This is a genomic window from Bacilliculturomica massiliensis, from assembly GCF_900605495.1.
Classification (GTDB): Bacteria; Bacillota; Clostridia; order Peptostreptococcales; family Anaerovoracaceae; genus Bacilliculturomica; species Bacilliculturomica massiliensis.
Map to the genome: position 1 here is coordinate 229,176 of NZ_LR027601.1, position 115,343 is coordinate 344,518.

At 53.5% G+C, this 115,343-nt stretch carries 97 protein-coding genes and 3 tRNA genes (2 of these 100 cut by a window edge); 81 read left to right on the plus strand and 19 right to left on the minus strand.

The window, feature by feature from the left end:
- From E0E37_RS06115 to E0E37_RS06140, 6 genes are all read left to right on the plus strand, one after another.
- Positions 1-985, plus strand: the 3' portion of a protein-coding gene (locus tag E0E37_RS06115) for a pyridoxal phosphate-dependent aminotransferase (protein WP_130862101.1). The gene continues 182 nt to the left of window position 1, outside the view; the window shows 985 of its 1,167 coding nt (coding positions 183-1,167); its start codon lies beyond the left edge, outside the window; the stop codon is at positions 983-985.
- A gap of 56 nt (positions 986-1,041) precedes the next feature.
- The gene (locus E0E37_RS06120) at positions 1,042-2,388 is read left to right on the plus strand and encodes an APC family permease (protein ID WP_130862102.1); all 1,347 of its coding nucleotides are present in this window, start codon (positions 1,042-1,044) and stop codon (positions 2,386-2,388) included.
- 27 nt (positions 2,389-2,415) lie between these two features.
- Complete coding sequence (locus tag E0E37_RS06125) at positions 2,416-3,756, plus strand: MFS transporter (RefSeq protein ID WP_130862103.1); 1,341 nt, start codon at positions 2,416-2,418, stop codon at positions 3,754-3,756.
- Positions 3,757-3,966: 210 nt separating this feature from the next.
- On the plus strand, positions 3,967-5,346 hold the full coding sequence (locus E0E37_RS06130; protein WP_130862104.1) for an NAD(P)/FAD-dependent oxidoreductase: 1,380 nt from the start codon (positions 3,967-3,969) through the stop codon (positions 5,344-5,346).
- Positions 5,347-5,564: 218 nt separating this feature from the next.
- Complete coding sequence (locus tag E0E37_RS06135; protein ID WP_130862105.1) at positions 5,565-6,254, plus strand: Dph6-related ATP pyrophosphatase; 690 nt, start codon at positions 5,565-5,567, stop codon at positions 6,252-6,254.
- 116 nt (positions 6,255-6,370) lie between these two features.
- Positions 6,371-6,457 (plus strand) — tRNA-Leu (locus E0E37_RS06140).
- A 104-nt stretch (positions 6,458-6,561) separates the two neighbouring features.
- Here the strand turns inward: E0E37_RS06140 and E0E37_RS06145 are convergent.
- Both E0E37_RS06145 and E0E37_RS06150 read right to left on the minus strand, forming a co-directional pair.
- On the minus strand, positions 6,562-7,623 hold the full coding sequence (locus E0E37_RS06145; RefSeq protein WP_130862106.1) for a transposase: 1,062 nt from the start codon (positions 7,621-7,623) through the stop codon (positions 6,562-6,564).
- 310 nt (positions 7,624-7,933) lie between these two features.
- Positions 7,934-9,448, minus strand: a complete 1,515-nt coding sequence (locus E0E37_RS06150) for a GntR family transcriptional regulator (RefSeq protein WP_165445234.1) — start codon at positions 9,446-9,448, stop codon at positions 7,934-7,936.
- A gap of 267 nt (positions 9,449-9,715) precedes the next feature.
- On the opposite strand from E0E37_RS06150, the gene E0E37_RS06155 reads away from it, so the two are divergent.
- Positions 9,716-11,866, plus strand: coding sequence for a bifunctional diguanylate cyclase/phosphodiesterase (locus tag E0E37_RS06155; RefSeq protein ID WP_165445235.1), 2,151 nt, complete (start codon positions 9,716-9,718; stop codon positions 11,864-11,866).
- 671 nt (positions 11,867-12,537) lie between these two features.
- On the opposite strand, the gene E0E37_RS06160 is transcribed toward E0E37_RS06155, so the two are convergent.
- Positions 12,538-13,431 carry a LysR family transcriptional regulator gene (locus tag E0E37_RS06160; RefSeq protein ID WP_130862109.1) on the minus strand — a complete coding sequence of 298 codons (894 nt, stop codon included), beginning with the start codon at positions 13,429-13,431 and terminating at the stop codon, positions 12,538-12,540.
- A gap of 143 nt (positions 13,432-13,574) precedes the next feature.
- Here E0E37_RS06160 and E0E37_RS06165 point away from each other — a divergent pair, with 143 nt between their 5' ends.
- The 3 genes from E0E37_RS06165 (at position 13,575) to E0E37_RS06175 (ending at position 15,283) form a co-directional block, all read left to right on the plus strand.
- Complete coding sequence (locus E0E37_RS06165) at positions 13,575-14,093, plus strand: cyclophilin-like fold protein (protein WP_130862110.1); 519 nt, start codon at positions 13,575-13,577, stop codon at positions 14,091-14,093.
- A gap of 137 nt (positions 14,094-14,230) precedes the next feature.
- Positions 14,231-15,001, plus strand: coding sequence for an SDR family NAD(P)-dependent oxidoreductase (locus tag E0E37_RS06170; protein WP_130862111.1), 771 nt, complete (start codon positions 14,231-14,233; stop codon positions 14,999-15,001).
- 195 nt (positions 15,002-15,196) lie between these two features.
- A tRNA-Leu gene (locus tag E0E37_RS06175) sits at positions 15,197-15,283 on the plus strand.
- A 104-nt stretch (positions 15,284-15,387) separates the two neighbouring features.
- Here the strand turns inward: E0E37_RS06175 and E0E37_RS06180 are convergent.
- Entirely contained in the window at positions 15,388-17,028 is a 1,641-nt protein-coding gene (locus E0E37_RS06180) for a transposase (protein WP_130862112.1), read from the minus strand.
- Positions 17,029-17,501: 473 nt separating this feature from the next.
- On the opposite strand from E0E37_RS06180, the gene E0E37_RS06185 reads away from it, so the two are divergent.
- From E0E37_RS06185 to E0E37_RS06195, 3 genes are all read left to right on the plus strand, one after another.
- Positions 17,502-17,903, plus strand: coding sequence for a VOC family protein (locus E0E37_RS06185; RefSeq protein WP_165445236.1), 402 nt, complete (start codon positions 17,502-17,504; stop codon positions 17,901-17,903).
- Positions 17,904-18,214: 311 nt separating this feature from the next.
- Positions 18,215-18,745 carry a CarD family transcriptional regulator gene (locus E0E37_RS06190; protein WP_130862114.1) on the plus strand — a complete coding sequence of 177 codons (531 nt, stop codon included), beginning with the start codon at positions 18,215-18,217 and terminating at the stop codon, positions 18,743-18,745.
- On the plus strand, positions 18,742-19,077 hold the full coding sequence (locus E0E37_RS06195; protein WP_130862115.1) for a hypothetical protein: 336 nt from the start codon (positions 18,742-18,744) through the stop codon (positions 19,075-19,077). Before E0E37_RS06190 ends, E0E37_RS06195 begins: the two co-directional genes overlap by 4 nt.
- Before the next feature lie 90 nt (positions 19,078-19,167).
- On the opposite strand, the gene E0E37_RS06200 is transcribed toward E0E37_RS06195, so the two are convergent.
- A complete protein-coding gene (locus E0E37_RS06200; RefSeq protein WP_130862116.1) occupies positions 19,168-20,877 on the minus strand; it encodes an S-layer homology domain-containing protein in 1,710 nt (569 codons plus the stop codon).
- Between the two features lie 557 nt (positions 20,878-21,434).
- Between E0E37_RS06200 and nudC the strand changes: the two genes are divergently transcribed.
- The 19 genes from nudC (at position 21,435) to E0E37_RS06295 (ending at position 43,782) form a co-directional block, all read left to right on the plus strand.
- Positions 21,435-22,313 (plus strand): NAD(+) diphosphatase, encoded by an 879-nt coding sequence (nudC, locus tag E0E37_RS06205; protein ID WP_154940284.1) that lies wholly within the window; start codon positions 21,435-21,437, stop codon positions 22,311-22,313.
- A gap of 172 nt (positions 22,314-22,485) precedes the next feature.
- Positions 22,486-23,052, plus strand: a complete 567-nt coding sequence (locus E0E37_RS06210) for an N-acetylmuramoyl-L-alanine amidase family protein (RefSeq protein WP_130862118.1) — start codon at positions 22,486-22,488, stop codon at positions 23,050-23,052.
- A gap of 97 nt (positions 23,053-23,149) precedes the next feature.
- On the plus strand, positions 23,150-23,935 hold the full coding sequence (locus E0E37_RS06215) for a SpaA isopeptide-forming pilin-related protein (RefSeq protein WP_165445237.1): 786 nt from the start codon (positions 23,150-23,152) through the stop codon (positions 23,933-23,935).
- Positions 23,936-24,196: 261 nt separating this feature from the next.
- Positions 24,197-25,717 (plus strand): histidine kinase, encoded by a 1,521-nt coding sequence (locus E0E37_RS06220; RefSeq protein WP_130862120.1) that lies wholly within the window; start codon positions 24,197-24,199, stop codon positions 25,715-25,717.
- Positions 25,714-26,436 (plus strand): response regulator transcription factor, encoded by a 723-nt coding sequence (locus tag E0E37_RS06225; protein ID WP_130862121.1) that lies wholly within the window; start codon positions 25,714-25,716, stop codon positions 26,434-26,436. Before E0E37_RS06220 ends, E0E37_RS06225 begins: the two co-directional genes overlap by 4 nt.
- A gap of 290 nt (positions 26,437-26,726) precedes the next feature.
- Positions 26,727-27,368, plus strand: a complete 642-nt coding sequence (locus tag E0E37_RS06230) for an SGNH/GDSL hydrolase family protein (protein WP_130862122.1) — start codon at positions 26,727-26,729, stop codon at positions 27,366-27,368.
- Between the two features lie 21 nt (positions 27,369-27,389).
- Positions 27,390-28,748, plus strand: a complete 1,359-nt coding sequence (locus E0E37_RS06235; protein ID WP_130862123.1) for an alanine/glycine:cation symporter family protein — start codon at positions 27,390-27,392, stop codon at positions 28,746-28,748.
- A gap of 115 nt (positions 28,749-28,863) precedes the next feature.
- Positions 28,864-30,120 (plus strand): serine hydroxymethyltransferase, encoded by a 1,257-nt coding sequence (locus E0E37_RS06240; RefSeq protein ID WP_130862124.1) that lies wholly within the window; start codon positions 28,864-28,866, stop codon positions 30,118-30,120.
- Between the two features lie 212 nt (positions 30,121-30,332).
- A complete protein-coding gene (locus tag E0E37_RS06245) occupies positions 30,333-32,009 on the plus strand; it encodes a formate--tetrahydrofolate ligase (RefSeq protein WP_130862125.1) in 1,677 nt (558 codons plus the stop codon).
- Positions 32,009-32,659, plus strand: a complete 651-nt coding sequence (locus E0E37_RS06250) for a cyclodeaminase/cyclohydrolase family protein (protein ID WP_246019644.1) — start codon at positions 32,009-32,011, stop codon at positions 32,657-32,659. The genes E0E37_RS06245 and E0E37_RS06250 overlap by 1 nt, the downstream gene beginning before the upstream one ends.
- Complete coding sequence (locus tag E0E37_RS06255) at positions 32,656-33,507, plus strand: bifunctional 5,10-methylenetetrahydrofolate dehydrogenase/5,10-methenyltetrahydrofolate cyclohydrolase (protein ID WP_130862126.1); 852 nt, start codon at positions 32,656-32,658, stop codon at positions 33,505-33,507. The genes E0E37_RS06250 and E0E37_RS06255 overlap by 4 nt, the downstream gene beginning before the upstream one ends.
- Positions 33,497-34,834, plus strand: a complete 1,338-nt coding sequence (locus tag E0E37_RS06260; RefSeq protein ID WP_130862127.1) for a bifunctional folylpolyglutamate synthase/dihydrofolate synthase — start codon at positions 33,497-33,499, stop codon at positions 34,832-34,834. The genes E0E37_RS06255 and E0E37_RS06260 overlap by 11 nt, the downstream gene beginning before the upstream one ends.
- Positions 34,831-36,267, plus strand: a complete 1,437-nt coding sequence (locus E0E37_RS06265) for a 5-formyltetrahydrofolate cyclo-ligase (RefSeq protein ID WP_130862128.1) — start codon at positions 34,831-34,833, stop codon at positions 36,265-36,267. Before E0E37_RS06260 ends, E0E37_RS06265 begins: the two co-directional genes overlap by 4 nt.
- Positions 36,268-36,714: 447 nt before the next feature.
- Positions 36,715-38,262 (plus strand): tetratricopeptide repeat protein, encoded by a 1,548-nt coding sequence (locus tag E0E37_RS06270; RefSeq protein WP_130862129.1) that lies wholly within the window; start codon positions 36,715-36,717, stop codon positions 38,260-38,262.
- Between the two features lie 107 nt (positions 38,263-38,369).
- A complete protein-coding gene (locus E0E37_RS06275; protein ID WP_130862130.1) occupies positions 38,370-39,398 on the plus strand; it encodes a DUF4261 domain-containing protein in 1,029 nt (342 codons plus the stop codon).
- 62 nt (positions 39,399-39,460) lie between these two features.
- Entirely contained in the window at positions 39,461-40,645 is a 1,185-nt protein-coding gene (locus E0E37_RS06280) for a DUF6348 family protein (protein WP_130862131.1), read from the plus strand.
- A gap of 104 nt (positions 40,646-40,749) precedes the next feature.
- Positions 40,750-41,715 (plus strand): DUF4261 domain-containing protein, encoded by a 966-nt coding sequence (locus E0E37_RS06285; RefSeq protein WP_246019645.1) that lies wholly within the window; start codon positions 40,750-40,752, stop codon positions 41,713-41,715.
- A 102-nt stretch (positions 41,716-41,817) separates the two neighbouring features.
- A complete protein-coding gene (locus tag E0E37_RS06290) occupies positions 41,818-42,924 on the plus strand; it encodes a suppressor of fused domain protein (RefSeq protein ID WP_130862132.1) in 1,107 nt (368 codons plus the stop codon).
- 108 nt (positions 42,925-43,032) lie between these two features.
- On the plus strand, positions 43,033-43,782 hold the full coding sequence (locus E0E37_RS06295) for a suppressor of fused domain protein (protein ID WP_246019646.1): 750 nt from the start codon (positions 43,033-43,035) through the stop codon (positions 43,780-43,782).
- Positions 43,783-43,792: 10 nt separating this feature from the next.
- Here E0E37_RS06295 and E0E37_RS06300 read toward each other — a convergent pair whose 3' ends face one another.
- Positions 43,793-45,103, minus strand: a complete 1,311-nt coding sequence (locus tag E0E37_RS06300; protein WP_130862133.1) for a metallophosphoesterase — start codon at positions 45,101-45,103, stop codon at positions 43,793-43,795.
- Positions 45,104-45,269: 166 nt separating this feature from the next.
- Between E0E37_RS06300 and E0E37_RS18850 the strand changes: the two genes are divergently transcribed.
- From E0E37_RS18850 to E0E37_RS06325, 5 genes are all read left to right on the plus strand, one after another.
- Positions 45,270-46,424: an immunity protein Imm33 domain-containing protein gene (locus tag E0E37_RS18850; protein ID WP_130862134.1), complete on the plus strand. Its 1,155-nt coding sequence runs from the start codon at positions 45,270-45,272 to the stop codon at positions 46,422-46,424.
- A 126-nt stretch (positions 46,425-46,550) separates the two neighbouring features.
- A complete protein-coding gene (locus E0E37_RS06310) occupies positions 46,551-46,880 on the plus strand; it encodes an MGMT family protein (RefSeq protein ID WP_130862135.1) in 330 nt (109 codons plus the stop codon).
- A gap of 19 nt (positions 46,881-46,899) precedes the next feature.
- Positions 46,900-48,021 (plus strand): hypothetical protein, encoded by a 1,122-nt coding sequence (locus tag E0E37_RS06315; protein WP_130862136.1) that lies wholly within the window; start codon positions 46,900-46,902, stop codon positions 48,019-48,021.
- A gap of 115 nt (positions 48,022-48,136) precedes the next feature.
- Positions 48,137-48,973 (plus strand): AIM24 family protein, encoded by an 837-nt coding sequence (locus E0E37_RS06320; RefSeq protein WP_165445238.1) that lies wholly within the window; start codon positions 48,137-48,139, stop codon positions 48,971-48,973.
- Positions 48,974-49,234: 261 nt separating this feature from the next.
- Positions 49,235-49,669: a hypothetical protein gene (locus E0E37_RS06325; RefSeq protein ID WP_130862138.1), complete on the plus strand. Its 435-nt coding sequence runs from the start codon at positions 49,235-49,237 to the stop codon at positions 49,667-49,669.
- Between the two features lie 87 nt (positions 49,670-49,756).
- Here the strand turns inward: E0E37_RS06325 and E0E37_RS06330 are convergent, their stop codons facing one another.
- On the minus strand, positions 49,757-50,641 hold the full coding sequence (locus E0E37_RS06330; RefSeq protein WP_130862139.1) for a radical SAM protein: 885 nt from the start codon (positions 50,639-50,641) through the stop codon (positions 49,757-49,759).
- 52 nt (positions 50,642-50,693) lie between these two features.
- The gene (locus E0E37_RS06335; protein WP_165445239.1) at positions 50,694-51,854 is read right to left on the minus strand and encodes a DUF3089 domain-containing protein; all 1,161 of its coding nucleotides are present in this window, start codon (positions 51,852-51,854) and stop codon (positions 50,694-50,696) included.
- Between the two features lie 242 nt (positions 51,855-52,096).
- Between E0E37_RS06335 and E0E37_RS06340 the strand changes: the two genes are divergently transcribed.
- The 4 genes from E0E37_RS06340 to E0E37_RS06355 all read left to right on the plus strand — a co-directional run bounded on the left by E0E37_RS06340 (position 52,097) and on the right by E0E37_RS06355 (position 57,074).
- The gene (locus E0E37_RS06340) at positions 52,097-53,374 is read left to right on the plus strand and encodes a WYL domain-containing protein (protein WP_165445240.1); all 1,278 of its coding nucleotides are present in this window, start codon (positions 52,097-52,099) and stop codon (positions 53,372-53,374) included.
- Entirely contained in the window at positions 53,361-54,269 is a 909-nt protein-coding gene (locus E0E37_RS06345) for a WYL domain-containing protein (RefSeq protein ID WP_130862142.1), read from the plus strand. The genes E0E37_RS06340 and E0E37_RS06345 overlap by 14 nt, the downstream gene beginning before the upstream one ends.
- Positions 54,270-54,661: 392 nt before the next feature.
- Positions 54,662-55,762: a slipin family protein gene (locus tag E0E37_RS06350; protein WP_130862143.1), complete on the plus strand. Its 1,101-nt coding sequence runs from the start codon at positions 54,662-54,664 to the stop codon at positions 55,760-55,762.
- A gap of 106 nt (positions 55,763-55,868) precedes the next feature.
- Complete coding sequence (locus tag E0E37_RS06355) at positions 55,869-57,074, plus strand: RtcB family protein (RefSeq protein WP_130862144.1); 1,206 nt, start codon at positions 55,869-55,871, stop codon at positions 57,072-57,074.
- Positions 57,075-57,080: 6 nt separating this feature from the next.
- Here E0E37_RS06355 and E0E37_RS06360 read toward each other — a convergent pair whose 3' ends face one another.
- Positions 57,081-57,959: a LysR family transcriptional regulator gene (locus E0E37_RS06360; RefSeq protein ID WP_130862145.1), complete on the minus strand. Its 879-nt coding sequence runs from the start codon at positions 57,957-57,959 to the stop codon at positions 57,081-57,083.
- A gap of 226 nt (positions 57,960-58,185) precedes the next feature.
- On the opposite strand from E0E37_RS06360, the gene E0E37_RS06365 reads away from it, so the two are divergent.
- The 13 genes from E0E37_RS06365 to E0E37_RS06420 all read left to right on the plus strand — a co-directional run bounded on the left by E0E37_RS06365 (position 58,186) and on the right by E0E37_RS06420 (position 74,660).
- Positions 58,186-58,746, plus strand: a complete 561-nt coding sequence (locus E0E37_RS06365) for a chromate transporter (RefSeq protein ID WP_130862146.1) — start codon at positions 58,186-58,188, stop codon at positions 58,744-58,746.
- Positions 58,743-59,321: a chromate transporter gene (locus tag E0E37_RS06370; protein ID WP_130862147.1), complete on the plus strand. Its 579-nt coding sequence runs from the start codon at positions 58,743-58,745 to the stop codon at positions 59,319-59,321. Before E0E37_RS06365 ends, E0E37_RS06370 begins: the two co-directional genes overlap by 4 nt.
- Before the next feature lie 152 nt (positions 59,322-59,473).
- A complete protein-coding gene (locus tag E0E37_RS06375; RefSeq protein WP_246019647.1) occupies positions 59,474-61,033 on the plus strand; it encodes a CCA tRNA nucleotidyltransferase in 1,560 nt (519 codons plus the stop codon).
- Between the two features lie 127 nt (positions 61,034-61,160).
- Positions 61,161-61,835, plus strand: a complete 675-nt coding sequence (locus E0E37_RS06380; RefSeq protein ID WP_130862148.1) for a response regulator transcription factor — start codon at positions 61,161-61,163, stop codon at positions 61,833-61,835.
- Positions 61,823-63,094: a HAMP domain-containing sensor histidine kinase gene (locus E0E37_RS06385; protein ID WP_130862149.1), complete on the plus strand. Its 1,272-nt coding sequence runs from the start codon at positions 61,823-61,825 to the stop codon at positions 63,092-63,094. Before E0E37_RS06380 ends, E0E37_RS06385 begins: the two co-directional genes overlap by 13 nt.
- Before the next feature lie 129 nt (positions 63,095-63,223).
- Complete coding sequence (locus E0E37_RS06390; protein WP_130862150.1) at positions 63,224-64,108, plus strand: ABC transporter ATP-binding protein; 885 nt, start codon at positions 63,224-63,226, stop codon at positions 64,106-64,108.
- Positions 64,108-65,484, plus strand: a complete 1,377-nt coding sequence (locus E0E37_RS06395) for a hypothetical protein (protein ID WP_130862151.1) — start codon at positions 64,108-64,110, stop codon at positions 65,482-65,484. Before E0E37_RS06390 ends, E0E37_RS06395 begins: the two co-directional genes overlap by 1 nt.
- A complete protein-coding gene (locus E0E37_RS06400; protein ID WP_130862152.1) occupies positions 65,426-66,079 on the plus strand; it encodes a hypothetical protein in 654 nt (217 codons plus the stop codon). The genes E0E37_RS06395 and E0E37_RS06400 overlap by 59 nt, the downstream gene beginning before the upstream one ends.
- A gap of 164 nt (positions 66,080-66,243) precedes the next feature.
- Entirely contained in the window at positions 66,244-66,837 is a 594-nt protein-coding gene (locus E0E37_RS06405; RefSeq protein ID WP_130862153.1) for a type IV toxin-antitoxin system AbiEi family antitoxin domain-containing protein, read from the plus strand.
- Complete coding sequence (locus E0E37_RS19060) at positions 66,834-67,262, plus strand: nucleotidyl transferase AbiEii/AbiGii toxin family protein (RefSeq protein WP_330548547.1); 429 nt, start codon at positions 66,834-66,836, stop codon at positions 67,260-67,262. The genes E0E37_RS06405 and E0E37_RS19060 overlap by 4 nt, the downstream gene beginning before the upstream one ends.
- Before the next feature lie 11 nt (positions 67,263-67,273).
- On the plus strand, positions 67,274-67,675 hold the full coding sequence (locus tag E0E37_RS19065; protein WP_330548552.1) for a nucleotidyl transferase AbiEii/AbiGii toxin family protein: 402 nt from the start codon (positions 67,274-67,276) through the stop codon (positions 67,673-67,675).
- Between the two features lie 48 nt (positions 67,676-67,723).
- Positions 67,724-73,603 (plus strand): P-loop NTPase family protein, encoded by a 5,880-nt coding sequence (locus tag E0E37_RS06415; RefSeq protein WP_130862154.1) that lies wholly within the window; start codon positions 67,724-67,726, stop codon positions 73,601-73,603.
- A 244-nt stretch (positions 73,604-73,847) separates the two neighbouring features.
- Complete coding sequence (locus E0E37_RS06420; RefSeq protein ID WP_130862155.1) at positions 73,848-74,660, plus strand: alpha/beta fold hydrolase; 813 nt, start codon at positions 73,848-73,850, stop codon at positions 74,658-74,660.
- 61 nt (positions 74,661-74,721) lie between these two features.
- On the opposite strand, the gene E0E37_RS06425 is transcribed toward E0E37_RS06420, so the two are convergent.
- The gene (locus tag E0E37_RS06425; protein WP_130862157.1) at positions 74,722-75,594 is read right to left on the minus strand and encodes a LysR family transcriptional regulator; all 873 of its coding nucleotides are present in this window, start codon (positions 75,592-75,594) and stop codon (positions 74,722-74,724) included.
- A 203-nt stretch (positions 75,595-75,797) separates the two neighbouring features.
- Here E0E37_RS06425 and E0E37_RS06430 point away from each other — a divergent pair, with 203 nt between their 5' ends.
- Together E0E37_RS06430 and E0E37_RS06435 are read left to right on the plus strand one after the other, a co-directional pair.
- Positions 75,798-76,700: an AzlC family ABC transporter permease gene (locus E0E37_RS06430; protein ID WP_330548548.1), complete on the plus strand. Its 903-nt coding sequence runs from the start codon at positions 75,798-75,800 to the stop codon at positions 76,698-76,700.
- Positions 76,690-77,007, plus strand: coding sequence for an AzlD domain-containing protein (locus E0E37_RS06435; RefSeq protein ID WP_130862159.1), 318 nt, complete (start codon positions 76,690-76,692; stop codon positions 77,005-77,007). The genes E0E37_RS06430 and E0E37_RS06435 overlap by 11 nt, the downstream gene beginning before the upstream one ends.
- Positions 77,008-77,141: 134 nt before the next feature.
- Here the strand turns inward: E0E37_RS06435 and E0E37_RS06440 are convergent, their stop codons facing one another.
- From E0E37_RS06440 to E0E37_RS06455, 4 genes are all read right to left on the minus strand, one after another.
- Positions 77,142-77,444 (minus strand): putative quinol monooxygenase, encoded by a 303-nt coding sequence (locus E0E37_RS06440; protein ID WP_130862161.1) that lies wholly within the window; start codon positions 77,442-77,444, stop codon positions 77,142-77,144.
- A gap of 387 nt (positions 77,445-77,831) precedes the next feature.
- Positions 77,832-78,443, minus strand: coding sequence for a DUF4878 domain-containing protein (locus E0E37_RS06445; protein ID WP_130862162.1), 612 nt, complete (start codon positions 78,441-78,443; stop codon positions 77,832-77,834).
- A 116-nt stretch (positions 78,444-78,559) separates the two neighbouring features.
- A complete protein-coding gene (locus E0E37_RS06450; protein WP_130862164.1) occupies positions 78,560-79,153 on the minus strand; it encodes a lysine exporter LysO family protein in 594 nt (197 codons plus the stop codon).
- Positions 79,146-79,520 (minus strand): LysO family transporter, encoded by a 375-nt coding sequence (locus tag E0E37_RS06455; RefSeq protein WP_165445241.1) that lies wholly within the window; start codon positions 79,518-79,520, stop codon positions 79,146-79,148. Before E0E37_RS06455 ends, E0E37_RS06450 begins: the two co-directional genes overlap by 8 nt.
- A 211-nt stretch (positions 79,521-79,731) precedes the next feature.
- Here E0E37_RS06455 and E0E37_RS06460 point away from each other — a divergent pair.
- From E0E37_RS06460 to thrC, 6 genes are all read left to right on the plus strand, one after another.
- Positions 79,732-79,806 (plus strand) — tRNA-Glu (locus E0E37_RS06460).
- A gap of 287 nt (positions 79,807-80,093) precedes the next feature.
- Positions 80,094-81,743 carry a glutamate--tRNA ligase gene (gene gltX, locus E0E37_RS06465; RefSeq protein ID WP_130862168.1) on the plus strand — a complete coding sequence of 550 codons (1,650 nt, stop codon included), beginning with the start codon at positions 80,094-80,096 and terminating at the stop codon, positions 81,741-81,743.
- A gap of 247 nt (positions 81,744-81,990) precedes the next feature.
- Positions 81,991-83,490: a protein kinase domain-containing protein gene (locus E0E37_RS06470; protein WP_330548549.1), complete on the plus strand. Its 1,500-nt coding sequence runs from the start codon at positions 81,991-81,993 to the stop codon at positions 83,488-83,490.
- Positions 83,487-84,710: a helix-turn-helix transcriptional regulator gene (locus tag E0E37_RS06475; protein WP_130862171.1), complete on the plus strand. Its 1,224-nt coding sequence runs from the start codon at positions 83,487-83,489 to the stop codon at positions 84,708-84,710. Before E0E37_RS06470 ends, E0E37_RS06475 begins: the two co-directional genes overlap by 4 nt.
- Before the next feature lie 207 nt (positions 84,711-84,917).
- Positions 84,918-85,625, plus strand: a complete 708-nt coding sequence (locus E0E37_RS06480; protein ID WP_130862173.1) for a polysaccharide deacetylase family protein — start codon at positions 84,918-84,920, stop codon at positions 85,623-85,625.
- A gap of 234 nt (positions 85,626-85,859) precedes the next feature.
- A complete protein-coding gene (gene thrC, locus E0E37_RS06485; protein ID WP_130862174.1) occupies positions 85,860-87,338 on the plus strand; it encodes a threonine synthase in 1,479 nt (492 codons plus the stop codon).
- Between the two features lie 108 nt (positions 87,339-87,446).
- Here thrC and E0E37_RS06490 read toward each other — a convergent pair whose 3' ends face one another.
- Together E0E37_RS06490 and murC are read right to left on the minus strand one after the other, a co-directional pair.
- A complete protein-coding gene (locus E0E37_RS06490) occupies positions 87,447-88,346 on the minus strand; it encodes a DUF4424 family protein (RefSeq protein WP_130862176.1) in 900 nt (299 codons plus the stop codon).
- A 52-nt stretch (positions 88,347-88,398) separates the two neighbouring features.
- Positions 88,399-89,793, minus strand: coding sequence for a UDP-N-acetylmuramate--L-alanine ligase (murC, locus tag E0E37_RS06495; protein WP_130862177.1), 1,395 nt, complete (start codon positions 89,791-89,793; stop codon positions 88,399-88,401).
- Positions 89,794-90,149: 356 nt separating this feature from the next.
- Here murC and purR point away from each other — a divergent pair, with 356 nt between their 5' ends.
- Complete coding sequence (gene purR / locus E0E37_RS06500; protein WP_130862178.1) at positions 90,150-90,977, plus strand: pur operon repressor; 828 nt, start codon at positions 90,150-90,152, stop codon at positions 90,975-90,977.
- An 82-nt stretch (positions 90,978-91,059) separates the two neighbouring features.
- Positions 91,060-91,494 carry a septation regulator SpoVG gene (spoVG, locus tag E0E37_RS19280; protein ID WP_130862180.1) on the plus strand — a complete coding sequence of 145 codons (435 nt, stop codon included), beginning with the start codon at positions 91,060-91,062 and terminating at the stop codon, positions 91,492-91,494.
- Positions 91,495-91,605: 111 nt separating this feature from the next.
- Here spoVG and E0E37_RS06510 read toward each other — a convergent pair whose 3' ends face one another.
- The gene (locus E0E37_RS06510) at positions 91,606-92,064 is read right to left on the minus strand and encodes a helix-turn-helix domain-containing protein (RefSeq protein ID WP_130862181.1); all 459 of its coding nucleotides are present in this window, start codon (positions 92,062-92,064) and stop codon (positions 91,606-91,608) included.
- A 631-nt stretch (positions 92,065-92,695) separates the two neighbouring features.
- On the opposite strand from E0E37_RS06510, the gene E0E37_RS06515 reads away from it, so the two are divergent.
- The 8 genes from E0E37_RS06515 to E0E37_RS06550 all read left to right on the plus strand — a co-directional run bounded on the left by E0E37_RS06515 (position 92,696) and on the right by E0E37_RS06550 (position 102,842).
- Positions 92,696-93,433, plus strand: a complete 738-nt coding sequence (locus E0E37_RS06515; RefSeq protein ID WP_246019648.1) for a UDP-N-acetylglucosamine diphosphorylase — start codon at positions 92,696-92,698, stop codon at positions 93,431-93,433.
- Between the two features lie 140 nt (positions 93,434-93,573).
- Positions 93,574-94,524: a ribose-phosphate diphosphokinase gene (locus E0E37_RS06520; protein ID WP_130862183.1), complete on the plus strand. Its 951-nt coding sequence runs from the start codon at positions 93,574-93,576 to the stop codon at positions 94,522-94,524.
- Positions 94,525-94,611: 87 nt separating this feature from the next.
- Entirely contained in the window at positions 94,612-95,214 is a 603-nt protein-coding gene (gene pth / locus E0E37_RS06525) for an aminoacyl-tRNA hydrolase (RefSeq protein ID WP_130862185.1), read from the plus strand.
- Positions 95,195-98,620: a transcription-repair coupling factor gene (gene mfd / locus E0E37_RS06530; protein WP_130862187.1), complete on the plus strand. Its 3,426-nt coding sequence runs from the start codon at positions 95,195-95,197 to the stop codon at positions 98,618-98,620. The genes pth and mfd overlap by 20 nt, the downstream gene beginning before the upstream one ends.
- A 62-nt stretch (positions 98,621-98,682) precedes the next feature.
- On the plus strand, positions 98,683-99,924 hold the full coding sequence (locus E0E37_RS06535; RefSeq protein ID WP_130862189.1) for a PucR family transcriptional regulator: 1,242 nt from the start codon (positions 98,683-98,685) through the stop codon (positions 99,922-99,924).
- 184 nt (positions 99,925-100,108) lie between these two features.
- Positions 100,109-101,233, plus strand: coding sequence for an aminotransferase (locus E0E37_RS06540; protein WP_130862190.1), 1,125 nt, complete (start codon positions 100,109-100,111; stop codon positions 101,231-101,233).
- 259 nt (positions 101,234-101,492) lie between these two features.
- Positions 101,493-102,467 (plus strand): peptidylprolyl isomerase, encoded by a 975-nt coding sequence (locus E0E37_RS06545; protein ID WP_165445244.1) that lies wholly within the window; start codon positions 101,493-101,495, stop codon positions 102,465-102,467.
- Positions 102,468-102,521: 54 nt separating this feature from the next.
- The gene (locus E0E37_RS06550) at positions 102,522-102,842 is read left to right on the plus strand and encodes a hypothetical protein (RefSeq protein ID WP_130862194.1); all 321 of its coding nucleotides are present in this window, start codon (positions 102,522-102,524) and stop codon (positions 102,840-102,842) included.
- A 172-nt stretch (positions 102,843-103,014) separates the two neighbouring features.
- Here the strand turns inward: E0E37_RS06550 and E0E37_RS06555 are convergent, their stop codons facing one another.
- Positions 103,015-103,224 (minus strand): DUF378 domain-containing protein, encoded by a 210-nt coding sequence (locus tag E0E37_RS06555; protein WP_130862196.1) that lies wholly within the window; start codon positions 103,222-103,224, stop codon positions 103,015-103,017.
- 182 nt (positions 103,225-103,406) lie between these two features.
- Between E0E37_RS06555 and E0E37_RS06560 the strand changes: the two genes are divergently transcribed.
- The 9 genes from E0E37_RS06560 (at position 103,407) to E0E37_RS06600 (ending at position 114,536) form a co-directional block, all read left to right on the plus strand.
- Positions 103,407-105,008, plus strand: coding sequence for a restriction endonuclease (locus E0E37_RS06560; protein WP_130862198.1), 1,602 nt, complete (start codon positions 103,407-103,409; stop codon positions 105,006-105,008).
- 361 nt (positions 105,009-105,369) lie between these two features.
- A complete protein-coding gene (locus E0E37_RS06565) occupies positions 105,370-107,040 on the plus strand; it encodes a nucleoside kinase (protein ID WP_130862208.1) in 1,671 nt (556 codons plus the stop codon).
- Positions 107,041-107,232: 192 nt separating this feature from the next.
- Entirely contained in the window at positions 107,233-107,943 is a 711-nt protein-coding gene (locus E0E37_RS06570; protein WP_130862210.1) for a response regulator transcription factor, read from the plus strand.
- Positions 107,906-110,368, plus strand: a complete 2,463-nt coding sequence (locus E0E37_RS06575) for a sensor histidine kinase (protein WP_130862212.1) — start codon at positions 107,906-107,908, stop codon at positions 110,366-110,368. The genes E0E37_RS06570 and E0E37_RS06575 overlap by 38 nt, the downstream gene beginning before the upstream one ends.
- A 203-nt stretch (positions 110,369-110,571) precedes the next feature.
- The gene (locus E0E37_RS06580) at positions 110,572-110,994 is read left to right on the plus strand and encodes a pyridoxamine 5'-phosphate oxidase family protein (RefSeq protein ID WP_330548550.1); all 423 of its coding nucleotides are present in this window, start codon (positions 110,572-110,574) and stop codon (positions 110,992-110,994) included.
- Positions 110,995-111,127: 133 nt separating this feature from the next.
- A complete protein-coding gene (locus tag E0E37_RS06585; RefSeq protein ID WP_246019649.1) occupies positions 111,128-111,637 on the plus strand; it encodes a prolyl-tRNA synthetase associated domain-containing protein in 510 nt (169 codons plus the stop codon).
- A gap of 334 nt (positions 111,638-111,971) precedes the next feature.
- Complete coding sequence (locus tag E0E37_RS06590; RefSeq protein WP_330548551.1) at positions 111,972-112,367, plus strand: Fur family transcriptional regulator; 396 nt, start codon at positions 111,972-111,974, stop codon at positions 112,365-112,367.
- 76 nt (positions 112,368-112,443) lie between these two features.
- Positions 112,444-112,983 (plus strand): rubrerythrin, encoded by a 540-nt coding sequence (rbr, locus tag E0E37_RS06595; RefSeq protein WP_130862214.1) that lies wholly within the window; start codon positions 112,444-112,446, stop codon positions 112,981-112,983.
- A 353-nt stretch (positions 112,984-113,336) separates the two neighbouring features.
- Positions 113,337-114,536 (plus strand): L-serine ammonia-lyase, iron-sulfur-dependent, subunit alpha, encoded by a 1,200-nt coding sequence (locus E0E37_RS06600; RefSeq protein ID WP_130862216.1) that lies wholly within the window; start codon positions 113,337-113,339, stop codon positions 114,534-114,536.
- A gap of 116 nt (positions 114,537-114,652) precedes the next feature.
- Here E0E37_RS06600 and E0E37_RS06605 read toward each other — a convergent pair whose 3' ends face one another.
- Positions 114,653-115,343, minus strand: the 3' portion of a protein-coding gene (locus E0E37_RS06605) for a HAMP domain-containing sensor histidine kinase (RefSeq protein WP_130862218.1). Its footprint extends 452 nt past the window's final position; the window shows 691 of its 1,143 coding nt (coding positions 453-1,143); its start codon lies beyond the right edge, outside the window — the gene reads right to left on this strand; it ends in the stop codon at positions 114,653-114,655.

Sequence of the window (115,343 nt, forward strand, 5' to 3'; positions counted from 1 at the left end):
CAGTGCGGGCATGCCGGCGCTGAGAGAGGCGATCGCAGAGAAACTGAGGAGGGAAAACGGCATTGCGGCGTCGCCGGAAGAGATCGCCGTCACCATAGGAGGAGAGGAAGCCATCGCGGCTTTACTGCTTACCGCGCTGAATCCCGGCGACGAAGTCATCGTCATGGATCCCTGTTTCCCCGGTCATTTGGGAACCGTGGCTGTGGCCAGAGGAACAGCCGTCAAAGTACAGCTCAGAGAGGAAAATGGATGGCATCTGGATATTGACGATCTGAAAAACGCGATCACGGAGAGAACCCGCGTCATCCTTTACAATACCCCCTCCAATCCCTGCGGGGCCGCCGCTTCCAGAGAGGAATTAGAAGGGATCGCTCAGGCAGCCATGGAACATGACCTGCTGGTCATTACGGATGAGGTATACGAAAAAATCATCTACGACGGCAGGGAACACATCAGCCTGGCATCTCTGCCCGGCATGGATCAGCGCACCGCAAGCGTCTTTGCATTTTCGAAAACCTATGCGATGACAGGCTGGAGGACCGGCTATTGTGTGGTTCAGAATCAGCGGTTCCGGGAACAGTTTTTGAAGGTCCACCAGAATCTGGTCTCCTGCGCCAACGCGCCGGCCCAGCGGGCCTGCATCGAAGCGCTGAACGGACCGCAGGACTGGGTGAGGGAAACGGTGGCGAAATATCAGGAGGCCAGAGATATGGTCTATGACGGAATCGGCCGCATCCAGGGGATCAGCTGCGTCAGACCGGAAGGCGCTTTTTACGCCATGATAAATGTATCGCAGCTTGGATCGGATATGGATGTAGCCATGTATCTTTTGAAGAATCATGGAGTGCGCCTGATTCCCGGCTCCGGATTCGGCGACGGGGGCAAGGGCTATCTGCGTCTGTGCTACGCCTGCCGCACGGAAACCATTCGGGAAGCGCTGTCCAGAATGGAAAAAGGCGCTGCCGAGCTGCTGGCGCTGAGATAATAAGCGTACCATATGGCAAAACACCGTGAAGGCGTCATGCGCTAAAGGAGGGCGAAATGGAAAAGCAAGCGAAAAAAATGAATTCGGTGGACGCTTCTTTGATGGCGTCCGGAGCGATTATTGGAGCCGGGATATTCAGCATGACAGGGATCGCGGTGGGAGCCGCGGGACCGGGTGTACCGATCGCCTTCATTATTGCGGGTCTCTGCTCCATGCTCATGTGCCTGCCTCATATGATCGTATCTTCCGCGATTCCAGCTAAGGGCGGCCGCTATCTGTATGTAGCCCGTTTCCTGAGCCCACTGCTGGGATTTCTGCAGATATGGAATACGGTGATCCAGGTGGCGCTGGTAAGCGTCATGGGGTTGTCGGCAGGGCAGTACCTGCCTCAGATATTCCCCATGCTCACACCTAAGACAGCGGGAGTCCTTGTGGTGGCGGCTATCGTTGTGGCGTGCCTGTTCAACGTCAGGACCTCCGCCAGAGTACAGAACATCATGGTTATCCTGATCCTGATCTCGTTGGTGCTCTTTATCGCTATGGGAATTCCGCATATTAAGTACTGGTCGCTGAAAGCGTCGTTTTCTGTAAGCGGTATTTCGGGGATCCTGTTGGCTGTCAGCTATGTCAGGTCTTCCGCGTGGGGGGCTATCGCTGTAGTGAACCTGGGCGGAGAAATCGAAAATCCGGGGAAAGCGGTGCCGCGGTCTATTGCTACGGCCACGCTGTCTGTGTCGCTGATCTACGCTCTCGTGGGAATCGTCGCCATCGGCGTGGTGCCCTGGGAGCAGATGATCCATCAGCCGCTGTCCGTTCCTGCCAAGGAATTTATGCCGGGATGGGCCCTGAGTTTCTTTGTTCTGGGAGGAGCGCTGTTTGCTGTCTGTACCACGCTTCTGTCCCTTCTGATGGATTTCAGCCGGGCGATCTGGGCCGCTGCGGGAGACGGATTATTTCCTCAGTGGCTGCGGGCTACAAACAAACACGGCGTGCCTTACCGCATTTTGCTTCTGATGGGGGCGGCGGGAGCCATACCTATTATTCTCGATCTGTCCATCGGCTATGTTTTCGCGGTCATGTCCGCCCCGGCCATGCTTCTTAATGTTCTGGATACATTTCCCGCCATCGTGGCCAGGAAGAAACTGCCGGATAGATTTGAAAAAGCCTGGTTCCGCATGCCGGTATGGATGACCTGGGCGGCGGTGCTGCTCAACATGGGCCTGTCTATTTTGTTCAGTTACAAGCTGTTTACCACGCTGGACGCCATGACGATTATGTGGATCGTCTTATTCTACGGAACTGGAGTTGCATACTACTATATCAGGGTAAAGGACATGAAGAAAAAAGGCGTTGATCTGGTGAAACAGATGACGGCCTATGACCCGGCCTGGCTCGAAGAATAAGACAGGATTTTTTCACGGAGGTAGAAAATGAAAACGACTCAGGTAGACGGTGGGAGCAGGGAACGCGTGGGAGGGAAAAAAACGGCTCCCCGCTTTTGGCTCATGCTGATCGCTTTGGGATTGGCCTACTGGCTGGTCATGATGCTGAGACAGTCGCTGGTGGCCGTTTCGGGACCGATCATGGCAGAGCTGGATATGGACGCGGCCGGACTTGGGACCATGGGAGCGGTCATGCTTTACAGCTATGCCGCCATGCAGATCCCGGGAGGATTTCTGGCCGATCGGATGGGAGCAAGACGTATCATAACAGTGTCCCTTCTCCTGACCGCCGCGGCTACTATGCTCTTTGGAATGGCCCACTCTTTTCCCCAGGCTCTGGCCGCCAGGGTCATTTCCGGCATAGGAGTGGCCATGATATATGTGCCGGCGCTGACGGCGATCCGCGGGGCCTGCTCCGCAGAATCTTTCCCGCTGATGACTTCGCTGCTTTTCCTGTTTGGCAATTTCGGCACGATATGTTCGAAAACGCCGCTGGCGATGTTGTCGGAAGCGGTGGGATGGAGGCATACCCATACCATTCTGGCAGTCTGTGGATTTGTCTTTGCCATTTTGGTCTGGATCGCCGTCCCCGACAGGAACGGCGGAGAAGAAAACAGCTGCAGCGGCCAGAAGAATGCGCATGCCGGGAATGATGCAGTGAGATCGGACGCCATTCCCATGGGGCAATCTGAAGATCCCTGGGCAGTCGTCCGCAGCGGACGGTTTCTCTCGCTCATGGTATGGTTCTTTATCATCAGCGGGACCATCAGCGGGGCGGAGAGTCTGTGGGATATGACTTATCTCACTGAGGTACAGAAATTGCCGTATCTGCAGGCGGTGGCGATCATGACATGGGCCGGCGTCGTGGCAACTGTCACAGGGCCCGTGGTGGGAGCGCTGGCAAAGCGCAGGAACACCTTAATGTTTGCATCTACAAGTTATTTACGGGCGGCGCTGTTTCTGATCTATGCGTTTTTGCCCATGGGACTGGGCTTTGGAACAACGGCCTTCTGGTTCGTGATCAAGGGGCTGACGATGAGCTGCTTCCCCCTGGCCTTCGCGCAGGCCAGAAAAATTATCCCCGCAAAGATCAGCGGAACGCTTCTGGGCGTGAGCAACACCGTGGCGTTTCTGGGTGGCGCGCTGTTCACGCAGGCCATGGGCATTGCTGTAAACGGCGCCGATAAACTGGGGTATGACTTCATTTTTACAAGGATATTCCTGATTTTCGGCGTTTCGATCTTACTGGTCACCACTTTCGTGTGCGTCACGAATTTTAAACCTGGGGATCGCAGGGAAGCATGTGAGAAAGCAATTCTTCCGTCGTAATGCGTCGAATTTGATATCTGCAGGACGCCGGCCTTGAAAACAGCTTTTCAGGCCGGCGTTTATCGTGTATAATAACTTGGGGCGCAGTGCGCCTCATTTCGTGTGTGAAAAATCCGCACGTGCAGGTCTATGCTCTCCGCTGACCATGCGCGGGCAAAGACTCTTAAATGGTGAGGCCGCCGGAAATTCCGCGGCAGTACGGAGGAAAAAATGAAAAAATATGATGTGATCATTGTCGGCGCAGGCGCGGCCGGCGTATTCATGTCCTACGAGATGACGAAGCTTCCCAACAGGGCGAAGGTGCTGATGATCGATAAGGGCATGGGCCTGGAAAAGCGCGTCTGTCCTATCAAGCTGGGCAAGACGTCCAGCTGCATCAAGTGCAGCCCCTGTCATATCATGAACGGTTACGGCGGCGCGGGAACGCTGTCCGACGGGAAATACAATATCACGACGCAGTTCGGCGGGGATCTGCACCGCTACGTGGGAACGGAAGAGGCGATGGGACTCATGAACTACGTGGACAGCGTACTCTGCGATATGGGCGGCGCTGACGCAAAGCTGTATTCCACAGGAAATTCGCAGCTGAAGACCATTGCGCTGCAGAATAATCTTCACCTTCTGGACGCGAAGGTGAGACATTTGGGTACGGATCGCAATATGAAGATCCTGGGCCGTATCTTCGACTATACGAAGGATCGGATCGACACGCAGTTTGGAACGCTGGTCTCCGAGGTGGAGAAACTTCCGAAGGGGTTCCGTATCACCACGGACAAGGGCGAGTCCTACGAATGCACGGATCTGGTACTGGCCACAGGCCGCTCCGGTTCCAAGTGGATCTCCAGCGTCTGCAATAAAATGGGGATCGAGATGGAGAGCAATCGGGTGGACATCGGCGTTCGCGTAGAGCTGCCCGCAGAAATATTCAAGCATATCACCGACGAAGTGTATGAGAGCAAGATCGTCTATAAAACCGATAAGTACAACGATCAGATCCGGACGTTCTGCATGAATCCCTACGGCGAGGTCGTCTCTGAGAACACCAACGGCATTGTGACAGTAAACGGCCACAGCTACGCTGATCCGGCGCTGCACACGGAAAACACCAATTTCGCGCTGCTGGTCTCCAACAAATTTACCGAGCCGTTCAAGGACAGCAACGAGTACGGCGAGTCGATCGCCCGCCTTTCCAACATGCTGGGCGGAGGCGTTCTGCTGCAGCGGTTCGGAGACCTGGTGAAGGGGAGGAGAAGCAGCGAGCGCCGCATGGCAAAGTGCTTTACACGTCCCACGCTGAAGGCGACGCCGGGAGATCTGAGCCTGGTGATCCCCAAGCGTCAGCTGGACAATATCATCGAGATGATCTATGCGCTGGACAAGATCGCGCCGGGCACGGCAAACGAGGACACGCTGCTCTACGGAGTGGAGGTCAAATTCTACAACTCCAAGGTAGAGGTCACCGAAAACTTGGAGACGAAGGTGGAAGGACTTTACGCGCTGGGAGACGGTTCCGGCGTGACGCACTCCCTGTCCCAGGCCTCGGCAAGCGGAGTGTGGGTGGCCAGAAAGCTGATCGAAAAGTATCAGTGATCAATGGGGAAACCACAGGATGACCGAACAGACAGGAGACAGACGCCGCGGCGTTTGAAGGGATAGAAGGACTGCGGCAGCATGGCTGCCGCAGTTTTTGGATCACAAGGGCTGTGCTCACCCATCGGCCTTGGCGGCTGCCATCAGGGCGGGCCAGCCGCCGGACCTGGGCGGCCTTACAGAAAGCGCAGAGATCAGGAATAGAGGAGCGGATACCGATGAAAGATCATGGGGATAACAAGGAATTTCTAAAAAGTAAGAGAAAGTTTGTGGCCTCCTACAGCAGCGGAAAGGACAGCACCCTTGCTCTGTACAAAGCGATCCGGCAGGGGATGGAGCCCCAGGCGCTGATCATGACATACAACGCAGAGCGGGACTGTTCGTGGTTTCACGGCGTGCCGGAACCGATCCTGCGGAGGATCGAGGAGTCGCTGGGAATTCCGCTCCGCCTGATCCGAACGGGAGGGGGAGACAAATACGAGGCGGATTTTGAGGAAATGCTCCGCCGGGAACGGGAAAAAGGAGCCGAGGTATGCGTCTTCGGCGATATAGATCTGGAAGAACACCTGGCCTGGTGCACGCGGCGCTGCCGCAGCACAGGACTTGAGGCCTGCTTTCCGCTGTGGCAGATGAGCCGGAGAGCGGCGGTGGAGGAGTTTCTGGACAGCGGATTCAAGACGATCTTTACCGTGATCGATACAGAGCGCATGGACGCCTCCTGGCTGGGAAAGACACTGACCCGTGAAGCTGTGGAACTGCTGGAGAGAGAAGGCGTCGACGTCTGCGGAGAAAATGGAGAATACCACACCTTCGTGACGGACGGTCCGCTCTTCCGAAAGCCCGTTTCCTTTACACCCGGACGACCGGTACGGCGGGGGAAACACGTCATCCTGCCCATCCAACCGTGACGGTCGGAAATGAACGGAATCGAACACAAAAAACTGATAAAATTTGAATTTGCCTCTTTACAAAGCCCGATAGCTGTGTTAATATCTTATTGTTGCCGTTAAAAAACGAAAGATATGCAGGCATGGCGGAATTGGCAGACGCGCACGGTTCAGGTCCGTGTGAGGGTTACTTCATGGAGGTTCGAGTCCTCTTGCCTGCACCATAGACTGTCCGAAAAGACAGGAAAAAACACTGTAAATCCAAGATTTACAGTGTTTTTTTACGTTGGAATGAGGAAAAAGGGCAAAAAAACAGAAAAATGAGGGGTTAAATCCCCCTCATTGCCTCCACAAGGGCCGGAACCCCCTTCATATTGATGGCTCTCTTCATATTGTACGCAAGAAAACTAAGCCCCGCTTCCGCCGAGGTTTTTTGGATCCCCTTGCAAAGAAAGTAGTAGGCCCCGTGGGACCACTTTACCGTGCCGAAGGGATGCTCCGACACGCACAGTCGGAGCTTCTGTTTGGGTATGTCGTCCGCCACCCGCAGCAATACGGTCAGACCTGGCCGGTTTTTGCGGTAAAACGAATTGTGGGGGATAAAGCCCGGCGGCTGAGTGATCACGGGTTTCCCTTCTCCGTACATGCGTGCGGCTACATATTCGGTTCCTGGACCAAAGCGCACCACCTTGTGCTTGCGCGATGGGGTGCAGCGATTCGTACATTGTCGGCAGGCCGGTCTGCAGGCGTATTCGATCCCGCCGTGCTTTTCACAGGTCTTTCGCAGCGTCTGGCCCATGGGGCAGGTCACCGTCGTTTTGTCCAGTCCGCGATGGAAGCAGCCGATGGCCCGCTCTGCTCGGACCTCCACGCTCAGGTGAGATCCCTCGTAGCATTGGGGCAGGACGCCGGCGTGCAGGCAGGCCCGGATGTCTTCGGGCCTGGTGGAACGACGCCGCTCTTCCGTGATCGCCTGGGGCTCATAGGGCAGAACCAACAGCCGCTCAGACTGGTCGTAGCGGAATCCCACATAGGGCAATACGCCCTGCTGGATGCAGGCGAGTATTTCTTCCTGACTGTCATACCCCTTGTCCGCCACCACCGAAAGGACCTCTGTCTTCAGATCCTGCTTGACCTTCTGGGAGAAGGCGGAAAGCACCTGCTGGTCGTTGGCATGGTTGGTCACCTCGAAGGCCGCGACCAGATGTGTCTTCGCGTCCACTGCCGTCTGCACATTGTAACAGCAGTGAAAGCCGTTTTTGCTGTTCATCATGCGGGCCTGGGGATCCGTGGTCAGCAGCTGGGTCTCTCCGCTCTCCAAAAGCTGCGCCTGGTACGCCTCATACCGTTCTTTTCGCGCGGTCAATTTCTCCATGGTCTCGGTCAGCACAGCTGTCTTCTCCGGCTCCGTGTCCTCCTTCTCATCCGCTTCCTGCAGCTGCTTGAGATAATGCGCCAGCTCGTTGTCAACACGCGCCAGCTTAGTGGTCAGGATCGTCTCGNCGCCCCTGGCCTTTTACGCTGTTGTATGCGGTTGGTTTTCAGACAGCCTGACCATAGACTGTCCGAAAAGGCAGGAAAAAACACTGTAAATCTGAGATTTACAGTGTTTTTTTACGTTGGAATGAGGGAAAAGGGCAAAAAAACAGAAAAATGAGGGGTTAAATCCCCCTCATTGCCGCTGCAGGGCGCCTGAGATTTTATGTGGCGGCGGATCGCTGGGGGCTTTCGCTGAGAATGTGCGGTCCCGTGTCCCGATCATATTCGGGGGTGATGATCATGGCCGCCTCTGAAAGGCCGCAGCTGACGATAAAGTTCCTTACAAAATCCAGAATGTGAGTGTAGCAGAAGAATAAGCACCGGGCTAAAGACTCCGTATCTCCATCGCTTAAATACTGGACCGCATCCCTGCACTTTCTGGAAAGAACCTGATCTTCCGGCGGATCGCTGCGAAAGAAGGAATAATAGTATCCCCAGATATTCAGATCGCAGAGCTCCTGCAGAATGGTCTTCATGGGCCGCAGGGGCTGATGGTCCACAATGCAGCGGACGATCACGTCGATAGGGATGCTCCCAGCTTTTTTCAGCTGCTGCCTCAGCTCTGATTTCGCCTGTTCGTCCATAGCAGGCGCCGACAGTCTCACGGCGGTGGGGACGATCATTGCCATCATCTGCAGAGCGCTTAAATACAAAAGCGTGTCTCTCTTAAACGCCTTGTTTTGCATACATTTGACTACCACATGGTCGTCTTGCCAGATCACCCTGGTCCCTTTTACATTATAGGTTTTCGCAAATCCGATCTCATTGAGCATGGACAGCGCGTTGCGAATGGTAGAAACACACACGTTGTACTGCGCTGCAAGAGCGGCCTCAGAAGGCAGGAAGGTATTTTCTGGATAGACGCCGGTTCCGATCTTGTCGATCAGATCCCGTGCGATCTGAAGGTAGAAATGTTCCCTGCCCCTGTGCGCGTTCCAGGAAAATTCCAGGGACGGGTCTTCCGGCACGTTCGGGTACTGTGCCGTGAATTCCTCCAGTAATAACTGGACAGAGGATACGATGGCTTCATACATGACAGAAAAACGGTGCGTGATCTGGACGCTGTCTTTTTTCAGGAATGCCTCTGCCACCCATGTAAGGCTGTTAAATTCGTTATGGAGCAAGACCCTTGATTCAAACTTTTCATAGTTAGAAAACAGTGGGATCTTTGCGTAGAGCTCATAATTGGAATACAAATCCCGAAACAGAAGATTTCCGGAGTTTTCCAAAAGAAAATAGAGAAAGGATGCCATCATCTTTTTGCGCTTTTCTGCATCTTTTTTGTCAAAATTACGAAAGATCCTGGCCCAGTATTCTATTTTTTCGGCTTCACAGGCTCTGACGGACAGTGCGAAGATGGGGGGCAGGATGAGGGCCATCGTTTCGTATACCTGAAGAATAGATGTCTTTTGTCTTAACGCTGATCGTATCGCCGAATCCCGTTGGGAATCGTCACGGCGATAGATCACCACCGCGGGCTTCCGTTCCTCCGTCCGAATATAGCCGTCCTCTTTTAAAGCACGCATCACATCTTTTACCGTGCGTATGCCCACATGATACAATTCACACAGCTGGCTCATGGAGGCCAGCGTGTCCCCATAAGCCAATCGACCAATTTCGATCTGGTCGCATAAGTCGCGGTACACATAGTCAAATGAAGTTTGTTTGTTTTTCATCATCGTTCCTCCCAGACCAGATATTCAGCGGGAACAGTATAACATAGTTTGCCGGGAAATAAAATACTATATGTAAACGTACACAAATAATCGGTTGGAAATTACGCTCCTGTGTAATAGAATAATAAAAAAATAGAAAAAGTTATAAGGTGTGTAATGATGAAACGGAGAGAGATCTTTATTTTGAGTTGCACTGTTGTGCTGCTTATCATTTCAATGCTTTGCAATACATTATATCTGAGCAATATTTTAAAAGAGAAAACTGATTTGTACGTACAGGATATATCGAATCAGTCCGCCGGAAATCTATCTTACCAGATCGATTCCAATCTGAACTATATGGAGCAGCTTGCCAGTACGATCAGCCGGATGCCGCAGCTGACTGATATGAGTGATTTCCTGCAGCGGAAGGCCAACGCACTTCGGTTTGATCTGATCGCGATCGTCAGCCAGGACGGGGAAATAATAAAAAACGATTTTCAAAGCGATTGTTTCGATAACTGGATAGCCCTGAATCAAATTTCTTATGAAAAAACTGAGCTCTTCAGTCTCGACGGGCACGCCCTCCTTTTTTCTGTACCGATGACCAATGACAGGGGAAATGAGAGGGTGCTGGTAGGAATTCTGGAACAAAAAAGCATGCAGCAGATTTTGACTCAGATGAACTTTGACGGCAATGGACTGGCCTGCGTTGTCGATGTAATGGGAAATATCGTGATCGCCCCCACAGATCCTCAGACTTTCATGCAGTTCAGCGATATCATCTATAAAGACGGCGAACGCCACGTTTCGAAAGATCTGAAAAAAATGATCGACGAAACCAATCGCAAAGCATCCGGTATCCTTTATTTTTCAACGGTCTCCAATGAAGATCTCATTTTGTGTTACAGCCCGCTGAATATCAACGATTGGTTTTTGATAACGATCGTCCGCCAGGATCTGATCAAGGGAGACATCAACATCTATGAGCTGCGCTCCCTTGCTGTCGTTGCCGGCGTCTTCATTGTCTGTACGATCCTTATCTTCCTCATCATCTCAGCTTATGAAAAAAGTCGGAAGAGGCTTGAAGAGATCACAATGATCGATCCGCTGACTAAAGACGACAACAATCCAGCCTTTCAGATGAAGCTGAAAGCCCTGATCGCCAAAAATCCCCCAGCTACATTTACTCTTGTTTTTTTAAATATAAAGGGTTTTCAATTGATCAATGAAAATGTGGGAATTGCCGCCGGAGACAATATCCTGAAGTACATGTACAGGGTATTGAAGGCAAGTTTAAAAGAGAACGAATTGGTTTGCAGAAGCGAGATGGACCATTTTTTTCTGTGCCTGAGAGATACTTCGGAGGAAGTGGTCACGGCCAGAATTGCCAAGATCACAGAAAGTCTCAATTCGTTCAATGAGTATACGGATATTGCGTACGGCCTGATGTTAGAGGCGGGGGGATATTTGATCGACGACCCGGACTTGGAAGTCCGGACCATGCAGGACCGGGCCCGCTTCGCAAGCATAAGGGCGCAGGGGAAGAGCGTGTGCTCCTTTTTTGGCCGTACGCTGTTAGAACAGGTAAGAAAAGAGGCAGGTCTCAATTCTATATTCGACGCCTCCATAAAGCATCGTGATTTTCAGGTATATCTCCAGCCCAAGGTTGGTTTGTCCGATATGAATTTATGCGGCGCAGAGGCTCTGGTCCGATGGGAACATCCGGAATATGGGATGATCAGCCCTTCCGATTTTATTCCGCTGTTTGAGAAGAATGAAAAAATCTGTATCCTCGACCTCTATGTATTTGAAGAAGTGTGTAAATGGATGCAGAACTCCATGGAAGAAGGGGAACCGCTGATTCCGATCTCGGTCAATCTGTCGCGGACCCATATTAAAAATCTGAATTTTCTCCGTGAGTTCGTCGATATAAAGGAAAAATATCAGATTCCGGATCACATGATCGAGTTTGAGATCACAGAATCCGTTCTGATCAATGTGGAGCAGATCAAGCTGATCAAGAACATGATCAATGAAATGCACCGAAATGGATTTCATTGTTCTCTGGATGATTTCGGTTTCGGGTATTCTTCCCTTGCCTTGCTGAAGGAACTTGACATTGACGTTATAAAACTGGATAAGAATTTTTTTGACGACATGAACAATCAGAAATCCCAAAACATTATTTCAGGATTCATCGAGATCGCGCACAAATTGGGAATGAAGGTCGTGGCGGAGGGGATCGAAACACAGGAGCAGCTTAATTGTCTCTGCTGCTTACACTGTGACGCCGTACAGGGATACATTTTTTCAAAACCGCTGTCCATAAGCGATTTTGAAACGTGGAGCCGTGCCCGGACAGCTGCGGGCAGACCAGACACATGCGCCGCTTCGCTGTCCGCATCCTCAGCCTCGGCCGTAAAAAAACTTTTATAGCCCAATTAGACAAAAGGGAAGACAGAAGACAGGAGACTGCGGCACAATAGATCTGCGGCATCAGACTGCATAAACATAACTTCCATAAACATAAACTGTATGAACTGCGTACAGCGTCCTTTTCCGGCTTGAGCAAGCTGAGGGGACGCTGATTTTTTGCTGGATGTTGCTTTCGGCGGGGAGCCTTTGTCGGATGCTGGTGCGCCGACGGCAGCGAAATGCCGGTCTTCGGCAGCTGTTGGCGGATGAATAGCGGCCAGACTCTGAGGGTAAATAGGGGAAGTGTTGATTTTTTTCTTGATTTCACCGAGATCGAGCTGCCAAATAGGTGAGAGTTAATTCTTTTCTGCATTTTCACCCATTTTGCAGCAAATATTGCGTGGATGGCGCCTGTTTTTACGTGTTTTTCGGTGATCATGAATTTTTATTACTGTTTTCACCTATGGCGGAGCCGGGCTATTCCGCCGCCAGCCGACCTCCGCGGGCGGCTATTCCTTAGTCCGCCGCTCCCACGGTCCGTTGCTCGTGCGCTCCAGCTATTCCGCTGCCGGCCCATGCTGCGGCTAAACGATCCGGCAGCGATAAAAGAGTGGAAGGCCGATCTGACACGGCTGCTGCAGTAAAGTACTCACAGGGCATACCTTTTCTGTTTGGGATATAACCTGAAAGGGTTATGAACGATCGTTTTCGTTCAATCTGGCCTGCAGGCATTCCAGAAATTTCTCCGTGGCCTTAGAGAAGACCTGGTATTTTTTCCAGACGAGGACCAGGCCGACTTCCAGCTTCGGCTCCAGGGGGCGGAAGCAGAGCTTGCTGTCTCCGGAGGTGTTTACCAGCTTGTCCAGGGTCAGGGCGTAACCAAGGCCTTCTTCCACCATAAGAGTGGCGTTGAACACCAGATTGTAAGTTGAGACGATGTTCAGAGTCTCATAGTCCCGGCCGATCCAGGCGGACAATCCGTTTTTCACCAGGGTCTGGCGAGAGGTGAGAAGGGGGAGGTCCCAAAGGTCCTGCGGCTTTACCATATCCTGAACAGCAAGGGGGCTGTCCTTTCTCATCAGTACCCCCCAGGTATCGATCGCCGGCAGCTGGATATACTCATATTTTTTGATATCAAAGGGTCCGATCAAAATGCCGAAGTCCAAAAGCCCTTTATCCAGCCGTTCCGTCACGTCGTCAGCGTTTCCGCTGAACAGGTGGCAGCGGAGGTTGGGATAATCCTTTTGCAGGTCTTTCGCCGTTTTGGCAATCAGTCTCATGGCTTCGGTCTCTCCGCCCCCGATGTAGATATCGCCGCTGACCGCGTCTTCTGTCTCCCGAATTTCCGATTCTGTTTTATCCACCAGATCTACGATCTCACCTGCACGCCTGCGAAGCAGCAGGCCGTCTTCGGTCAGCGTGACCCTCCGATTGCCGCGGATAAAGAGTTTTTTCCCCAACTCTTCCTCCAGGTCCATCAACTGACGGGAAAGAGTAGGCTGAGTCAGATGCAGATATTCGGCTGCGCCCGAAATACTTTCTTCCTGTGCCACCGCAAGGAAATATCGTAAAACACGCAATTCCATGTAAAACACCTCCGATCATTTTCTTCATTATATCATTTGAATTTATGCTCGTAAAGCATATGTATGTATTTGATATAGGTGTTTGATATCTAAAAAACAGCGAATTATAATAAAGCTGCAAGGAAATAAAAGGAGGAATTTATATGAAACGAACGTCAGCTCTTTTACTGGCAGTTGTTGTTGCGGCGGCGCTGCCCGCCTGGGGTTCTTTGTCGAGCGCAGGCGTACTGCATCTCCGGCAGTCAGATCCGTCTGCCGCATCTTCTTCGGTTTCCTCTCCGGCTGACAGCGAGTCTGAGTCAGAAAGGATTCCGGTCACGCTGACCATCGGCACACAGCGCTTTTCCGCGGACCTCTATGACAGCGAGACGACGAGGGCGCTGGCGGAGCGGTTTCCGCTCACCGTTGAAATGTCTGAGTTAAACGGGAATGAGAAGTATTATTACATGGATGATCCGTTGCCGGCGGAACCGGTTCCAACGGAGAAGATCAATGCCGGGGATATCATGCTGTATGGCGAAGACTGTCTGGTGATCTTTTACGAGAGCTTTTCCAGCGGCTACAGATATACGAACCTGGGGAGAGCGGAGGAACCGGAAAAATTATCAGATGCCCTTGGAACAGGCGATGTGATTGTCCGCTTTGAAGAACGGGAGCCTTAACGGAACAAGCCTGGCCAGGCGGGAAGCGAGATGGAGAACGGAGCGCTTTACATAGGATGGAAGTAGTCTTACAAGCGGGATCATGGTTATGATTTAAATGTTGCTGTTAAAACGATGAATGAAAGGAGTGATACATTATGGAACGCCAAATGTTGAAAGGAAAGGTAGCGGTTATCACCGGGGCCAGTTATGGCATGGGCCGCACGATGGCGGAATTGTTTGCTGAGGAGGGTGCCGCCGTCGTTCTGACGGCCCGGGGCAGAGAGAGATTGGACGAGACAGTAGCCGGAATCCGCGAAAAGGGAGGAAAGGCCATCGGCGTCACAGCGGACGTGTGCTCCACCTCAGACATTCAGCGCGTCTTTTCTGCGACAATAGAAGAGTTTGGAGATCTGGACATCCTCATTAATAACGCCGGTATCGGCGAACAGAAGCTGATCGATGAAACAGACGATGAATGGATGCTGCATGTCATGAACACGAACCTGGGAGGTCCTATGCGCTGTATCCGCGAGGCTCTGAAGATCTTCCTGCCGAAGAATGAGGGTGTCATCATCAACGTATCCTCAGTAAATGGGACTCGTCCCTTCTGCGGCGCTGCGTATACATCGACGAAGGGCGCGCTGAATACGCTGACGAAGAATGTGGCGATGCGTCTCATCGATACGAACATCCGCTGCAATGCCATTGCTCCGGGGGCGACGCTGACGCCGGCACATCTGGCAAATAAGGACGGGAAACAGCCGGGAGGGGACAAGATGCTGAAGTACAGCGGACACTACGTCTACTTTCCGGGACCAGAGTGCGAAACCATAGACCAGGCGTACGCCTGTCTGTATCTGGCAAGCAGGATGGGCCGCGCAGTCCGCGGACAGGTGCTTCAGGTCTGCAATGGAGCGTTTCTGTAAAAACACTGGAAGGGATCTGTAGAGCGAGTGACAGAGCTGTTTTCCGCCATGACGGCACGGAATCAAAATTTATAAAAATAACTGTTGATTATTCTTTTGAAATTGGTATAATAGTTATGCGGCACACGTAAGGCAGATAAAATCGTTTTATTGAACAGGGGTGTCGTGCAGGACAGAGCGGGAGAAGAATAATACGCAGGCATGGCGGAATTGGCAGACGCGCACGGTTCAGGTCCGTGTGAGGGTTACTTCATGGAGGTTCGAGTCCTCTTGCCTGCACCATAGACTGTCCGAAAAGACAGGAAAAAACACTGTAAATCCAAGATTTACAGTGTTTTTTTACGTTGGAATGAGGAAAAAGGGCAAAAAAACAGAAAAATGAGGGGTTAAATCCCCCTCATTGCCTCCACAAGGGCCGGAACCCCCTTCATATTGATGGCTCTCTTCATATTGTACGCAAGAAAACTAAGCCCCGCTTCCGCCGAGGTTTTTTGGATCCCCTTGCAAAGAAAGTAGTAGGCCCCGTGGGACCACTTTACCGTGCCGAAGGGATGCTCCGACACGCACAGTCGGAGCTTCTGTTTGGGTATGTCGTCCGCCACCCGCAGCAATACGGTCAGACCTGGCCGGTTTTTGCGGTAAAACGAATTGTGGGGGATAAAGCCCGGCGGCTGAGTGATCACGGGTTTCCCTTCTCCGTACATGCGTGCGGCTACATATTCGGTTCCTGGACCAAAGCGCACCACCTTGTGCTTGCGCGATGGGGTGCAGCGATTCGTACATTGTCGGCAGGCCGGTCTGCAGGCGTATTCGATCCCGCCGTGCTTTTCACAGGTCTTTCGCAGCGTCTGGCCCATGGGGCAGGTCACCGTCGTTTTGTCCAGTCCGCGATGGAAGCAGCCGATGGCCCGCTCTGCTCGGACCTCCACGCTCAGGTGAGATCCCTCGTAGCATTGGGGCAGGACGCCGGCGTGCAGGCAGGCCCGGATGTCTTCGGGCCTGGTGGAACGACGCCGCTCTTCCGTGATCGCCTGGGGCTCATAGGGCAGAACCAACAGCCGCTCAGACTGGTCGTAGCGGAATCCCACATAGGGCAATACGCCCTGCTGGATGCAGGCGAGTATTTCTTCCTGACTGTCATACCCCTTGTCCGCCACCACCGAAAGGACCTCTGTCTTCAGATCCTGCTTGACCTTCTGGGAGAAGGCGGAAAGCACCTGCTGGTCGTTGGCATGGTTGGTCACCTCGAAGGCCGCGACCAGATGTGTCTTCGCGTCCACTGCCGTCTGCACATTGTAACAGCAGTGAAAGCCGTTTTTGCTGTTCATCATGCGGGCCTGGGGATCCGTGGTCAGCAGCTGGGTCTCTCCGCTCTCCAAAAGCTGCGCCTGGTACGCCTCATACCGTTCTTTTCGCGCGGTCAATTTCTCGATGGTCTCGGTCAGCACAGCTGTCTTCTCCGGCTCCGTGTCCTCCTTCTCATCCGCTTCCTGCAGCTGCTTGAGATAATGCGCCAGCTCGTTGTCAACACGCGCCAGCTTAGTGGTCAGGATCGTCTCGTTATACATGTTCTTGTGCCCGTTCACCGCCCGGAATTTGGACCCGTCCACAGCCAGAAGCTCTTTGGAGTACAGCCCCAAACTCAGGCATTCCCCGACGAAGTGGCGAAAGACCCCTACGATGGCTTCGCTGTTGTCCTTGCGGAAGTCTGCGATGGTGCGAAAATCCGGGGCCAGAGAATCCAGCAGATAGAACAGCTCGATGTTTCTTCTGCATTCGATCATGAGCCTGCGGCTGGAACGGATCTGGTTGAGGTAGCCATACAGGTACAATTTGAGAAGCACGGCAGGATCATAGGCCGGCCGCCCGGTGTCTGCGGGGACCGCATGGGTGAAGCCCAGTTTGTTCAGGTCCAGCCCGTCAACAAACGCGTCGATGAGGCGGACCGGATTGTCGGGATCGATGTGATCCTCCCAGGAGACAAACAGCCTGATCTGGTCGCGGGATGTTCCGTTTATGTAAGCCATATGGCACCTCCTTTTTTTCTTTTATTATACCATAAAACCATTGAAATTTAAACGTTTATTGGCATTTTCGCCCCTGGCCTTTTACTCTGTAGTATGTGGTTGGTTTTCAGACAGCCTGACCATAGACTGTCCGAAAAGACAGGAAAATGAAAAAAACGAGGGGTTAAATCCCCCTCATTGCCTTCACAAGGGCCGGAACCCCCTTCATATTGCCTGCGCTGTTCCTATTGCAGGCAACGGCTTCTCCCCGGCTCTATGCTGTCCTTTTTCGCTGCGGCATCAGCCGCGGAAAAATCGGAAGACAGAACAGGCCGATGTTTCGCATGCATTCGATCATCAGCCTGCATCATAAGGGGGAGCCCGCCCGCGTATAAGAATTGAGAAAAAGGTACATGATAACATTATAATAGTAAGCAAAACCGTGACAGAATGTCTGCACAGAGAAAAATGGGATGGGAAAAGGAGTTTCTGATATGATCGAACCGTTTATCAATTTTATGGGACGAGCCAATGAGGCGGCGGCATTTTATGAGACTGTGTTTGAATGCCGCGAGAAAGAGATGTTAAGGTATTCGGATATGCCTGCAGATCCAGACTTTCCTGTTTCCGATGAGATGAAAAATCGGATAGCCTTTGGAAAAATGACGATCTGCGGAAGCCGGATCAATTTCAGCGATGCTCAGCCAGATGCGGAACAGGGCGGTATGATCTCGCTGATCCTGCGCTTTGAATCGCCGGAAAAGCTGCTGGATGTTTACGGAAAGCTGCTGGAGGGTGGGGAAGCTCTCATGGAAGCAGAACCGCAGTTCTTTGCTAAAATGTACGGTTGGGTAAAAGACCGTTTTGGGGTGAACTGGCAGTTGATCTGCGAATAAGCCTTAAATTTATCTCTGTATTTTTCAATTTTTCCTTACATTTGGACTGCTGAATGTGCTAAAATAAGGATATGAACAGCGTGTTGTTATTGGCAAACGTAAGTCCAGTTGTCAGAGCATACACGCTTTCTTGTTACGTTAAGATTGCGGGATGGCGGCCTGCACGGTCCGCTGTGTTTTTTTGAAGCCGCGTGTGCGGCGGATCCGTTTTTCGTGTTTTCCCGGAAGGGCGTCGTTGCCGCGCCGCATCAGGAGGCAGGCGGCCGGGCCGTTTCGTGTATGCTGCGAGAGGGTGAGCGGAGGTAACCGGAATGTACCAGATCGGAGATTTAATTTTTTACGGGAATACAGGCGTCTGCAAGATCACAGATATTTCGCCGCAGAAGATTCCTGGGTCCGCAAAGGGGCAGCTCTATTACACTGTGCTGCCGCTGCGTCAGAAATGTGTTATTTATTCGCCTGTGGAAGGCGGCCGGGTGTTCATGCGGCCTATTATTTCAAGAGAGGAAGCAGAGCAGCTCATCGACAAAATTCCGTCCATACAGGCGAAGGCATGCTACAGTCCAGCGCTGCGTCAGCTGAAGGAGCATTACGAAGCGGCTTTGAACTCACACGATTGTGCAGAGCTGGTGGAACTCACGATGTCGATCTATACCAAGAAGCAGGAGTTAGAGGCGCAAAAGAGGAAATTTGGGTCTGTGGATGAGCAATTCATGAGGCGTGCGGAGGAGCTGTTATTCGGTGAACTGGCAGCCGCCCTGGGTATTTCGGAGTCGGAAGTCCCGGGTTATATTGAAGATAGAGTCAGCCGCGGCAGCGGAGAGGGAGGAACGGTACAATGATAAATCTTATGCACGAACACGTACATCACAGTCAGTTCGGGGACGGCACAGTGACGAATCAGACGGAAAATGTGGTAGAAGTGGAATTCGGCGGAGAATATGGGGTCAGAAAGTTCATCTATCCCTCCGCGTTTGAGAAGTTTTTGACGCTGGACGATCCGAAGTCTCACGGCGAAATGGATAATGAGCTGCAGAGGGCAGAGGCAGCCAAGCAGGCGGAAAAACAGCGCAGGATCGACGATATGCACCAGCGTGCAGAAGAAGAGCGCCAGGCGGCGCTGGAAAAGAAGAGGACTGCGGCCAAAAAGAGAAGCACGGCGAAAAAGGCATAGGAACGAGGGTGAAAAAGAGCGGACAGCGCGACAGGGCGCGGTCCGCTCTTTTTTATCTGAAGATGAAGAGCTTCGGGTAAATGCTGTTGATTACCGATAGCTTTCAGTGGCGTCGTATGTCTGATAAGCCGGGATATTACCCAGCCGCCAGATCGAGATTCCGTTCACGCCGAAAAGGCGAGCCAGGGCGGCCTTTTCAAACACGCTGCGGCTGTCTTCGTACCAGACGAAGGAGCGCTGGGAATTCGCCGCAGAGGTCAGGTAGGGATTCCGATAGGTCTGTGAAAAACCGGTCTGTGTCAGAGGGTCGGCGAGAAGAGCGGCCAGCGTTTGGGAGCCGTAGGAAGCATAGGCGGGCGATTGGAGCTTGCCGTCCTCTGAGATCTTCCATCCTTTGCCGTCGAAGCTGATGGCCAGCGCCAGCTTGCTTTTGTCGGCCACTCCCGCGTTATCGTCCGTGGCGGCTTTCAGGGCCCAGTATATCTGGCTGATGGGCGTGAGCGCTGCGTTTTTGTAATACTCCGTGCCCTCATACCCGGAAAGAGAGGCGGGAGCGTAGTCGTGAGCCATGAGGATGACCTTGTCCGCCAACGTTCCGATGGCGCGGTAGTCGTAACCGTCAAAGTACACGCCGTCAGCCATGACCGGCTGAACGGCCACGTACAGCGTCTTGTCCAGGTCTTTTAACTTTGAGGAGAGTGAGGTGAGAAAGTCGTTCAGCGCCTGTCTGCTGTCCTGGCCTTTAAGCCCCTCGAAGTCGATCGTTACGCCGCTGTAGGGATTTTTTCCTGCGGCCTCATAGACTTTCGTCAATTCATCTGTGATCGCAGTTACAGCTGCAGCTCTGCTTTCAGCGTTTCTCAAAAGATCTCCGGCTCCGGCGGAGACATCCATATAGACGCCAAGATGTGTTTTGACGCCGTTGGCATCCATATACGAAGTGGCGTCTTCGTAAGAGTCGGGTACTTTAAACTGGTTGCTGCCGTCGGCGCCGGTATTCAGCCATACGCCCCTGTCGTCGAGAGTCATGGTGCTCCACATAAAGGTCACGGCGTCCATGTCTTTTGCCAGCTCGCGCTGAGAATAGGAAGAGATGGCGTAAAATCCGTGGAGAAACTCCGTTTTGCCATAGTAATCAGAGTATACATTGGTGATCATGGAGGCCACTTCCTCCCGCTTTGCCGTTCCAGTGGGGTTGAAGGTGGCGGCGCTGGTTCCGCTCATCATACCGATATTTTTGGCCACCGCAATGTAGCCCCTGGATGAACTGTCTGAAGGTACGTCGGTAAAGGGAAGGACCGTATTTTTCTCCAGCGCGGCGGCGGAGTCAAGCCCAAGGGCCCGGACAAACATAACGGCGGCCTGTTCCCGGGTGATGTTGGCTGTGGGTGCGAAAGAACCGGCCTTGTCCATCACATTGTGGGCCAGCGCGGTCTCCACATAGGGATAATACCACTCACCGGGCGCAACATCTGAAAAAGAGGGATTCTCTGGTTCGGAGACCGTCCATTTGAGCATGCTGCAGAGGATCGTCACGAATTCAGCTCTCGTCATGGGTCTGCCGTAACCAAAATGGGTGTCATCCGTCCCGCTCATCAGCCCCAGCGTTTTGGCCTGGGTGACGGCGTTCAGCGCCCAGCTGTCGGAGGGCACGTCGGTAAACATGGCGGCGGAAACGGGCTCTGCCCCGAAGGCCGCGCCGGCTCCACCCCCTGAAGGAGCGCCTCCTGCCGCCGGCCCAGCGAAGGCCAGAGCGGCGGCCACCGCTGTACAAACTATTTTTCGCGATATTCTTCTCATATCTGTCTCCCTTCTGATCTGCGCACATTACGGAATCATCCGCGCGCGTCTGCCGCAGGCCATCATGGTATAATCCGCGCATGGCGTCTGCCGCGCACAGAATCCGTATAATGTCCGCTATGCGGACATTATACCATGACTGGCCGCAGGCCATCATGGTATAATCCGCGCATGGCGTCCGCCGCGCACAGGATCCGTATAATGTCCGCTATGCGGACATTATACCACCGATCCCATTCCCTGAAAACAGTACGCAGACACTGTTTTAATAGAAAATTATGCAATCAAAAACGTGAGGAAAACGGAAAACCTACCAGCCCGGGGACAGATCGGAAGACGGCCGGTGGGGAGATGGGCAGCCCGGCTGGGAGACGAGTTGGGAGGTGGGTTGGGATATGGGTTGGGATATGGAACGGCAGGAGAACAGTGGTTTGACTTTCCGCGCGGCAGGGATTAAACTGATGTAGATGGCCGCGTCAGGAAACTTCGGACGTGGACGGCAGGAAAGAGCGTACAGGTTACAGGGCGGTCTGCCCGGAAAGGGAAGGAAGCAGGATATGATTCAGGATATTGCGCCGCACAGATTTGACAATGCATATGCGAACCGGCGCCCGGCAGCGGCGGGGGACAGGATTCTGTGCTTCAGCAAAGATGAGATTTTTATCAGGGAGTGCGGCGGCGCTGCCTCGGGTTATGAGTTTATAAAATATGAAGAGTTGTTCGGAGGAGCGGATGCAGATGCGGGCAGGCAGGATTGTCTCACGTATCTGTTTTCTATTGATGAGACCGGATATTTCCTGATGGACAGAGAAAATATGGAAAAAATGGCGGCCGGGGGTGAGGTCGGCGGCTTTCAGCCGATCCAGATCTTCCGGACGATGCCGGAGGGAGATACGATCCCGTTGGCGATGATGACCGGTTTTCATATTTATACCTGGATGCGGAAGAATCGCTTCTGTGGCTGCTGCGGTCACGAGACGCAGCGGCACGGGGAGGAACGGGCGCTGTTCTGCCCCAACTGCCGCAATCTGATCTTTCCGCAGATCGCGCCTGCCGTGGCTGTGGCAGTTACAGACGGCGACAGGATCCTGCTGGCCCGCAGCGCTCAGGGCGGTTTTCGCAGATTTGCTCTGATCGCCGGATATGTGGAAGTGGGCGAGACCATTGAGGAGACCATTCGCCGGGAGGTGATGGAGGAAGTGGGCCTGAAAGTGAAAAATCCGGAGTTTTTCGCCAGCCAGCCCTGGGGACTGACCGGGATCGAGATGCTGGGATACTTCGTGGAACTGGACGGCAGCGATCAGGTCACGCTGCAGGAATCGGAACTGGCGGAGGCGCGCTGGTTTGCAGCGGAGGAAGTTGACCGGGATATGGCGCTGCACAGCCTTTCGTATACTATGATCGACGAATTCTGCCGCCGGAAGCTGGGGAAATAGCCCTTTCGGATTTCTTCTCCCTGGGGACGCTCCAATTCAAGCATAAGTGCATATACTGGTATATCAGCCGTTCGAGAGGGAACGGCCGGACAATGCGGTCCGGTCGTTTTCGGCCAAAACATGTGAAAGCTCGGCGGCGCAGAAGCCTGAATGAAGAAGGAGATATACCGGTATGGCTATAAGAATATTTATCGACCAGGGGCATAACCCCCAGAATCCCAACGCCGGAGCGGAAGGAAACGGCGTTAGAGAGCAGGATATTACTTACGATGTAGGCGTGCGTCTTGCGGCGCTCCTCAACGCGAATCCGAATTTTGAAGCCAGATTGTCCAGAAACAGTCCTGACGAGCAGCTGGGGACCAGTACAACGACCAGTCTGCAGGCCAGAGTCTACGGTGCAAATTCCTGGCGCGCCGATTATTTTATCAGTCTGCACGCGAATGCCAGCACCATCTCGACAGCCAGCGGAAGCGAGGCTTATGTGTACAGCCTGAGCAGTATAGCCACAGATATGGCGCATCTCATTCTGGACGGACTGAATTATATGACCGGACTTCAGAATCGGGGTGTTTTTGCAAGACCGACGCTGTATGTGCTGCGCGCCACATCCATGCCTGCCGTGTTGGTAGAAATGGGTTACATCACCAATCCGGGGGATGCCTATCTGATGACTTATGATCCGGAGAGCTTTGCCAGAGGGATCTACAACGGGATCCTGACGTACTACGGCCTGCTCTGATTTTCTGGCCGGACGAAGATCGAAAGGCCGCAGGCAATCTGCAGGGCCGCTGCATATCCTGATAACGGACCACTCTGTTATGAAAGGATATGTGATGATGAACATTTATAATACAGGACGTCTCAGCGGCCGCAGGTATTGCCGGAGACCTGTCTGCTGCATCCGCTACTGCTGGCAGCCGCAGCCGGTTTCGCCGCCTGTGCCCACGGGTTCCTTTACCGCCGTCAAACAGGATCGTTCCACCGGAGCCGTCATGGCCGGAGCGGAGTATACGTTGTATCAGTCTGGTCAGGCTGTGAAAACGGCGGTCTCGGGGACGGATGGCAGGCTGACCTTCTCGGGACTCAGCCCTGGAACGTATGAGCTGATCGAGATGAATACGCCGGATGGCTTCCGGCCGGAGCAGACCAGCTACCGGGTAACGGCAGATGAAAACGGGAATGTGACCATTGACGGACAGCCTGCCGACGGCCACATTCTTTTCAATGTGCCGGAGGCGCCGGTAAGCAGTCCTCCTGTGCTGTATGACGTGCGGGAGAGCGATATGGTTGTGGCGGGCACGGGCGTGCCGGGAAGCACGATCACGGTGCGGTTCCCCAGCGGCGTCACTTCCATGAGCACAGTGAATTCTGACGGAACCTGGATCGCCATGGTGCCCTCTGACGTGACGCTGCAGGCAGGCGAGTGGATCTCTGCCACCCAGACGGAGATAGGGCGCACAGAGAGCCAGGAGGTGACGGTGATCGTCCAGGCCAATACGCTGCAGACGGGAGACGGTGATACTGCTGCCGGCGCGCAGGCGGACGGCGGCGGGGCAGATGGCGTTAAAACTGACGGCAGCAGAAAAGGGACTATCCCGGTGGTGCTGTCGGAACTGCTCTGATAGACCGGTGCGGACCGGAATGAAAAATTGACGAAAAAAGCGCAGTCTTACGGATTGCGCTTTTTTTGTCCGCTGGATCTCGTCAGCCGTTTGCGTTTCGGCGCAGTTTCATCCGGTATGACTGGCAGATGGAAAATGAAATGAATTGTCTCCGCCGAAATATGGGCCTATAATAAAAACAATAGCGTAAAATCGTCGGAATGCAGATGTACGGATGGAGGATGTGCCGGAGACGTACATAGATGTACACAGGAGTTTTACATGATACAGAAAACAAAGTGGGGATACATCGATTGGTGGTATCTGCCTGAAAATGAGGAAGGAAAGCGTTCTATGAACGTGGGGGTCACGTATATAATGCCGGGACTGAGCCAATCGCCGCATATCCATTACGGACACGAACAGCTGCTCTATGTGCTGGAAGGGGAGGGGCTGTACAACATCGACGGGGAGGAAGTGCCGTTCCGCCCCGGGATGCATTTTTACATGGAGGCCGATACGCTTCACGATACCATCAACACGGGGAAGGGAGTGGTACGGGAGCTTCTGATCTCCAATCCGGTGCCCTACCGGCCATCTCTTTCGGCCAGACATTCTTCCGGCGACGTTGAGCCAGAAGGCGCTGTCCGCCCAAACCTCTACGCGGCGGTGGAGTCCATACGCGCCCAGCTGCTGGAAGCAGTGCGCTTTCCGTTCACCATCTTTGACGCTGACTGGGAGATCGTCATGCAGAATCAGTTCTTTTCAAAATTCTGCCTGAAGCAGTGCCGGCCTGACAAAAATCCGGAGATGTGCACCTGTATGAGAAAGAGGATCTTTGACATGTCCAGGACGTCCAGCTGCATTGAGTTTACCTGTCCGTACGGGATGACGATCTATCATCAGGATATTATTTTTAAGGGGGAGATCATCGGAATCGTGCGCGGCGGACACTTTTTCTCCTCCGACGCGGGAAGCGAGTTCCGCGGCGAACTTTACGACACGCCAAGAAGTACAGGTATCGGGATACAGCGGCTGATCCAGCAGATGGCGGACAGCGTTCTCAGCTACTGCGAATTTTATGTTTCTAGAGAGATGCTGCAGGAGAAAGAACAGATCCTGAAAAATACGGAACAGCGCAGGATCCGGCTGGAGCAGGATCTGACCGTGGTGAAAGAGACCGTGACCAATTTAAAGATCAATCATCATTTTCTGTTCAATACGCTGAATTCCATGGCGGAGATGGCACTGAGCGGAGAGAGGGACACGCTGTACGACGCCATCATCGATATGGCCAAGATGTTCCGCTATACCATGGCAACGGACCTGCGTTTTGTGGAACTGCGCTCGGAACTGGAATATCTGAACACCTATCTGAACCTGCAGAAGCTGCGCTATGGAAATGCGCTGCAGATCAACTTTGAGGTGCCGGGAGAGTGCCAGAACATCCCTGTACCGTTCAATTTTCTGCAGCCTATTGTAGAGAACGCTTTTACCCACGGTTTTCAGTCCTCAGGAAAAAAGAGGATCTGGATCGAAGTAAAACGCGACGGTGATTATGCGGTTATCTGCTCCTGCAATAACGGCACGGTCCCGGACGAGGTCACGCTGAACAGGGTGCAGAGGAGTCTGGACAGCAATTCTGGACACGGCCTGTCCCTGATCTACGCCAAGCTGAAATCGGCTTACGGCGGAGACTTTCGGATGAAGATCGCCGCTGACTCCGACCGGGGCACCTGCGTGACAGTATACATTCCGATCTATGAGCCGGAGGATGGAGAGTCAAAGGAGGGAACATTATGATACGGGCGATTATTGTTGACGACGAACCGGCGGTGGCGGGCATCATCTCTCATTTTATCCAGCGGGAGCATCTGCCTGTCGAGATCGTCGGAAAGGCGGAGGACGGGGCACAGGCGCTGAAGCTGATACGGGAAAAGAAACCGCAGCTTGTCTTTTTGGACATACAGATGCCTGTGCTGAACGGGTTTGATGTGATGAAGGCTGCCCCCGAGTCCGGATATATTATCATTACCGCCTACGAATCCTTTGAATACGCACAGCAGGCGCTGCGCCTGGGGGCCAGCGACATTCTGCTGAAGCCGCTGGAATATAAGCAGTTTCTTCAAGCGATCACACGTACGGTGGGTTGGAATTTTACAGGGAATGGCACGGTAAACAGCATTCTGGAATACATCCACGATCACTATGCAGAAAAAATCGAATTGAATCAGCTGTCGCAGCTGTTTTACGCTACGCCGAGTCACATATCCCGACTGTTCAAAAAGTATATGGATGTAAATATCGTGACCTATATTCATAAGGTGCGCATTGAAAAAGCGCAGGAGCTGCTTCTGGAAAGAAAATGCAGCATAAAAGAGACTGCTGAGATGGTGGGGTATGAGAGTCTGAACAATTTTTATAAGTATTTCAAGCAGTATACTGACAAGACGCCGGCGGCGTTCTGCCAGGAGCAGGGGGTGGAAGTGGAGAACTTTGGGCATCAGGCTGCAGAACAATAATCATCGATTTTTCGCCGCGCGCGGGACATGAGACCGCGCGCGGCGTTTTTTTTTGTGTACCGGAAAAGCGGAAATTGTCTGCCGGTCTGGAAAGGAAGAGCGCAATTTTGATAAAGGAATGGGCAAGAACCAGAATGTACAAATTTTTTGAAATATAGAATAATTGAGAATAAGCAGGAGGGAGGCTGAATGCAGCGGATCTGTCGCTGTGAAACGCGGTCTTCCCAAACGGAAAGGAGTGAGAGAATGAAAGAACATGCGGAGGTAAGATCATGTGAGGAGGTGACAGCATGCAGAAGGATATTCTCTGTTTCGGCGATTCCAACACCTGGGGCTATATACCGGGGCTAGCAGAGCGCTATCCCAGAGAGATTCGCTGGACCGGAAGGCTGCAGCGTATGCTGGGCGAAGAGTACTATGTGATCGAAGACGGACAGAACAGCCGGACCATCGTATGGGACGATCCGGTGACCGGGTATAAAAACGGACTGACATACCTGATCCCCTGTCTGGAGGCGCACAAACCGCTGGATGCGGTGGTCATTATGCTGGGAACCAACGACATGCAGGAGCGGTTTCAGCTCAACGGCTTTAACATAGCCAGGAGCATGGAGCGGATGGTGGACGCCGTGCAGTTTTCCCGGGCAGGCCGCGGCGGACAGGCGCCGAAACTGCTGCTCATCGCGCCGCCCCTCATCCGTGACAATCTATACGAGACGCCGCTGGGCGAGAATTTGGGCGCGGGTTGCATTGAACGATCCCGGGAGACAGCGCCGCATCTGAAACTTCTGTGTGAGCAGACTGGAATCTGGTTTTTGGACGCACAGACGGTAGCGGAAGCCAGCCCTGAGGACGCCGTACATATGGATGAGCAGGGGCATAAGGCTCTGGCTGAGGCTGTGCGGGATATGATCCTGAAAATGGAGATCTGATATGTAGAGAAGGAGGATCAAATGGAAGTCTTAAATAATATTCTTTCGGCAATGGTATCGTTTTTATTTGGACCGATCATGCTCACTATTTTTTTTGGAACAGGAATTTTTCTTACAATTCGTACAAGGGGGATCCAATTTCGGAAATTTGGGGCCGCTTTCCGCGCGCTGTATAACGGGCGGAAACAGAATAAAGGTGAAGGCGAGATCAACTCTCTGTGGGCTTTTGCCGCATCCCTTTCCGCCTGCGTGGGCGTAGCCAACATCGCAGGGGTAGCCGCTGCAATCGCAGTGGGAGGTCCAGGAGCCATTTTCTGGATGTGGATCGCCGCGCTGATCGGTATGGCCACAAAATACTGCGAGATCGTGCTGGCGCTTTTTTATCGGGAGAAGGACAAGGAGGGCGTGTGGCGCGGAGGCGCGATGTACGTACTCAGCAGAGGAATGCAGAACAAGTCGCTGGGCAGGTTCCTGGGTGGATTCTTTGCCATCGCGGCTTCCGTGGTAGGACTCATCAGCTGCAATATGCTGCAGACCAATTCAGTGGTATCTTCTCTTAGTACATACAATATTCCCGGCTGGGCGGTGGGCCTGGTGTTCTCGTTTCTGACTGCGCTGGTAGTGATCGGCGGAGTAAAGCGTCTGGGACGCGTCACCTCCGTGATCACGCCGCTGATGGGCTGTGTCTACATGCTGGCTGGTCTCGTAGTGCTGATTTTAAACGCCGATCAGATCATACCTGCTTTCGGAATGATCTTCAGGAGCGCCTTCACCACCCATGCGGCGGAAGGAGGCTTCGCCGGGGCCACACTGCAGGTCATCTTGCGGACAGGTGTATCGCGGGGCATCATGTCCAACGAGGCCGGGCTGGGGTCTTCCGCTATGATCCACGCCACCGCTCAGGTGGAACACCCGTCAGATCAGGGATTGCTGGGTATTATGGAAGTCTTTTTCGACACGATCATCGTGTGTACCATGACGGCGCTGGTGATCCTGACCACCGGTTTGTGGAACAGCGGTCTGACTAGCGCGGCTCTCAGCACCGCGGCTTTTTCCGCAGGTCTGCCAGGAGAATGGGGCGGGATCATCGTGGCCGTTTCCACAGTCATGTTCTGTTTTTCCACTCTGCTCAGCTGGTTCTGGTATGGAGAGACTGGAGCGGTCTTCGTCTTCGGCGAGAAGGCGGCGCCTGTATTCCGTGTTCTGTGGGTCATCTTCGCTTTTCTGGGTTCTGTGGTAAATATCAGTGTGGTGTGGAACGCCGCGGATACGGTAAACGGCCTGATGTTTATACCCAACTTGATCTCCTTATGGCTCTTCCACGGGATCGTTATAAAACTGACTAACGAGCGGTTTGGGAAAGGAGAGCAAAATCAATAAAGGATACTGCAAAATCAAGAATATATCGGGTGAAAAACGTGTGATATGATAAAAGCATAAAAAGTATTTAAATTCTAATTAAAATTAAATAAGTAAGTAAAGGAGAGAATTGTATATGCTGAAACATACGCGTGTTACAGACCCTGAGGTTTACGAACTGGCGGTAGAGGAACTGCATCGTCAGGAGCACAACATTGAGATGATCGCGTCAGAGAGCACAGCGCCCCTGGAGATCATGGAGCTTTCCGGTTCCATCTTTACCAATAAGACGCTGGAAGGTTATCCGGGAAAACGCTTTCAGGCGGGCTCTGGAGTTGCGGACAAATTGGAAAAGCTGGCCGTCGAGAGAGCGAAAGCGCTGTACGGAGCAGAGCACGTCAATATTCAGGTATATTCCGGTTCCACAGCGAATTACAGTGTGTACGCCACGATCCTGGAGCCGGGGGACCGGGTGTTGAGCATGCGGCTGGATCAGGGCGGCCATCTGACTCACGGCAGCGCGGCCAACTGGCTGTCCAAGGTCTATCACTACGAGTTCTACGGTGTGGATCCGGAGACCGGCGGCATAGATTACGAAGCGCTGGACAAAAAGGCGAAGGAGTTTCAGCCGAGGCTGATCATCGCTGGTGCGAGTTCTTATCCGAGATTGATCGACTATGAGAAGATCGCAGAGACCGCAAAGGCGGTCGGCGCTTATTTCATGGTGGACATGGCTCACGTAGCCGGGCTGGTGGCCGCGGGGGCGATCCCCAGTCCCATTCCTCACGCGGATTTCGTAACATCTTCCACAACAAAGACTTTCTGTGGAGCGCGCAGCGGCATGATCTTCTGTAAGGAAGAGCACGCGAAGAAGCTGGATAAAGGCGTATTCCCCGGCTGTATCGGTTCTATGCACCTGACCACTATGGCCGCCAAGTGCTGGTCCTTCCGGTATGCGCAGAGCGAAGAGTTCAAGGCGATCATGAAGCAGGTGCTGGTCAATGCTAAGCTTCTGGCTGAGGAACTAAAAAAACGCGGATTTGATCTGGTGGGAGGGACCACGGAAAACCATCTGATGGTAGTGGATCTGCGCTCTAAAAATATCACTGGAAAGCTGTTTCAAAATGCGTTGGACACCGTGGGAATCACTGTCAACAAGCAGCAGATCCCGGACGATCCGGCCTCCCCGCTGGTCACCAGCGGCGTGCGCATCGGCGTAACGTCGATCACACAGAGGGGGCTCGGCGGTGCGGAGATCGCCAGGATCGCGGAGATCATGGACCGGGTGGCGGCCGCGCCGGAGGACGAGACGAATCTGGCGGCATGCAGAGCGGACGCGGAAGCGCTGATCTCCGCATTCCCTCTCTATCCCGCCGGAAGCTTCGACGACTGATGAACGGGTGCAGACAGGCAGGGTAAATCAGTAAAGAGAAAGACCGCCGGACGTCCGGGATCCTAGCGGCGCGCCCACGGTCTTTTATAACATAGGAGATATGGTCTGTTGATATTTCCGTATGTTCAAAAAAGTTTACCTTGTAGAAAGAGAGCCCGCAGGGCGGATAAGGCTCCGAAGGAGGCTTTTTTACGGATAAGGAGGAACAGTGGATGAGTGAATATAAGAGCGATATCGAGATCGCTCAGAGTACAGAGATACAGCCGATCGCGCAGGTGGCGGAAAAGATCGGACTGACCGCGGACGATCTGGAGTTTTACGGAAAATATAAAGCGAAAGTGGATTATAGCAAGGTGGCGGATCAGCCGGACAGGGCGAAACTGATCCTGGTGACCGCCATCACACCCACACCGGCGGGCGAGGGAAAGACGACGACAGTAGTGGGATTGGGAGACGCCCTGAACCGCATTGGAAAAAAGACCATTCTGGCGCTCAGAGAGCCGTCGCTGGGGCCGGTCTTCGGCGTGAAAGGCGGAGCGGCCGGGGGAGGATACGCGCAGGTGATCCCTATGGAGGATATCAATCTGCATTTTACAGGGGATTTTCACGCGATCGGAGCGGCTAACAATCTGCTGGCCGCCATGATAGACAATCATATTTTTCAGGGAAACGCCCTGGGGATCGACTGCCGCAGGATCACCTGGAAACGCTGCGTGGATATGAATGACAGACAGCTGAGAAACATCGTCTGCGGCATCGGGAGCAGAGTCAACGGGGTGCCGCGGGAGGATGGTTATGACATTACGGTAGCATCTGAGATCATGGCGATCCTCTGCCTTTCGAAGAGTATCAGCGACCTGAAGGAAAAGCTGGGCGACATTATCGTCGGGTACACGAGACAGGAGGAACCTGTTACGGCTCGGATGCTCAACGCCCAGGGAGCCATGGCGGCGCTGCTGAAGGATGCGGTCAAGCCCAATCTGGTGCAGACTCTGGAGCATAATCCAGCGCTGATCCACGGCGGTCCCTTCGCCAATATTGCCCACGGATGCAACAGTGTCATGGCCACTAAATACGCCATGAAGCTGGCAGACTATGTGGTGACGGAAGCTGGTTTCGGCGCTGATCTGGGGGCGGAAAAATTCTTCGATATCAAGTGCCGCAAAGCGGGCCTGAGACCGTCGGCGGTGGTCATCGTGGCCACGGTCAAGGCGCTGAAGATGCACGGCGGCGTGCCAAAGACAGAACTGAGCGGAAAAAATACGCAGGCGCTGGAACGGGGACTGCCCAACCTGCTGAAACACATAGAGAATGTGACGAAGGTCTATGGCCTGCCAGCAGTGGTAGCCATCAATAAGTTCTCTGGGGACGACGGGGAGGAGCTGGATCTCATCGAAGAAAAATGCCGGGATCTAGGCGTCAAAGTGGCCCTCTCCGACGTCTGGGGGCATGGCGGCGCCGGCGGTGAAGAGCTGGCCCGGGAAGTGGTGCGTCTGGCGGAGGAAGGGGAGAATCACTTTGAGTTCCTCTATCCGGACAGCATGCCCATCAGAGAGAAGATCGGGACGATTGTGAGAGAGGTCTACGGCGGCGACGGCGCGGACTTTACGGCCGGCGCCGCGAAAGAGATCGCGAGGCTGGAAAAACTGGGATTTGGAAATCTGCCGGTGTGCATGGCCAAAACGCAGTATTCCCTGTCCGACGATCCGGCAAAGCTGGGGCGGCCGGAGGGGTTCCGCGTGACCATACGCAGCGTCAGGGTCTCCGCGGGCGCGGGATTCATCGTGGCGCTGACCGGCGATATCATGACCATGCCGGGGCTGCCGAAGGTCCCGTCCGCAGAGAAGATCGACATAGATCCCGACGGCAGGATCACGGGGCTGTTCTGATGAGCGGAGAGAGAAAAAGAAAACCGATGCTTGAGAGAAGCTGCAGAGATTTTATCAGGGATCTGTCCGGCAGCGCGCCGACTCCGGGCGGAGGCGGCGCCTCTGCTCTGGGCGGCGCGCTGGGGACCGCGTTAGGTTCCATGGTGGGAAATCTCACCCTTGGAAAGAAAAAATATGCGGCGGTACAGGAGGATATCCGTCGTCTGCTGGAGGAGCTTGCCGTTCTGACGGAGGAGATGGGGCGGCTGACAGAGCGGGACGCGGAAGTGTTTGAGCCGCTTTCTGTGGCATATGGCCTTCCTGGGAAAACGGAGGCGGAGAAAGCGGAAAAGGAGCGTATCCTTGAGGAAGCGCTGAAGCTGGCCTGCTCCGTGCCCCTGGAGATCATGGAAAAAGCGGTGGAAGCACTCAGTCCCATGGAAGAACTGGCGCAAAAAGGAACCAGGATCGCCCTGAGCGATGTGGGCGTGGGAGCCCAGTTTCTGCGGACCGCGGCGTTGGGCGCGCTGGTGAACGTATATACAAATACCCGTCTGATGAAGGACAGAGCGTATGCAGGAGAGATCAACGGACGGGCGCAGACTCTGGAAAAACTGGCGGTAGAAAAAGCTGACCGCATATTTGAGGAAGTGGAGGCGGTGCTGAAATGACAGTGATCAGAGGGACCGACGTAGCCCGCAGTCTGGGAGAACGCGTTCAAAAAGAAGCGGAACGGCTTGCCGGCAACGGCGTGAGGCCCTGCGCAGCTATCCTGAGGGTGGGAGAAAATCCCGGCGACATTGCGTATGAGCGGGGGGCCGTCAAAAAATTAGAGTTGTTGGGGATCGCCGTCAGACTGGCCGGACTGCCGGCAGAAGTGAGTCAGAATACATTTATGAAAGAGCTTGAGAATTTAAACGGCGATCCCTCCGTACACGGGATCCTGCTTCTTCGACCGCTGCCTCCTCAGCTGGACGAGGCGCTTATCGCGGAACGGATCTCCCCCTGCAAAGATGTGGACGCCATCAACCCGGACAATCTGTACAAAGTGCTGGCGGGAGACAAAAGCGGTTTCGCGCCCTGCACGCCGGAGGCGGTGATGGCGATCCTGGATCATATCGGTGAGCCTTTGCAGGGCAAAAAAGTGACGGTGATCGGGCGCAGCCTGGTGGTGGGAAAACCGCTGGCGCTTCTGGCGCTGGACCGAAACGCCACCGTGACGGTATGCCACAGCCGGACGGAGGACCTGGCCGGCGTCTGCAGAGAGGCGGACGTTTTGCTGGCTGCCGTGGGAAGAAGAGGACTTGTGACGGCCGATCATGTGGCGCCGGGAGCGATAGTAGTCGACGTAGGCATCAATGTCGACGATGCGGGAAAGCTATGCGGCGACGTGGACTTCGAGAGCGCAGCGCCCATAGCATCCTATATCACGCCGGTTCCCGGCGGCGTCGGGTCAGTGACTACCACAGTTCTGGCAGATCACGTTGTCAGAGCCGCAAAGCTGCAAAATGGATTATAAAGAGGCGGTGGAATATCTGGAGACGCCGCGTTTTCAGGGATCCAGGCCTGGCCTGGAATCTATGGCGGCGCTTCTGGAGGAATTGGGGGATCCGCAGAGAGGAATGGAGTATGTGCACATTGCCGGGACCAACGGGAAAGGATCCACGGCGTCATTTATCGAGCGGATCTTGAGGGAGGGCGGGTACCGGACGGGCCTGTATACCTCTCCCTACATTCAGCGTTTCACGGAGCGTATCCGTGTAAACGGAGCAGAGATAGCAGAGGAGGCCGTGGTACGGCTGACAGAGCGGCTTGCGGAGGCGACATCCCGCCTCCGCAGGAAAGAGATTGTTCCGACGGTCTTTGAACTGTTTACCGCCATGGCCCTCCTTTACTATAAAGAGCAGCAGTGTGATGTGGTGGTGCTTGAGGCAGGGATCGGCGGCCGGCTGGATGCGACCAATATCATCAGCAGGACCGCGGTCTCTGTAATCACTACCATTGATTATGACCATATGAACGTACTGGGAGACTCTCTGGAGAAAATCGCCTGGGAAAAAGCAGGCATTGTCAAGGATAACGGTCTGGTGGTCATGTACCCCCAGCGGGAGGTGGTGGACCGGGTCATCGCGGATGTCTGCCGTCAGAAAAAAGCCGGATTGGTGACGGTGGACTTCACTGCGCTGAACGTAACAGAAATGGGACTTGCCGGACAGAAGTTCCATTTCAAAGGATATGGCAATCTGGAGATCCGCCTGCTGGGAACACATCAGATCAAAAACGCGGCCGTGGCGGTGACTGCGGCGGAAGAATTGATCAAACGGGGATGGCACATATCCAATCAGAACATTCGGGCCGGACTTCTCGGGACCCGATGGCCGGGCCGGCTGGAGATCGTACACAGAGACCCTGTGGTCGTCATCGATGGGGCGCACAATCCACAGGGTGTACGGGTGCTGACCGAGAGCCTGGCCAGACTGTTTCCGGGCCGGCGGATCACATTTATCGTCGGGATCATGGCAGACAAAGATTATGAGACTATGACGGAGACAGTGCTGCCTCTGGCTGAAAAATTCGTTACAGTAATGCCCCACAGCTCTCGGGCGCTGGCCAGCGGCAAACTGGCGGATATTCTTCGGAAGAAGGGATGCTCCGCGATCAGCTGCACTACCGTGCGGGAGGCGGTCGATCTGGCAATGGAACTTTCCCGGGAGGAAAACGGAGAGGAAGGGGTCGTCTGCGCCTTCGGCTCCCTCTATTATATCGGGGATGTGAGAGATTATTTGATGAAGGATGAGGATGGGGGAATGGATCATGATCCATACATGGGAGGAAGCAGACAGTGATTAATACGCCGGGGGAAGTAGCCGCCAGCTACAGAAGTATAGGGAAGAACAAAGCGGAGCTGTCCGCCGGAAAATTGCTAATCCTCGGTGTGCTGGCGGGAATGTTCATCGCGCTGGCCGCCGCAGCTGCCAATACGGCTTCCTGTATGGCAGGAACGCCTGCCGCGGGAAAACTGATCGCGGGAATGGTGTTTCCAGCAGGGCTGATCATGGTGTTGACGGCGGGCGGAGAACTTTTTACGGGGGACTGCCTCATGGTGATCTCCGTGCTGGAAAAGGAAACGACTCTGGGCAGAATGCTTCGCTGCTGGGCTCTCGTCTATCTGGGAAATCTGGCGGGATCCCTTTTTGTGGCCTGGGCTGTGAGCGCGTCGGGACAGCTGTGGCTGTTTTCCGGAACGCTGGCTGCGGCAACCATCAGGACCGCTGCGGCGAAGACTGCTCTGTCTTTTGGAAGCGCCTTTCTTCTTGGCGTATTCTGCAATTTTCTTGTCTGTATTGCAGTGTGGTGCAGCTTCGCCGGAAAAACTCTGATGGATAAGACGGCGGGTATCTTTTTTCCGATCATGCTCTTTGTGGTGTCAGGCTTTGAGCACTCCGTGGCCAACATGTACTACATTTCCGCGGGATTGTTCGCGATGGGAAATGAAACCTGTGCGGCAGCAGCGGCCCAAGCGGGTGTGGATACCGCCGGTCTCAGCTGGAGCGCCTTCTTTCTTAGAAATCTCCTGCCGGTGACGCTGGGGAATATCGCAGGCGGCAGTCTGCTGGTGGGAAGCGTTTACTGGGCGGTGTATCTGCGAAAGGGGAGGTATAAAAAAGAGAGAGAAGAGGGGATCATCGCGACAGAGACTGATGTGGAAAAAAATATGCTTCGCCGTATTGTGAAGGACAAGAGCGGTATTTTGACCAAGGCTTACTGTAAAGAGGCTGACGCCAGCATCTGCGGGGCGGTGGTGTCGCTGGAGGAATATCGGGAGGCTCATACCGTACTGTGTTTTGTAGGGCGGGCGGAGGAGATCGACACCCGTTCCATTTTAATGAATGCTCTGCGTTCCGGTAAGAGGCTGACCGTTCCCCGCTGTACGGCCAAGGGACAGATGCAGGCGTATGAGATCCGGAGCTTGAGAGACCTGTCGCCTGGGAAATACGGAATACTTGAGCCGCAGCAGCACTGCGAACTGGTGGCGGCGGAAGACATCGATTTCGGCGTTATCCCGTGCGTATCCTGCGATCTGGATGGCAACCGGCTGGGACACGGCGGAGGCTACTACGACCGCTATCTGTCCGGCGGGCATTTTCCCACTGCGGTCATCTGCCGCCATGACACGCTCTGCGACAGAGTCCCCTGTGAGGAACACGATATCAAGGTGGACATGGTCGTCACGGAAAAAACCGTCTGCAGAGTGAAAAACAACGAGAAAAATAGGTGAGAAGCTGATTTCGTCAGATTTCTCACCTTTTTTCTGCCGGTAAATGGATATTTCGCGTCTTTTTCCCTCCCAAATAGGTGAACGCTTTAAATGATTTTCACCTATGCCGGATCAGAAAAATGCGGTCCGCTGTGAGACCGTGTTTTTTGCCGCATTGCGGACAACGGCTTCGGGCGTCGTTTTGCCTCCGGGCTGAAGCGCAGAGATCTGTCCGAAAAGATTGCGGGAAAGAAAAATAAATGGTAATATAAACAAAGGGGGACGGCGGCTTCGGGAAAGGGAAAATGCCAGGGGATCAGAGTTGTCGGACGACATTATGCTTAAGTGGAGACAGAGAGAAACAGAATATAAATGAGAGCGGCCGGCTGTGTCCTTTGGGATACGGCCGGTCGTTTGTGCTTTCGGGCAGGAGCTTGGCGGCTCAAAAGCACGGAAAGGGTATGAGATATGGATAACAGAAAGCGGAGAGAACTGGTGGAAGAACTGACCCGTCTGAATGAGAAGGAAGAGTACGGGCAGGCCGCGGAGATGCTGCTGCAGATGCCGGGGGAGGAACTGGATCAAGAACTGCAGGGCGAGCTGGCACGGGCGCTGAACAACGCGGAGCGGTATGAGGAAGCGCTGGAGGTCCTCGACGCCATCGGGGCAGAGGGAAGAGGGGATGCAAAGTGGTTTTTCCGGAGAGGGTATGCCCTCCACGGTCTGGAACGGTTTGCAGAGGCCCGGGAAGACTTTGAAAAAGCGGCGGAGCTGGACCCGGAGGATCCGGACGCTCCCGAATTCATAAGGCACTGCAGTTTTTCGCTGGCCTATCCGGCGTATGCGGGGACTTTCCGGGAAAGGGTCGAGACCTTCTGGGAGCGGTTTGCACAGGAGGAGGAAGAGCTCCGCAGACTGATCGGAGAAAAAGAGATGGAAGGGGCTATGGAGCTCACTTCGGAACTGCTGAAGACTGCGTTTTCGGAGGCTTATTTTGAGATCGGCTGCAACGGCAGGCAGTATGAACTGATCCTGACAGCGGAGGGCATGAAACAGAGGCTCTTCCGGCTGGAATACTGGAAAAAACACGCGCCAGACGGGCTTTTGGACCGCTGGAAATTTACCGTGGGGCGTCCCCAGTGCCCGGATCCGGAGAAGAGCGTGCTGCGCATGTTTGATACCGGCGTCTGCGGCGCAGACGCTGCAGTCTGGCCTGAAGTGCTGGACGGGGGCGCGGTAGGCCTGAACATCTACTGCGAAGCTTTGATGCCGCTTATGGAGGAAGATGAGAATAAGGCTTATTCGCTGATGGCCGTCCTGATCGACCAGTGCATCGGTGAATTGTCCGCCATCAAGAATGTGGGTTATCTGGAACTGCTGAAAACAGCGGAATTTTCCCCGGAGGGATCAGACGGCGACGTGAGAGGACCCGTGCGGCTCTGTGATCTGCAGGGGTTTATCGACAGCCTGCGGAATAAGAAAGATGGGGAGGACGGCGACGGCGGGATGACTGCGGACGGGGGACCTGTCAGCGACGGGGAGGAAAATCCGGATGCAGCGCAAAGCCCCTGCGGCTGTTATACTGCTTACCAGATGGAGCCGGAGAACGGCGAGTACCGTTTGAGGGGCGACGTGTTTATCGGAAGTACCTGCTGCATACCGGTACTGAATGAATTCTACGGGGGCCGGACCGATATCGTGGATGAGAACGTGAGAGACGGAGCGGTATTCGGGTTTTTGTATTACAACAACGACAAAGTTCCGCGCAGTGAAATGGTGCCTTTCCGGGCGGCTATGGAGGATGAGATCTCGGCAGCGGCGGCGGAGTGCGGTGAGGTCATAGGCGGGGCCACCGGCGTGGACTATTCGTACATCGACTGTATCTGCTATGATCTGGGCAGATTTCTGGAGGTGGCCGGAGAGGTGATGAACCGTCGGGATCTGGATGAGATCGTATTCCATGTATTTCGCGGCGACTGCGGCGGGCTGAATCTGAAGAAGGATCCGGCAGAATAAGCTTCAAGGACAAGCCTGAAGACAGATAGAGTGATATGATTTAAGGCTCCGGAAGCCGGCGGTTTTAGGTGATCGGCTTCTGGCGCACGGGAAAAAGGAGAGGGAATATGGATGAGAAAAGATATGAAGAAGGATGCAGCCAGGAATGTGAGTGCAGCTGCAGCGGTGCGGAAGACTGCGGCTGCGGCTGCGGAGGAACAGAAGACTGCGGCTGCGGTCATGAGGAAGGGGACAAGTCCGGGCATTTTCAGGGTTTCGTGCTGCTGAATTCGCCGGAGATCGACCTGGACCGCATTATGGGGCGTCTGAAAGAGGAATGGGGCGTGGTGCCTGAGGATGATCCGGAGGAAGAGACCGGCGAAGAAGAAGGGGACGGACCGCACGCTGAACAGCAGTGCGGCCATGAGCAGGGCGAAAGCTGCGGCTGCAGCTGCGGTCACAGCCATGTCCATCAACACAGCCGGGAGCAGGACGATCCGGAACAGGACGGACAGGAAAACTGCGGCTGCGGCGAGGATGGAACACTGGTGTTTCGCGTGGGAAACTGTCTGGCGGCCTTGAGTCTGATGCCTGCGCCGATCCCCGAGGGCGAAGCGGAGTACTATGCGAGGGCCAACTATATGTGGCCTGAGGCGGAGGAAGTGACGAAGACACATCAGGCGCACATTCTGGCTGCGGTCCTGCCCCACGGCGAGACTGCGGTGGAAGCCGGGAAGCTGTTTACAAAGATGGTCTGCGCCTGTCTGGCAGAGGATAACGCCATCGGAGTCTACACTTCCGGCACAGTGTATCAGCCGGAGTTTTACACAGAAGTGGCTGAGCTGATGAAGGAGGACGAGGAAGAGCTGCCTATTCTGGACTGGGTCTATCTGGGCCTCTATCGCACGGGGGACAAAAACAACGCATATACCTACGGACTGACAGCCTTTGGAAGAGATGAGATCGAAGTAGTGGGCAGCGGCAGGTCTCTGGAAGAGCTGAGGGATTTCTTGTATCAGATCGTATGTTATGTGATCTGTTATGATGTGACGCTGCTTCCCGGGGAGACCATCGGGTTCAGCGAGGAGGAACGCCTGCCGATCACGAGATCGAAAGGGGCCGCCTTAGAGGGCGATAGTCTGAAAATCGAGTATTAGACCGGGAGGAAGCCGTTAAAGGAGCAGCGTCGGAATGAGACGGAATTACAGAAAGAACGGGGATGAAGATGGAGGATAAGATCAAGGCGTCATGGGACGGCCTGACACCTGACCGTGAGAAGGCGCAGGAGCATTTGACCGGAGAGGTGCTCGCGGCCAGTCTGGCCGAATACGGGGAAGAGACCCTGGTATCTGACGGCGAGGTGCGCATACCCAGATGGCAGTTGACTGTGCGGGCTGAGGTGGCTGAGATCAAGGAGAATACTGCCATGCTGTATTTTCGGCTGTCATCGCCCAAATGGGGACAAGAGTTATTTGAGTGCTCCGTAGGCGTGGGGAGCACGCCGAAAAACGCCATGGGCATGGCTGCCGGAAGTTTCCTGTTTTCCATGATGGACGGGATCTGCTGCATGGAAAAGGATTGGGAACCCCGGCGCGTGAAAACGGAATTTGCGGGACGCCCGCACTGGTGGAAAGTATATAAAAGCAATATCGTCGGCATGGGCGACTCCCCTCAGAAAGATGACTGCCCCGATTACTGGGGCGAGCTTGAAGAGGATATCTTGAAGCGGATCGGCAACCAGAAGCTCTGTTATGTAAAGCTGTATGGGGCGAAAAACGGCGGGGATATCACGGGCGAATGCCGCATCAACGACGTATGTATCGACCAATTGTCCCGGCGGATGGGGGAGATCGTGGAGAGATGGGATACAGAGGAGTTTGGTTCGCACAAACAGTTTCTTTTCCTGCTTCAGGATCAGGAGACCACGTGCTCCTATCCCTTTACAGAGGAAGAGCTGGCTGAACATACCCTGACGGCAGTGCGGATGTTTCACGACTGCGATACGCAGGAAGAGTATGACGCCTTTCCCCACCGGCTGGAGTCGGAGATCGGCGACAGTTGTCTGGCGCAGGAGCTTTTTGCATTTCTGCCGGAGATGTGCGCGGAAAACGCTTTCGATAAGATATCCTATCCGGATGAAATGGCTTTCAGCATCGGAGATCGAACTGTCACGGCATTTAAAACACAGTTGGCGTCCTACTACCCAATTCAGAAAGCTTTATTTGACGGTTTCCGGAGCGGCGCTTTCTCTCCGTGGGAAAACGAAGTGTTCAGCCGGTACATATCTGTCAGCTCGACCTACAACGTGATCTGCAGGGCAAAGGAACAGGGAGCGGATCTGGAGGCCGACGGCGGCAGGATCAGCCTTTCCTACGGAATGAACCAGGATTACGAGCTCAGATGAGATACGGACCAAAATATTTCAGGCGGCGCCGGGACGGGCATTGAGACCGGGCGCGGCTGCGGAGAGTGGAAAGCTGTGAAAGCAGGAGAGCGAATGGAGGTCGTATGTTCGGAAAAAAGATGAAAGAAAAAGCATTATCAGCGGCTGCGGAGGATGAAAGCCAACAGGCCGCGGAGGACAGGGCTGCTGGGAAAACGCCGGTGGAAGAAGAAGGAAGGGCTGCGGGAGACAACGGCTTCGCCCATATTTTCTGGATGAAGCTGCTCTTTGACCGAAAACCGGAAAAGCCGGAGACGGAGACCGTTCGGGCAGCCCTTGAAGAAAAATTCGGCGCGGTGGACGTCGTATCGGGCAGCTCGGAACTGGCCAGTTTTGCTATCCGGAAATATCCTGTAAAATACAGCGATGCGGAGGTACCGGCCCAGGTGATGCTGGCGGAGGTACGGGAGTTTCATCCAGAGTCCATATCGTCCATGCAGCGGTCTCAGCTGTGGAATGTGCCGGAGGGTCCGGAACTGCTGGATTCCTGCACGCACGAGCTGATGATCTCAGATTTTATGGCGGCGGGGCTGGATTACAAGGAGCGCTGCCGCATGCTGACGGAATGGCTGGACGCCGCGCTGGAGCTTTTTCCGGAGTGCAGGGCCGTGTGGGTCCCCACTGCGGAAAAACTGCTCACAGCCCAGGAGGTCAGGGAGTGTCCCGCGCATGACGGCTGCCGGTTCGTCTACGTGGCCGTAAACGCCAGACTGTTCAATATAGAGGGAACGGAGGACAGTGTGGTGGATACGCTGGGACTGTATGCCGTGGGACTTCCGGACGTACAGTATCACTACCACAGTCTGGATCCCAATCACGTGGTGAATCATGCATATAATGCGGCGTGTTATATTTTTGAAAACGACGCGCCCATCAAGGGAGGCGAGACCATTGACGGGATCGGCCCGGACGGGGCTCTCAGCAGAGATATTCAGTGGAGATGCCAGTATGAGATGGCGTTGGTGGGTCCGGAACGGGAACTGATGGATATTTGTCCGGGGGAATATGCGGCGGGCGGCCGGACGCTGTGACGGCGGGAAAACCGCCGCAGGGAAGAGGCCGCAGGCGGACTGAAGGTATGCCGAACGCATGAGACTCCGGACATAAGGACCGGTGAAAGTGAGGAGATCAGTATGATATTCGGAAAACGAAAGAAGGCTGCCGAACCGGTGATACTGGCGGAGGATCAGTCGCCTGTCTGCAATGTACAGGCGTTTGTGGAGGACAACGGATCCTGCGTCTATTTTTATCTGTGGTTTGATCCGGGAGAGGAGCGGGGCAGGATCAAAAGCTGCTGGGTCTGCAATCGGGGACCGGCTCCGCAGGAGATCGACGGCGAAGCAATGGATCAGGGCAGAGCGCCCATGATGCCGGCGGAATTCGTGGGCCATGATCCGGAAGGAACAGAGCTTTCCGGAGAGCTTTCGGTGGTCTGGTTCGAGGAGGGAGACGCGGCGGCGCTGTTGGAGGACGGCAGGCTGATCGCGGTGATCCCCGGCTGGTCGGGGGAGGGCTTTTACGGCTACTCCAGATATGCCAGGGGACAGGGGCCCTTCGCCTGGGAACTGGATCAGGCGGAACGCGTTCTGCAGGAGCGGACAGATCGCAGCAAAAAATATTGGGAATATATAGATGGCGATTATTGGGAAGAACTGCAGGGAAGGCTGATGGACGCGCTGAGCAGATTTTTTGGCGAGTATGAAAATTACTATGCCATAGACGGCGGACACTTTCCGACTAAGGCCTTGGTCACCGGCCGGAAGAACGGGGTGCGGTACGCTGTCACCGCCGGAACCTGCGCGCTGGTCCAGCCGCTGGTGGAACAGTATTTTCAGGAGAAGGCGGGGGATTTCCGGCGTATCGAGCTGGGATTCGCCTGCCGGGAGGACTCGCTGGATGAGGAATCATACAGAAAAGCGCTCAGCTATGTTTCCGGTCAGACGCAGCTGCCGTGGGGCGTCATCTCCTGGCTGGGACACGGCCATACGATTCCCTGCGATGCGATCGACGGTTTCGCGGCGGTCATGCTGCTGAACGCGGCGCAGATGCCGGAGCTTCCGTCGCCGGATTACGGCTCTTTTATGGGCGAGCGGGTCAACCTGCTGTGGATGGTGCCGCTGACCGCGGATGAGTACCAGCAGGCCCGGCAGCTGGACCTGGGATCTATGATGGAACGGTGCCGATGCAGGCTGGAAGAACTTGCTGTATTTGACGGAAAAGCGAAATTCAGCGGGGACTGAAGAGCCGGGCCGGCTCGCATCTGGGCGGCAGGCTGTCAGCAGGATAGCCTGTAACGGATCAGAGGCCGGCGGCTGGTCAGGTGGCGCGGAGAAGGAGGGCGCAGCTGTATGAAAGATGATTGGGAAAAAAGGAACGAAACGGTGTTGGATCCCAAACGGGAGCTCGATGAGATGGAATCGGGGAAAGCTGTGAAGACGGAGGGTTGGGAGGCCATTACGCAGGCCTTTGAGAGGATCTATCCGGAGCAGAATAATCCGCTGCATTTTGGCACGCTGATATCCTGGATGCTGGGCGGGCCGGATCCGCTGGATGGCATCAGCGTCTACGACGGCGGAGATTTCTGGCATTTTGTGACGTATGGTTTTTCGGAGCTGTACGATAAAGAGTCGGAGGATCCGGAGCGCAGCGGTTATGGGTTTGAGCTCACCGTGAAATTGAAAAAGTCTCCGGAGGCCATGAATGCCGCCTGCGAAAAGGGCGCGGAGCATGGCCCCGGTCCGGGACGGTACGTACCCGAGGGAGACGACGAGATCCGGGGAATGGCGGGGATCCTGCAGGCCCTTGGACGATATGTCTTCGAGAACGGAGCTGTTTTGCGTCCCTTTGAATACATCTATACGGGACAGGAAAACGGCATGGATCCCCAGGGCGCGTCGAAGATCACCGGATTTATCACTGTGGCTGACGAGGCGGGAAGTATACGCACGTCAAACGGAAAAGTGGAATTTGTACAGCTGATCGGCGCTACGGACAGGGAATTGAAAGCCGTTATGGATGGAAACGTGAGCGTTGCAGAACTGACCCGGCTTCTCGGCGGCACCGTGACAGATTATCTGCGGGGCGATGTGACGGGATAAGGCGCTAGCATCAGGCCTGACCGGTGAACGTGATATTTATTACCACGATCTCGCTGTCGGTGAGGATCCGCATGTTAGGCCCCCAGACTCCTACGCCGGAGGTGACGATGGAGTACATGCCGTCTGTTTCCAGCATACCGCAGGGATTTTCCCAGAGCAGCGGCATCAGCAGGTTGGCGGGAAACATCTGGCCGTCGTGAGTATGGCCGGATAGCGTCAGGTCGACGCCGGCCGCAGCCAGGGCGGAGAGGTCCCGGGGCTGGTGGTCCATGACGATGACGGGGAGAGAGACTGCAGGATCCTGAGTTTTTCGCAGATCGTTCATCAGTACTTCGACGGATTTTCTGGGACCGGCGCCGTCCCGCTCCGAGCGGTCCCGGCGGCCGGTGAGGTAAAAGGAATCGTCGATGAGGATCGTTTCGTCCCGAAGCAGACGGATTCCGGAAGCGGTGAGAAATCTCTCCATCTTTTCTCTGCCGTCGGCGATGTTCTCTCGTTCTCTTTCGCTGAGATGAGGAAAGGTGAAACCGGCCAGCAGCCGTTCTTCTACATCGTGATTGCCGGGGCAGGCGTACACGCCGCAGCGGCTCTGTATACCAGACAGGATCCTTGCAAGCCGGTCAGGATCGTCCAGGGCCATGTAGGAATTGTCGAAGATGTCTCCGGCGATACAGACCAGATCGGGATGCTGCCTGTTGATCAATTCTGTCATGCGCTCCATCTGACCAGTGCCCACGCTGTAGCCCAGATGAAGATCTGCAGCCAGCACTACCCGCAGTGAAGTTCTGTCCGCAGGTTTATCGATAGAAACGCTGTATTCCGTGACCTTGATCTGAGCGGCGTGATGTACGCCGTAGATGCAGATCGCCAGAATGCAGCAGGAAAGCAGCAGGCCTGCGGCTGCCAGACGTCTGTCAGACCATCGGCGGTACCCGGCATTCTGTTCGGCCCGGCAGCTTCTGCTCCTTCTGGCCTGGTCAGATAGTTCGGCAGTGTCCTGCGCCCAGCCTGTCCGCCTGATCCTTCGGAGCAGGGTCAGCGCGCGGACTGTTCCGTCCGCCGCCAGGATCAGCAGAGACGTATAGAGCAGACAGCCCAGCCAAAAACAGCTCAGCCAGGAGATAAAACGTTGGAAGTCTGAGGCGGGCAGAAGAAAGGCTGTGAGGGGAGAGAAAGAGATGAAAGCGCAGCAGACCCACCAGGCAGTAAAAAAGCTTTTGCTTTTCCACACTGGACGGCAGGCGCACAGCCAGCGCAGAATGTGATGAAACACGTAATAATTCAAGATCAGATAAAGGGGGGCGAGCAGCAGTGCCAGCATGGTACGGATCTCCTTCCGGGCGGCGTTTTGCCGCCTTAGCTTATTGTACTCCAGTAAACTCTAAAATAACAGAACCAAAGGACTGTTTTTTGCCGGGAAGAAACCGCGGACTGATGGTGGATCAAGCAGCCGGCTCTTACAGGACGCCGAAAGATAAGGAGAAGAAATGGATAAGGAAAACAGGCTGGATATTGACCTGGGCGGTGCGGCCGGGGACGATACGGCGCGCATTCTCGAAGATCTGCAGCATTTTTGTGAAAATTATATTTACTGTGGAAAGGAAAAACGGGAGTGGGAGGACGAGGAGGAAGGGATGGGTCCGGCTCTGCGGAAATTCACGATGCTGCTCAGCGGTATTGCTTCCTGCCGGAAGGTGCCGGGCATCGACGGACCGGTGCGTCTCTCCCAGCTGGTCAAGTGTGAAACGGAGGAAAAGGCCGCGCAGGCCCGGGAGCATCTGAGACGTATGTACGGGGTGACAGATGCCCAGTCTCTGGCTGAAGTCTGCGCAGAGATGTTTCGATCGGGAGAAGAATACGGGCAGTTTCTCAGTTTCTGGCGGGGCGAACCTGTCTTTGACGAATCTGATCTGAATGAGGACGGCCTCAGGGCTTTCAGCACGTGTAAACACTACGCCGGACTGTTCAAGAGCTTCGTGCTGGACAAAGGCTTCTTCGCCTGGGACTGCAACGAGAGGATCGGATTGTGCCGCATTGCCTGCGCCTGCGGCATCATCTCGGAAGAGGAGTTCTTTGATCTGTGCCTGCCTCTGGGACGGCAGGCTGCGGCGATTTACAGTTCATGGGATGAATATGCCCTGAGCTGTCTGTGTGGGGCGGTCTATTTTATGTTTAGCCAGAGCGGGCTCAGCGATAAGGGACTCTATGGTTTTTATGAGATCAACCGCAGAATTCTTTCAAGTCTGCTGGAGCCGGACGGCTTCTGGGAGAGAAACCCATGGCTGCAGATCCCTGAGAAGAAATGGGCCGTTCCGCCCTCGGAGATCAGAGAGCTGTTGACGGACTGGGAAGAAGCAGAGGGCTGTCTGGCTACGGATCGGATCATGGTAGACGGCTGTCCCGTGGGCTACATGTACCGTGAGGAACCAAACGACAGCGTACCGGACAGCGGCTGGCGCTTTTTCGCGGGGGATGAGTCGGATGAGTACGCCAATGATCCGGACAATGTGGGTGTCTACCATCTGAATACCCTGTGCAACTGCGATCCGGATATTATACCGCTGCTTCACGCGCCCTGCGGAACCGCTTATTACAGAGATGAAAACGGCGTTTTTCAGCGTGAAGAACTGATCCGCAGATAACAAAGAGAACGCGTTGGGGCCGGCGGCGGACAGCGGCAGAGCAGAGAGCGGCGAAAGACATCGTGACGGAGCAGAACGCCGTACTGCGGGCAGGAGAAAGGGGGCGGGCAAAGTACAGTGGAAAGTATGTTTCAGAAGGTATACGCCATCGTGAGGGAGATTCCGGAGGGCAGAGTGACGACCTATGGAGAGATCGCATGCATGTTGGGAAATCCCCGCCTGTCACGGGCGGTAGGATACGCGCTTCATGGGAGTCCCGAAGATCCTGGGCTCCCATGCCACCGGGTAGTAAACCGATTTGGAGAACTGTCCCGGGCTTTTGAGCATGGGGGGATCAACGAACAGCGGCTGCTTCTGGAAGGGGAGGGCGTGCCGTTTACAAAGGAAGGAAATGTAGACCTGGGGCAGGTTCTGTGGACAGGAGCAGAGCAGGAGAGGGAGCGGGAGAGTGAATAAAAGAGCCGGCATAATTTTTGTGATTCTAGTTTATACGGCCATGGGCGCAGCCTGTGGGTATGTGGGGATGACCTGCAGCCGGGATCAGCGTTTTCTCGGAGAAGGAGCAGGCGGCGGGCTGCTGACGCTGGGTCTGATGCTTTTTCTCTTTTCAGCGGCTTTTTATGTGCAGATCATCCTTCACGAAGGGGGGCATCTGGTCTGCGGATTTCTCAGCGGGTACCGTTTCTGTTCCTTCCGTATCGGCAGGACGCTGCTTGTCCGGGGAGAGCGCGGAGGGCTGGTCCGCAAGACGTTTACGGTGGCGGGCACAGGAGGACAATGTCTGATGGAACCCCCGCGCTGCAGTCCGGAGGAGATTCCCTGCCTGCTCTACAATCTGGGAGGCCCCGCGGCCAATGTGGCCGCTGCCGTAGTCGGCGGCCTGGTGTATCTGGCGTTTCCCCACATTCCGGTCCTCTCGGTTTTTGCGGCCTTTCTGTCCGTGCTGGGACTGGCTCTGGGTTTGCTGAATTTCGTGCCTATGAAGGTGGGGGGAGTAGCCAACGACGGATACAACGCCGCTGTGCTGCGCAGGGCCCCGGAGGCCCGCAGAGCGCTCTGGATCCAGCTTGCGATCAATGCCGAGATGACGAAGGGGAAGCGGCTGAGAGATATGGACCCGGAGTGGTTCGTGCCTTCCGGGGGAGCGGAGGACAGCGAAGCGCAGGATCCGCTGCTCTGTGCAGTGGAGCATTACCGCTGTGAATATCTGCAGGACCGGATGGAATTTCAGGCGGCGGAAAAAGCCTGTGGGAAGCTTCTGCGGTCGCCGGGCCTCATGGATCAGCAGCGTTTTGAGCTTCGGTGTATGATGCTGTTTTTCGAACTCATCGGTCCCTGTCGACGGGAGAAGATCGATGCCCTTTACACGAAAGCATTGAAAAAATATATCAAACAGACGGAATGCTATGTGTCCAGACGGCGCCTGACATATGCCCTGGAGCTGCTTGACAAGAGGGATGAAAGGGCGGCGGAAGAGGCCCTTGAGGCCTTTGAAAAGACGGCGGAGAGGTATCCATACGCCGGAGAGATCGAGACCGAGCGGGAGCTGATCGAAGTGATCCGCAGTTGCCATGAACAGCGGGGTATGGTACGATAATCTCATGCAGAAAACGACACATTATGTCGAAAAATGCGTATCTGATTACAGACAGCCGGGGTATCCGGTACGGGAGATCGAGCGGGAAGACCGCGGGAAAGGGAGGCAAACACACATGCAGAGCGCCATCGGGACGAGAGAGAATATTACCATCATTGATTCGGCGGAATTTGGAGGGACGAAGATCGAGATCATGGAGTATCAGAAACTCCTGGGATCCACCAATACCAGGGGGGCCATAGATCTGTATTACATGGAAAAGCAGAATATGAAAGCGAGGCAGGTGGCTGTTTATCTGAATAACGACAAGGTGACGGTCGAGCCGGGAGCGATGAGTTATTTCAAAGGGCAGATCGAAATGATCTCCGGTGTGAACATGGGGAATATGCTGGGAAGAATGTTTTCCAGCGCCACCACGGGGGAAGCCATCGCCCAGCCGGAGTACAAAGGCACGGGCGTGGTGGTTCTGGAACCGTCGTTCAAGCATTTTCTGCTGCTGAATATAGAAAATGAAGATATTGTAGTGGATAAGGGAATGTTTTACTGCGCCCAGGGCAGCGTGGAAGTGAAACCCATCATGCAGAAGAACGTGTCTTCCGCTCTGCTGGGAGGAGAGGGCATTTTTCAGATCGAACTGCGGGGCACAGGTCTGGTGGTGCTGGAATGCGCGGTGCCCAGCTGCGAGATCGATGTGATCGAGCTGAATAACGATACGCTGCGGGTGGATGGAAACTTTGCCGTTCTGCGGTCGGGCAATATCAGTTTCACTGTGGAACGTTCAGCCAAGACGCTGATCGGCTCCGCCGTCAGCGGCGAAGGCCTGGTGAATGTGTACAGAGGAACCGGTACGGTGTGGCTGGCGCCCAGCATCAAGATCTACGATACGATCAATATGGGCGGGGGCAGTACGGCCAGCATGAATATGAATACCAGCAACAGCAAGAGCAAGTAGCTGCGGATTATACCTTGATGGCCTGCGGCCAATCATGGTCCAATGACCGCCTTCGGCAGTCATTAGACAGATTCTGTGCACGGCGGACGCCATGTGCGGATTATACCTTGATGGCCTGCGGCCAGTCATGGTCCAATGACCGCCTTCGGCAGTCATTAGACAGATTCTGTGCACGGCAGACGCCATGTGCGGATTATACCTTGATGGCCTGCGGCCAGTCATGGTATAATGTGGGTAGGGAAAGGGAGATAGGAGGGTGATATGGATGAAGAAGTCAGAGGTATGATGGAGCAGATTTTGCAGAAGGTCTCGGTCATTGATGATCGCACACGAATTCTGCAGGAGGATGTGGCAGTGCTGAAGAGCGACGTTGCCGGATTGAAAGGCAGAATGGACAGGGTCGAGGATCGGCTTGACGAGCTTGGGGAGAATGTCAAGAATGTTCAGCTTGCTCTGGAAAATGAAGTGTATTTCTCGATACGCACCATTGGCGAAGGACACGCAGACATCATGTACAAGCTGGATGATCTGATCAAGTATCAGGGGAAGAATGAGACAATGCAGCTTCGCACGCTTAAACTTGAAGCAGATATGCGAGATCAGAGAACGGACATTGATGTTTTGAAAAACAGAGTGGAAAAGCTGGGAAGATTTTACGAAAAGATCGTTGCAGCCAATCCGGAACTAGCAGTATAAGAGAATAGGAAGAACGAACAAAAAACCGTCTGGATCGGGAGGTGTGCAGGCGGTTTTTTTTATGTGCGGAAAAGACTGCGAGATGGGTCATAGAGCCAGCAGCTGTTCGATAGCCTGCAGCATGGCGGTCTTCTGATCCGGCAGACGGCCCTGGATGGTATATTTGCCTAAAACCGTAGTGTCCATGTAAAACGTGTTGCGCAGAGTCAGGTTTTGAAGCAGTATACGCTCCTCCAGCAGGATCTCCCAGGGTTTCATAGGCTGAAATTCTCCGCGGTCCGCCTGCTGCGCTAAAGGCGTATCCGGCCACAGCTTCAGAGCCAGCGCCCAGATCTGTTTTGGATGGGTGAGGTTCAAAAGACGAGCGGTGTCGATGGCGTGGAGATCGCTGTACGCCTTGCCGCCCAGCCCCGGAATGATGGTGAGATAGTAGCCGATCGACGCCTTGTCCAGCCGGGAAAGCCCGTCGCGGATATCGAAAGCTGTACACCCCTTGTTGACCATGTTCAGTACGGTGTCGTTTCCAGATTCGATACCGATATGGAGATCCCGCAGACCATTTTCCCACAGCAGGGAAAGTTCCTCCGGCGTCTTGCGAAGTACGTCGTCGATACGGGCGTACATGGAAAAGGCAGAGAGAGAAGGAATGTAATACTTGGCGCGTTTCATGACGGCGAGAAGATGTTCCGTGCTCAGGCAGAAGGCATTCTGACCGAGAAAGAACATTCGGCAGGCGTCCGGCTGCAGCTGCCGCAGCGTTTTTAAGCGGTATTCTATCTGGTCCATGTCTGAGATCTGATAGAGATCTTTAATAAAGTCACAGAAGGTGCATTTGGCCCAACTGCAGCCCCGCGCCACCTCCAGCAGGGCGCTGCCTTTCTCGCTGGGAGGCCGGTAGATCTCCTCGGTGGAAAAGATGGAAGCGTAGAGAGCAGAACGGTCCGCCTGTTCGGTTGAGTTTGTGGTTGTCATAGATACACCTCGTTTCTCTTTCGTGCTGCCTGATACGGTCTGCCATGGACCGTTATTTTACGGACCCCGGCTGTTGGCCCCGGGCTGCCAGCCAGGCGTCGGTCCGCAGCTGCGCGTTCTGCCCCAGGCTTGTATAGTAAAAGGCGATGTCGTAGGAATGGTATACTCCGGTAGGAAAATACAGCGGATTTTTTCCTTTAAATTCATCCCGGTCTACGGAGGTGCAGATCACGGTCCCCCGGGCGGTGTTTACGGCGGCGTCAGCCAGACCAGACACCATTTTCATCTTCCCGTCCACCTTGATATAGGATCCGGGATTTCGGTCCGCAGGCGCGGGCGTCTCTCCGCGGGTCCAGCTCAGAGGATTGATGGCGATAGAGCCGGGCAGCACGGTATTGTTCGTGCCGTCGATCTCCGGAGCCTCGGTGTTGTAGGAGATGATCACGCCGGTATCCTCCGCTCCCTCGGCAAATCTCAGCCAGGGGTGTTGGGCCAGATCCTGCTCTGTGACAGAGTATCCGATCACATAGGCGGCCACCATGCGCGAGTAGATCTCGGGATTTTCTTTCATGTATCCGAAGAGCAGTTCTTTGACCACGGCGGCTCCCTGGGAATGGCCGACGAGAATAAAAGGCCGGCCCTCATTGTAATGCTCAATATAATAGCGAAAGGCCGCTTCCGCGTCTGCTGCCGGCACGCCGCCGAAGTAGCCGCCCCTGGTCTCCGGGGGCTGATCGAGTACGAAGGCCACGGCGACCTGCCTGTAATAAGGTGCGAAGAGATTACCCACCTGTTCGAAGGCGGTGGCCTGCTTTTTCGCATTGCTTTTTGCAGTGGAACGCATTTTTTTCATGTCCAGGCTGCAGATCGGATAGTCGGTGGCTTTTTTTATGCTCCAGGAGGTGGGATACAGATAGAACACATCCACCGGCTTGTCGCAGTTCTTCGGCAGAAGCAGCCAGTTGTCTTTTTTGGAATAATCGCCGGGAGTGATGCGGTCGCCGGCCACAGGCACGCCCTGCGGCCCGGATCCGTTCTGCGGAGCTTCGCCGCCAGTGCCGGGATCGGAGACTGTGGTCCCTGACCCGAAAAGGCCGTTTCCGGGCATGCCGGCGGCGTCACAGCCAGACAGCAGGCCTGCAGTCTGCGTACAAAGTATGATAGCGATCAATATTCCTGTGATAGTGATCGTTTTTCGCTGATTCTCTCTCATCTTTTCTCCCATAGACCGGCGCCGGCCCGCCGGATTCTCCCGGACAGCTTTTTCGGAGACTTTATCCAGGTCTTTCTTTACCGCTATTATAATACAAAAGTTTATTACTGCGTCTAAAAATTATGCGTATTTGCAGGCTTTCGGGCAAAACAGGAAAAAAGCGGCGGAAATCATGGTCAAGACCTTCTGGGTGAGATACAATGTAAGATGCCATAAAACAAGGGAAAGGAATGGGGGAGGGCATGAGCGAATACAGCGAGTTGATCAAACACCTGGGCAAGATACGGGACTATATGCGGGATTTTTACGTATTTGGATTTCGGTCCAGAAGCCAGCTCTCCGGGAGGAAGGGAAAAAGCGGCAGAAGCTACGATAATGAGAGACGGCGCATCGAAAGTTATCTCAGCGATTTCATGGCTTTCCGCCAGGATAAAAACGGAAAGAGCATTTTTCTGTCTGTGGACAGCGCGGCGATTCCGGAAAATCCTCTTTACAGGGCGTTTAAGGCAAAAACTTTCACAAAGAACGATATTACGCTGCATTTTTGTCTGCTGGACCTGCTGGCCGACGGAAAAGGGTACACGGCGGCCCAGGCGGCGGAGGAGATCGACAGCCGCTGTCTCAGCGCCTTCGGAGAACCAGTGGTGCCGGATCTGTCAACCGTACGCAAGAAATTGATCGAGTACGAAAAACTGGGGATCTTTCGGGCGGAGAAAAACGGGAAAACACAGTTATATTTTCTGAACGGAGGGGAGGATACGGCAGGAGAGGATCCCGGGATCAGCCCCCAGGCGCTGGCTTTTTTCAGCGAGATGTCTCCGCTGGGTGTGGCGGGCAGCTATATCATGGACAGGGACGGGGTGAGGAACCGGATCTTTTCATGGAAGCATCACTATATCATGCCGGCCCTGGACAGCGAGATCTGCTTTCTGCTGGTACAGGCCATGCATGAGAAGCGAAAGGTGATCATCACCAATGAAAGCCCCAGACGCGGCGGCGGGGGTCAGCTGGAGATCGAGATACTGCCTCTGAAAATACTGATCAGCCTGCGAAACGGCAGACGCTACGCCGCGGCTTATCACATGGGACGCAAAGCGATTCTGACTTTTCGGCTGGATTATATTAAATCTGTGCGCTTGGCAGAAGAGAGCGGCGAATTTGACATTCTCAGGAAAAAAACGGAGGAGCTGCTCAGGCAGAGCTGGGGGGTGTCCCTGGGAAGACAGAGGGAACCGGAGCATTTGACGATGCAGCTTCGGATCGAGGGCCATGAGGGATATATAGCGGATCGGCTGCGGAAGGAGGGAAAGCACGGTGTGCTGCGGCAGCTCTCAGAAACCGTATGGCAGTACGATATCGACGTCTGGGATCCATCGGAGATGCTTCCCTGGCTGCGCACCTTTATCGGGCGTGTTCTGCGGCTGGACTGCACAGACCCGGCGGTGACGGAGATATTTTACAGGGATATGGAGCTGCTGTACGAGTCCTACGGCATAGGAGGCGGCGATGTTTTTTCATGAGATATACAATACTTATTATCTGGCCGTAGAGCGGATGATCCGGCAGGCCGCCTCCGGGATGCTGGATGAAAAGAGCGCGTGGGAGATCGCCAGGGAGACCGCTTTCTCCGAGAGTTTTCTCTATATTTTGGATGCGGTCAGGAGCGAAACATGGCAGGTAGTCACAAAAGACTTCCGGACGCCGCTTCAAAATCTTCCGAAGCGCCCCCTCACAGATCTGGAGCGGCAGTGGGTGGCTGCGGTGAAACAGGATTCGCGCATGAGGCTGTTTGAACCAGAGACGGCGGGGACGGGGGCAGGCGCAGAGCCTGAGACAGATGTAAAGCAGGGAGCTGAGTCGGAAACGGCGAAAAGACGGGGGGCGGAGAAGGGGCGTACGTTTCCGCCGCTGTACAGTCTGAATGATTTCTACATAACAGATGCGCCGGGGGAGGGAGATCCCTATGGATCGCAGGAATACAGGGCCGTGTTCCGCACGGTGCTGAAAGCGGCGGAGGAAGGCGGTCCGCTGCGCATTCGTTACGTGAGCGGAAAAGGCCGGGAAAGGGAGGATATCTATCTCCCTCTCCGACTGGAGTATTCGGAGAAAGACGACCGATTCCGGCTGCTGGCGCAGGGGCGGCGTGGGTTCACGATCCTCAACCTTTCCAGAATAAAGGAATGCGTTCCGGAGAAGGAGGCCGCCGGGACAGACGCCGCTCAGGAGGAACTGCTGCGAAGAGGCCGCCGGAAGAACCGGAGCCGGGAATCGGCCGCAGGACAGGGAGCTGGGGATATACGGAAAGCGGCTGCAGGACAGAAGGTCGGAGGCGCGCATCTGTCGGAGCAGGGAAGCGCGGCCGGCACGTTCGGCCGGCGCAGGCCAGGGGCGGGGCTGTCTCTTTTACCCATCTAGATGGGGCTAAGAGACAAGCGTCCGGCCCGCATGAAAATGAATACCAGCACAAACCAGAGCAAGTGGAGTGGGGTTATACCTTGATGGGCTGCGGCCCATCCTGTGCCACTGAGCGCCCTCGGCGGCTCAGCCCGAGGGCCGGCCGCCGGAACGGCACGGGCGACGCAAACCTGAAAACGCGCATTCCCGCCCAGCCGAACTGCAGATACCGGGAGGAAGAAGTCGAAGCCGAAAGCGGCCGGGGAGCCGCGGTCTGAAGACCAAGGCCGGGGAAGGCCGCGCTTCCGCTTTGACGGACCCCTCTCTCAAGCAGTTCGCCGCGGGAAACGCGGGGATATTTCTCACGCCGCACTATTTTGAAAAGACGTTCCGGTCAGACAGGGGGAATTGAAATGACAACGATCACGATCAAAGAAAACCAGAGAGGCTTCCTCTTTGTAAACGGCACATTCGAGCGCATGCTGATGCCGGGAAAACACCGCTTTTTCCGCAGCGGCTGCCAGGTAAAGGTAAAGCTGGCTTCCGGACGCTTTCTGGACGAAGAATACGACATCGGCGTGTTTCGGAAGGATGAAAATTTCAGCAGAGAGATCGCGCAGGTGGACGTGGCAGATCAGACTATCGCGCTGCACTACATAGACGGAAAATTTGACGGGCATCTGACGCCGGGGGCTTACGCCTTCTGGAGCGTGTTTGAGCGCCACGAGTTCCGTGAGATCAGCACCGGAGAACCGGAGGTGAGCGCGGATGTGCCGCGGTTCATTTTCGACTGGCTGCCCAAGTCCCTTTATCAGGCGGTCAGGGTGGAATCCTATGAGAGGGCGCTGCTGTATTTTGATCAGAAGCTGCAGCGGGTCCTCAGCGAGGGCACGTATTACTTCTGGAACAATGGGACGAAGATCGACGCGCGGTTTGTAGATATCCGGCTGACACAGCTGGATCTGACTGGGCAGGAGATCATGACGCTGGATAAGGTATCCCTGCGGATCAATTTTGTATGCTATTACAAAATCACCGATCCGGTAAAGGTATGCACCGAGATCCGGGATCTGGACCGTCAGATCCATATCCTGACGCAGATGGCGCTGCGGGAATACGTGGGCAGGTATCGCCTGGATGAGATCCTGGAAAACAAGGAACAGATCTCTGACTTCGTATATCGGAAGATGAAACAAAAGGAAGGGGAGTATTATGTGTCTTTCTCAGAGGCGGGCGTGAAAGACATTATACTGCCGGGCGAGATCCGGGATATCATGAATACCGTGCTTCTGGCGGAAAAACGGGCACAGGCCAATGTGATCACCCGCCGGGAGGAAGTGGCGTCCACCAGAAGCCTGCTGAACACGGCAAAACTGATGGATGAAAATCAGACGCTCTATAAGCTGAAGGAGCTTGAATACCTGGAAAAGATCTGTGAAAATGTGGGTACCATAACAGTTGGAGGCGGATCGGATCTGCTGTCGCAGCTGACGGCGGTGCTGCAGGGCGCATAAGCGCCGGTGGACGGCGCAGAAAGCTGTACAGATGAGAACGCCGGATTTTTGAGAAGAAGCGGGGGACAGAAAGGTTTTCTGGGGGATGGCGGAAAAGGAGGATGAAATGATAGAGATCAGAGGAAGATACAACCGGGCTGCAGTGTACGCCTGCGAACTTGAAGATACGGCGGCGGAACAGATCCGGACCCTGTGCGATATGGAATTTGCAGCAGGTGAGAAGATCCGGATCATGCCTGACGTACACGCGGGAGCCGGATGCACCATCGGAACGACGATGACCATCACGGACAAAGTGGTGCCCAACCTGGTAGGGGTCGACATCGGGTGCGGGATGGAGACCGTGCGGCTGAAAGAGCGTTCCATTGATCTGGAAAAGCTGGACCGTCTGATCTACGCCAGCGTTCCCTGCGGCTTTGCGGTCAGAAAAAATCCTCACCGCTATAACTGTTCCATCGATCTGTCCGAACTTCGGTGCGCGGCAAAAGTCGATCTGGACCGTGCGGCGAAGAGCATCGGGACGCTGGGCGGCGGAAATCATTTTATTGAGGTCGACCGTGACGACGAGGGCGCGCTTTATCTGGTGGTCCACTCCGGAAGCCGTCATCTGGGCCTGGAGACCGCGAATTTCTATCAGAGCGCGGGATGGGAAAACCTAAATGGATACGATAAGAACTCTATCGGAAAGCTGATCGAGGAATATAAAGGGGCGGGCCGGGAAAAGGAGATCCAGACTGCGGTGGAAGAAATGAAAAAACGGGTGATGACCCATATTCCCAAGGCGCTGGCCTACGTGTGCGGGAGTCTCTTTGAGGATTATATCCACGATATGAAGCTGGTGCAGCGCTTTGCCATGCTGAACCGAAAGGCCATAACCGACGAGATCCTTTCGGGTATGGATCTGACCGCGGAGGAGGAATTCACCACGATCCACAATTATATTGATACGGACGAGATGATTCTGCGAAAGGGCGCCGTGTCCGCCAGGGCAGGGGAAAAGCTGCTGATCCCCATGAACATGCGGGACGGCAGCCTGATCTGCACAGGGAAGGGAAATAAAGACTGGAATTGCTCCGCGCCCCACGGGGCGGGCCGGCTCATGAGCCGGGCGAAAGCAAAACAGCGTTTTTCCGTGGAGACCTTTGAAAAAGAAATGGAAGGCGTCTACACCACGTCGGTGAACCCGGATACTCTGGACGAGTGTCCTATGGCCTACAAGAACATGGACGCGATCATCAGTCAGATCGGGCCTACGGCGGAGATAGAAAAGGTCATAAGACCCATCTATAACTTTAAGGCGGGCGGAGAGTGAAAACGTTCACTCTCCGTCTTTTTGCGTCCATTTGAGAAAGTGTCTGGCCGCCTGTGAAATATAGGTGTCATTGCGGAAGACCACACAAATATCGGACTGGAGATCCTGACAGTGGATCTGCCGGGCCGTCAGGCTGTCTGTACGCAGCAGGGTGGAATGGGGGACGATCCCCACGCCCAGACCGCTCTCCGCCATGTGCAGCGTGGTTCGGGCATCATCATTGACACAGAAGAAGTTCGGTTTCAGCCCCGACTTGGTGAATGTGTCCGCCAGGATCTGTTCCCATCGCCGGTAGAGGATGAGCGGCATTTTAGCCAGATCTTCCAGGCTGACAGCTTCGGCGGGATCATCAGTCCCGGCCTGAAAAAAACCGGGCAGGCCAACGGCATAAAGCGATTCACGCCGAAGCCGTACGATATTCAGGTCAGCGGCGGCAAAGGGCGTTCGGACAAAGGCCAGCTCGGCCTGATTCGTGCGGACCTTTTCCAATAAGTGATAAGTGTCGTCCTCGTAGATCTGGATGCGGATATTTGCATGACTCCTGCAGAAAGGCCGGAGCCACCGGGCGGTGACAAATCCGCACAGAGAGGAAGCGATGCCCAGGCGCATGGTGCCGCCGGCTCCGGCCTGTATATCTTCCATCTCGTTTTTTACGGAGGCGCACAGATCCAGGATCGAACACGCCCGCAGATAGAACGTCCGGCCGGCTTCCGTCAGTCGGATCTGCCGTGTGCCGCGGTCGAAGAGCGGCACGCCAAATTCTTTCTCCAGCAATTGGATCTGAGTGCTCAGGGGAGGCTGGGACATGTGCAGGGCCTTTGCCGCCGCGGTTATAGTACCTTCGTTGACGACAGTCACGAAGTAGCTCAGCTGTCGAATATCCATGGGATCCTCGCTTTCGGTGAATCATTTTAAGAAATATGGGTCTCAACCGTGACCGGCAGGTCTCCGGGACCGGAACGGCGAACAGGGGGCAGGACCTTCTGCGGTCTCTCTTCCATACGAAAAACATATACTTATAGCATAAAACAAATATTTTTAATATACAATAAAAAATGCTATAGTAGTAGACAGAGATTTCAGGGAAGTAAGAGAAAAGAGGAGAACCCATATGCGTTCCTGTTGGAAATTGTTTTGGATCTTTGCAAAGATCGGTGTGATGACCTTTGGCGGGGGGTATGCCATGCTGCCGATCCTTCAGAGGGAGCTGGTAGAAAACCGGGGCTGGACTACAGATGAGGAACTGGCGGATTATTTCGCCATCGGCCAGTGTACGCCCGGCGTGATCGCGGTGAATACAGCCACTTTTATCGGACAAAAAAAGTGCGGCATACCGGGAGGGGTCGCCGCCACGCTGGGCGTGGTGTTTCCGTCGCTGATCATTATTTCAGTGCTGGCCGGTCTGATCTCAAATTTTGCGGATCTGCTGGTGGTCCAGTATGCTTTTGCCGGGATCCGGGCCTGCGTCTGCGTTCTGATTTTTAATGCGGTGAGCAAGCTCTGGAAGAGCGCGGTCAAGGATCGGCTGACGCTGATCATTTTCCTGCTGGTGCTGCCGGCAGCCTGTTTTCTGAATGTGTCGCCGGTGATATTTGTCATTCTGGCCGCTGCAGTGGGAATCGCGCTGGAACTGAAAAAAGGAGCGCGGAAGAGAGGAGGAGAGGAAGCATGATCTATCTGATCCTTTTCTGGGAGTTTTTCAAGACAGGACTGTTTGCCGTGGGCGGCGGATTGGCGACGCTGCCTTTTCTGACGCGTCTGGGAGAGAATACCGGTTGGTTTACGCACAGCCAGCTGGCCGACATGGTAGCGGTATCGGAGTCCACCCCGGGGCCCATCGGGGTCAATATGGCCACCTATGTAGGCTTTACGGCCGCAGGCGTTCCCGGCGCGGTCGTGGCTACGGTGGGGCTGATCACGCCGTCCATCATCATTATTCTGATCATCGCCGGATGCTTGAAAAATTTCAGGGATAACCGGTTTGTAAACTCGGTATTCACGTGTCTCAGACCGGCTTCGGCGGGACTGATCGCCGCTTCCGGACTGACAGTGGCCTCGATGGCGCTTCTGCACCTGCCCGGTGGGAGCGCCGGGGCAGGGATCCTGGATATACTGAATTGGAAGGCCGTCGTGCTGGCCGCGATTTTGTTTGTACTGACCACAAAGGTAAAGCGGACGAAGGGACTTCACCCCATCGTCTGGATCGTCGCCTCGGCTGTGGTGGGCGTTGTATTTCAATTTTCATAAGAGTGGAAAAAACGTCTGGAGTTTTTAAGACCCGGCGTTTTTTTATTCACTTGTGTGAACAAAGAATGGTACAATAGGGCAAAAGCGGGTTCATAAAAGAAGAAGGATCGCAGCAGACTATACAGATGACGTCTGATGAAGGGGAATGATAGATGAACGGCAAAGTGAAGAGCGCAGGCCCGGCATCTGCAGGCAGATGGGCGGAGCCCGGCGCTGAGAGCGTGGAAGAAATTATGAAAAAGTTTTTAAGCCCGGAGATGGAGACCGTGCTGCAGATTTTTGAGCGGGCCGGCATCGAAGCCTGTCTGGTGGGCGGCTGTGTGCGGGATTGTCTCATGGGAAGGCGGCCCGGCGATATAGACATTGCCACTGCCGCCAGGCCGGAGGATACGGAGAGACTGTTTGCGAACGCGGGGTTCGCCGTACTCAAAACGGGGCTGAAGCACGGAACGGTCACGGTGTTGGTGGACCGAGCCCGGCCGGGCAGAGATCAGACGGACAGAGACCGGCTGGACAGAGACGGGCCCAACAGAGACCGGCCGAACGCCGGCGGGCCGGACATGGAGCCTGCTTCTGAACGGGTCCCCGTTGAGATCACCACTTACCGGGTAGACGGCGCCTACTCCGATCACAGGCATCCCGACAGCGTTTTCTTTACATCAAAGCTGGCCGACGATCTGGGCCGGCGCGATTTCACCGTCAATGCCATGGCGTGGTCGTCCTGTCTGGGTCTCGTTGACCTGTACGGCGGCCGGGAAGATCTGAGAAACGGGATCCTGCGGTGTGTGGGCGAGCCGGAAAAGCGATTTCGGGAGGATCCTCTGCGGATCCTGCGGGGGCTTCGTTTTATGTCAAAGCTTGGATTTCGGCCGGAGAACAGGACCAGAGAGGCCCTGTTTTCGGAAAAGGCGCTGCTGCGGGATGTGTCGGCGGAACGGGTATTTGGAGAGTTGAAAAAAATTCTTGCAGGCAGACATGCAGAACCGGTTCTGATCGAATTCGGCGGGGTGTTGGGGGAGTTCATCCCTGAACTTTTGCCCATGGCAGGCTTTGATCAGCACAATCCCCACCACATCTACGATGTGTGGACGCATTCCGTAAAAGTCCTTGCGGCGCTGGATGAGGTGTCGGCCGACAGCGGAGCTGCAGAGGCCGGCGATCATCTGCGTCTGGCGGCGCTGCTCCACGACGTGGGAAAGCCCTCCTGTTATACCCGGGATCCCAGGGGGATCGGTCACTTCTACGGCCACGCGGCCGCCGGCGTGACCATGGCGGAGGAAATTCTGCGCAGGCTGAAAACAGACGCGTTTACCAGAGAAAGGGTCACGCTCTTGATCCGATACCACGATACGCCGGTCGCCGCAGAAAAGCGGCTGATCCGCCGCTGGCTGTCCAGAGTCGGACCTGAGGTGTTCGAGGAGCTGCTCATACTGAAACGGGCGGACAATATGGCGCAGAACAGGGCGAGATTTGACCGTCAGCCGCAGTACAGGGAGATCCAGAAACTTTATGCCGATACGGTGGCGGCGGGCGAGTGCTTTGCCTTGAAGGATCTGGCGGTAAATGGAAGGGATCTGATGGAAGCCGGGATACCCCAGGGGCCGGAAGTGGGCCGGATCCTGCGCCTTTTGCTGAGCGCGGTGGTAAACGGAGAGGAACCAAACGAGAGGGATGAGCTCCTTGCGTATGTGAAGCGCTGTCTGACGCTGTAAAAACCGCATATCCCGAGGACGCCCCCCGGCTCAGAAAACGTATAGAGGAGTGCGGCATGTTAATATCTGAAAGGTTTATAAAAAGTTGAACATTTCAGGTCAAACTGAGAACAGGGGGGTGGCTGGCATGGCGAAACGAATTCTTGTTGTGGACGATGAGCCTGATATCGTCAATCTTTTGAGGGACTATTTTGAGTTGAATCAGTATACGGTGATGACGGCGTCGAATGGAGCGGATGCGGTCGCGCAGTCGGAAAAGCAGCCGGATCTGATCCTGCTGGATATCAACATGCCGGGAATGGACGGGCTTGCCGTCTGCCGCCGCATTCGGGATTTCGTGTCCTGTCCGATCCTTTTTTTGACGGCAAAGGTGGAGGATTCGGACAAGATAAGCGGATTTCAGGCAGGGGGAGACGATTATATCGTAAAGCCCTTCAGTCTAAGCGAGCTGGGAGCCCGGGTGGAGGCGCATCTGAGGAGAGAAGAACGGCGGCGGGGATCGGGCAGAGTGCGTTTCGGCGGCGAGCTCTCTGTGGATTACGGAGAGCGGACGGTATATTTTAAAGGCGAACCTGTGGCTCTGGCGAAAAAAGAGTTTGATATTTTGGAACTGCTCACGATGAATCAGGGTCAGATCTTCGACAAGGAAAGGATCTATGAAAAAGTGTGGGGTTACGACAGCGAGGGCGACAGCTCCGTGGTGGCGGAGCACATACGCCGGCTGCGGGCGCGGCTGGCCGCCGCCGGCTGTGGGAACCGGATCGATACTGTTTGGGGAGTTGGTTATAAATGGGTCAAATAAAAGAGCGGGCGAGGTTTCGGGACATGGGCCTGCGCAGCGCCCTTGCTTTGAGCACGGCGGCCGCGGCGCTGGTGGGAGTGACGGCGGCTATGGCGGTGCAGGGCATAGCGGGAGAACTGCGAAATGCGCTGATGGCGCCATATCTGCAGGATTATGAGATCGCGCCGGGGGTCAACACATACATAGTAGTGGGGCAGCCTGATGGGGTGATCGGATTTATAGTGAATTACGGAGATCTGATCGTGCTGGCGCTGATGGGACTGATCATCGGCGGCGCCATCGCGGCGCAGGCGGTCCTGTTTTACAGGTGGAAGCTGAAAAGACCGCTGGCTGTTCTGAAGCAGGCGTCGGAAAAGATCGCGGAGAGCGATCTGGATTTTACGGTATCCGTAGACCAGCGCGATGAACTGGGGCAGCTGTGCGTCTCTTTTGAGACCATGCGCGGCGCTCTGGAGAAGAACTTCCGGGAGATGTGGCGGGCCGCAGAAGAGCGAAGGCGGATCAATGCGGCGTTTTCGCACGATCTGAGAACGCCGCTGGCGGTCCTGCGGGGCTATACGGATCTGCTGGCCGCCTGTATACCGCTGGGAAAGTACAGTCCGGAGAAGATGGCCGATACAGTAGGCGCGATGTCCGTGCAGGTGAACCGCCTGGTGCGCTACACAGAGTGCATGAGCGCCCTGCAGCGTCTCGAAGATATGCCCTGCAGCTGGAAAAGGATATCGTTCGGAGAACTGTCCATGAGACTGAGGGAGACAGCGGAGATCGTGTGCGGCGGAACCGGCCGCAGATTGGAGTTTCAGGCAGTCCGGGAGGGCCCGTGGCCAGCGGAGGGATCGGCTGCGCCGGCGGGATCTGAGAATGAGACCGTGTGGATCTGGGCGGACGCGGAGCTGACCGCACAGGTCTTTGAAAATCTCATCACCAACGCGGTGCGATTTGCAGAGACAAAGGTGACGGCGGAATGCCGGCTGGATCCGGAGGGGCAGGCATTCTGTCTCGTGGTGACCGACGATGGCCCGGGCTTTACGGAAGAAGGCCTGCGCAGGGCGGCGGACCCCTTTTACAGAGGAGGGGACAACACCGGCGGTCAGGCTGAAAACGACGGCGCCGGCGGGAGCGGATCAGGTCATTTCGGCCTTGGTCTGCATATTTCTTCGCTTCTGTGTGAAAAGCACGGCGGGGGGCTCTGCGTCGAAAACGGAGCGGGGGGCGGAGCGTGTCTGACCGCGAGATTTGCCTGCGTCAGGCCGGAATGACCGGGATGTCATTGAATTTTCACGATCTCTGAAATTTTTACCGTTCTTTTGATAGAAAGTTGAAAAACAGATCTTATACTCTCTTTGTGAAGGCGGCGGGAAGCCGCGTGAGGAAAGAGGGTATTTTTTATGGAAGATATGATCGTCGTACAGGGACTCAGCCAGTTTTACGGAAAAAAACAGGCGCTCAGAGACGTGACTCTGACTGTAGAGAAGGGAATGTTCGGATTGCTGGGAAGAAACGGAGCGGGCAAGACGACGCTTATGCGGACGCTGGCCGCGCTGCTGCCCGTGGCCCGGGGGAGCGTCGCCGTATGCGGCGTCTCCGCAGGTGAGACGGGGAAGATCCGGCGCATGATCGGTTATCTGCCCCAGGATTTTTCCATGTATCCGTCTATGACGGTGGAGGGGGCGCTGGACTATCTGGGTATTTTATCGGATGTGCCGAAGGAGACCCGGAGGAAACGGATCCCGGAACTTTTGGAGCGGGTAAATCTCACGGAACAGCGCGGGAAGAGAATAAAGGCGTTGTCGGGCGGTATGAAGAGACGTCTGGGCATAGCGCAGGCGCTGCTGCACGAGCCGCCGGTGCTGATCGTAGACGAGCCTACGGCTGGGCTGGACCCGGAAGAACGCGTCCGGTTCCGGAACCTCCTGTGCGAGACGGCGGAGGACCGCATCGTGATCCTCTCCACGCACATAGTGGGGGATGTGGAGGCGGCCTGTTCCAACGCGGCGATCCTGGATGAAGGCCGGCTGATCTGGAACGGCTCGGTAGAGTCGCTTCTCAAGGCTGCCGAAGGCAGGGTGTTCAGCTGTACTGTACCGCGAAAAGAGCTGCCGCTGCTGCAGGAACACTATATCGTGACTGAGATCAGCGCCAGGGGCAGTGAGAGCGATGTGCGGCTGCTTGCGCCGGAGGGCATGGCGGTCCCAGCCCAGGCCCGGGCCGCTGAGCCCAGCGCTGAGGACGCGTACCTGTACTGTCTTTGCAGGTGTGGGGGTGAGCGGTGATGGAACTGTTTCTGAAAGAATGCGGCCGGGTGGCGCGAAGCTTGTCGTATCTGATCCTGGCGGCGGCTATGGTCATCTTCGCGTGGAGCCAGCTGCCCCCTATCTTCAGCGAGACGATCTCAAAACCGCAACCGGGGAGCGGCAATTATGGGATCAGGCAAACGGACGATCCGGAGGTGATCATGCCTGCGGCGATCGGAGGGCTTTATCGGGAGTTTAAGGAAAATCATTACACTACATATCCCATTGGATTTATCCGCAATGTTCGTCTCAATGAGGCGGAGACGGCTGAGATGGCCGCCATCCTCTCTGAATTGAGCGGAGTTTCAGCGGAGAAGCTGCTGAGCCAGGCGGCGGAGGCGGCCGGTGGGCAAAAGGATCCCGCCGGAGAAGGGACTGTGACCCTTTCCATGGACGGGGGAACGATCAGAGAAACAGACGGCGGTGGATTTGAGATCGAAATGGATCCAGTGCAGGGGGGGCCGCCGGGGGAAGGGGCGCCGGGGACCGGCGGGATCAGAGAAGACACGCTTCTGCCCGCGGAGGGCCTCGGCTATGAGAGATTTATCGAACTCATGGATCGGGCCGACCACATTCTGGGCGGCGGATCGGATTATGGGGAAGATTCGGTGTCAGGTTTCGGGAGCGTTCCTGCACAGTATGAGGATGCGCTGGCCGAATACGCGGCCTTCGTGCGCACAGACCGGGTCTCGGGAGCCTACGCCCGGATCTTCTGCGACTACATGGGCATTGCGGCCGCGCTGCTGCCTGTGTTTCCCGCCGTGGCCCTGGGCCTGGCGGATCGCCGGGCGCGGATGCGGGAGCTGGTGGGTTCCAGAAGTATATCCTCCGCAAAGCTGACGGCGGTCCGGTACGCGTCGCTGGTGACGATGGCCATGCTGCCCATCCTTCTGTTGGCTGTGTTGGGAACGGCGTCCGTGTTTCAGCTCTACGCAGGGTCTGGATTGGAGATCTCACCGATTGCCTTTTTGTTCTATGTGCCGGGCTGGGTGCTTCCCACCGTTATGACCTCCACAGCTGTAGGGATGTTTATTACAGAGCTCACCGGGACGCCGGCGGCTATCTTTGTCATGCTGCTCTGGTGGCTTGCAGATCTGAACGCGGGGATCGCACAGATGCACGGTGTGTATGGAGGGATGCCGCTGATCCCCAGGCATAACACGCTGCGCGGGGCGCAGGAGTTTCTGGATCACTTTGGCGCTCTGGCCGCCAGCCGGGTGTTTTACACGGTACTGGCCCTTATACTGGTCTGCCTGACCGCGTTTGTATACGAGAAGAATAGGAGGGGAACCGGCAGTGGAATATTTGGATCTGCGGTGCTGCGCCGCGGGAACGGCCGTCTGGCTTCGCAGTAGCTTTTGGCCTCATCTGGCCGCCGCGGGAGCAGTCCTGCTTTTGACGCCCGTGCTGTTCAGCGTCAGATCGCTTTCCGCGCAGGAAGCCGCATTCCCGCTGGAGCTGGCCGCGGCTCTCTGCGGAGTGATCCTTGAGACCCCGATCTTCGCTGCGGAGCGGGAGGAGGGCGTTCGGGAAACTGTGCTGGCAAAATATGCGGACTATGGGGTGATGTGCGCGCTGCGGTGTCTCTGTGCCTTGGCGGCGACGCTGCTGTTGATCGCATTGTTCGTACTGTTTCTGCGCACGCAGGGAAGCGACGTGGGCATGAGAGAACTGACAGGCACCCTGGCATCGGCCGCCTTTCTGGGGGGATTGGGGCTGCTGACTGCCGCCGGACTGGAGAGCGAAGCGGCGGCCTACATGGTGCCGGTCCTGTATTACGCCTTCAATTATTCTGCGGGGCGTGAACGGCTGGGAGACTTTTATCTGTTTTCCATGATGAGCGGCGGAGGAGAGGGAAAGATCGTCCTGCTCTCTTCCGGCCTGCTGCTGGCGGCTGCGGGATTGACGGTCAACAGGATCAGGGTAAAAAAGGGAGCTGTGCGGCGTTGAAAGGCAGCGGGCCGTCACCTTTATCTAAACTATACTGGATTATACTGCGAATTGGGTAGACATCGTCTACCCAATTTGACTTAGAAGATGTATATTTATTGACTTTTGTGCTTTGCAATCGTATAATAACAAGCATTAAAGTCAATAGAAAGTAGAGGATTATTGTGAGAGCAACTGAAGAGATTATAAAGATGGCAAAAGGGAATAATGGGACAGTTACTACTGCAATGGTAGTTGCAGCAGGGTTTTCACGTGGGAATATTAAATACCTTGTTGATAAGGGAATGATAGAGAAATCCTCCCGAGGTATTTACATTTTGCCGGAAGTTTGGGATGATGAAATTTTCAATTTACAGAATCGATTTAAAAGAGGAGTTTATTCCCACGAAACAGCATTGTTTCTATGGGATTTAACAGATCGAACACCGAACAAATATCATATGACTTTTCCGATGAATTACAATTTGACAAACCCAAAGAAAGAGAATATTAGGTGTGTGCAGTGTAAGAAAGAGATATATGATTTGGGAATAGAAGAAGTGACTACACCGGGTGGAAATGTTGTAAGAGCGTATAGTGTAGAACGAACGCTCTGTGATATTTTAAAGCCTCATAGCCGTGTGGACATTCAGGTGGTAACAGAAGCTTTTAAACGTTATGCAGCTAATTCTGATAAAAATATTCCTGTTTTATCTGAATTAGCAAAACTTTTAAAGGTTGAAATAAAACTCAGATCATATCTGGAGGTACTGTTGTGAAAAATGCAATGCAGCTAAAGGCACTTATTAAAAATCTTGCAAAAGATAAACATATATCTGCACAGCTCGTAATGCAAAATTTTATGTTAGAGAGGTTATTGGAACGAATATCTGTTTCAAAATATCAGCAAAATTTTATCTTGAAGGGCGGATTTTTGATTGCAGCGATGGTTGGCCTTGACACTAGAGCAACCATGGATATGGACGCAACAATAAAAGGATTGCCTGTAAATGAACAGACTATTCGGGAAATGTTTGGAGAAATATGTGAAATAGAATTGGACGATGATGTGTTGTTTAGTTTTCGTAGTATTGGAGAAATTCGAGAGGGTGATGAATATACAGGGTATCGTGTGTCGCTGTCTGCAAATTATCCGCCCATGGCAGTTCCCTTGAAGTTGGCATTACCACAGGTGATCGGATAACTCCAAAAGAAATAGAATATCGGTTCAAACTTCTTTTAGAAGACAGAAGTATTTCGGTGCTTGCATATAACTTAGAAACAATAATGGCAGAGAAATTGGAAACTGTGATATCCAGAGGCGATCAGAACACAAGGCCAAGGGATTATTATGATATATACATATTGGCTAAGTTGCAGTATTCCAATATAAACCTCGATCGATTAAAAGAGGCATTAAGTGCAACAACGGAGAAACGCGGTTCATCAATAGTGGTTAAAGATTATCGTAGAATTATAAATGCAGTTAAAAATAGCGAAGTTATGCAGAGACAATGGAATAACTATCAAAAGAATTTTGACTATGCAATAGATATATTATTTGAGGATGTGTGTGATGTGGTTGTGAAATTGATGGGTGATTTGACAGAGATTTAATTGTTTTATTATTTAAAAGGATTCTTTTTTGTAAAGGGAAATTAAGAAATGAATTATTCTGAGAAAACAAAGCCTGGAATGGGAGATCCATATTGGTATGAATGGTCTGTAGGACAGCAGTATATCATAGATATGCTTAATCCGGATAACAACATAAAATGCGTAGAGTTACAAGCTGACATAGGTCTAGGCTTGGATGATGTGGTGGTAACATATGAGGATGGAGAAAAGTTGTTTATTCAGGTAAAGCATACAAGGGCTGATGATACATTGACATTTGGAGATCTTGTTATGATTGATGATTCAAAAAAAGATGAGAAAAACAAGTATTCACTTCTGGGAGAACTTGCGAAATCTTGGATTGATGAAAAAGATAAGTATCAAAAAACAAGAGTATGTTTATTTACAAACAGGAAAGTAGGAAATAGAGTATCTTCTGCTGGGCAGGACAGGAGTGTTAAGCGTCCAGCGTTAAAGACATTTTGGAAGGAACTAAAAGAGCAAATTATAGGTGGAAAAGCATTTGATGAAATAGTATTTTCAGAACACGAATCAGCATGGAATGAATGGAAATCACAACTGAAGTATATTGAAAAGGATGAGGATAAACTATCATTTTTGCGTTGCCTTGAAATAGAAACAAATCAAGTGGGGCTGATTGAAATAGAAGAAGATTTGTTGAAAAAACTGCAGATGGCATTTAATGTGAAGCTAGATGTGGCGAAAGTCTTATTGATGAAACTTGATCACGCATTAAGAAATTGGACAACCTCTATAAGAATAGCTTCATGCATTACGGCAGAAGATGTTTATGCAGCTCTTGCTGTAGACGAAGATACAGTTTCTTACAATCATGATTTGATTCCGTCAGAACCATTTTTTCAAAGTCGAAATGATTTGGTAAATCGACTGGAAACAGAACTGTTAGATGGGGATAGTAGAGTTGTGTTCTTATCAGGAATTCCGGGTACTGGGAAGACAAATATTGTAAGTAAAATCAGTGGAAAAAGAAATAGTATAGTTGATATCAGATATTATGCATATGAGCCTATAGATCCATCAAAGGAATATCTTCCTATGGATGTTTCAAAACGTGTTGACAAGACAAATTTCTGGAATGAACTTTTTAATCAGCTTAGAAAACTTTTAAAAGGCAAATTACAAAAGTATAATGTTCCTGTTGTTAATGGATTAATGACACTGGAAGAAATGAAAGAGCAATTTTTTAAAATAGCATCCAGGTATGCGGAAGATAATGAAAGAACATTTATTATTGCAATAGATGGAATAGATCATGCAGCAAGAGCTGGTTTCATGGAAGAAACTTTTTTAGCTACGCTCCCAGATCCAGAATATATTCCGTCAAATGTAAAGATTCTTCTGGCAGGCCAGCCGAAGGAAGACTATAAGAATTATCCGCTGTGGCTATTTGAAGAGGCAAAAAATGTAAAAGAGATAGTCGTACCATCATTACAGGTATCAGATATTTTTACTCTTGTAGAAGATAAAATGCCAGAGAAAAATACAGTTTATAAACAACAGATATCAAATCTTATAGGTAAATATGCACAAGGGATTACACTTGCAGCAATTTTTGCCGTACATGAAGCTATGCAGCAGTCTGATCCGGTGAAACTTGAGGAACAATTGCAAAATAGAAAGTTAAGTGGAAATATTCAAGAATATTATAAATCTATATGGGACGCGGCAAAGAAAAATATGCAAATTCCGTTTGTGGATTATAAAATGGCGGGAGTATTTGCTTTTTTTAATGAACCTATTAATGCGGTAAAAATGAAAGGATTTTTTCCGGAAGAAAACATTTCAGTATCTGGATGGAAAAATGTGTTGAAAGCTTTAAGCCCATTGCTGATTGCAAATGATGAAAATTATACATTATTGCATAATGATATCAGAGTATATTTGTCAGGAATTATAGGACAGGATATAGAACTTGTTAAAGAGGTATATGCTGGGCTTTCGGATTATTATTTGAACCTGAAAGAGAAGACTTTGGCTTATTATAGGGATATTTTGCGTTTTCTAAAGCTGGCGGGGCGAGAAAAAGAATTTACAAAGATTTATTCTGCAGATTACATTATTTCAGCATACGTTCACGGTGTTGAAATAAATGAACTTAGAGAAATTTCCAAAGATATTTTAAAAGGTATCATTGCTAATAATCCGATTGATTGGGCGAATATGAGATGTTTGGCTTTGGGATATATGACTATTGATCAAATTGAAAAAAGTAGTTATGAAATTGAAGAATCGAACTTTAGAAAAAGTTTGACTTCAATAAATATTCATCCATATGAATGTTATGTACAACCGGAATCTGCATGGAATTTTGATATACTGAATACAGTTATAAGCTTAGTAAAGCGTTTGTATGATGGAGGAGAATTAAATCGAGCCAAGAGTCTATTTAAAAACTGGTTTTTTGAAATAGATATTGCAAAAATATATACCCGTATGGTATCTGAGGATGATGATAAGGAATTCCTTTCTTCAGGATTCCAGAATGTTGCAGATAATTTGGCTGAATGTGTGTGTCGTTCAGGAGAATTTTCAATTTTGTATGGGCTGAGAGAGTTAGTGGTAATTAATAATCGATTTGCATATCGTTTAACAGAATCCGTTTTAAAGAATATTTTCATATTATTATCAGGCGAAGAACTTTCGAGTGCATTAGATACATTAGAATTGGTATACATAGATCCACTTGTTGAAGGTGTAAAGAAGTTGATCGAGCAAAATCGATATGAAGATATCAAACATGTAGATAATGTTTTACGTGATAGGTTGTCTCGAAATAGTATGGGGAAATTAGTATCTACATTTATGCAAATTATAGCGAATCCTCAACAGTGGTCTAATGATTGTAAAGAAGAATTATGGAATCAGATCGAAAATGTTGATTTACCAGATGACAATATTGAAAATTTGATGACATATTATAGCATTTATGCGATTGTAGCAGCATATTTGCGGCCAAAAACAAGAAGTGAATTGACGTCATCCATAACAGATACTTTCATGAAAAAGCATAGTCATTATAATCGTTCTTATCTTGGGATGTATTTTAATAATATTTGCTTTATAGGGAAATGGTTATCCGCAAAACATGCAGGAAAGAAGTTTTTAGAAAATGTGGTGGAAATGAAGCAGCTCATGACTGCATTATTAATAAAACACTGGAATCCAAATGACAGAGATTTAGAAACTATTCATTTAAGACCATTTATACTTAAAGCGTATATTGCGTTGTCAAGAAATGAAGTTGAAGAGTTTAAAGATACCGTGGATGATATATGTGAGACTATATTTTCTAAAAATCCGGTTAATCAATTATTGGATGCTGGTATGTTTTATTATCGAAAAAATAAAAATCGGATACATGACTGGTTTAATGAATGGATGGCAGAAAATGGAAAAGTTTGGAATGAAAGCATAGGGGACCGCAATCGAATTATTCAAGATTTTTGTACAGTTAAAGAGAGGTATGATATTAATACAATTGATATGAATAATGTGTTGGAAAAAGCTCGGTGGTCAGTTGTCGGATATGTATCTCATAAAGAGTACGCCGCAGATTATTTGCTAAGCTGGTATAGTGCACTTGTTGAATATGATGAAAAGTTCATATATGAATATGCAGAAACAGTAAAAGAAATTTCGGATAAAATGGAATTAGTAGGTGATAATCGTCTTGAATATACGCTAAATAGCAAAATATTTGCAGACATATTCAGTGGCGGATATCCGAAAATAAAGGAGATTTTGCAAAACAACCATTATCTTGCGCAGGGATTTAAGATACCTTCTTATTTGGTGGATGGTCTGATTGGATATTTGAAAAATGTGAGATTGAAAGAATCAGAGTTGCTTTCTATATGGGCAATAGGTATGGGACTCCTTGACTGGCGAGATGAAGACAATCATGCGACTATTCATTCGCTTCAGCGAGCAATTGAATTGTGCGCGGAAAAAAGTGACATTAATTCTATATATTATAAACTTAAAGAATATGGATCTGCATACATTAATTTATGTTCAGATCCTGTTAAATATATAATTCCAAACAGGTGGTGTGATGTCGTAAATACAGTTTTCATTAGTGAGATATCAATTGAAACTATTAAGAAATACCTTTTAGGTGATGAAAGCACTGTAAAAAAAGCCGAATTAAAAGAAGTGATTCATGAGTTGATAGACAGACATGAAATGCCAGAAGAAATTTTCAAAGAATTGTTAAGATATGAATTTGGAAAAGATTCTTATAGTATCAGGCATAATAGCATTTTAGAGTATTTAGTTGAGCAGTCCACACCAGATCTTTCTGATCAGGCAATTTGCGATTATCTGAATGATGTAGTACAACGGGAAAGTAATAATTTGGAATTAGATTTACCAGAATTAGTTCGATGGAAAATGCATCAACAGGGGGAACAATATTGCAAAGAAGGAATGGATGAAATTATAAAAATGCAGAGGAGCTGGATGACAGCAGCTGGGCATTTTCAAGAACCGGAGATAGAGGAGGACTATGAATATTATAATCTGATTAACTGGGACTATGCAGATAAAATAGAGACGTTGTTTTATCAGATAATGAAGCTGCTGATTTTGTCAGAGGATGCAGATGCCGCTCGGACAGCATTGGCAGGGGTGTTTGCAATGTTAAGATGCGATAATAGGTATTTGAAAAATATCGAGGTGGACTGGAATAGTTACCATTATCGGGCTAAAGAGTGGTTGATGATGATATATGAGCTGTTGTGGTGTTTCGATGAAAAAAGTAGATCTGTGCTCTATGAGATTGTTCATAAACACTGTAACGATGATGATTTCAATGTTGCACTATATTCAAATATTATGCTGGAAACATTGTGGCCAAAGCAGTTTCAAAAATATTTGAGGGAAGATAAGGAATTCTTTATGGAAATTCCAGAACGTGGAATAAAAAAACTGATAAAAACGACAAGAGATACCCCATGGATTAATGGATATGATTGTGTCATAGAAATGAAGGAGAGAATTGAAAAAAGCCTGGAAATAAATTTGGATGATGTTGAAAAAAGAACAGCTGATTATGCAGAACAAATGACTGAAATTTCAGAACTTATAAAATTAAATCGTTCCTCATCAAATTGCAAAGTTGTTTGTGATAAAGTAAATATTGCATTCTTCCGAGTACTGTATAAAGATTGGGTATCTGGTAGATGGGATGGAGTAGAGAATGAACTGTCACGCATTATTTTGTCAGCATCAGAGCCATATACATTATTAGTTACGCCATTATATTGGTGTGAGAATAAAGGAATACTAATCAGTAATATTGATAAATTTTCAGAATTCAGCAGAGAAAAACAGTTGTTACGAATTAGGGAAATATTAGAAATGAATGTGCCAGATGAGAACGTAGTACTTGCGGGAACTATTGTTGATTACACTTATAAACAAGAAATATTTGGATTTATGCTGACTTATTTAAATATCCCGGGTATGAAACCTGAATATGCAGCTTGTGCGTATGAGAGAAATTCAAAATTGTTATTGCAGAGAAGAGATGATTTCTATGAAAAGCCACATTACAATATTACTATGCATCATAATGGCATAGAGAGTTTTAAACAAAGTAATATTATGTGTGGTTTTAGCAAACAAGCATTGTTGGCTTTTGGATGGCATATATCAATTGATGCTAGTGGTGTTAAATTATTTGATGAATGCGGTGAACAAATTGGCCAACTTGAATGCTATTATGGAAATAGAACCAGCCTTGGAAACCGGTATCATAGTAATCAACCATACATGCAAAGGTGGATTGTAGATAGAACTGAGTTGGAAAAGAAATTACTTCAAGCGGAAATTCCATATGTATTAAAAGATGTAGTGGATGCAGTGATTCGAGAATATGAGTAAGAAGTTATATTTTGTGTATCAGTTACTGTTTTACTGATCCGTTTACTACGCCATTTGCTCGGTAATTTACGCAGATTTATGTAGTTATGCGTAGAGAAAGGCAAAACCAAAAAATAAGAAAACGCCAGAAAGCCAATAATTACGGGTATTTGAAGGTTTATGAAGGGATATAAAATTATGATTAAGACACTATTTATTTGCCATGGGCATATACTGAGACAGAAGGACATGGGAGGATTGAGATATGATTTATGTCAAAGCTACGGACGGGACCAAAATTGCAGTGTACGATTATAATCCGCAGGGGAGAGAGACTGTTTTTCTCGTGCACGGCTGGCCGTTGTCCCACAAGATCTACGAGTACCAGATCCAGCGGCTGCTGGATAAGGACTACAGAGTGACCGCTGTGGATCTCAGGGGGTTTGGATGTTCGGATACGCCGGCGGGCGGCTATACATATGATCAGATGGCGCAGGATATCTACAGCGTGGTCTGCGCGCTGAAACTGCGGAATTTCACTATGGTGGGCTTCTCCATGGGCGGGGCTGTGGCGCTGCGCTACATGAATCGGTGCAGAGGCTGCGGCGTGAAGAGATTGATCCTGCTGTCGGCGGCCGCACCCTGTTGGACGCAGAGGAGTGATTATCCCTATGGGCTGCCCCGGGAATACGTAAACCAGCTGATCTATCTGGCATCTACGGACCGGCCTCAGCTCTGCCGGAATTTTGCCTGGGATCAGCTGTTCGCCAGCCCCCAGACACCGGCGGCAAAGGAGTGGTTTGAGGGCATCGCGCTCTCCGCTTCCGGCGTGGGCACTGTGGAAGCGGCGATCTCCCTGCGGGATGAAGATGGAAGGGAGGACCTGAAAACAGTCTGCGTTCCCACCGTCATCATCCATGGGGCAAAGGATACGGTAGTGTCCGACGATCTGGCCCGTCTCCAGCACGAGGGGATCAGAGGATCGAAGCTCTGCACTCTGGAAAACAGCGGGCACGGGATCATGTACGACGAACTGGAACGTTTCAACGAAATTTTCATGCAGGCATTGAGCGACTGACCGCGCTGTATGAGAAGTACAGGCGTACGGGAACGCTGCGCTGCGGGGATGTCTTTTTCGATCATCCCTGCAGTTTTTTTTGGTGCTCTATGAGGAAATCGATGAAATATCTGGCTGCCATAGGCAGAGCCTCTTTATTTTGAAAGGCGATGCCGATGGTGCGGGTGATCGGGGGATCCACGGGCCGGGTGACGATGCGGTGATCGGTGCGGCCCAGGACCATTTCAGAGAGGATGCTGACTCCCAGTCCCTGTTCCACCATGGAGAGGATGGTGTAATCGTCGTGAATGCGGAACCGTACGTTGGGAGTGAGTCTCTGAGCGGCAAAGGCGTCCAGAGGTTCGCTGAGCGTTCCCTCCTCTACCAGAAGAAACGGCTCGTTGGAAAGGGCCGTCAGAGGAACGGCGGAGAGAGAAGCCAGAGGGTGATCCTCCGGCAGAACCGCAAGAAGAGGGTCTCCCGCCAGGTCTACGGTCTTCAGATCCGACACGGCCAGAGGGTTGACGAAACCGAAATCCACTGTGCCCATGCGTATCCATTGGGGAATGGAGGTGTAATCTCCCTGATGCAGGGTGAAACGGATGTTGGGATAACGCCTGCCGAATTCCTTGAGCAGCCAGGGAAGCCAGCGTGAGGACACGCTGGAAAACGTCCCGATCCTGACCACGCCTGATTCCAGACCGGAGAGCTCCTTTGCCTTCTCGTGCAGCTCGCGTCCGTCGTTTACCAGTTTCTGCAGAAAGGGCAGCAAAACCCTGCCCTCAGGCGTGAGGGTGATCCCGGTGCGGGAGCGAAGCAGGAGCGTAAGGGACAACTCGTTTTCCAGAGAACGGACCATCTGGCTGATACCTGACTGAGTGTAGCCTAAAGCTTCCGCAGCCTTGGTAAAGCTGCCGGTCTCGACGATCTTCATGACAGCGATATAGCGGTTCATCTGTGTTTCCTCTCTTTCTGCGGATCCATGAAGCGATCTGCGCCAGGGCCGTGCTTTCCGTCTGTTCAGAGACCGTCTGCGCAGCCTGGGATCTCAATAACAGACAAGAAGATAAATAAGAAAAACTGATCTGTTGATTAGAATCAGTCGTTTTACTAATGGATGACTTTAGTATATACTTACATTCGGAAAATGACAAGAGTGTGGCTTGGCATATTGGAGATGCGGCGCAGAAGCGCTGCGGGGGAGTGGATCCGCAGTATGTCGAAACTGCCGGCCAGCGAAAAACGAGGTTCCTGCTCGTGATGCTGCAGGCAGACAGGAAGGTGGGGAATGAAAAAATGGAAATGAGTGTGGATGACGAGGAGTGGAGACGGGGCATGAAAGACGGGATACCCATCTGTCTGGGATATTTCGCCGTGGCCTTTGCTTTCGGAATTCAGGCGGAGGCCGTGGGACTGACGGCTTTCCAGGCCAGTCTGATGTCGGTGACCAATCTGACCTCCGCCGGACAGTTTGCGGCGCTGGGCATGATCTCCGCAGGCGGGTCTTATGCAGAGATGGCGCTGGCGCAGCTGGTGGTGAACCTGCGGTACTGTCTCATGTCCTGCGCGCTGTCGCAGAAGATCAAAGAGGACGGAGCGGCGGCCCATCGATTCGGGGTGGCCTACGGGGTCACGGACGAGATCTTCGGGATCAGCGTATGCCGCCCGGGGGAGCTGAACCCCTTCTATTCTTACGGTCTTATGACCGTGGCCATCCCTGGCTGGACCTTGGGAACCACAGCCGGAGTAGTATCCGGAAACCTGCTGCCTCAGAGCGTGATCAGCGCGCTGGGGATCGCGATCTACGGAATGTTTCTGGCGGTGATCATCCCGGCGGCGAAAGGGGAGAGATCTGTGCTGGGAGTTGTGGTCTGCGCTATGCTGGTCAGCGTGATGTTTCGGGTGATCCCGGCGCTGGGCGCCATATCTTCGGGTTTTCAGGTGATACTGATCACGGTCATCGTCTCCGCGGCCGCAGCTGTGCTGATGCCGGTGGGGGAAGAGGGCGGAGAACCGGGGGAGACCGCAGCGGAAAAGGAGGCGGGAAACCTTGCGGAATAATATCTACATTTATATATTTGTGATGGCGGCGGTCACTTATCTGATCAGAGCGCTTCCTCTGACTCTGATCCGGCGGCAGATCACAAATCCCTTTGTCAAGTCGTTCCTCTATTATGTACCGTATGCCACGCTGGCAGCCATGACCTTTCCGGCGATCCTGTTTTCCACATCGGGTATACTGTCCGCTGCGGCGGGATTTGGAACGGCGCTGGTGCTGGCCTACAGGGAAAAAAGTCTGCTGACTGTGGCCTGCTGCGCGTGTGTGGTGGTGTTTGCAGTGGAACTGGCGGAAAAAATGATCGCTTAGGGGACGCCCCGCCCTGAAGAAACGAAACAGAAAAAAGGCTGAAGCCGGTCATGTTGCCGGTTTCAGCCTTTTTAAGTATCATTTATTCGGTGACGTTTCTGGTCCGCTGACTGGACGTTCGGACCGCCCTTTGATTAGGGCCAGTTCTTTTCCACACCGTCCACTCTCTTGATGGAGGTCTCCAGAACGTATTTCTTCTTGATATCCTGCAGGGCGATGTTGTGGGGCGTAGTCTGGTGCGCGAGAAGGGATGCTTCGTCTTCCCACATTTCATATAAGATGACTTCGTCATCCCGGAATGCGGAATAATAGTTGTCATAGACGATGTTGCCCGGATCCTTTCTCCCGCATTGATCGATCTTCGCGTCCTGAACTTCTTTGATATACTGTTCCTTCGTTCCCGGCTTCATCTTGTAAGTTACGTGTACGACAATCATTTTTCATTCTCCTTTTCTCTGTGCAGGCTTGAGGCCTGCTGCGCCTCCGCGGCGGACACGGCTGAACGCGCGCGTTTCCGCGGGAAGTGCCATACTGGATAGGTTTGCAGAATCAAATAATAGCTGCTATGGGGTTATTGTGCCATGTTTGGCCGGAGACCAACATGGCATAATCCGCGCATGGCGTCCGCCGCGCACAGAATCCATATAATGTTCGCTATGCGGACATTATACCATATCCTCCCGTATATTCGCAATATTTCGAGATCAAGAATTTGAAATAATGAAATGCATAACGACAATTAATTCCAGTATGCGGAATGAACAGGGCGCGAAAAAGAGACGCCCGGCGATCTGCCGTAAGGACCTTCTGCAGACACTGTGTTTTTAGTCGCTCAGGCTGCCGCCCAGGCCCTGCAGATAATCGGCCAAACCTCCGGAAACAGCGTTCAGGAAATCGGAATCGTCGCCGAATTTGTCGATCTTCCAGCCCTCGTCTGTCTTGGTGAGGTCAATGGCCGCATCGCTTTCATAATCCAGAGAAGCGGCTTCCAGTTTTTCAGTAAATATCTTTTCCATCAAAGCATCCATCTCTTCCTCCGAGGCGTCGGAGAACAACAGCGCGATGGCCTGGGACATGTATTCCTCTATGGCGGCGGAGAAAACTTCGCCGAAATTGTATGTTTTCAGAGTTACATTGACAGTGGCCTTGTCGCCGTCCACTTTTTCGTCCTTCACAGTATACTCAAAGGCCGCAAATTTGTCGCCCATGGACTTGTCGAAGGCTTCGCTCATTTCGTCTTCTTCGCCCAAATCGCCGGCGTCGAATAAAGCGTCCTTCGCTTCTCCGGCATATACTTTGGCGATGGCCTCCTGGTCCTGAGCTTTTACCGCGTCGAGATAGCTTTTGACCACATCCGAAGGAGTCGGATCGCTCCCGCAGGCAAACAGCGCAAAGCACATGGCCGCGGCCAGCAGTACTGCAAACAGCTTTTTCATTTTTTTCCTCCTTGTGTTACACACAGCTTAAAATAAAAATAGTTTTTCGGGCCGCGCCCGCAGGATATAAAATCAGATCGATCACACGGCATGCTTTATTCATACGCCGGTCCGGCCTAGATCGCAAGAAACAGGGGAATCAGCAGCGGAACGGACACGGACATCATGGTTCCGCCCACAAACGCGTAAAGCAACACGTTCTCATTGGCAGAGCGCTCTATGATCGGAAGGCACATGTCCATCGCAGCGATACCCGGCGCGGCGACGCATTCGATATAGCCGATCTTCTGCGCGACTATCGGGATGAGGACGATGCCCAGCGTCTCGCGGATCACATTGCACAGAAACGCCACGGCGGACAGAGACGGTGAATAATCTGCGATCAGCACCGGCCCCAGCGAGTACCACCCGAAGCCGGCGCTCACCGCCATCGCTTCGTGAATGGGGATACCGCAGATCAGGCCGCTCAGTCCTCCGAATATCAGCGTTCCGGCGACCATCATGAGCGGAATGATCAGAATGCGGAGGCCTGCCTTCCCAGCGCCTTTAAAGGCGTTGTCCTTTCTTCCCAGCTCGATGCCGATGGTAAACAGCACCGTACAGAGAAGTACATTGACCAGAAGCCCCTGATGGGACAGCAGCGCGTCCGGCGCAAAGAAGAACCCCGTCAGCCCGCCGGCAAGCATCATTCCTACGACCAGTTTAATCATCGCCGTCCACCGCCTTCGGATCCGCTGAAGCCGCTGCCGCCGCAGGATCCATTCCTGGCAGGCGGCCCTCCCGGTCAAGCCCTGTGAGCTTTCTTCCCACCCAGGTGAGAAAAATACTGCCAGCCAGACAGGACAGGGCGATGACCACGGCAGAAAAACCGATCTCCGACAGTGACGACACCACCTGTTCGTCAGCTCCGATCCCCATGCCCAGCACAAAGATCAGGGCGCCCAGCGCCGCCGTCTGCAGCGGCCCAAGCACGCGAAACCATTTGGGCGCCCGGCCTGCCCGCTTCTTTTTTATATAAGTTCCCACTAAAATACCGGCCAGCAAAACCGACCAGTAGAGAAACACATTGCTGATCAAACAGATCCCCCCTCGTTTGCTTCCTGAAAAAAACCGGACCGCGTCGGCCTGATCGCCCGGTTCTGCGATACATTATCTCTTACCATATCACAGTTAAAAGAGCTTTGACCAGTCCTGATGAAAGAAAAATGAAAAAAAATCAAAAAAACAGTGGACAAACGCGCTTCGATTGGCTATAATAAAAAACGTTCCGGTTAGAACAAAACGACATGTCTCGTTGGTCAAGTGGTCAAGACGTCGCCCTCTCACGGCGGAATCAGGGGTTCGACTCCCCTACGGGATACCAAGAGAAAAAACCGCTGAAGGCGTTGGATCCAACGCTCAGCGGTTTTTTCGTTATGGAAAACAATAATGGAAGAATGGAAGGCGGCGCCGGCAGGAACCGCGGCCCTTTGCTGGCTCCCTGAAATCCTTCAGTAAAACGGCATTGTGGGAACAGCCGCGGCAGTATATAATTAAGATAAGCGTTTCGCTTGTCCCATCGGCTGCCGCGTCTTTGTTATTCCGTCAATGTCGCGGAGACATTTCCTGCATAATAAAATAAAAATGAATGATAAGAGAGAGGCTGAAAACATGGATTACAACAAGTTGGCGAATCTGCTGTTTCCGCAGATCAAGAAGACGCCGGAGGATTATGAGGCGATTTATCCGCCCAGAGATCTGCCGGAGGGCGCGAAGGTGACCAGGCTGGGACCCAGCCCAACGGGATTTATTCATCTTGGCAATCTCTACGGCGCGTTTGCGGACGAACGTCTGGCTCACCAGAGCGGGGGCGTGTTCTATCTCAGGATCGAAGACACGGACGACAAGCGGGAGGTACAGGGCGCGGTGCCGGCTGTCATCAACGCGCTGCATCACTTTGGAGTGAATTTTGACGAGGGAGCCACGCTCACTGGGGAAACGGGGGATTACGGCCCATATTATCAGAGCCAGCGGGGCGAGATCTACCAGTGCTTTGCGAAAAAGCTGGTGGCTATGGGTCTGGCGTATCCCTGCTTTATGACAGAGGATGAGATACAGGCGATCCGCGATCAGCAGGAAAAAGACAAGCTGAATCCCGGAATCTACGGCGAGTATGCCCGGCACAGGGATCTGAGTTTTGAAGAGGTGGTGGAGCGGATCTCCCAGGGTCAGGAGTATGTGGTCCGTTTCCGTTCGCAGGGAGACCCGGAGCGGCATTTCTCGGTGGAGGACGGTATACGGGGAGTGCTGTCCATGCCGGAAAACGATCAGGATGTGGTCATCCTGAAAAAGACAGGGATCCCCACCTATCATTTTGCCCATGTGGTGGACGACCATCTCATGCGGACTACCCATGTACTGCGGGGCGAGGAATGGCTCTCGTCGCTGCCGATCCACGTGGCGCTGTTTGAAGCGCTGGGCTGGGAGCCGCCGGTCTACTGCCATACCACAGTGCTCATGAAGATGGACGGCGAGACGAAGCGGAAGCTCTCCAAGAGAAAGGATCCGGAGCTGTCGCTGGAGTATTATAAGAAGGAAGGGTACCATCCGGCGGGAGTGCGGGAGTACCTGATGACCATCCTGAATTCCAATTTTGAAGAATGGCGGATCGCCAACCCCGAGGCGCCCATCGAAGCCTTTGCGTTCAGCACGGACAAGATGAGCAACTCCGGTACGCTGTTCGATCTGGATAAGCTGAACGATGTGTGCAAGGATGTTCTGGCCCGTATGACGGCGGAAGAGATCCTGTTTTATATGCTGAACTGGGCGAGAGAGTATCAGCCGGCGCTGGCGGAGCTCATGGCGGCAAACGACGAGAAAATGCTGCGGATCTTTTCCATAGACAGAGGCGGAGAGAAGCCGAGAAAAGATCTGATCTACTGCCGTCAGATCTTCCACTTTATCAGCTATTTCTTCGACGATCATTTCATCATCGAGGGAAGCTATCCGGAGAATGTATCCTGGAGGGATGCAAAGGAGATATTGAACCGTTACTTCCAGACCTACGATCCCAACGACGATCAGGACCAGTGGTTTGAGAAGGTGCGGACGATCACGGCGGATCTGGGTTACGCGGTGAAGCCGAAGGATTTCAAGAAAAATCCGGATCAGTATAAGGGCCATGTGGGGCACGTGAGCAACGTTATCCGCATGGCGATCACGGGCCGGACCATGTCGCCGGATCTCTGGGAGATCCAGCAGATCATGGGGCTTGAGCAGGTGCGGGGACGCATCGCACAGGCGTTTCAGGATATCGGTTAATGTGAAAGTTTCATCGGGCGGCCCCGCTTTAAAGAAGCGGGGCCGCCCGTTTTTTATAACATAGGAAATATCGTTTGCTGATATTTCCGTATGTTTCAAAAAAGTTCACCTTGTGAAGGTGAGTCCGCAGGGCGAATATGTTTCCGAAGGAAACTTTTTTATTACATCTTAAAGACAGTTGTCGGAATCTGTTGAGCCGGGGTGAAATTTGAAGTAAACTGTTTCATGTAAAGCGCTGATCACGGAGGTGAAAACCTTGGCTTCTCTCGAAGAAAGATTACATAGTTATGAGCCGCTCTGGGGACAGTGGAAAGTCGGCCGCAGGTTATATGCGGGCGGACGGTCCGCTGTTTTTGAGTTAGAACGGATACGCTGTGACAGGATGCTTTCGTGTGTGGTGAAGGTGATCGAGATATGGGCCGAAGACGAGGATGTGCGGCAGAACTGCTTCGAGCGCGCGGTGGACGAGATCGAGCGGATGGAGCTGCTTTCCGGAAACAGCCATGTGGTGACGGTCTACGATGACGAGATCAGAGAACGCAGACGGGAGGACGGTAGTCTGGAGGGCTGCGACATTCTCATCCGCATGGAACAGCTGACCTGTCTGGCAGATCTGATGCGGGACGAAGCGCTTTTATCGGAAGAGGAAGTCAGCCGGTTGGGACAGGATCTGTGTCTGGCGCTGGCGGCGGCTCACCGGCTGGGCGTCGTCCACAGGGATATCAAACCGGCCAATATTTTCAGAACGGCGGACGGCGGCTATAAATTGGGCGATTTCGGAGCGGCGGGGGCTGCTCAGGCGGGAAGGATGCTGGAGACGGTCATCGGCACGGCGGCCTATATGGCGCCGGAGGTGGCCCGCGGAGACAGCTACGGCGCGGCTGCAGATATTTATTCACTTGGCGTGGTTTTGTATCAGCTTCTGAACCGGAATTTTCTTCCGCTGACTGCGGACAGTTCCACCTACAGCCAGCGTCAGGAGGCCGTGAGACGCAGGCAGCGGGGCGTGGAGCTGCCGCCGGCGGGCAGAGGATGTCGGCTGCTCAACGAGGCCATATTGAAGGCCTGCGCGCCTGAGCCGAAGGATCGATTTACAAGCGCCGAGGCGTTCAGGGAGGCGCTGGCCGCAGCAGCGGGCAGCCCGGAGACAGCTGAGAAAACCGGCGGACGCAGGTTGTCTGTGCGCGCGGCTGCCATCTTGTGCGCTGCAGCGCTGGCGGCGGGCGCGGGGCTGAACGGACTTCTTCATCCGGGCGGCACCGGACCGGCGATGGACAACGGCGGTACGAGATACCCCAGCGCTGGAGCAGGAGCCCTGGAGGACGGCGTGCTGGACAGCACCTACGAGGTGATCATCCAGAATTTGACCTGGGAGCAGGCCAGGGTGTACTGTGAGGGCCGGGGCGGTCATCTGGCGACGATCACCTCCAGAGAGGAAGAAAAGCTCATTCTGGAGATGCTGGATGAAAAGGACGTGGTGGCGGCCTGGATCGGCGCGGACAACAAGAATATAAGCAAGGGCTTCAAATGGATCACGGACGAGCGGTTCACCTATGCGGCCTGGGGCATAAACGAGCCGAACAATTCCGGAGGGATCGAATACTATCTCATGCTTGTAAACAGCGAGACACAGGGCTGGGTCTGGAACGATTCCAGGGAGGATGGGCTGAGTTCGTTCTCCGTTGGACGGGTGGGCTTCGTGTGCGAGTGGGACGCGGAGCAGGCGGCCGATCGGGTGGCGCCATGAGGAATGAACTCGAGACGACAGTCATCGAAAAAGATGTTGAACTCTGTGAGGACAGTTCCGATCTGCGGGAGATCCTCCGCAAATACGACAGCTGCTATTTGAATTGGCAGAGCTGCATCAACCGGCTGCTGGATGAGAGCGGTCTTTCCTATAACCGGCTGGCGGGGAAATGCGGTATCAGCAAAAACACACTGAAGAAATGGTGCTGTCAGGGCGGAGCGCCCAGAAGCAGAAATACCTTTTTGAAAATAGGGTTTGGGCTGGGGATGAGTCCGGCTGAGGTGAATCGCCTGCTGACGCGTTACGGCGGCTATCACAGCCTTTACGCGAAAGATCTGTTCGACGCGGTGTGCATCTTTACGCTGCAGCGGCGCAGCGCGGGAGGTCAGGACGCCGGGCGTTTTACATTCGCATATGCGGAGGAGCTTTACAGGCGCTGCCTGGAGAAGCAGACCGGAAAAAAGCCGCCGGAGCCCTCTGATGAGACGTTTTTAAATACTGAGACCGCCGCGGAGCACATCCGTGAAATGAAGGCGGAGGAGGATTTTCTGCGTTTTTCTGCAGACCATGGGGATCTGCTCACCGGAAGGGGGCAGAAGCTGGCCGCTTATCTGCAGGAGTATTTGCTGGCCAGGGATCCGGAGCGCCGTTTGTCAGCGGCCTGCGGCGAACGTCGATCTGCGGGAGAGCCCAGGGGGACAGGGGAAGGCCCGTGGACCGAAGACTGTAGATCCGCCGGCGGCCGGCCGCATCCAGCGCCGGCGCTGAACGCCAGCTCTGTGTTTTCCGCTCTGGGGATCCCCAGGCGTTTTGAAAAGATATGGTCCATGCTTACGGTCCACGGAACGGTGCCGCGGAGGGAACAGCTCATCGCGCTGGCCCTTCATCTGGAGATGGCTCCGGAGGAGGTAAACCGCCTCCTTGAACTGGCCGGCATGGAGGCTCTGTGCGCGAAGGACCGACTGGAATGCGTAGTCATTTACGCTTTGCAGCAGATGTGTCTGCTTCATCCGGAGATCGTTCTGTCCAACGCCATCGATCTGCTTGCGGTGACGCGGGACGAGGGGCAGCGAAAACGCTGCCGGGAGATCGTGGAAGAGTATACGCGCAACTGTTATCAATGTTCCGACGAGGAGGCCGACAGCGTTTCCGGCTACGTGCGCGATCTGCTGCGGACGCTGGATCTGGATGAGGCGGAGGAGTTTTTGAGCCTGATCTGACGTGAAACATATGAAACAAATGAAATGAAGTGACTTGTGTGGGGAAGCCGGACCGAAACCGGCCGCAGAGATGCTCTGGGGCCAGGGCCGTCCCAGAGACGGCCGCCGGCTGGTCAGTTCATGAAAATACCGCGCACCGCTCCGTGATAGGATAAAGTCAGAAACGGAAGCGGGAGCAGGGATGTGAAAAAGGGGAGATTAGAAATTATGAAACGAATTTTGGCTGCCGTGTGCGCGGTATGTCTGCTTTTGACTGCCGCTTCGGACCAGGCGCGTTTTGCGCCGCAGGTCCTGATGTATCACCTGGTGGAGGAAGAACCCTTTACCGATTATACCAGTCTCTTTGTGCGCCCTTCCGATCTGGACGCGCAGGTGGCTCTGCTGACGAGAAACAATTACCGTTTCCTCTTTGCGGAAGAGTATGAGAAAACGTCCACTCCTTCTGTCGTTCTCACTTTCGACGACGGGTATGAGGACAATTATACGGAGCTCTATCCGGTGCTGCAGAAATACGGGGCGAAAGCCACTGTCTTTCTGATCTCAGACCAGATCGGAAAGCCCGGCTATCTGAGCAGAGAGCAGATCAGGGAAATGTCGGCCAGCGGTCTGGTGAGCTTCCAGTCTCATACGAAGACCCACCGGGATCTGACTACGCTGACGGAGGCGGACGTCAGGACGGAATTCCGCTATTCCAAATATGTGATCGAGTCTATCACGGGAAAGCCTGTGAAAGCCATCTCCTACCCGGAAGGGCAGTACACAGACACTCTTGCCAAAATAGCAAAAGAATATTTTACCAGAGCGTATTCCACGCTTCCCCGACGTCCGCTTCGGGGCATGAGCATGTATTCCATCTCAAGAAAGAGCGTGACGCGGGACTGCTCTCTGGAGCAGTACTGGCAGATGCTGCAGTAAAAAGATATAGACGACGGTCCATGCCGGCTGCCGGCTCATGAGACCGGAATAGGTGACGGATGATAAAAACGGCCGCAGGAGTTTCGCTTACAGTTGAAAACCGCGGTCGTTTTTGTTATGATGATATATAAATCGTTTGAAGGGCAGTGCGGCCCTGCGGATGAGAAGACGCTGGAGGGACCGGCCGCAGGGAGGCGTTTTCGCTTATACTGTTTGGATCAAAGGAGAGAAGCTATGATTAAATACAAGAGCACGAGAGGCAGCCTGCAGGAGAAGAACGGGGCGCAGGCGATCATAAAAGGGATCGCGGAGGACAAGGGGCTGTATGTGCCCCAGCGGTTTCCGCAGCTTCCCTGCGCGCTGAGTGAATTGATCGGATCGGACTATCGCCAGGTGGCGTTCCGGGTCCTGGGACTGTTTCTCACGGATTATCCCCAGGAAGATCTGAAGCGCTGCATCGACAGCGCTTACGACAGCAAATTTGAAGCGCCGGAGATCGCCCCGCTGGTAAAGGGAGGCGACGCGTATTTCCTTGAACTGTATCACGGGAGGACCGCCGCTTTCAAAGATATGGCGCTGTCGATCCTTCCCTATCTGCTGACCACGGCGATGAAAAATGAGAAGGAAGAGAGCCGGATCGTTATTCTGACGGCAACGTCCGGGGATACGGGAAAAGCCGCCCTGGAAGGGTTTGCAGATGTTCCGGGCACGGAGATCATCGTCTTTTATCCAAACGAGGGCGTCAGCCAGGTACAGGAACGCCAGATGGTGACGCAGGAGGGGAAGAATACCCACGTGTACGCCATACGCGGCAATTTTGACGACGCGCAGACAGGCGTGAAGCAGATATTCAACGACCAGGCATATGCGGAAGAACTGGCGGCGAAAGGCATGAAGCTCTCCTCGGCCAACTCGATCAATATCGGCCGGCTGGTGCCGCAGGTGGCTTACTATGTGTGGGCGTACGTGAAGCTGCTGGAGAAGGGCGTTCTGAAGGAAGGCGAACCCATGAACGTGGTGGTGCCCACCGGTAATTTCGGAAATATTCTGGCCGCATGGTACGCCAAGCAGATCGGAGTCCCGGTGGACCGTTTCATCTGCGCGTCCAATGAAAACAAGGTGCTCACTGATTTCATCAATACGGGCGTTTACGATATTCGAAGAGAGTTCCATCTGACCAACTCGCCGTCCATGGATATTTTGATCTCCAGCAATCTGGAGCGGCTGCTGTATCACTTATCCGGAAATGACGGGGCGGAGATCGCGTCGCTGATGGCGTCTCTGGAAAAGGAAAAGCGCTACGAGGTGAATGAAAAGATCAGAGCGGGCCTGGCATCGTTTTACGGCGGTTTTGCCACTGAGGCGGAGACCAAAAAAGCCATCGGCGACATGTATCGGGAAAACGGCTATCTCATGGACACCCACACGGCGGTGGCCTATAAGGTATACGAGGACTACAGAAAAGAGTCGGGGGACGAAACGCCCGCCGTCATCGCCTCCACGGCCAGCGCCTATAAGTTTGCGGACAGCGTGGCCGAAGCGATCGGTCTGCCTGAGTTCGCTGACGGGTTTGCGTACATCAGCGCGCTCAACGCGAAGACGGGAGTACGGGTGCCCCGAGGGTTGGCGGGCCTGGAGCACAAGAAGGTGCTCCACACCGGAGTGTATGACAAGGAAGAACTGCTGGACGCGGTGAGGAACGCGCTGCAGTAAACAGGCTAAGGCCTGTGCAGGCGGATGGGCAGCTTCTCAATAATATGAAGAGGGCGAAAGCACTGGCTGCTTTCGCCCTTTTGTCTGTCTCTGCTTTTTCCTGCGGCGCTATCTGTCTGCTGCCTGATGATCTGAATTTTCTTTTTTCCATTTGCGCAGACGCCAGATCATAAAGATAACCACTGCCAGAACTGCGATAATGATCGGCGAAAACAGCATTAGGGTCATAGGCAGATAGGGACTCCTTAAGGTGCTGAAAATATTCTGATACCAGTTTTCGTCAATGACGATCTTCAGATTTTCTGCGGGAAGCGTATCCGAAACGTATTGATATGTACGCGTATCGATTTTTTCAAACTCTAAATTGCTGCGTGATATGACAGGCATATCCTTGTCGAGATATAAATTTATGGTCAGGTTTTCAAAGCTTTTCCACATTGCCGCGGGGGCGAGGAAGTAATCGATACGCCCCTCTTTTACATTGAAATCATAGTCGGGGTATCCGCCGAGACGGTAGGCATAAGCGACCACGACGTCGTATTCTTCGTTGGGTTCAAAATCCATCTCAAAGGTTATGCTGTCAACACTCCGCTCCCCCATAAGACCTTCGGCCTCCACATCGGAGAGCACAGCATACTGCCAGCCGTCTGTTTTTATCTCCGTATCGTAGTTCAGAACAAAACGTTCCGTTTTAAAAGAGGTATCTCTGCCGTTGACCGTCACCTGGACGCCGCTGGTCTCGATATTGGGAGAAAGAAACATGGATCGTGTGGAAACGCTTTCATCGGTGGTGTTCTTCATTCTGTAAGTCGCAGAAATATGCGCCTTTGAACCGTCCACTGTGATATCCAATACCTCTGATAAAACTGATATGGAATCGTTTTTTTCAAATGTTATCGACGAACCGATATCTGCATCCTCGGGAGCCGCCATATTCGCATAGGCGGCCTGGGGAACGGACAATGCAAAAACGAAAACGAATGCTAAGATTAAACAGATCTTTTTCATAATGACACCTGCATCACTTTCGCAGATCCGGATCCGATTCCAGCTTTCTTCATCAGCCGTTGGCCCGGTCTTTATCCAGAACGATCTCCGCAACCTTGTAGATATCGCCTGCTCCCATGGTCAGCACCAGATCGTTCTGATCGGCGTTGTTGAGGACGAAGTTTGCCATCTCGTCGAAGTCGGAGATAAAGTAGACTTCTTTGCCGGGATGTACGCGTTTGATCTCCGCCACCAGTTCTTTGGAGCTGATCTTGTAGATATTCTTTTCGCGGGCCGCATAGATCTCCGCCACGATGATTTTATCCGCGTCTGTAAAGGCGTCGGCAAAGTCGTCAAAGAGGGCCATGGTCCGCGTGTAAGTATGGGGCTGAAACAGGCACCACAGAGCGTTGTGGGGAATGTTCTGCGCCGCGGAGAGCGTCGCTTTTATCTCTGTGGGATGGTGGGCGTAATCGTCCACGATGCGGATATTATTCTTTGTCACTCCGATGACGTCGAAGCGGCGCTGAGTGCCGGTGAAGCTCTCCAGAGTGGACACGATATCGGTTATCTCCACGCCCAGGCTGTGGCAGCAGGCCACTGCGGCCAGACTGTTGGCGATATTGTGTTCGCCGGGCACGGAAAGCTGCAGCGTGCAGAGCTTCTTTCTGCCCTTGTAAAGGTCGTAAGAGGGCATGCCGAAGGAGTTGAATTCGATGTTTGAGGCATAATAATCGGACTGATCGTTAAAACCGAAGGTGATCACGTTGCAGGGCAGATCCCGGACCACTGTTTTCACAAAGGGATTTGCGTCGTACGCGATGACCGTGCCGTTTTGCGGGACCAGTTTGGCAAAGCGGTCGAAGGAACTGACGATGTGTTCGATGTCTTTAAAATAGTCCAGGTGATCCGAGTCAATGTTCAGAATGATCTCGATCTTGGGACGGAGAGACAGAAAGCTGTCCATGTATTCACAGGCTTCTGTCACGAAATAATCGCTGGTGCCGACCTTCACATTCCCCTTGATCTCCGCCAGATTGCCTCCCACCAGAATGGTTGGATTTTTCCGGGCGTGTTCCAGAATGAGAGAGATCATGGAAGTAGTGGTGGTCTTTCCATGGGTGCCGGAGATAGCGATACTGCTCTCGTATCCGTCCATGAGGGCGCCCAGCGCTTCCGCTCTGGTAGCCGTCCGGATCCCCTGTTCGGCCGCAGCCACCAGTTCCGGATTTTCCTGGGAGACGGCGGCGGAATAGACCACCAGGTCCGCGCCGGTGATATTTTCCGCGCTGTGTTCATAATAGATCGTAGCGCCGCAGCTTTCCAGATGCTGAGTGGTATCGCTGGCTTTCATATCGGAACCTGAAACGGTATAACCCCGTACCAGAAAAATCTCGGCGATGGCAGACAGGCCGATCCCGCCGATCCCAATGCAGTGCACGTGTTTAAACTCCGATAAATTCAACATTTTGTCCTCCATATATATTGCGATTGCAGATCGTATGCGACCGCCGCTTTATCTCTGCTGTGCCGGTGATGTGCGCGGTAAAAGATAACCGCACGCTCATTCATGTGATCCGCACATGGCGTCCGCCGTGCACAGAATCGTATAATATCCGCTCTGCGGATATTATACCATAAATAAAAGAGAAGAATGCGGCGAATTTGACAAAACAGCAGAAAACGAATAGAATCAATCCATAGTATTCAGACCGGCCTTTGGATGTGACAGGCGGGCGCCCGCCGAGGCACGGCAGAGGCGCGGGCCGGTCCGTCGCAGGGCCGGAGCGGCAGTGGAACGTAAGGAAAAATGGGAGGAAAAGGATGAAGCGAACGGAACGCGTGGGAGCGATGATACACATACTCAGTCAAAACCCCAACAAGGTGTTTTCTCTGGCGCATTTCTGCGAAATGTTCGGCTGCGCAAAATCCAGCATCAGCGAGGACGCGGCTCTGGCGCGCCAGGCCCTTGAAGCGTCGGGACTGGGCTGTATCGAGACAGCTGCCGGCGCCAAGGGCGGACTGCGGTACGTGCCGTTTATTTCAGAAAAGGAAGCGGACGCCCTTTTGACGGAGCTGTGTGATAAATTGAATGACAGAGGGAGGATCCTGGGGAACGGATTTCTCTATACCTCCGACGTCATGTTTGATCCGGGGATCACCAAGCGGGCCGCCAGGATCTTCGCGGCCAGATTCGCCCAGTCCGGGGGCGATTATGTGGTGACGGTGGAGACGAAGGGGATACCTGTGGCGCTGATGACGGCGGAGCTTCTGAATCTTCCGCTGGTAGTCATACGCCGTGAGAGCAAAATATCCGAGGGATCCACGGTGAGCATCAACTATTTTTCCGGTTCAGCAGAGCGGGTGCAGAAGATGTCCATCGCCAAGCGGGCGGTGAAAGCGGGCAACCGCGCTATCATCATCGACGATTTCATGCGGGCGGGAGGAAGTGTGAAAGGAATACGCGATATGATGCGGGAGTTCGACGTGGAGGTGGCGGGGACCGGCGTGGTCATCGCCGCGAAGACGCCGGAGAAGAAGAAAGTGCAGGATTATTTTCCGCTTCTCTACCTGGGAGAGGTGGACGAAGACGCCGGAACCATTGAATTATCAAGAAACGAAGACATTTTTACAGTTAATTTGAAGGAATAGAAAGAAAACGGTTGTCGGAATCAGGAAGAAGTTGTATAATATTGACACAGACTATAGCCTACATATAGTTTCGGAATTGATCATGAAGGGTGGTGTGTGCACGGTGGAAATCACTGATGTAAGAATCCGCAGGATCGACGACGAGGGCAAGATGAAGGCAGTTGCGTCAATTACGTTTGACAGTGAATTTGTGATTCACGACATCAAGATCGTGAGTGGAAAGAATGGAATGTTCGTGGCCATGCCCAGCAAAAAGATCGGGCAGACTTATAAGGACGTGGCTCATCCGCTGACGCCGGAGACGAGACAGAAGATCTCCGACGCGATATTCAGCAGGTACGAGGAAGCGCTGGCAGAGCGGGAGAGCACGTCGGAGAGTCCGCGTCAAGATGAACTCCAGACAAAGGAAAATGAAGAAACGGAATACGCAGTGTGTGCGGGCGGCGGCGAAGAGACCGCAGAGCCTGAAGATGCGGCAGTGGCTGCAGCAGCCATCGGACCCAGTGTCGAAGTGTAGGAAGGATCAGGTACGGGTACAGTCCATAAAAAAACAGCGGCGAGATAAAGACCGCTGTTTTTTTGTCCTTTTAAAATGGGGAGGATTCCCGCCACGCAGCATAGAGACCGGTCACTGCCGGCGGCCGGAACAGATGCGGTAACGGCGAAATGCCTGAACGATCTCAAGAATACAGTCCAGATCATCTTCAGAAAAATCGTTTACGGCGGCAAAAAGTTCGGAAAGCCGCAGGTCGGTACCAGCCGCGCCGGGCTCACCTAGGGCCGTACTCCGTGCGAACTGTTTTACCTTGTCGATCATATCGTCTGTCACCATTTCAGGGGGCATGCCAAAAAGCTCAGCCTTGAGCTCGTCGCCGCCTGTCTGCGGCGACGGGGCTTCCCTGCCCGACAGGTAATCTACCGTGACGCCGAAATAGTCGGCCAGCTTCCGGAGTTTATCGGAAGACGGAACGCTGCCCCGTTTCCATTTTGAAATGGTGCCGCGTCCAAAATCCAGCTCCCGTTCCAGCGCAGATTGGCTCAGCCCTTTTTCTTTTGACAACCTGAGTATAGTCTCGTATACCGACATGAAATTCCTCCTGAAAAATGTCAGCGGAAGCCATTGACAACGCTGAAATAATTCAGTATAATCTAAGTGATCGCTGAACGGTTTCAGCGCGCAAAAAGCCGCTGAACATATTCTGTACATAATTGGTGTGATTACTTATTATGATAGAATAATTTCAGCGATGTGTCAACGGTTAATCAGAGGGGCGCCTGCTAGAGGTCGATTTACACACACAGCCGAAATATAAGCGACGGACGGCCCTCTGAACCGTTCCAGTCCGGTTCCGGATGACCGCAGCGCAATGCATTGCCTGTTTATAAAGCATTGCGGTTATTTGCATGCCAGCCTAAAGGGAAGCGTCGATTTCGACCAAGGTCCCATAAGGAAAGAAAAATAGTTTCATAGCCGCTGGGGAGTCAGACTCCCCAGCGTTTTTTTGCTGCGGCCGGGTAGCGATATGGACGGAATAACAAAAAAGTTTACCTCGTGAAAGTGAGCCCGTAGGGCAAATAAGTTTTCGAAGGAAACTTTTTTATTTTTATCTTTGAGTTTACCTTGTTCAGTGGTATACTGATAACGTATGACGGTACGGCCGGAAACGTTTATCCGCCTGGGCGGAACGCACCGGAAAAAGCCGAAATGGAGGCAATGCATGGACGAAAGTACAAAAAGTATGGAAAACATAGAACAGTTAATGGAACGGGAACAGAAGAAAGCGCAGGCCCGGCTTCAGATCGTGCTCAGGCATATTCAGGCGGGCGTGGAATTTGTGGACTGGAAGTCCGCTTATATCGACGAGACGGTGGAGATCGGCGAAGGTACGGTGATCTGGCCGGGAGCCATCCTCTGCGGCTGCACGAAGATCGGCAGGAACTGCGTCATCGGCCACAACACCCGTATCGTGGACAGTACCATCGCAGATGAGGTGGAGATCCAGAGTTCGGAGATCCTGGAAAGCACCGTGGGCAGTTTCACAAAGGTGGGGCCCTTCGCGTATCTGCGGCCCAACAGCCACATCGGCGAGCACGCCAAGGTGGGCGATTTTGTGGAAGTGAAAAACTCCACCCTTGGAAACAACTCGAAAGCGTCCCATCTCACCTATATCGGGGATTCCGACGTAGGGGACAATGTGAATCTGGGATGCGGCGTGGTATTTGTCAACTATGACGGGCAGAATAAACACAGATCTGTGGTGAAGGACGGCGCATTCATCGGCTGCAATACCAATCTGGTCTCACCGGTCACGGTGGGCGGGAAGGCATATGTGGCCGCGGGCACCACGCTGACGTCGGACGTACCCGACGGGGCTCTGGCTGTAGGAAGGGCGAAGCAGAAGAATCTGGAAGGCTGGGTCGGGAAGCGGGGACTCCTCGACAAGAAGAAAAAATAAGCGATCAACATCAACGAAGGCAGTGAAGCGACTGCGGCAGGCTGTAGTGCAAAAGCATACGGCCGGGCCCGGCTTGTAAAAACAACGGCAGAAAAAAGGAGCGGACCCCGCCGGCCCGCTCCGGGAAAGAGAGGAAAAGAATGAAGAACGGCGTGTTCACAGACTACAAGATTTTTGCGGGAAACTCCAATCCCGAGCTGGCGGAGGAAATTGCCAGCATTATGGGAAAGCCGCTGGGAAAAGCTACGGTAAGCAAGTTCAGCGACGGCGAGATCTCTGTCAGTCTCTGGGAGACAGTCAGAGGCCTGGACACCTATATCGTGCAGTCTACCTGCAAACCGGTGAACGACTCTTTGATGGAACTGTGTATTATGATCGACGCCATGAGGAGAGCCTCCGCGGGAAGGATCAACGCGGTGATCCCTTATTACGGCTACGCCCGGCAGGACAGAAAGGCCAAGGCCAGAGATCCTATCACGGCGAAGCTTGTTGCCAACATCCTCATCGCGGCGGGCGCGGACCGCGTGGTGACTATGGACCTGCACGCGTCTCAGATACAGGGATATTTTGATATTCCGGTAGACCATCTGCTGGGTATGCCTATTCTCGTAAAGTATTTCCAGGAAAAGCATCTGGACAATCTGGTCATCGTATCTCCCGATCACGGCAGCGTGACCCGGGCCAGAAATATGGCTCATCCTCTCGACGCGCCGATCGCCATTGTAGACAAGAGAAGACCCAAGGCCAACGTGTCCGAGGTCATGAATATCATCGGAGATATCGACGGCAGGACCTGTATTCTGGTGGACGACATGGTGGATACCGCCGGAACCATTACGAATGCGGCCAACGCGCTGAAGGAGCTGGGAGCGAAGGACGTCTACGCCTGCGCCACCCATCCCATCCTTTCCGGACCTGCCATCGAGAGGATCGAGGGCTCGGCTATCAAGGAGATGGTGCTGCTGAATACTGTGCCCATCCCGGAAGAAAAGAAGATCGAGAAGGTCAAGGTGCTCTCCGTGGCGCCGTTGTTCGCGGAGGCCATGATCCGTATCTTCACCAACGACTCCATCAGCAGGCTGTTCGATTAGTTTCCGCCTGCCGCGGAGCATGGGCGGACTGATGGGATCAGGCCGCGGGAACGGCGGCAAACAGAAGCGAAAGGAAAACGAACGGTTATGTACATTATTGTCGGACTGGGGAATCCGGGGAAGCAGTACGAGAACACCCGGCATAACCTGGGTTTCATCACGGTGGACCGGCTGGCGGACCGCCATGATATCAGGATAACAAAGATAAAGCACAAGGCTCTGGTCGGGGAAGGACGCATCTCCGGCCAGAAAGTCGTGCTCGTAAAGCCACAGACGTTTATGAACCTCAGCGGAAATTCCGTGCGGGAGGTTCTGGAATATTATAAGGAAGAGCCGGAGCATCTCATCGTGGTCTATGACGATATCGACATACCCGCAGGCACCGTGCGTCTGCGCAAGAAAGGCAGCGCGGGTACGCACAACGGAATGCGCTCTATCATATATGATATTCAGTCGGATCAGTTTCCCAGACTGCGCGTGGGGATCGGGGGGGAGCGGAAAATGCCGCTGGACCGGTACGTGCTGGGAGGGTTTACGAAAGAGGAAAAGCCGCTGCTTGAGGCTGCGGTGGATCGGGGCGTGGGGGCGCTGGAGACCCTCCTGTCAAAGGGAATCGACATCGCGATGAGCGAGTGCAATGTGAAATCAGAATCAGGGGAAAAGGAAAAGAATGAATTTTCAGAGCATTAGAGCCCTGGCGGGCGCTCCCGGCATCATCAATCTGTCGGGGATATCCGAGAGCAGGGTGACGCCGGTGGCGGCAGAGCTGGCTTCGGCGCGGACGGGACAAAGCCTGATCGTCACATCCTCCTATGGAAAGGCGAAGCGGCTGGCGGAGGACCTGTCCTTTTTTATTTCTAAAAATATCTATGTCATGCCTGAGGGAGAGCAGGCTTTTTTGCGTTACGATGCAAAGAGCACCGCAGGGCTGGCCGAGCGGATCACCGCCATGACGGCCCTGGCCAAAGGCGAAGACTGCGTGGTGGTGACTCCGGTCACAGGGGCGGTCAAGCGGCTGACGCCGCCGCGGGATTTTGAAGCCTACGCCATGACTCTCTCCGTGGGCTGCGAGGCGGAACTGGAGCTCATCAAAGGAGATCTGGTGCGCATGGGCTACGACCGGGCGCCTACGGTAGAGGCAAAGGGACAGTTCTGCGTCCGGGGCGGCATTCTGGACGTTTATCCTATGGACGCCGAACTGCCAGTCCGCATCGAATTTTTCGACACGGAGCTGGATTCCATCCGTACCTTCGACGCCGATACCCAGCGTTCGCTGAAGCCGATGAGGGAGATCTCGATCTATCCGGCTCAGCTGCTGGTGCAGTGCGGAGACCTGTTTGAACAGGGAGAAAAGCGGCTGGCCAAAGCATACGACGCGCAGCTTGCCAGGCTGAAGGACGGAGAAGAAAAAGAAAATCTGCGGCAGCGCCGCGGCCAGCTGCTGGAGTATGTGGAGACCGCGACCAATCTGCAGTTCCTGGAAAATTACATTCCGTATTTTTACCAGGAGACTGCCTTCATCTGGGATTATCTCGGAAAGAATGGACTGATCATGCTGGACGATCCGGACCGTCTTTACGAAGCGCTGGGAGTCTACGAGCGTGAGGGGAAGGAAGACTTCACCGTTCTTCTGGAGCGGGGCCGGGTGGCTGCGGCGGACAGCGAGCTTCTGTGCGGGAAAAAAGATTTTCAGCATGTGCTGGCGCAGGGACAGACGAAGAGCCTCTTTGTCTTTACACCCTTCCAGAAACAGATAAGGGGCATCGACCGGCTGGACAAGAGTCTGTCCGTGGTCTCACGGCAGACTCCGGCCTTTAACGGCCGCATGGATTTTCTGGAGACGGAGCTTTCCCGCTATGCAAAGCAGGGTTACGAGATCATCATCGCCTGCTCTACGGAGGAGCGGGCGGTCAACATGAAGGAGTTCGTGTCCCGGGCCGGTCTGGATACGAAGGTCCGGCTGCGCAAGGGCAGCCTTTCCTCCGGCATGGACTATCCGGAGGAGAAACTGCTGATCTTGTCTGACAACGACATCTTTATGCACACCAAGCAGAAAAGAAAGCATAAAGAGAGCAAGAACGCAAAGCCTATCAAGGCGTTTACAGACATAAAAAAGGGCGACTATGTAGTTCATGAAAATCACGGAGTCGGCAAGTTTCTGGGCGTGGAGCAGCTGGAGATCCAGGGGAGCAAGAAGGATTATCTGAAGGTCAAGTACGCCGGCGAGGATATGCTCTACGTGCCTGTGGATCAGATGGATATGATCCAGAAGTATGTGGGCTCCGACGGCACCACGCCCCGGATCAACAAACTATCCAGCGGAGAATGGAAGAAGACGAAGGCCAGGGCCAAGGCCGCCATCGCCGTTATGGCGCAGGAACTGATCGAACTGTCGGCGGCCCGGCAGCTGGAAAAGGGCTACGCCTTCTCTCCCGACACTCCCTGGCAGAAAGAGTTTGAAGAGATGTTTCCCTATGAGGAGACGCCGGATCAGCTGAGATGCATCAAGGAGATCAAGGCGGATATGGAAAAGACCCTGCCCATGGACCGGCTGCTCTGCGGCGACGTGGGCTACGGAAAAACTGAGGTGGCCGCCCGGGCGATCTTCAAGTGCATCGCCGACGGCAAGCAGGCCGCCGTGCTGGTGCCCACTACAATTTTGGCCAATCAGCATTACCATACCTTTAAAAATCGTTTCGAGCATTTTCCGTTCAAAGTGGAAATGCTGTGCCGGTTCCGCTCGGAGAGTCAGCAGGATGAGATCATAACCGAGATAGGAAAGGGAAACATCGACGTGATCGTGGGGACGCACCGGATGCTGTCGAAGGATGTACACTTCAAGGATCTGGGGCTGCTGGTCATCGACGAGGAGCAGCGCTTCGGCGTACAGCACAAGGAAGCGATAAAAATGCTGAGGAAAAATGTGGACGTTCTCACTTTGTCTGCCACGCCCATTCCCCGGACGCTGCACATGTCGCTGATCGGGATCAAGGAGATGAGTCTCATTGAGGAGCCGCCGGAGGAACGCTATCCGGTACAGACCTATGTCATGGAGCAGGACGACGACGTGATCCGGGAAGCCGTGCAGCGGGAGCTGGACCGCGGAGGACAGGTCTACGTAGTCTATAACCGCGTAAAGGGGATCCAGAAGATCGCCGCGCTGATCCGCGAGCTGGTTCCCGACGCCAGAGTGGGCGTGGGCCACGGACAGATGAACGAGCGGCAGTTGGAAGATATCATGCTGGATTTTGTCAACGGGGAGTTCAACGTGCTGGTGGCCACCACGATCATAGAATCCGGCATCGACATCCCCAACGCCAACACCATCCTGATCGTGGACGCCGACCGCTACGGGCTGTCGCAGCTGTATCAGCTGCGCGGCCGCGTCGGCCGTTCCAACCGAATGTCTTATGCCTACCTGATGTATCAGCGGGACAAGGTGCTGGCCGAGGCGGCGGAGAAGCGGCTGCGCTCCATCCGGGAGTTTACGGAATTCGGCGCGGGATTCCGCATCGCCATGCGGGATCTGGAGATCCGCGGCGCGGGGAATCTGCTGGGCATGGAGCAGAGCGGTCACATGATGATGATCGGTTACGAGCTCTACTGCAAGCTGGTGGACGAGGCTGTGCGGGAGCTCTCCGGGAATCCGGAGCTGCGGCCCGAGGTGGAGACGGAGATCCTTCTGGACCTGCCGGCGTTCATTCCCGATTATTATATCAGCGACGAACTGCTGAAGCTTCAGATGTACAAGAAGATCGCGGCTATACGCGACGACGAGGAGAGGGAGGAGATCATCGACGAACTGGTGGACCGTTTCGGAGACGTGCCGTCGGAGACGATCAATCTCATCGACATCGCGCTTATCAAGGCGCAGGCGGGGGCCAAGGGGATCAGCCGCATTCAGAGAGAACAGAAGAAGCTGGTATTTGAGTTCGATCGGACCTCCGATATGACTCCGGAGAAGATCGGACCGCTGCTGCAGGCCTATGGCATGCGTGTGACGGTGTACGGCGGCACAAAACCTTCGATCAAGTATCTGGGCGATCTGAAAAAGCAGACCGACGAGATCCGGAGGTTCCTGGCCAAGATGGGATAACGCATGCTGTGCGGCCGGGACGGCGCGGACGCGGAGATCTGCGCAGGGCCGGAAGACGGGGAATGCAGAATAGAACGGGATCAATCAGCAGAGAAGACGGAGAGGAGCACCATATGGCGATTACCGTGAAGAATGTGCTGGAATTACCGAGCCTGAAGGAATTTCGGCTGGCTGCGGGGAAAAAAGGTCTGGATCACATCGTTGAGAAGGCTGGGATCGTGGATTATGAGTTCGCAGACGGAGCCGTTCCTTCCAGCGCGGACGCATTTGAGCAAAACAGCTTTGTCATCGGTACGCTGCTCTTTGCGAAGGACAGGCCGGAGTGGATCCTTCAGGCACTGCAGACGCTGCGTTCCTATGGAGTCAGCGCCTTGGCGGTAAAGACAGTTTTTTTCCGCCAGCTGCCCCCAGAAGTGCTGCGCTATGCGGATGAGACGGGCTTCCCCCTCTTTCTTTTCGACCACTCTTATTTTGAAGATGTGATCGCCGAACTGCGCGAAGCGCTGAAAGGGGATCAGACTGCGCAGCGAGAGCATCGGCTGTTGGATGAGCTGATCGGGAAGCGTCATTCGTCGGAGGAGGTGCGGCGGCTGGCTTTGGAGCTCCACGCCCATCTGCGGCAGTGGAATCGGGCGTTTTTCTGCGTGGGAGACCGGGAGTATGACGACTGGGAGGCGGCTCGTATCCTGAACTTTTTCGCGCTGAACGCGGAACGGAGCCAGGAAACGGCGGCATTTGTCTACGAGGATGGTTTTTTGTTTCTGGTCTCAGATGTGGAAAAAGCGGAAGAACGCTTTCGGATAGGCTTTGAAAACGGGATCCGCACGGCTGGACTTGCGGAAAAGGGAGAGACGCTGACTGTGGGGCGGGGCAAAGTCTATGGGCTGGAGGAACTGGACCGTGGCGTCAGAGAGGCGATCACCGCATGCCGCGGAGCGCTCCTGCTGGGAAAGAAGGACATGGATTACGCGGAGATGGGTTTCCTGCGTATTTTGATGGAAGCGGACCGGTCGGCCCTCAGATCCTGCGCGGAGGATTTTCTCAGCCCCCTCCGGGGAGACGGCGAGACCGGCGCGATGCTGTGGAAGACGGCGGAGGCCTACGTGAGAGCGAAAGGCGATATCGGATCAACGTCGGAAGCTCTTTTTCTGCATCCCAACACAGTCCGCTACCGGTTGGGAAAGATCCGGGAGAAGCTGGATAAGGGGGAGGGCGAGTATTTGTTCTTTCAGAACCTCTCCACCGCCGTATGGGCGCGGCGCATTATCGAAAGCGAGAGGGCGCGGCGCCGGAACGACAGATGACGTCCAGGGGGCGCAGTGAGGACAGGTCCGGAGGGGAAGGGGGATTCCCATAACGAAGGGCGAAAAGACTGAAAACAGCGGGTCGTTGTATTTTTTACAAAGAGACCGCTGTTTTTTTGATGGGATAGACAAATGATCCGGCCCGGCGGCGTGTTAATATGAGAAAAAAGAAAGGAGCGGAAATATGAAAATAAAGACGTTTAAAGTGGAACAGTGGATGAATGAATTTGAAAACGACGCAGTGTATAATCTGGCGGAGACCTGTGTGGATTCGCTGACGCTGCGGCAGCTGCTTGAGCTGGCAGACAAAGATCCCGAAGAGTTTCTTGCAGGGCTGGCAGATACCAGGCTGACCTACAGCCACATTTACGGATCGCCGGCTTTTCTCAAGGGCATAAGCGAATTGTACCGCGGGATCAGACCGGATCAGGTCATTCCCACCCACGGAGCGATCGGGGCCAATTATCAGGTGCTGATGACGTTGATCGAGCCTGGGGACAGCATGGTGAGCGTAATGCCCACTTATCAGCAGCATTATTCCATTCCGGAATCCATCGGTGCGGAAGTAAACATTCTTCAGCTTGGGCCTGAGAACGATTTTCTGCCGGAGGTCAAAGCGCTGCGGGGAATGGTCAGCCGGCGGACGAAGCTGATCTCCCTGAACAATCCCAACAATCCTTCGGGATCCCTGATCCCGGTGGAGACCCTGGAGGAGATCGTGGATATTGCCAGAAGCGTGGACGCATATATCCTGTGCGACGAGGTCTACCGGGGGATCAGCGATGATGGAAGCTATATGCCTTCGATCACAGATCTGTATGAAAAGGGGATCAGCGTAGGAAGCATGTCCAAGGTTTTTTCCCTGGCGGGACTGCGGATGGGCTGGATCGCGACGCCCTGCGACCAGGCGGCAGCCGCCTGCAGAGAACGCAGAGATTACGATACCATCAGCTGCGGCGTATTGGACGACCTCTTCGCTTCCGTGGCGCTGGAGGCCAGGGATGCGATCTTCCGCCGGAACAGAGAGATCGTGCTGAAAAACAGAAAGATACTGGATGATTGGGTCAGCAGCCAGGAAAAAGTTCATTACACCAAGCCGGCGGCAGGAAACACCGCGCTGCTCTACTATGATTATAACGTGCCCTCCAGAGAATTGTGCACAAAGCTCCTGAGGGAAACAGGGGTCTTTTTCACGCCGGGCGAGTGCTTTGAGCTGGAGAACTGTGTGCGCATCGGATATGCCTTTGACTCCAGGACGTTAAAAGAAGGGTTGGAGAAGTTCGGGGAATTTCTTGCGGGTTTGGAATAATAAAAGAACAACACTGAAGCCAAAGCGGAAAAGCAGTGAAATATGCGCAGGAGCGTGTCTCGCTGCTTTTTTGTATTTCGGAAAGACTACAGCTTTTAAAAGAAGATCTTCCAGCCTGGCGGATCGGCCTTTTCTTGCAATAAATACCCATACAGTGGTATAATAAACATTACACGTGCTGACGGCAGGGGCGAAACCGTTTTTTTGGCAGGAACCGTGCGCGCACGAAATTATGCGAAGGATAAAGAGGAGAACGATTATGAAGTGTAAAAAATGGGCCGCGCTGCTTCTGGCAGGCGTGCTGGCGTTTACAGCAGCCGGATGCGGGAACGGCGATCCGAAGGACAGCGAGGTCGCCGCGTCGATCGAAGATGCGGAGATAACGTACGGACAGCTGGATGAATTTCTGGAACTGTCCGCGTTAATTGCAAATCAGAATCTGGAACAGATCAAAGCTCAGCCGGATCTGATGAGTTATCTGAAAAAATCAATGCTTGTCAATATGGTCAGCTACGAAGCCATGCGCATGACTCTGGAGGAAAAGGGCGGAGATATCTTCCCCGAAGAGTACCAGTCGGAGCTGGATGAATTTCTGAAATCCATAAAGGAAGCCATGGGGGACAAGAAGATCAGCGACGAAACGCTGACGTACTACTTCAATCTGCGTTATTACGTAGAGCCCTTCAACAAAGAGGCGGAAGACGCTGTGACAGACGAGGATGTGCGGGTGTATTACGACGAACACGTCGCTGATAAATACACGACCACAGCCGCCCGGGGCAAGGTCAGCCACATACTGGTGGACAACGAAGATCTGGCCAACGAGATCTACGATAAGATCATGAACGGCGCCGACTTTGGGGAGATGGCGGCGGAATACGGAACCGACGGGACAAAAGATAACGGCGGCAGTCTGGGCGTGCTCTCCGAGGACGATCCCAACTATGACGCAGATTTCATGAAAGGCGCGTTCGCGCTGAAATCCGGCGAGGTGAGCAAACCGGTAAAGTCCCGGTATGGCTATCATCTGATCAAGATGGAAGACAGAGAGGAAGCAGGCGTGGTTCTCCCCTTTGAGGACCAGAAGCAGAGTATACGCAGCACGCTGGTCTCCGAGAAATACAGCCAGATGATCACAGAGCTGGTGGACAAATATAAAGTCACGTATTACGGGGAATTTGCAGATGACGCTTCCGGGACAAACGGAGACGGGGACGGCGATAAGTCGGAGTAACCGGCATGACCGGACCAGCCGAAACGATCAAATAATGAAGGAAAGGAATGAGATATGGCCCTTGGTATATTGAATGTTGTAAATATCGTCGTGGTGATCATCAGCGCGGCTGTGACTGTGGCGATGTTTCGCTGGAAAAATGATTCTGTCAGCGCCGCGTGGTTTTACGCAGCTGCTGCCATGGCGCTGATCATCGCCTTCATCAATTTTACGGCCCAACCCTCAAATTATTTGCTGCAGAGGGCCGTGACAGCCATGTTTGCGGGCGCGGCGGTGCTTTCCATCGTACTTTGGAAAATGAACAGCAAACAGACGGCGAAGATATTCTGCGCCGTCTCTATAGTGCTCAGCCTGTGTTTTTATCTGTTTGTGTAACAGTAGGATCACGGAGGCGGGAAGAAATGGTTTTGGCCGGGCATCTGCCCGGCCTTTTTTGTAAAAGATGATCGGGGAACAGAGGGATATCGGTGATAGCCTTTGTCCTTTGCTGATCTCAAAAACGGCAAAGCGGCACAGTCTGGAGACTGTGCCGCTTCGCGCCGGACGGTTAAGCTTCCATGGAAGCTCCCGTGCTGCGATTTCTGAAAAAGAAGGAGATCGCATAAAGGCCGGCCAGGCCGACCACGGCGTAAATAATCCTGCTTACGAGGGCCATCTGGCCGCCGAAGATGCTGGCCACCAGATCGTAACCGAAGAATCCGATCAGGCCCCAGTTTACCGCGCCGATAATGACTAAAATAAGGACTAAGTTTCTCATGATTATCACTCCTTTCAATAGTAGTGTCTCCATCGCGGGAGAAGATATGCGGCGTTTCAGTCTGGTGTTTTTTTATGGAAAATGCATTTTAAATTTTTTAAATACCCGGGTCTCAGCAGATGGAAAAAGACCGAAAGAATAAGGAACAGCCATCTGTGGTCAAAGAATGAGAAAGTGAACCTATGGATAAGAAGGACAGAAAGATCAGCAGCGCCGGTCTCGTATATCTTTATTTGACCGGCTGGATCGGAGAGGAAGAGATCTTTGTGCAGCACGTGGACAGCTGTACATTTCCCATGGACCGCTTCTGCGGGCAGGCAGATAGAATCAGATACCAGCTTGCCGAACCTGCGGATGTGGAACTTTTCTGCGTTCTGGGAGTGAATGAAAAGATCGACGCAATTGCAGAAGTGATCAAAAGTGAGATACGAAAGAGTTTCAGCTGTGCGGCAAAGGGAAAGAAGTTCCGGTCTACAGGGAAAAAGCTGGATGCTGCCGGCAAGATCTTCGCCGGAATGGTCCACGATTTTATCATATCGGAAAACGCCCTCCGTTATCCGCAAAGTCTGCGGATGAATGCCGGCACATGGGGCGTCTGCTGCTTTTGGGGCGGAGAAGACGAATATGGCGCGGCGGGCCGATGGGTAGAAGACGCGGTTGAAACGTGGCTGGCATATGAGCGGCCCGTTCTGTTGGGAAAACAGATGGCGCTCCAGTCTTTTCTTCTGCGGGATCTGATCGGCAGAAGGATCGTGGATGTACTGCCTGTGTCGGAGACGGGATCGCTGGATCTTTTGCTGGAAGGTGAACTGAAGCTTCAGCTGAATTGTGAGCTGCCCTATCTCAGAGAAAAATTTCAAATGGACGGTTTTTCTTCAGCCAATATCGATACGATTTTATTAGATCCGGTCTATGGGTATGGAGTCAGGTACGAGCCCGTCGAAATCTGTGAGGAATGGCATAAAGTGTTCCTTTATACGGCGGCATTGACAGAGGTGGAATGGGATATGGATCGCCTGGTTCCTGTTTACGAGGCATTTCTTCATTTTTTAGAACGTGAGATATGCAGGCAGACATTCGCCGAACGGATCGTCGAGAAAGAGGTTTTCTTGAAACGGATCATTCTTGCGGTGGAAAAAGTCAGGTCTTTTCTCCGCGGAGAAGAGGAGTTTGTAATATCAAGGGACCTGCTCATGCTGATGAACAGCAGATATATTTATCTGCCCTACGTAGTTGAGTTATTTCGCGGAGAATTTCCTCATATGAATATTTTTGATCATGAAGAGGAAGGATTCCAGGCGGAGATCCTGCGCTGTCATATCCAATTATCAGAAACAGGGGACGCCAATGAGAAGGGACGCCGGTGGGAGAAAGCCGCCGAATATGTCATGGCGCATGTCAGAGGGCTGGCGGTGTGCGGCAGAAGGGTGCGGGCCGGTACGCAGGAAATTGATCTCAGCGTGGCCAACAGGTCGCAGGATGGAGAACTGTGGATGATGGGAGCGTATATTCTGGTGGAGTGCAAGAACTGGAAACGCAGAGCGGGAGTTCCGGTCATACGGAATCTAGGCCATATCTGCAGCCTGAAAGGCAATAAAACCGCGATCCTGTTTGCGGCAAACGGGCTGACGGCCGCCGCGCAGACGGAGGTAAGCCGGTTAGGTCGGCGCGGGATCTGCGTATTATGCATCACCAGGGACGAGATGCTGAATTTAGATTCCGGGCAGGCATGCCGCAGATTGATACTGACCAAGTGGAAGGAGTGCGCCAGCGGGACAGAGTAAGCGTGGATCCGCCGGAGCAGGCTGAGGCAATGGCAGTAAACAGGGCAGAAAATTATGCGTAGGGGGATATTTGTGATATAATAGCCGCAAAGCGGCTATTATATGGATTCTGTGCGCGGCGGACGCCATGCGCGGATTGTATCACGATGGCCTGCGGCCAGTCGCGATACAATGGCCGCAAAGCGGCTATTATATGGATTCTGTGGGCGGCGCAGTGGGCTTCCGGGAGTGATCCGCGGTTTTGGACAGCCCGAAACGGGTACAATACAGTCGCGGGGCAACAAAGGCCGCCGGGAAGCCGATGGGGGCCCCATCGGCAGGCAGGCCGACGGGGAGAAACAGGAAAAGAGGAGATCAGAATATGGAAATAGAAATAAAGATCAAAAGAGATCCGAAAGCAGAACCGGAGCTTAGGAAGGTGGAGGATAATTCCACGATAGAAGATCTGTTGGAAGAGATCCAAAAAGAACTGCCGTACCGGATCATTGCGGCGCGGCGAAACAACGTGACTGTTCCGCTGACAAACGTGATCGACGGACCCTGTGAGATCACGCTGCTGGATATGCGGGATCCTTCCGCAAATCAGATCTATCAGCGAAGCGTCATTTTTCTGTACCTGAAAGCGGTCTTCGACGTGCTGGGCACCAACAACGTTGTGGTGGCCAATTCCCTGAACAAGGGGATCTACACGGAGATCAGAACGGCCGCGCCGGTAACGATGAAGGAGATCCACGGGGTGGAGCGCCGGATGAAGGAGCTTTACCGGCTGGATCTGCCCATCGAACGCAAAGTGCTGGAGAGGGACGAAGCCATTGCGCTGCTGGAGAAAGCGGGGTACAGCCAGCGCCTGCGTCTGGTGCGCAATTCGCCGGAGCTCGATACGATCCCGGTGTATTCCATCGAAGGGTTTTACAGTTTTTATTACAGTTTTATGGTGCCGTCTACGGGATACATCGACCTGTTCGAGCTGCGGAAATGCCGCAGAGGCGTGGTGCTTCGTTTTCCGGAACCGGCCCGGCCGGACGTGCTGCCGGAATACAGAGATGATGTGAAGCTGTACAACGCCTTTGGGGAAGCCACGAAATGGGGACAGCTGATGGGCATTCGTTACGTGGAGGATCTGAACGATAAGATCGAGGACGGGACCTACCGGCAGGTGATACAGACCTCCGAGGCGCTGCACGAGAAGAAGATCGCCCAGTTCGCGGATATGATCGCCAGACAGGGAAAACGGATGATCCTTATCGCGGGGCCGTCATCATCGGGAAAGACTACTTTTGCTCAGCGGCTCTGCACGCAGCTTCGCGTAAACGGATTGTCGCCCCTTTACATGGGTACGGACGACTATTTTGTAGAGCGGGCGGACACGCCGAAGGATGAGAACGGCGAGCCCAATTTTGAAGATATCGACGCCATCGATCTGGAACTGTTCAACAGCAACATGAACGCGCTGCTGCGGGGCGACGAGGTGGATCTGCCGGTCTTTGATTTTGTAACGGGGACAAAGCAGTACGGAAAGCGCATCACCAGAGCGCAGAAGGGACAGCCTATCGTGATCGAAGGAATTCACGGCCTGAACCGGACGCTGACGGCAGGTATTCCAGACGATGCAAAATTCAAGATCTACATCAGTCCGCTGACACAGCTGCACATCGACGACCACAATCGGATCCCCACCACAGACGCCAGAATGCTGCGCCGGATCGTGCGGGACTATCAGTTCCGCGGTCATACGGCTCAGAGTACGATCAGACAGTGGCCTAAAGTGAGGGCCGGGGAGGATAAGAACATTTTCCCCTTTAACGGGGAAGCGGATGTGCTGTTCAATTCCGTGCACATCTACGAACTGGCAGTGCTGAAAAAATACGCGGAACCGCTGCTGATGGCGATCCGGCCCGACGAGCCCGAATTCTGCGAAGCGGTGCGCATGCTGAAATTTCTCAAGTATTTCCGAACCATAGAAGACGACTCTATTATCGTAAACAATTCCATCATCCGTGAATTCATCGGCGGAAGTGTGTACGTGGATTGAAGCCGGCATATTTGAATGTAAAAACAATGGAGGACGGGATCCTTTCTGTTCCGGCTGTGCCGGGGACCGGAAACGCGGAGCGCCAAGCGCCCGCGTTTTCCGTTTTTTTCTGACAGATTCCTGTAAGATTTACACCAGTTTTTTTGTAAGAAAGTGCGGTTAGAATAAGATCGACCTGAAGGAGGGGTATTTATGAACGAATACATACTGGTGGTGGACGACGATCCGGAGATCGTTAAGGCGATCGCCATCGTGCTGGAAAAGGAAGGCTACCGGGTGCTGAGGGCCTACAACGGACTGGAAGCTCTGGAGCTGGCGGCGGAGCGGTCGGTACAGCTCATCATCATGGACGTGATGATGCCGAAGCTGGACGGACTTTCCGCCGTGATGAAGATCCGTGAGAGACGCAATATTCCCATTATCGTACTGTCTGCCAAAAGCGAGGATACGGACAAGATATTGGGCCTTTCCATGGGAGCGGACGATTATGTGACAAAGCCCTTTAATCCGCAGGAGCTGGCTGCCAGGGTCAGGAGCCAGCTGCGGCGCTATACCAGTCTGGGAGATGTGCACGCCCAGGAACGGGGCAGCGAGATCCGGAATGGAAGGCTCTGTTACAACACGATGGAGATGACGCTGCGGGCAGACGGGGAGCCCGTGAAGCTGACGGCCACAGAGACGAAGATCATGGACCTGCTCATGAGGAACCTGGGGCGGATCTTTCCCGCTGAAGAAATCTACCGCAGAGTATGGGACGGAGAAGTGTTTGCTCCGGAAAACACAGTGATGGTCCATATCCGTCGCATTCGAGAAAAAATTGAGTTAAATCCAAAGGAACCGGAATATTTAAAGGTGGTGTGGGGAATTGGTTACAAAATGGAAAAGAAGCAGAGCAGCTGTTAGTTTTCTGGCTTTCCTGCTGGGGACAAGCCTGGTCCTTGGGGGGGCGGCCAATGCGGTGAGCCTGGCCGCCAGGGGCAGCGCGGCCAGGGCGGAGGTCGTGGACTCGTTCAGGCAGGATTACCAGGATACGGGAGAATTCCGCTGGCAGATGGCGGATTATCTGGAAAACTTTCTGACCATGGCCGTAGGAGGCCCGGTGGGATCGAGCTACGACAGTTACTACGATGATTACGGGGATTATGGTTACTCGTACGGGGATTCATATGGGGCGTGGCTGGAGCAGATGGGAAACACCGGAGTCATCAGAGGATATGCGGTGGAAAAAAGTACGGACTGGCTGGGCCCCGTGATGGAGGACTGGGAAGACTGGGAGGACTGGGAGGACTGGGAGGATTCCAGGCCTGCGGAGGTCACAGCGGAAAATCAGCGGGAACCGGCCACGTCAGGCGGGGGCGGATCTGGTAAAAATTTGACCCGGGAGGAAATGAAGGCCAGGAGAGACAAGGCGTTTGAAGCTATGGCACAGAAGGCGCACCAGTATTTTAAAGATGATAAAAACGTACTTTACAACATTGAGTACGACGGTACGGTGAAGTATTCCAATACAGAAGGACTGGAGCTCTCCGGACCGGAAGGACGCCTGCCGGAGGGCTACAATTTCCTCATGTATTTTGACGGGAAAAAAGTGAAGATCATCAAGGACGGCAGGGAGGTAGACGTCTACGGCGGCGGTACCTATACGGAGGACAGTCTCTGGTATGTGCCCGGCTATACCAACTTTACCGTGGATGAGAAAACAGAGAATGCGCGTGTCACCATAGCCGCGGCTAAAACGCCGGCCATTTATATCAAGGGAAATTATTCACAGGAAAACGGCAGTACGCAGAGAAATCGTCTTTACCGGTTAGAACACGATCTGGAGAGACGGAGGGCCGGTTATATCAGAGACGGTGCAGGATTTCTGGCGGGGATCGGTCTGCTGGCGCTCTATGCCGTGATGCGCGAGGACAAAAAGCGGGCTGACAGGACTGTGGCAAGATGGAGCGGCAGGCTGTGGTTTGAAGTAAAAGTCCTGGCTGTGTTGCTGGTCCTGGCCGCGCCGCTGACCTGGATGCTGGACGTCTACTGGGGATACGGCCTGGAAGACTTGGCCTATCTCATCGCTGACGGACATGAAATAATCAGAGAGTTTGTGCCCGAAATGCTGGGAACAGGCTTGGTGCCGGCGATCTTCTGCGTCTGCTACCTGTTTGCCAACGATCTGCGCTACGGTGATAGACCATGGAAAAACACGCTCTGGCGCCGCCTTTCCAGACTGATCCTCGGCGGAGATATGGATACGCCCCTTGAGACCAGAATGGTCAGGCGGTACGGCATCGTGCTGGCCATGCAGCTGGGCGCGGCAGCGCTTATCGTAGGTGGACTGGCCGCGGTCTTCTATATGAGAAATCAGTATATGTATTCAAACGATGCTATGCTGATCTGCCTGCTGATCCTTCTCTTTGGCATTGTGCTGCTGCCCTCGTTCCTGTTTGCCACGAAGAACAGAGCGGCGGCGGAAGAACTGGGGGCGGTGGCCCGTCAGGTGGAATCCATCCGCAGCGGCAACCTGAAAGAACCGCTGAAGCTGCCGGAGAATGCGGATCTGGCTGCGGTGGTGGGAGAACTGAACGATATCCAACACGGCATGAAAGAGGCGCTGGACGAGCAGACCAGAAGCGAGCGCATGAAGGTGGAACTGATCACCAATGTGTCGCACGATCTGAAAACACCGCTGACGTCGATCATCACCTATTCGGAACTTTTAAAGGAAGAGAAAGATCTGCCCGACCATGTGAAGGATTACGTGCAGATCCTCAGCGACAAGGCTCAGCGCCTGAAGAGCATGGTACAGGATGTGTTCGAGGTGAGCAAGGCAGCCTCAGGGCAGCTGCCTGTGGATCTGGAGACTCTGGATTTTGGAAAGCTGCTGCGCCAGACGCTGGCCGATATGGGCGAGCGCATTGAAGCCAGCCCGGTCTCCGTTCGAACGGAGATACCGGAAGAACCTGTCATGATCACAGCGGATGGAAAGCGTCTGTACCGGGTATTCCAAAATCTGATCCAGAACGCGCTGCAGTACTCGCTCCCGGGGTCCCGCATCTTTATCTCGCTGAAAGCCAACGGCCGCCTTGCGCAGGCCAGCGTCAAGAATACATCGGCGCTGGAGATCTGCGCGGAGATCGACTTTACGGAACGTTTCCTGCGGGGCGATCAGAGCAGAAGCGACGGCGGCAGCGGGCTGGGCCTTTCCATCGCCCGGAGCTTTACGGAAGCCTGCGGAGGCAGGATCAGCGTGGAGCCCATCGCCGATCTGTTCGTGGTGACCGTAGAGTTTGACCAGGTACCGCGGACGGGGATCCAGAAAGAAAAGATCGAAGAGTAATGGATATTACCTGATATTTTTTCAGCGCGGCCGCCTGGAAACGCGGATAAGCGGGCGGCCGCGCTGATTTTTTTGGTGAACAGGATGAGCGCCCATTTTGCCTGACCCTGTTGACTTTGGCTTTCGGGGGTTCTAAACTGAAGGTATCGTAATTTGCAATAAGGTGTGTTGGTGCGGGCCGCCAGAGAGAAGGGGGATATACAATGACAATGAGAGATCCACAGAAGACCGTCGGCAATATGGCCGACAAGGCGAATATGGCTGTTATCTGCTATACGGATGAAGAGGGCTTTCCCGTGAGCAGAGCGATGCTGCCTCCGAGGGAGCGCAGCGGAATCCGGGAGTTTTGGTTTACGACCAATACTTCGTCCAAAAAGGTGAAGTGCTTCAGGGAAGACCCGAAAGCGAGCATTTACTTTGTGGACAAGCGTTTTTACCGCGGTGTGAGCCTGGTGGGGACGATGGAGGTGCTGGAGACGGCCCAGGCCAGAGAACGGATCTGGCGGGAGGGCGACACCATGTATTATCCGGAGGGCGTGAACGATCCCGATTATTGCGTGCTGAAGTTTACGGCTGTGCGGGGCAGGTACTACAGCAATTTCAGCTCTGAAGATTTTGAGATCTAGCCCTGCGTGCAGGACAGGGCTGTAAAGGGGAGTTCGCACGGCGGCGCTGAACTGCGATCTGCATTTTGCAGCAGCAGAAAAGTCGGATAGGCGGTCATATTTTACTCAGGAGAGAGGGCGAGGAGACACAGCGTTGAATAAAGAAGAGACTTACCGGCTGTTGGAACGAAAGGGCATCCAATTTGAGACCTTCGAGCACGGCGCGGTCTACACGATAGAAGAAATGGATGCGCTGGATCTGCCGGGCAAGGAGCGGATCGCGAAGAACCTGTTTCTGAGGGACGCTCAAAAACAGAATTATTATCTGGTCGCGGTTCCCGGCCACAAGCGGGTGGACCTGAAGGCGCTGGGGAAGACGGCGGCGGGAAAAAGCCTTAAATTTGCATCGGAAGAAGATCTGCGCGGCCTGTTGCTGCTGGAAAAGGGCAGCGTGACCCCTCTGGGCGCGCTGAACAGCCGGAAACAAGGGGAGGGGAAAAATCTCACGGTGGTGCTGGATCGGGAGTTGGAAGGCAGAACGATAGGCGTTCATCCCATGGAAAATACGGCCACGGTGTTTTTGGCCTTTGAGGATCTGGTGGGACTGTTGGAAGGCTGGGGCTGTCATGTGGAGATCTGCCGGATCCCTGCGCGGGAAGAGTAGAAGCGCAGAAAAGCCAGAGAATGAGGGCGGGGTTTTCCAAACAGAGTCTGTCAGCGCGCTGTTTTTACAGTGGGGAGATCCATCGTAAAAAAGTTGTCAAAAGACATTGACATGTTGGGGAAATGTGGTATATTAATAATAGTAATAGTTACTGTTATCTAGTGATGATCCTGCGGAGCTGTGAACAGGCGCTGCATCAAGGGCGTCCCGGCCGCAGGATGGCCGCGTATATTGCGGAGTGAAAATAAATTCTGTCAGGCAGCGGGTCGCCGCAGTCTTTCAGCGAGCTCCCGGAGGATCCAGAAAGAAAAGATTAGCGGAAGGGAGGGATTTCGTGATAAAATACTCGAAGCAGAGAGAATTGATCCTGAATACTGTGAAAGAGAATCGAGTGCATCCTACTGCAGATTTTGTCTACAACAAGTTGAAGGAAGAAAATCCCGGACTCAGTCTGGGGACGGTGTATCGAAATCTGAATCTGCTGGCGGAGGAAGGCATCATTCAGAAGATCCGCATTCCCAACGGTCCGGACCGATTTGACGGGGAAGTCAAAGAGCATCCTCACATGACCTGCACTTGCTGCGGCAAGGTGATCGATCTTCCGCTGACGTGCATGGAAGACATGAGACAGCTGGATGAAGAAATTCTGAAGAAGACCGGCCATCAGGTCAATTCATTGCAGACGGCGTTTACCGGAGTGTGCGGCGCCTGCAGGGCCAGTAAGAATTGAGGCGCCGGAAAAAACAAGTGTTCAATTAGTTTTATCTAACATATATTTAAGCGGAAATAAAATGGAGGAATGGAAAATGAAAGATTTAAAGGGAACAAAAACGTTGGAAAATCTCATGATCGCGTTTGCGGGCGAATCCCAGGCGAGAAACAAGTATACCTTCTACGCTTCCAAAGCCAAGAAAGAAGGATATAACCAGATCTCCGACATTTTCCTGGAGACGGCAGGAAATGAGAAAGAGCATGCAGAGCTGTGGTTTAAGCTGGCCCACGGAATCGGCACCACCGAGGAGAATCTCATCGACGCTGCCGAGGGTGAAAATTACGAGTGGACCGACATGTACAAGAACATGGCGGAAACTGCCAGAGAAGAAGGTTTCACAGCCATTGCGATCCAGATGGAAGGCGTTGCGGCCATCGAAAAGCTGCACGAAGAGAGATACAGAAAGCTGGCTGAGAACGTCAAGAACAATAAAGTTTTTGAAAAGGACGAAGAGGTCGTCTGGATGTGCGCGAACTGCGGCCACACCTATGTTGGCAAGAAAGCGCTGGCCGTATGTCCGGTATGCGCTCATCCCCAGTCTTACATGAGAGTCAAGGACGAGAGCTGGAAGTAAACGGCGGTCGTTGGGCAAGACTGACTTTTCATGACCGGCAGCGGGCCGCCGCAGGCGGGCGGAAGCCGGCAGGCGCGGCAGCGGCGCTGGATCCATGCTGGCTCTTATACACCTCTGCGCGGCAGCGGCGCTGGATCTATGGGAGTACAAGTGAAAGTAATGTACATAAAAAAATCCGCTTCGGCATGGCCTTATGGCTGTCCGGAGCGGATTTTTTGCTGTCTGCAGGGGGCAGGGGAAGAATCTGCCCATTGAACGATTTGACTTTTCTCTGTGCAAAAAAAATAGTATGATATACAAAACGGCAGAATCGGCCGCCGTTGGGAACCGCGGAAGAAAACAGGAGAAACAGCATGGAATCAATCAAGAGATTATATAAGATAGGACGGGGGCCGTCCAGCTCCCACACCATGGGTCCCGACAGGGCAGCTTCCCTTTTTCGGGCGGAATACCCTCAGGCGGATGGGTATCGGGTGGTGCTGTACGGTTCGCTCTCGCAGACCGGCAAAGGGCATAAGACAGACGAGGCAGTGATCCGGGCGCTGGCGCCCGCTCCGGTGGAGGTGGTGTTCGACAAGGGAGGAACAGAGGGACTGCCCCACGAAAACACGATGGATTTCTTCGCCTTTCAGGGGAGTCGGGAGATCGGAAGGAGCCGGATCATGAGCGTGGGCGGCGGAGAGATCGTGGTGGAGGGAAAACCGCAGTACGCGCCGGAACACATTTACAGGGAAAAGAGCTTTGCGGAGATCGCGGAGTACTGTTACGCCAAGGGGATCCGCATCAGCGATTATGTGGAAGAGAATGAGGATGAAGATCTCTGGGATTATCTGATGGAAGTGTGGGTGACCATGAAAAGCTGCATCGGCGAAGGGCTGACTGCGGCGGGAATACTGGACGGCGGACTGAACGTGGAGCGGAAAGCCCGGGTGCTGTTCAATCAGCGGCACATCGACGAGAGCGATACGACCCGGGAGAACCGGCTGATCTGCGCCTACGCCTTTGCCGCCAGTGAGCAGAACGCGGGGGGCGGGATCGTCGTCACCGCGCCTACCTGCGGCGCCTGCGCAGTGGTTCCCAGCGTGCTTAAATACATGCAGGAGAAAAAAGGATTCTCAGACAGGCAGATCCTGCGGGCGCTGGCCACGGCGGGAATCATCGGCACGCTGGTCAAGACGAACGCATCCATCAGCGGGGCGGAGTGCGGCTGTCAGGCGGAGATCGGAACGGCCTGCTCCATGGCGGCTGCAGCTCTGGCGGAGCTGTTTGAGATGGGGATCGATCAGATCGAGTACGCCGCCGAGGTCTCCATGGAACACATGCTGGGTCTCACCTGCGATCCGATCTGCGGACTGGTGCAGATACCCTGTATTGAGCGGAACTCCGTGGCGGCCATGCGCGCCATCAACGCGTTTTCTCTGGCAAATTTCCTCTCCAATACGCGAAAGATCTCCTTCGACACGGTGGTGGAGACCATGTACCGGACGGGAAAGGACATGTCGGACCGGTACCGGGAGACTTCCCGGGGCGGTCTGGCGGAGATCTACCGATAGCTGTTCCGGCCGGCGCCTTTTCATCCACATGGGGCGGGAACAGGGCTGGGCAGTCAGACCGGATCAGGAGCCCCGCCGGGATCCCGATACGGATCCGCAGCAGGGACTCTGTGCTTTTAGACTTCAGGCGGGTCCGTCCCCGGCAGCTCCACGCGAAATTCTACGCCGCCTTCCGGCAGATTGCGGGCGGAGACGGAACCACGGTGAAGCGCGACGATTTTGCTCACCATAGACAGCCCCAGCCCGTTTCCCACGGCGGAGCGGGAGGGGTCGTCCTGATAAAATTTTTCGAAGATGCGGGCCAGTCCTTTTTCACTGATGTGGGGACCGGTATTTGTTATGAGTATGATCACACCGCCTGACTGCGGCTGCAGTTTGACGGAGATCTGTCCCTTTTCAGGCGTAAATTTAACGGCGTTGTCCAGCAGATTCAGCCAGACCTGACTCAGCAGATTTTGGCTGCCGCAATAGTTGCAGTCCTCCATGTCCACTTCAAATTCCAGGTCCTTGGCTTCCCACTTGGGCTGCAGAATGAGAATGATGCGGCGGATCTGTTCACTGAGACCGAAGGTGACGGCGTCGGAGATGATTTTCTGGTTTTCCAGTCTGGAAAGGTTCAGAACACTGGTGGACAGGTCGGAAAGCCGTTCGGATTCGCTGATGATAATATTCAGATATTCTTCCCGTTCCTCCTCCGTGAGACCGGGATTTTTTAGAATGCGGGCGAATCCGCGGATGGAGGCGATGGGAGTTTTGAATTCGTGGGAGAAGTTGTTGATAAAATCTCCCCTCAGTATTTCCAGACCC

Coding starts and splice junctions, on each gene's coding strand:
- E0E37_RS06120 (WP_130862102.1), top strand. CDS start 1,042: ATGGAAAAGCAAGCGAAAAAAATGAATTCGGTGGACGCTTCTTTGATG.
- E0E37_RS06125 (WP_130862103.1), top strand. CDS start 2,416: ATGAAAACGACTCAGGTAGACGGTGGGAGCAGGGAACGCGTGGGAGGG.
- E0E37_RS06130 (WP_130862104.1), top strand. CDS start 3,967: ATGAAAAAATATGATGTGATCATTGTCGGCGCAGGCGCGGCCGGCGTA.
- E0E37_RS06135 (WP_130862105.1), top strand. CDS start 5,565: ATGAAAGATCATGGGGATAACAAGGAATTTCTAAAAAGTAAGAGAAAG.
- E0E37_RS06150 (WP_165445234.1), bottom strand. CDS start 9,448: ATGAAAAACAAACAAACTTCATTTGACTATGTGTACCGCGACTTATGC.
- E0E37_RS06160 (WP_130862109.1), bottom strand. CDS start 13,431: ATGGAATTGCGTGTTTTACGATATTTCCTTGCGGTGGCACAGGAAGAA.
- E0E37_RS06165 (WP_130862110.1), top strand. CDS start 13,575: ATGAAACGAACGTCAGCTCTTTTACTGGCAGTTGTTGTTGCGGCGGCG.
- E0E37_RS06170 (WP_130862111.1), top strand. CDS start 14,231: ATGGAACGCCAAATGTTGAAAGGAAAGGTAGCGGTTATCACCGGGGCC.
- E0E37_RS06180 (WP_130862112.1), bottom strand. CDS start 17,028: ATGGCTTACATAAACGGAACATCCCGCGACCAGATCAGGCTGTTTGTC.
- E0E37_RS06185 (WP_165445236.1), top strand. CDS start 17,502: ATGATCGAACCGTTTATCAATTTTATGGGACGAGCCAATGAGGCGGCG.
- E0E37_RS06190 (WP_130862114.1), top strand. CDS start 18,215: ATGTACCAGATCGGAGATTTAATTTTTTACGGGAATACAGGCGTCTGC.
- E0E37_RS06195 (WP_130862115.1), top strand. CDS start 18,742: ATGATAAATCTTATGCACGAACACGTACATCACAGTCAGTTCGGGGAC.
- E0E37_RS06200 (WP_130862116.1), bottom strand. CDS start 20,877: ATGAGAAGAATATCGCGAAAAATAGTTTGTACAGCGGTGGCCGCCGCT.
- nudC (WP_154940284.1), top strand. CDS start 21,435: ATGATTCAGGATATTGCGCCGCACAGATTTGACAATGCATATGCGAAC.
- E0E37_RS06210 (WP_130862118.1), top strand. CDS start 22,486: ATGGCTATAAGAATATTTATCGACCAGGGGCATAACCCCCAGAATCCC.
- E0E37_RS06215 (WP_165445237.1), top strand. CDS start 23,150: ATGAACATTTATAATACAGGACGTCTCAGCGGCCGCAGGTATTGCCGG.
- E0E37_RS06220 (WP_130862120.1), top strand. CDS start 24,197: ATGATACAGAAAACAAAGTGGGGATACATCGATTGGTGGTATCTGCCT.
- E0E37_RS06225 (WP_130862121.1), top strand. CDS start 25,714: ATGATACGGGCGATTATTGTTGACGACGAACCGGCGGTGGCGGGCATC.
- E0E37_RS06230 (WP_130862122.1), top strand. CDS start 26,727: ATGCAGAAGGATATTCTCTGTTTCGGCGATTCCAACACCTGGGGCTAT.
- E0E37_RS06235 (WP_130862123.1), top strand. CDS start 27,390: ATGGAAGTCTTAAATAATATTCTTTCGGCAATGGTATCGTTTTTATTT.
- E0E37_RS06240 (WP_130862124.1), top strand. CDS start 28,864: ATGCTGAAACATACGCGTGTTACAGACCCTGAGGTTTACGAACTGGCG.
- E0E37_RS06245 (WP_130862125.1), top strand. CDS start 30,333: ATGAGTGAATATAAGAGCGATATCGAGATCGCTCAGAGTACAGAGATA.
- E0E37_RS06250 (WP_246019644.1), top strand. CDS start 32,009: ATGAGCGGAGAGAGAAAAAGAAAACCGATGCTTGAGAGAAGCTGCAGA.
- E0E37_RS06255 (WP_130862126.1), top strand. CDS start 32,656: ATGACAGTGATCAGAGGGACCGACGTAGCCCGCAGTCTGGGAGAACGC.
- E0E37_RS06260 (WP_130862127.1), top strand. CDS start 33,497: ATGGATTATAAAGAGGCGGTGGAATATCTGGAGACGCCGCGTTTTCAG.
- E0E37_RS06270 (WP_130862129.1), top strand. CDS start 36,715: ATGGATAACAGAAAGCGGAGAGAACTGGTGGAAGAACTGACCCGTCTG.
- E0E37_RS06275 (WP_130862130.1), top strand. CDS start 38,370: ATGGATGAGAAAAGATATGAAGAAGGATGCAGCCAGGAATGTGAGTGC.
- E0E37_RS06280 (WP_130862131.1), top strand. CDS start 39,461: ATGAAGATGGAGGATAAGATCAAGGCGTCATGGGACGGCCTGACACCT.
- E0E37_RS06285 (WP_246019645.1), top strand. CDS start 40,750: ATGTTCGGAAAAAAGATGAAAGAAAAAGCATTATCAGCGGCTGCGGAG.
- E0E37_RS06290 (WP_130862132.1), top strand. CDS start 41,818: ATGATATTCGGAAAACGAAAGAAGGCTGCCGAACCGGTGATACTGGCG.
- E0E37_RS06295 (WP_246019646.1), top strand. CDS start 43,033: ATGAAAGATGATTGGGAAAAAAGGAACGAAACGGTGTTGGATCCCAAA.
- E0E37_RS06300 (WP_130862133.1), bottom strand. CDS start 45,103: ATGCTGGCACTGCTGCTCGCCCCCCTTTATCTGATCTTGAATTATTAC.
- E0E37_RS18850 (WP_130862134.1), top strand. CDS start 45,270: ATGGATAAGGAAAACAGGCTGGATATTGACCTGGGCGGTGCGGCCGGG.
- E0E37_RS06310 (WP_130862135.1), top strand. CDS start 46,551: ATGTTTCAGAAGGTATACGCCATCGTGAGGGAGATTCCGGAGGGCAGA.
- E0E37_RS06320 (WP_165445238.1), top strand. CDS start 48,137: ATGCAGAGCGCCATCGGGACGAGAGAGAATATTACCATCATTGATTCG.
- E0E37_RS06325 (WP_130862138.1), top strand. CDS start 49,235: ATGGATGAAGAAGTCAGAGGTATGATGGAGCAGATTTTGCAGAAGGTC.
- E0E37_RS06330 (WP_130862139.1), bottom strand. CDS start 50,641: ATGACAACCACAAACTCAACCGAACAGGCGGACCGTTCTGCTCTCTAC.
- E0E37_RS06335 (WP_165445239.1), bottom strand. CDS start 51,854: ATGAGAGAGAATCAGCGAAAAACGATCACTATCACAGGAATATTGATC.
- E0E37_RS06340 (WP_165445240.1), top strand. CDS start 52,097: ATGAGCGAATACAGCGAGTTGATCAAACACCTGGGCAAGATACGGGAC.
- E0E37_RS06345 (WP_130862142.1), top strand. CDS start 53,361: ATGTTTTTTCATGAGATATACAATACTTATTATCTGGCCGTAGAGCGG.
- E0E37_RS06350 (WP_130862143.1), top strand. CDS start 54,662: ATGACAACGATCACGATCAAAGAAAACCAGAGAGGCTTCCTCTTTGTA.
- E0E37_RS06355 (WP_130862144.1), top strand. CDS start 55,869: ATGATAGAGATCAGAGGAAGATACAACCGGGCTGCAGTGTACGCCTGC.
- E0E37_RS06360 (WP_130862145.1), bottom strand. CDS start 57,959: ATGGATATTCGACAGCTGAGCTACTTCGTGACTGTCGTCAACGAAGGT.
- E0E37_RS06365 (WP_130862146.1), top strand. CDS start 58,186: ATGCGTTCCTGTTGGAAATTGTTTTGGATCTTTGCAAAGATCGGTGTG.
- E0E37_RS06370 (WP_130862147.1), top strand. CDS start 58,743: ATGATCTATCTGATCCTTTTCTGGGAGTTTTTCAAGACAGGACTGTTT.
- E0E37_RS06375 (WP_246019647.1), top strand. CDS start 59,474: ATGAACGGCAAAGTGAAGAGCGCAGGCCCGGCATCTGCAGGCAGATGG.
- E0E37_RS06380 (WP_130862148.1), top strand. CDS start 61,161: ATGGCGAAACGAATTCTTGTTGTGGACGATGAGCCTGATATCGTCAAT.
- E0E37_RS06385 (WP_130862149.1), top strand. CDS start 61,823: ATGGGTCAAATAAAAGAGCGGGCGAGGTTTCGGGACATGGGCCTGCGC.
- E0E37_RS06390 (WP_130862150.1), top strand. CDS start 63,224: ATGGAAGATATGATCGTCGTACAGGGACTCAGCCAGTTTTACGGAAAA.
- E0E37_RS06395 (WP_130862151.1), top strand. CDS start 64,108: ATGGAACTGTTTCTGAAAGAATGCGGCCGGGTGGCGCGAAGCTTGTCG.
- E0E37_RS06415 (WP_130862154.1), top strand. CDS start 67,724: ATGAATTATTCTGAGAAAACAAAGCCTGGAATGGGAGATCCATATTGG.
- E0E37_RS06420 (WP_130862155.1), top strand. CDS start 73,848: ATGATTTATGTCAAAGCTACGGACGGGACCAAAATTGCAGTGTACGAT.
- E0E37_RS06425 (WP_130862157.1), bottom strand. CDS start 75,594: ATGAACCGCTATATCGCTGTCATGAAGATCGTCGAGACCGGCAGCTTT.
- E0E37_RS06440 (WP_130862161.1), bottom strand. CDS start 77,444: ATGATTGTCGTACACGTAACTTACAAGATGAAGCCGGGAACGAAGGAA.
- E0E37_RS06445 (WP_130862162.1), bottom strand. CDS start 78,443: ATGAAAAAGCTGTTTGCAGTACTGCTGGCCGCGGCCATGTGCTTTGCG.
- E0E37_RS06450 (WP_130862164.1), bottom strand. CDS start 79,153: ATGATTAAACTGGTCGTAGGAATGATGCTTGCCGGCGGGCTGACGGGG.
- gltX (WP_130862168.1), top strand. CDS start 80,094: ATGGATTACAACAAGTTGGCGAATCTGCTGTTTCCGCAGATCAAGAAG.
- E0E37_RS06475 (WP_130862171.1), top strand. CDS start 83,487: ATGAGGAATGAACTCGAGACGACAGTCATCGAAAAAGATGTTGAACTC.
- E0E37_RS06480 (WP_130862173.1), top strand. CDS start 84,918: ATGAAACGAATTTTGGCTGCCGTGTGCGCGGTATGTCTGCTTTTGACT.
- thrC (WP_130862174.1), top strand. CDS start 85,860: ATGATTAAATACAAGAGCACGAGAGGCAGCCTGCAGGAGAAGAACGGG.
- E0E37_RS06490 (WP_130862176.1), bottom strand. CDS start 88,346: ATGAAAAAGATCTGTTTAATCTTAGCATTCGTTTTCGTTTTTGCATTG.
- murC (WP_130862177.1), bottom strand. CDS start 89,793: ATGTTGAATTTATCGGAGTTTAAACACGTGCACTGCATTGGGATCGGC.
- purR (WP_130862178.1), top strand. CDS start 90,150: ATGAAGCGAACGGAACGCGTGGGAGCGATGATACACATACTCAGTCAA.
- spoVG (WP_130862180.1), top strand. CDS start 91,060: ATGAAGGGTGGTGTGTGCACGGTGGAAATCACTGATGTAAGAATCCGC.
- E0E37_RS06510 (WP_130862181.1), bottom strand. CDS start 92,064: ATGTCGGTATACGAGACTATACTCAGGTTGTCAAAAGAAAAAGGGCTG.
- E0E37_RS06515 (WP_246019648.1), top strand. CDS start 92,696: ATGGACGAAAGTACAAAAAGTATGGAAAACATAGAACAGTTAATGGAA.
- E0E37_RS06520 (WP_130862183.1), top strand. CDS start 93,574: ATGAAGAACGGCGTGTTCACAGACTACAAGATTTTTGCGGGAAACTCC.
- pth (WP_130862185.1), top strand. CDS start 94,612: ATGTACATTATTGTCGGACTGGGGAATCCGGGGAAGCAGTACGAGAAC.
- mfd (WP_130862187.1), top strand. CDS start 95,195: ATGAATTTTCAGAGCATTAGAGCCCTGGCGGGCGCTCCCGGCATCATC.
- E0E37_RS06535 (WP_130862189.1), top strand. CDS start 98,683: ATGCAGAATAGAACGGGATCAATCAGCAGAGAAGACGGAGAGGAGCAC.
- E0E37_RS06540 (WP_130862190.1), top strand. CDS start 100,109: ATGAAAATAAAGACGTTTAAAGTGGAACAGTGGATGAATGAATTTGAA.
- E0E37_RS06545 (WP_165445244.1), top strand. CDS start 101,493: ATGAAGTGTAAAAAATGGGCCGCGCTGCTTCTGGCAGGCGTGCTGGCG.
- E0E37_RS06550 (WP_130862194.1), top strand. CDS start 102,522: ATGGCCCTTGGTATATTGAATGTTGTAAATATCGTCGTGGTGATCATC.
- E0E37_RS06555 (WP_130862196.1), bottom strand. CDS start 103,224: ATGAGAAACTTAGTCCTTATTTTAGTCATTATCGGCGCGGTAAACTGG.
- E0E37_RS06560 (WP_130862198.1), top strand. CDS start 103,407: ATGGATAAGAAGGACAGAAAGATCAGCAGCGCCGGTCTCGTATATCTT.
- E0E37_RS06565 (WP_130862208.1), top strand. CDS start 105,370: ATGGAAATAGAAATAAAGATCAAAAGAGATCCGAAAGCAGAACCGGAG.
- E0E37_RS06570 (WP_130862210.1), top strand. CDS start 107,233: ATGAACGAATACATACTGGTGGTGGACGACGATCCGGAGATCGTTAAG.
- E0E37_RS06580 (WP_330548550.1), top strand. CDS start 110,572: ATGACAATGAGAGATCCACAGAAGACCGTCGGCAATATGGCCGACAAG.
- rbr (WP_130862214.1), top strand. CDS start 112,444: ATGAAAGATTTAAAGGGAACAAAAACGTTGGAAAATCTCATGATCGCG.
- E0E37_RS06600 (WP_130862216.1), top strand. CDS start 113,337: ATGGAATCAATCAAGAGATTATATAAGATAGGACGGGGGCCGTCCAGC.